The sequence below is a fragment of the Bartonella sp. MM97QHHN genome (genome assembly GCF_042194285.1).
Lineage (GTDB): Bacteria > Pseudomonadota > Alphaproteobacteria > Rhizobiales > Rhizobiaceae > Bartonella.
Genome location: NZ_JBHIMS010000044.1, coordinates 1 through 100,562, shown reverse-complemented (window position 1 = coordinate 100,562; position 100,562 = coordinate 1). Strand labels below are relative to the sequence as shown.

Annotated in this window: 75 protein-coding genes, 7 tRNA genes and 2 pseudogenes; 42 read left to right on the top strand and 42 right to left on the bottom strand. The window is 36.5% G+C overall.

Annotated elements, in window-relative coordinates; all coding sequences use genetic code 11:
• Positions 1-146: 146 nt before the first annotated feature.
• Positions 147-221, bottom strand: a tRNA-Glu gene (locus tag ACFIJW_RS02590).
• 1,254 nt (positions 222-1,475) lie between these two features.
• Here ACFIJW_RS02590 and ACFIJW_RS02585 point away from each other — a divergent pair.
• Positions 1,476-2,792, top strand: a complete 1,317-nt coding sequence (locus tag ACFIJW_RS02585; RefSeq protein ID WP_375633188.1) for a homoserine dehydrogenase — start codon at positions 1,476-1,478, stop codon at positions 2,790-2,792.
• Between the two features lie 143 nt (positions 2,793-2,935).
• Positions 2,936-3,922 (top strand): class II fructose-bisphosphatase, encoded by a 987-nt coding sequence (glpX, locus tag ACFIJW_RS02580; protein ID WP_375633187.1) that lies wholly within the window; start codon positions 2,936-2,938, stop codon positions 3,920-3,922.
• A gap of 105 nt (positions 3,923-4,027) precedes the next feature.
• Here the strand turns inward: glpX and ACFIJW_RS02575 are convergent, their stop codons facing one another.
• Complete coding sequence (locus tag ACFIJW_RS02575) at positions 4,028-5,134, bottom strand: branched-chain amino acid aminotransferase (RefSeq protein ID WP_375633186.1); 1,107 nt, start codon at positions 5,132-5,134, stop codon at positions 4,028-4,030.
• A gap of 305 nt (positions 5,135-5,439) precedes the next feature.
• Between ACFIJW_RS02575 and ACFIJW_RS02570 the strand changes: the two genes are divergently transcribed.
• On the top strand, positions 5,440-5,715 hold the full coding sequence (locus ACFIJW_RS02570; RefSeq protein WP_375633185.1) for a hypothetical protein: 276 nt from the start codon (positions 5,440-5,442) through the stop codon (positions 5,713-5,715).
• 177 nt (positions 5,716-5,892) lie between these two features.
• Here the strand turns inward: ACFIJW_RS02570 and ACFIJW_RS02565 are convergent, their stop codons facing one another.
• The 3 genes from ACFIJW_RS02565 to ACFIJW_RS02555 form a co-directional block, all read right to left on the bottom strand.
• Positions 5,893-8,409: an SPOR domain-containing protein gene (locus ACFIJW_RS02565; protein WP_375633184.1), complete on the bottom strand. Its 2,517-nt coding sequence runs from the start codon at positions 8,407-8,409 to the stop codon at positions 5,893-5,895.
• Positions 8,410-8,560: 151 nt separating this feature from the next.
• Positions 8,561-10,318, bottom strand: coding sequence for an arginine--tRNA ligase (argS, locus tag ACFIJW_RS02560; RefSeq protein WP_375633183.1), 1,758 nt, complete (start codon positions 10,316-10,318; stop codon positions 8,561-8,563).
• Positions 10,319-10,348: 30 nt separating this feature from the next.
• A complete protein-coding gene (locus tag ACFIJW_RS02555) occupies positions 10,349-11,551 on the bottom strand; it encodes a deoxyguanosinetriphosphate triphosphohydrolase (RefSeq protein ID WP_375633182.1) in 1,203 nt (400 codons plus the stop codon).
• Positions 11,552-11,659: 108 nt separating this feature from the next.
• Between ACFIJW_RS02555 and ACFIJW_RS02550 the strand changes: the two genes are divergently transcribed.
• The 5 genes from ACFIJW_RS02550 (at position 11,660) to glmS (ending at position 17,204) form a co-directional block, all read left to right on the top strand.
• A complete protein-coding gene (locus ACFIJW_RS02550; RefSeq protein WP_375633181.1) occupies positions 11,660-11,983 on the top strand; it encodes a HesB/IscA family protein in 324 nt (107 codons plus the stop codon).
• A gap of 39 nt (positions 11,984-12,022) precedes the next feature.
• Positions 12,023-13,012: a carboxypeptidase regulatory-like domain-containing protein gene (locus ACFIJW_RS02545; protein ID WP_375633193.1), complete on the top strand. Its 990-nt coding sequence runs from the start codon at positions 12,023-12,025 to the stop codon at positions 13,010-13,012.
• Positions 13,013-13,058: 46 nt separating this feature from the next.
• Entirely contained in the window at positions 13,059-13,844 is a 786-nt protein-coding gene (locus ACFIJW_RS02540) for a cytochrome c biogenesis CcdA family protein (protein ID WP_375633180.1), read from the top strand.
• Positions 13,845-13,858: 14 nt separating this feature from the next.
• On the top strand, positions 13,859-15,208 hold the full coding sequence (glmU, locus tag ACFIJW_RS02535) for a bifunctional UDP-N-acetylglucosamine diphosphorylase/glucosamine-1-phosphate N-acetyltransferase GlmU (protein ID WP_375633179.1): 1,350 nt from the start codon (positions 13,859-13,861) through the stop codon (positions 15,206-15,208).
• A gap of 172 nt (positions 15,209-15,380) precedes the next feature.
• Positions 15,381-17,204 carry a glutamine--fructose-6-phosphate transaminase (isomerizing) gene (glmS, locus tag ACFIJW_RS02530; protein WP_375633178.1) on the top strand — a complete coding sequence of 608 codons (1,824 nt, stop codon included), beginning with the start codon at positions 15,381-15,383 and terminating at the stop codon, positions 17,202-17,204.
• 391 nt (positions 17,205-17,595) lie between these two features.
• On the opposite strand, the gene recG is transcribed toward glmS, so the two are convergent.
• A complete protein-coding gene (gene recG, locus ACFIJW_RS02525; protein ID WP_375633177.1) occupies positions 17,596-19,704 on the bottom strand; it encodes an ATP-dependent DNA helicase RecG in 2,109 nt (702 codons plus the stop codon).
• 414 nt (positions 19,705-20,118) lie between these two features.
• On the opposite strand from recG, the gene dnaE reads away from it, so the two are divergent.
• The gene (gene dnaE, locus ACFIJW_RS02520) at positions 20,119-23,586 is read left to right on the top strand and encodes a DNA polymerase III subunit alpha (protein ID WP_375633192.1); all 3,468 of its coding nucleotides are present in this window, start codon (positions 20,119-20,121) and stop codon (positions 23,584-23,586) included.
• Positions 23,587-23,777: 191 nt separating this feature from the next.
• Here dnaE and ACFIJW_RS02515 read toward each other — a convergent pair whose 3' ends face one another.
• Positions 23,778-25,025, bottom strand: coding sequence for an FAD-binding protein (locus ACFIJW_RS02515; RefSeq protein ID WP_375633176.1), 1,248 nt, complete (start codon positions 25,023-25,025; stop codon positions 23,778-23,780).
• A 52-nt stretch (positions 25,026-25,077) separates the two neighbouring features.
• Complete coding sequence (locus ACFIJW_RS02510; RefSeq protein WP_375617781.1) at positions 25,078-25,326, bottom strand: zinc-finger domain-containing protein; 249 nt, start codon at positions 25,324-25,326, stop codon at positions 25,078-25,080.
• A 325-nt stretch (positions 25,327-25,651) separates the two neighbouring features.
• Between ACFIJW_RS02510 and ACFIJW_RS02505 the strand changes: the two genes are divergently transcribed.
• Positions 25,652-27,832: an RNA degradosome polyphosphate kinase gene (locus tag ACFIJW_RS02505; protein WP_375633175.1), complete on the top strand. Its 2,181-nt coding sequence runs from the start codon at positions 25,652-25,654 to the stop codon at positions 27,830-27,832.
• Between the two features lie 6 nt (positions 27,833-27,838).
• Positions 27,839-29,356 (top strand): exopolyphosphatase, encoded by a 1,518-nt coding sequence (ppx, locus tag ACFIJW_RS02500; RefSeq protein ID WP_375633174.1) that lies wholly within the window; start codon positions 27,839-27,841, stop codon positions 29,354-29,356.
• Between the two features lie 277 nt (positions 29,357-29,633).
• On the opposite strand, the pseudogene ACFIJW_RS02495 reads toward ppx, so the two are convergent.
• A pseudogene (locus ACFIJW_RS02495) lies at positions 29,634-29,818 on the bottom strand (DNA-binding protein).
• A gap of 644 nt (positions 29,819-30,462) precedes the next feature.
• Positions 30,463-31,617 (bottom strand): ribonuclease D, encoded by a 1,155-nt coding sequence (gene rnd / locus ACFIJW_RS02490; RefSeq protein WP_375633173.1) that lies wholly within the window; start codon positions 31,615-31,617, stop codon positions 30,463-30,465.
• 132 nt (positions 31,618-31,749) lie between these two features.
• Here rnd and aspS point away from each other — a divergent pair, with 132 nt between their 5' ends.
• Together aspS and parC are read left to right on the top strand one after the other, a co-directional pair.
• Positions 31,750-33,543: an aspartate--tRNA ligase gene (gene aspS, locus ACFIJW_RS02485; RefSeq protein ID WP_375633172.1), complete on the top strand. Its 1,794-nt coding sequence runs from the start codon at positions 31,750-31,752 to the stop codon at positions 33,541-33,543.
• Positions 33,544-34,317: 774 nt separating this feature from the next.
• Entirely contained in the window at positions 34,318-36,567 is a 2,250-nt protein-coding gene (parC, locus tag ACFIJW_RS02480) for a DNA topoisomerase IV subunit A (protein ID WP_375633171.1), read from the top strand.
• A gap of 339 nt (positions 36,568-36,906) precedes the next feature.
• On the opposite strand, the gene ACFIJW_RS02475 is transcribed toward parC, so the two are convergent.
• From ACFIJW_RS02475 to rpe, 10 genes are all read right to left on the bottom strand, one after another.
• The gene (locus ACFIJW_RS02475) at positions 36,907-38,163 is read right to left on the bottom strand and encodes a multidrug effflux MFS transporter (protein ID WP_375633170.1); all 1,257 of its coding nucleotides are present in this window, start codon (positions 38,161-38,163) and stop codon (positions 36,907-36,909) included.
• 77 nt (positions 38,164-38,240) lie between these two features.
• Positions 38,241-38,567 (bottom strand): Grx4 family monothiol glutaredoxin, encoded by a 327-nt coding sequence (gene grxD / locus ACFIJW_RS02470; RefSeq protein WP_375633169.1) that lies wholly within the window; start codon positions 38,565-38,567, stop codon positions 38,241-38,243.
• Positions 38,568-38,665: 98 nt separating this feature from the next.
• The gene (locus tag ACFIJW_RS02465) at positions 38,666-38,899 is read right to left on the bottom strand and encodes a BolA/IbaG family iron-sulfur metabolism protein (RefSeq protein ID WP_375633191.1); all 234 of its coding nucleotides are present in this window, start codon (positions 38,897-38,899) and stop codon (positions 38,666-38,668) included.
• Between the two features lie 59 nt (positions 38,900-38,958).
• Positions 38,959-41,169 carry a phosphoribosylformylglycinamidine synthase subunit PurL gene (purL, locus tag ACFIJW_RS02460; protein ID WP_375633168.1) on the bottom strand — a complete coding sequence of 737 codons (2,211 nt, stop codon included), beginning with the start codon at positions 41,167-41,169 and terminating at the stop codon, positions 38,959-38,961.
• 291 nt (positions 41,170-41,460) lie between these two features.
• Positions 41,461-42,132 (bottom strand): phosphoribosylformylglycinamidine synthase subunit PurQ, encoded by a 672-nt coding sequence (gene purQ, locus ACFIJW_RS02455; RefSeq protein ID WP_375633167.1) that lies wholly within the window; start codon positions 42,130-42,132, stop codon positions 41,461-41,463.
• A gap of 11 nt (positions 42,133-42,143) precedes the next feature.
• Positions 42,144-42,383, bottom strand: a complete 240-nt coding sequence (purS, locus tag ACFIJW_RS02450) for a phosphoribosylformylglycinamidine synthase subunit PurS (RefSeq protein WP_375611546.1) — start codon at positions 42,381-42,383, stop codon at positions 42,144-42,146.
• Positions 42,384-42,461: 78 nt separating this feature from the next.
• Entirely contained in the window at positions 42,462-43,226 is a 765-nt protein-coding gene (purC, locus tag ACFIJW_RS02445) for a phosphoribosylaminoimidazolesuccinocarboxamide synthase (RefSeq protein ID WP_375633190.1), read from the bottom strand.
• Between the two features lie 173 nt (positions 43,227-43,399).
• The gene (locus ACFIJW_RS02440) at positions 43,400-43,948 is read right to left on the bottom strand and encodes an RBBP9/YdeN family alpha/beta hydrolase (RefSeq protein ID WP_375633166.1); all 549 of its coding nucleotides are present in this window, start codon (positions 43,946-43,948) and stop codon (positions 43,400-43,402) included.
• 68 nt (positions 43,949-44,016) lie between these two features.
• Positions 44,017-45,324, bottom strand: coding sequence for an adenylosuccinate lyase (purB, locus tag ACFIJW_RS02435; protein ID WP_375633189.1), 1,308 nt, complete (start codon positions 45,322-45,324; stop codon positions 44,017-44,019).
• Positions 45,324-46,010, bottom strand: a complete 687-nt coding sequence (gene rpe / locus ACFIJW_RS02430; RefSeq protein ID WP_375633165.1) for a ribulose-phosphate 3-epimerase — start codon at positions 46,008-46,010, stop codon at positions 45,324-45,326. The genes purB and rpe overlap by 1 nt, the downstream gene beginning before the upstream one ends.
• A gap of 146 nt (positions 46,011-46,156) precedes the next feature.
• Between rpe and ACFIJW_RS02425 the strand changes: the two genes are divergently transcribed.
• Both ACFIJW_RS02425 and dksA read left to right on the top strand, forming a co-directional pair.
• Positions 46,157-46,696, top strand: a complete 540-nt coding sequence (locus ACFIJW_RS02425) for a flavin reductase (RefSeq protein WP_375606632.1) — start codon at positions 46,157-46,159, stop codon at positions 46,694-46,696.
• A 308-nt stretch (positions 46,697-47,004) separates the two neighbouring features.
• Positions 47,005-47,421, top strand: coding sequence for an RNA polymerase-binding protein DksA (dksA, locus tag ACFIJW_RS02420; RefSeq protein ID WP_015856486.1), 417 nt, complete (start codon positions 47,005-47,007; stop codon positions 47,419-47,421).
• Positions 47,422-47,472: 51 nt separating this feature from the next.
• On the opposite strand, the gene ACFIJW_RS02415 is transcribed toward dksA, so the two are convergent.
• Positions 47,473-47,949: a hypothetical protein gene (locus tag ACFIJW_RS02415; RefSeq protein WP_375617793.1), complete on the bottom strand. Its 477-nt coding sequence runs from the start codon at positions 47,947-47,949 to the stop codon at positions 47,473-47,475.
• A 219-nt stretch (positions 47,950-48,168) separates the two neighbouring features.
• Here ACFIJW_RS02415 and ACFIJW_RS02410 point away from each other — a divergent pair, with 219 nt between their 5' ends.
• Positions 48,169-50,703, top strand: a complete 2,535-nt coding sequence (locus ACFIJW_RS02410) for a response regulator (protein WP_375633164.1) — start codon at positions 48,169-48,171, stop codon at positions 50,701-50,703.
• A 279-nt stretch (positions 50,704-50,982) separates the two neighbouring features.
• Here the strand turns inward: ACFIJW_RS02410 and purN are convergent, their stop codons facing one another.
• Both purN and purM read right to left on the bottom strand, forming a co-directional pair.
• Entirely contained in the window at positions 50,983-51,594 is a 612-nt protein-coding gene (purN, locus tag ACFIJW_RS02405) for a phosphoribosylglycinamide formyltransferase (protein WP_375633163.1), read from the bottom strand.
• Positions 51,591-52,700 (bottom strand): phosphoribosylformylglycinamidine cyclo-ligase, encoded by a 1,110-nt coding sequence (purM, locus tag ACFIJW_RS02400; RefSeq protein ID WP_375633162.1) that lies wholly within the window; start codon positions 52,698-52,700, stop codon positions 51,591-51,593. Before purM ends, purN begins: the two co-directional genes overlap by 4 nt.
• A gap of 158 nt (positions 52,701-52,858) precedes the next feature.
• Between purM and ACFIJW_RS02395 the strand changes: the two genes are divergently transcribed.
• The 5 genes from ACFIJW_RS02395 to ACFIJW_RS02375 all read left to right on the top strand — a co-directional run bounded on the left by ACFIJW_RS02395 (position 52,859) and on the right by ACFIJW_RS02375 (position 56,053).
• Positions 52,859-54,070 (top strand): AI-2E family transporter, encoded by a 1,212-nt coding sequence (locus ACFIJW_RS02395; protein WP_375617797.1) that lies wholly within the window; start codon positions 52,859-52,861, stop codon positions 54,068-54,070.
• Positions 54,067-54,756, top strand: coding sequence for a DnaA regulatory inactivator HdaA (gene hdaA / locus ACFIJW_RS02390; RefSeq protein ID WP_375617798.1), 690 nt, complete (start codon positions 54,067-54,069; stop codon positions 54,754-54,756). Before ACFIJW_RS02395 ends, hdaA begins: the two co-directional genes overlap by 4 nt.
• A 710-nt stretch (positions 54,757-55,466) precedes the next feature.
• A tRNA-Pro gene (locus tag ACFIJW_RS02385) sits at positions 55,467-55,543 on the top strand.
• Between the two features lie 88 nt (positions 55,544-55,631).
• Entirely contained in the window at positions 55,632-55,937 is a 306-nt protein-coding gene (locus tag ACFIJW_RS02380) for an ETC complex I subunit (RefSeq protein WP_375617799.1), read from the top strand.
• 39 nt (positions 55,938-55,976) lie between these two features.
• A tRNA-Arg gene (locus ACFIJW_RS02375) sits at positions 55,977-56,053 on the top strand.
• Positions 56,054-57,915: 1,862 nt separating this feature from the next.
• On the opposite strand, the gene ACFIJW_RS02370 is transcribed toward ACFIJW_RS02375, so the two are convergent.
• The 3 genes from ACFIJW_RS02370 to ACFIJW_RS02360 form a co-directional block, all read right to left on the bottom strand.
• Positions 57,916-57,990 (bottom strand) — tRNA-Val (locus tag ACFIJW_RS02370).
• A 97-nt stretch (positions 57,991-58,087) separates the two neighbouring features.
• Entirely contained in the window at positions 58,088-58,450 is a 363-nt protein-coding gene (gene cpdR / locus ACFIJW_RS02365; RefSeq protein WP_005773448.1) for a cell cycle two-component system response regulator CpdR, read from the bottom strand.
• An 842-nt stretch (positions 58,451-59,292) separates the two neighbouring features.
• Complete coding sequence (locus ACFIJW_RS02360) at positions 59,293-60,210, bottom strand: serine aminopeptidase domain-containing protein (protein ID WP_375633161.1); 918 nt, start codon at positions 60,208-60,210, stop codon at positions 59,293-59,295.
• A 260-nt stretch (positions 60,211-60,470) separates the two neighbouring features.
• Here ACFIJW_RS02360 and ACFIJW_RS02355 point away from each other — a divergent pair, with 260 nt between their 5' ends.
• Positions 60,471-60,938 carry an Hsp20 family protein gene (locus ACFIJW_RS02355; RefSeq protein WP_375613075.1) on the top strand — a complete coding sequence of 156 codons (468 nt, stop codon included), beginning with the start codon at positions 60,471-60,473 and terminating at the stop codon, positions 60,936-60,938.
• Between the two features lie 252 nt (positions 60,939-61,190).
• On the opposite strand, the gene ACFIJW_RS02350 is transcribed toward ACFIJW_RS02355, so the two are convergent.
• Positions 61,191-61,267: transfer RNA gene (locus ACFIJW_RS02350), tRNA-Pro, on the bottom strand.
• Between the two features lie 588 nt (positions 61,268-61,855).
• On the opposite strand from ACFIJW_RS02350, the gene ACFIJW_RS02345 reads away from it, so the two are divergent.
• Positions 61,856-62,221, top strand: a complete 366-nt coding sequence (locus tag ACFIJW_RS02345) for an iron-sulfur cluster assembly accessory protein (RefSeq protein WP_375633160.1) — start codon at positions 61,856-61,858, stop codon at positions 62,219-62,221.
• A 70-nt stretch (positions 62,222-62,291) separates the two neighbouring features.
• On the opposite strand, the gene mazG is transcribed toward ACFIJW_RS02345, so the two are convergent.
• From mazG to ACFIJW_RS02305, 8 genes are all read right to left on the bottom strand, one after another.
• The gene (gene mazG, locus ACFIJW_RS02340; protein WP_375633159.1) at positions 62,292-63,107 is read right to left on the bottom strand and encodes a nucleoside triphosphate pyrophosphohydrolase; all 816 of its coding nucleotides are present in this window, start codon (positions 63,105-63,107) and stop codon (positions 62,292-62,294) included.
• Between the two features lie 33 nt (positions 63,108-63,140).
• On the bottom strand, positions 63,141-64,070 hold the full coding sequence (locus ACFIJW_RS02335; protein ID WP_273791402.1) for a lipid A biosynthesis lauroyl acyltransferase: 930 nt from the start codon (positions 64,068-64,070) through the stop codon (positions 63,141-63,143).
• Positions 64,071-64,076: 6 nt separating this feature from the next.
• On the bottom strand, positions 64,077-65,105 hold the full coding sequence (locus ACFIJW_RS02330; protein ID WP_375633158.1) for a zinc-binding dehydrogenase: 1,029 nt from the start codon (positions 65,103-65,105) through the stop codon (positions 64,077-64,079).
• Between the two features lie 57 nt (positions 65,106-65,162).
• Entirely contained in the window at positions 65,163-66,437 is a 1,275-nt protein-coding gene (locus ACFIJW_RS02325; protein WP_375633157.1) for a beta-ketoacyl-ACP synthase, read from the bottom strand.
• A 15-nt stretch (positions 66,438-66,452) separates the two neighbouring features.
• Positions 66,453-67,628, bottom strand: coding sequence for a beta-ketoacyl-ACP synthase (locus tag ACFIJW_RS02320; RefSeq protein ID WP_375633156.1), 1,176 nt, complete (start codon positions 67,626-67,628; stop codon positions 66,453-66,455).
• Between the two features lie 10 nt (positions 67,629-67,638).
• Positions 67,639-67,923 (bottom strand): acyl carrier protein, encoded by a 285-nt coding sequence (locus ACFIJW_RS02315; RefSeq protein WP_005773457.1) that lies wholly within the window; start codon positions 67,921-67,923, stop codon positions 67,639-67,641.
• A 189-nt stretch (positions 67,924-68,112) separates the two neighbouring features.
• Positions 68,113-70,431 (bottom strand): NADP-dependent malic enzyme, encoded by a 2,319-nt coding sequence (locus tag ACFIJW_RS02310; protein ID WP_375618513.1) that lies wholly within the window; start codon positions 70,429-70,431, stop codon positions 68,113-68,115.
• 1,001 nt (positions 70,432-71,432) lie between these two features.
• A complete protein-coding gene (locus ACFIJW_RS02305; RefSeq protein ID WP_375633155.1) occupies positions 71,433-75,992 on the bottom strand; it encodes a hypothetical protein in 4,560 nt (1,519 codons plus the stop codon).
• 652 nt (positions 75,993-76,644) lie between these two features.
• On the opposite strand from ACFIJW_RS02305, the gene hfq reads away from it, so the two are divergent.
• The 4 genes from hfq (at position 76,645) to ACFIJW_RS02285 (ending at position 81,479) form a co-directional block, all read left to right on the top strand.
• Positions 76,645-76,884 (top strand): RNA chaperone Hfq, encoded by a 240-nt coding sequence (gene hfq, locus ACFIJW_RS02300; protein ID WP_005773461.1) that lies wholly within the window; start codon positions 76,645-76,647, stop codon positions 76,882-76,884.
• Between the two features lie 53 nt (positions 76,885-76,937).
• Positions 76,938-78,275: a GTPase HflX gene (hflX, locus tag ACFIJW_RS02295; RefSeq protein ID WP_375633154.1), complete on the top strand. Its 1,338-nt coding sequence runs from the start codon at positions 76,938-76,940 to the stop codon at positions 78,273-78,275.
• A gap of 149 nt (positions 78,276-78,424) precedes the next feature.
• Positions 78,425-80,251: a hypothetical protein gene (locus ACFIJW_RS02290; protein ID WP_375633153.1), complete on the top strand. Its 1,827-nt coding sequence runs from the start codon at positions 78,425-78,427 to the stop codon at positions 80,249-80,251.
• A 136-nt stretch (positions 80,252-80,387) separates the two neighbouring features.
• The gene (locus ACFIJW_RS02285) at positions 80,388-81,479 is read left to right on the top strand and encodes a COX15/CtaA family protein (RefSeq protein ID WP_375633152.1); all 1,092 of its coding nucleotides are present in this window, start codon (positions 80,388-80,390) and stop codon (positions 81,477-81,479) included.
• 20 nt (positions 81,480-81,499) lie between these two features.
• Here the strand turns inward: ACFIJW_RS02285 and argC are convergent, their stop codons facing one another.
• A complete protein-coding gene (gene argC, locus ACFIJW_RS02280) occupies positions 81,500-82,432 on the bottom strand; it encodes an N-acetyl-gamma-glutamyl-phosphate reductase (protein WP_375633151.1) in 933 nt (310 codons plus the stop codon).
• 323 nt (positions 82,433-82,755) lie between these two features.
• Here argC and glyA point away from each other — a divergent pair, with 323 nt between their 5' ends.
• From glyA to nusB, 6 genes are all read left to right on the top strand, one after another.
• Entirely contained in the window at positions 82,756-84,069 is a 1,314-nt protein-coding gene (gene glyA, locus ACFIJW_RS02275; protein ID WP_375633150.1) for a serine hydroxymethyltransferase, read from the top strand.
• An 11-nt stretch (positions 84,070-84,080) separates the two neighbouring features.
• A complete protein-coding gene (gene nrdR, locus ACFIJW_RS02270; RefSeq protein ID WP_375633149.1) occupies positions 84,081-84,563 on the top strand; it encodes a transcriptional regulator NrdR in 483 nt (160 codons plus the stop codon).
• Entirely contained in the window at positions 84,556-85,686 is a 1,131-nt protein-coding gene (gene ribD, locus ACFIJW_RS02265) for a bifunctional diaminohydroxyphosphoribosylaminopyrimidine deaminase/5-amino-6-(5-phosphoribosylamino)uracil reductase RibD (protein WP_375633148.1), read from the top strand. The genes nrdR and ribD overlap by 8 nt, the downstream gene beginning before the upstream one ends.
• Positions 85,668-86,285 (top strand): riboflavin synthase, encoded by a 618-nt coding sequence (locus ACFIJW_RS02260; RefSeq protein ID WP_375633147.1) that lies wholly within the window; start codon positions 85,668-85,670, stop codon positions 86,283-86,285. The genes ribD and ACFIJW_RS02260 overlap by 19 nt, the downstream gene beginning before the upstream one ends.
• Before the next feature lie 81 nt (positions 86,286-86,366).
• Positions 86,367-86,822, top strand: coding sequence for a 6,7-dimethyl-8-ribityllumazine synthase (locus ACFIJW_RS02255; protein WP_375611572.1), 456 nt, complete (start codon positions 86,367-86,369; stop codon positions 86,820-86,822).
• Between the two features lie 2 nt (positions 86,823-86,824).
• A complete protein-coding gene (gene nusB, locus ACFIJW_RS02250; protein ID WP_015856452.1) occupies positions 86,825-87,295 on the top strand; it encodes a transcription antitermination factor NusB in 471 nt (156 codons plus the stop codon).
• Positions 87,296-87,370: 75 nt separating this feature from the next.
• Here the strand turns inward: nusB and ACFIJW_RS02245 are convergent, their stop codons facing one another.
• The gene (locus ACFIJW_RS02245; RefSeq protein WP_375618522.1) at positions 87,371-87,850 is read right to left on the bottom strand and encodes an outer membrane protein assembly factor BamE; all 480 of its coding nucleotides are present in this window, start codon (positions 87,848-87,850) and stop codon (positions 87,371-87,373) included.
• A 221-nt stretch (positions 87,851-88,071) separates the two neighbouring features.
• On the opposite strand from ACFIJW_RS02245, the gene ACFIJW_RS02240 reads away from it, so the two are divergent.
• The 5 genes from ACFIJW_RS02240 to ACFIJW_RS02220 all read left to right on the top strand — a co-directional run bounded on the left by ACFIJW_RS02240 (position 88,072) and on the right by ACFIJW_RS02220 (position 91,965).
• A complete protein-coding gene (locus ACFIJW_RS02240) occupies positions 88,072-88,629 on the top strand; it encodes a DUF177 domain-containing protein (RefSeq protein ID WP_375633146.1) in 558 nt (185 codons plus the stop codon).
• Between the two features lie 149 nt (positions 88,630-88,778).
• On the top strand, positions 88,779-89,849 hold the full coding sequence (plsX, locus tag ACFIJW_RS02235) for a phosphate acyltransferase PlsX (RefSeq protein WP_375618503.1): 1,071 nt from the start codon (positions 88,779-88,781) through the stop codon (positions 89,847-89,849).
• A gap of 49 nt (positions 89,850-89,898) precedes the next feature.
• On the top strand, positions 89,899-90,873 hold the full coding sequence (locus tag ACFIJW_RS02230; protein WP_375633145.1) for a beta-ketoacyl-ACP synthase III: 975 nt from the start codon (positions 89,899-89,901) through the stop codon (positions 90,871-90,873).
• A 77-nt stretch (positions 90,874-90,950) separates the two neighbouring features.
• Positions 90,951-91,265 (top strand): integration host factor subunit alpha, encoded by a 315-nt coding sequence (locus ACFIJW_RS02225; RefSeq protein ID WP_375633144.1) that lies wholly within the window; start codon positions 90,951-90,953, stop codon positions 91,263-91,265.
• 196 nt (positions 91,266-91,461) lie between these two features.
• Positions 91,462-91,965 carry a MerR family transcriptional regulator gene (locus tag ACFIJW_RS02220; RefSeq protein ID WP_375633143.1) on the top strand — a complete coding sequence of 168 codons (504 nt, stop codon included), beginning with the start codon at positions 91,462-91,464 and terminating at the stop codon, positions 91,963-91,965.
• A gap of 1,048 nt (positions 91,966-93,013) precedes the next feature.
• On the opposite strand, the gene thrS is transcribed toward ACFIJW_RS02220, so the two are convergent.
• From thrS to ACFIJW_RS02205, 3 genes are all read right to left on the bottom strand, one after another.
• Positions 93,014-94,990, bottom strand: a complete 1,977-nt coding sequence (gene thrS, locus ACFIJW_RS02215) for a threonine--tRNA ligase (RefSeq protein ID WP_375633142.1) — start codon at positions 94,988-94,990, stop codon at positions 93,014-93,016.
• A gap of 112 nt (positions 94,991-95,102) precedes the next feature.
• Entirely contained in the window at positions 95,103-95,453 is a 351-nt protein-coding gene (gene yidD / locus ACFIJW_RS02210) for a membrane protein insertion efficiency factor YidD (protein WP_375633141.1), read from the bottom strand.
• On the bottom strand, positions 95,454-95,882 hold the full coding sequence (locus ACFIJW_RS02205; RefSeq protein WP_375633140.1) for an iron-sulfur cluster assembly scaffold protein: 429 nt from the start codon (positions 95,880-95,882) through the stop codon (positions 95,454-95,456).
• A 125-nt stretch (positions 95,883-96,007) separates the two neighbouring features.
• Here ACFIJW_RS02205 and folE point away from each other — a divergent pair, with 125 nt between their 5' ends.
• The 4 genes from folE to ACFIJW_RS02185 all read left to right on the top strand — a co-directional run bounded on the left by folE (position 96,008) and on the right by ACFIJW_RS02185 (position 98,850).
• Positions 96,008-96,619, top strand: coding sequence for a GTP cyclohydrolase I FolE (gene folE / locus ACFIJW_RS02200; RefSeq protein ID WP_375633139.1), 612 nt, complete (start codon positions 96,008-96,010; stop codon positions 96,617-96,619).
• A 137-nt stretch (positions 96,620-96,756) separates the two neighbouring features.
• Positions 96,757-96,841, top strand: a tRNA-Leu gene (locus tag ACFIJW_RS02195).
• A gap of 192 nt (positions 96,842-97,033) precedes the next feature.
• Entirely contained in the window at positions 97,034-98,206 is a 1,173-nt protein-coding gene (locus tag ACFIJW_RS02190; RefSeq protein WP_375633138.1) for an alpha/beta hydrolase, read from the top strand.
• Between the two features lie 137 nt (positions 98,207-98,343).
• Positions 98,344-98,850 (top strand): hypothetical protein, encoded by a 507-nt coding sequence (locus tag ACFIJW_RS02185; RefSeq protein ID WP_015856440.1) that lies wholly within the window; start codon positions 98,344-98,346, stop codon positions 98,848-98,850.
• A 387-nt stretch (positions 98,851-99,237) separates the two neighbouring features.
• On the opposite strand, the gene ACFIJW_RS02180 is transcribed toward ACFIJW_RS02185, so the two are convergent.
• Positions 99,238-99,327: transfer RNA gene (locus tag ACFIJW_RS02180), tRNA-Ser, on the bottom strand.
• A gap of 944 nt (positions 99,328-100,271) precedes the next feature.
• Positions 100,272-100,562 (bottom strand): annotated as a pseudogene (locus ACFIJW_RS02175) (tyrosine-type recombinase/integrase); the annotation flags it as partial.

Here is a 100,562-nt window from a genome sequence, read left to right as displayed (position 1 = left end):
GAGATGATTAGCGAAGCGCAAAGAAAAGAAAATGCTACTGTTGTAGACAAATGTTAGAAAATCCTATTCCCTAACTTTTATCCACGTATCCCGTACTTTAAAAAAGATATATAAAATCAATAGATTATGTACATAAAAAAGAAACATGGTACGCCCAAGGGGAATCGAACCCCTGTTTCCGCCGTGAAAGGGCGATGTCCTAACCGCTAGACGATGGGCGCAAACCATTGATGAGGCTTATAGAGAGGATCTTTTTACTTCGCAAGCCCTCTGTGTCATTTTTTTTGAAAAAAGTGTGTTTTATTGAATAATTTTTGAGCAATTCCTGTTTGGATTGTTTCTTTTCAGTTTGACTAGTAGGCAAAAATGATCAAAACATTATTTTAAGTGTGTTTATTTTTTGCATATTTTATCGTTTGTTATCTTTGCTTGTACATGAGAATATTATTTAACTTGCTAGAAAGAGCCTTTATACAGAAGATTTCTCATTTGAGCTTATCATAAAGCAAAAAACTGTATAATTTATGAAGTATAAAACAAATATTTATTACCAAATTAGCAAATAATACCAATCATACAAAAGTTTTTTTAGGCATAAACCATAGATTAATTTTATTTTAAAAAATATAAATGGATTCTGTATGATGAAAATAAAAATATTAAAGCAATTATTTACAGAATATATTAAAAATATTTTTCTTATCTTTACTTTTACATGTTTATAAGGAATTTAAAATTAAAACCCCTTCATTTGTTCCCTCACATGTTGAGAAGGTTATTTATTTGAAAATGAATTAGCATGGGTAAAGGGTAGATTGAGATTTTTGTCATTTCAATTCGCTAGTTTTTCAAAGAGGTGGCAGTAAGTTTAGGTAAAATATTTGAGTTTTGCAAATTTATTCTCCATATTTATAATATTTCAGAATTATGGTGTGCACATATTAAGTCTTGTTTTTTACTTTAATGTAAGGTTCTATTTTGATATATAAGTGCATTAAGATTTTTGCATTAAAGATTTATATTTCAAACTATGGAATGGTAGGAAGAAATGTGTTATTATTTACTGATCTACTTTGTTTTATCCATTCTCTTAATTTTTCATATGAAAGAATGTTTTTTGTTCCGTATTTGTTAATTTAGAAGAGATGTTTTTATTCTTTCTTACTAAGTCCTTAATATTCTTTAACTTGTTATTGATTATTTTTTAGAACTTTTCTTTATGGCAATTTGCATTTATCAGTTTTACAGATTTTCATTCTGAATTAGATATTTTATAAAGATTCTGAAATCTTTGAAGACAATAAATATTATATTTTTAGGAATGTTGATTGAACAAGCGGGAATAATTCTATTGGAGAACATGAAGTGAATAGAGCGGGGTATTTCTTTTGTTCTTATGGATGTAAGTATTCTTTGTGTTGATTGGCACATCATTTAAACGATTTTTCAGTGAAGAGAGGGATCAGTGGTTAATAATGGCAGAAGCTTTAAAAGTTGGTGTTGCGGGACTTGGTACGGTTGGTACTTCAGTTGTTCGAGCTCTATGTGAAAAAGCGAATAGTTTAGCTTGTCAATGTGGGCGATTCATCAAAGTCGTTGCTGTTAGTGCGCGCGATAAAAGCCGTAATCGTGGAATTGATCTCAGTGATATAAAATGGTTTGATTCACCCGTGGAGTTGGCTGCTTCTGATGAGATTGATGTTTTTGTAGAGTTAATTGGTGGTGAATTGGATGTGGTGTACACCGCTGTTAAGAGAGCGCTTGAGGCGGGACATCATGTTGTAACAGCCAATAAAGCCCTTCTTGCTCGACATGGAGTAGAGCTGGCTATAATTGCAGAAAAAAAAGGAGTTTTTCTTCATTTTGAAGCAGCTGTTGCAGGGGGAATTCCTGTCATCAAAGCGATGAGAGAATCACTTGTCAGTAATCAGATATCGCGAATTTATGGTATTCTCAATGGAACCTGTAATTATATATTAACACGCATGTTTACGGAAGGTCTTTCATTTAAAGATTGTTTAGCAGATGCACAGAGACTTGGATATGCTGAAGCAGATCCAAGTTTTGATATTGAGGGAAATGATACTGCTCATAAATTAGCTTTGTTGACAAGCTTGGCATTTGGAACAGCTGTTTCGTTAGATGATGTTTATGTTGAAGGAATTCATAATATTTCGCAAATTGATATTCGAGCAGCTGATGAATTAGGGTATCGGATTAAGCTTTTAGGAGTTGCATTAAAAACGGATTCTGGAATAGAGCAACGCGTTCATCCAACAATGGTACCAACATCTTCAATGATTGCACAGATAAATGGCGTAACCAATGCTCTTTCTATTCAAAGTGATTTATTAGGTGAATTACTGTTTTCTGGTCCTGGCGCCGGAGGAATGGCAACAGCATCAGCCGTTATTGGTGATTTGGCTGATATAGCAAAAGCGCGTTCTGGTTTTCAGTATGCACCTGTTTTAAGACGTCCAGCATTAGAACTTACTCCTCATAAAAAAGCACGTATTTCGCATCATGCAGGGGGTTATTTTATTCGTTTAAATGTTCATGATCGTACTGGTGTTTTTGCCGCGGTTGCAAGGCATATGGCTGATAATCACATCTCATTGGAGTCGATTGTTCAAAGATCTTTTGTAGAAGATCAAATTGAAAAAACAATTATTTTAATTACGCATGAAACAACAGAGGTGAATGTACGACAGGCACTTGCAGAAATTGAAAAAGATGGACATCTTGTTGCAAAATCTCAATTTATTCGTATTGAGCCTATGGCAGAGAATTGATAACTTTCTTGATAATGACAAAAAGGCAAGCTTGAGTTCTTTTGTTTCTTGTGGAAAATTTTCATCTTTGCCAAAAACTTTATTCTTAGTATTTAATAAGGACTCATATTTTTTCTGGTATTCATTCGGTAGGATTTTTTCATATGCCCACAACTCAGAAGATTTTAAATGGACTTGATCGTATTTTGACGCTTGAATTGGTACGTGTTACTGAACGTGCTGCTGTTGCTGCTGCACGCTGGCGCGGGCGTGGCGATGAAAAAGCTGCGGATCAGGCTGCTGTAGATGCAATGCGGCAGGAACTTAATCGATTGCCTATTGATGGTACAGTGGTGATTGGTGAAGGTGAGCGGGATGAAGCGCCTATGCTTTATATTGGAGAAAAAGTAGGTCTTCAAAGTGGGTTGGCGATCGATATTGCACTTGATCCACTAGAGGGAACAACACTTTGTGCTAAAAATATTGCCAATTCTTTGGCAGTAATTGCAATTGCTGAAAAAGGTAATCTCCTTTACGCTCCTGATGTTTATATGAAAAAAATTGCTATTGGTCCTGGTTATCCAAAGGGAGTAGTAGATATAGATGCTTGTCCTACCGATAATATCCATGCTCTTGCGAAGGCTAAAGGAGTGGCTGTTAATCAGATTGTTGTTTGTATTATGGATAGACCTCGTCATGAAAAATTGGTTAATGAAGTACGTGCAACAGGGGCATCGATTCGCTTGATTGGGGATGGAGATGTTGCTGCTGTTATTGATACAACTGATCCAGAAGAAACAGGTATTGATATCTATATGGGGATTGGGGGAGCACCTGAAGGTGTTTTAGCTTCTGCTGCTTTGCGCTGTATTGGAGGACAGATGCAAGGTCGTTTGCTGCTAGATACAGAAGAGAAAGTTGCTCGTGCAGCTAAAATGGGGATTAGTGATCCCAATAAAGCTTATACAATGGAAGAAATGGCAAAGGGTGATGTTTTGTTTGCAGCAACAGGGGTGACAGATGGCAATATGCTTTCTGGTGTTAAATTTACATCTCGTTACATTCAAACGGAAACTCTCATAATGCGCTCCCATACGGGTACAGTCCGTAATATTAAAGCGCAGCATAGAGATCATTCAAAATTTGATTAATGCTTTCTTTTTTCGTCATTAAAAATAGAGGGAGTTTTTCTAGGAAATACGCTTCCATGAATCTATTTTTATGGAAGCGTTTATAGATATGAGAATATCTTATTATTATGAGAGCTGGACAGAATGAACCCAGCCATTTTTATCTTCTATGTTCCCTTTTTGAAGGCCAACCAATTGTGTACGAAGCTGCTTTGTAACTCCTCCAACTGTTTCATTTCCAATAATAAATTCTCCCCCTTTATATTTAAAACGACCAATTGATGTGACAACGGCAGCTGTACCACAAGCAAAGACTTCTTTAAGGTGTCCACTCTTTGCATCTTCTTGAAGTGCTGCAAAAGAATAAGGACGCTCTTCTATTTTTAATCCCATTTGTTGAGCTAACCTTAAGATTGAATCACGAGTTATCCCTGGAAGAATAGTGCCGTTAAGCGCAGGGGTTACAAGTGTACTATCTGCCATAATAAAGCAGACATTCATACCACCAAGTTCTTCAATCCATTTATGTTCAATCATATCAAGAAAGAGTACTTGGCTACAATTATTTTCAGTTGCAGTTTTTTGTGCCAGTAAGCTTGCTGCATAGTTTCCTCCACATTTTGCAGCGCCTGTGCCCCCTGGACCAGCGCGGCTATAATCTGTTTCAATCCATACATTGACAGATTTTTCTTCTCCTTTGAAATAGGATTCAACTGGAGAGGCTATGATACAAAAAAGATATTCTTGAGAAGGGCGGACTCCCAAAAAGTTTTCATTGCCAAACATAAATGGACGGATATAGAGGCTAGCGTTGGGATGATTAGAAACCCATTTTTGATCAATCTTTACTAATTGATGAACGGCATCCAGAAAAATATCTTTTGGCAATTCTGGCATAGCTAAACGCCTCGCTGATTCTATAAAGCGTTGTGCATTGGCATCAGGACGGAAGAGCAAGATGCGTCCATCTTTTGCACGATATGCTTTTAAACCCTCAAAAATTTCCTGTCCGTAATGTAAAACGGTACTTGCAGGGTTAATTTTTAAAGCTTTGTATTGAGAAATGATGGCATTATGCCAGCCTTTGTCTTCAGTCCATTGAATAGTACACATGTGGTCTGTAAAAAATTGACCAAAACCGGAACTTTTTAAAATTTCTTCACATTTTTCTTCTGACAGAGGAGATGGGTGTTTTTCTATTTTAAAGGGAAGCGACGATATAGGAGATTTCATAAAAAAACCTTTTGAGTATGTTTCTTTTTATTAATAAAAATAATGAGATATTTTGATCACAACTCTATTATTAACAAAACCTTTGTGTCAATGTTTTATTATAGAACACAAAGGAGTTTATTATAGAATTCAAAGGCTATGATAGATATTTTAATTCTACTCTCGCCTCTTTTTCTCAACTTTATGAAGTAAGCTGGAACTTTTTTCTATAATTATCGTTTTCTCACAATAAGTATCTGAATAATTTCATATATGCATATTTTCTAGAAATTAAAAGGTAAGGGAATTGAGAAAAGGAATCTACTATGATTGATAAAAATTATCACACATATGAAGAACGTATGGCAGCAGAAAGAAGAGATAGTGAACAACGTGTTTCAATTGCTAAGGGTATTTTTGCTATTCTTCTTGCGGTCGTTATTCTATGGTTTGTTTTTGGTTTTTTAGGATCTTTTTTTGCAAAATCTCCTGAACATAGTTCGCGTTATAATACTCCAGAAACAAGCCAAAGTGTAACAACGCCCAAAAAAGATTTAAATTCGCTTCCTCCTGTACCTTATACCTATAAGGGTACGGAGTGATTTTTTCATAAATATAATCTTTTAGATAGAGCGAAAATCGACGTAGACTAAAGAATAAAGTCAGCACAAAGACATAAAAAAGAGAGGAACGATTTTAATTTCTGAAGTTTTTTATAAGTAATTAAATGGTATGGAAATAAATAATGCAACGGTTGTTAAAACCGTTGCATTATTGGTTTAGCGTGTGATGAAGCAGCTTCCACCAGAACTTTTAATGGATTCACAAAGGATTATGGCTTCATTACGGTCTTGTGCTTGAATCCGAACACGATAATAAGTGCCTTTTCCTGGTATAAAAGCGGATTGAATATTTAAAGAACGGGCACCGATAAGGAATCCAAATTTAGATTTCATATTTTTTAAAGAACTTCTAGCGAGCTCATGCGTTGGCTGAGATGCAAGTTGTACGTAATAACTTTCTGAATTTTGTGCTGCGACTCTGTTTGGTGATATGGGGCGAGACGCGGCTGGTGTTTCAACTTGTGTATTTCTTTCTGCATGAGAAGGAATAGGGATAAATTTTTCTTCAATATTTGAGCTAGAATTATTTTCTGCGATTATTTTATCAATATTATTTTTAAGATCATGATCTCTTTCTTGGTCGTTTATATCAGAATTATGCGACGAAACAAGGGACGAATCTTGAAGTTCATTAGAAGCTTGATCAATGCTTTCTTCAGATTGAGCAGCAGTTTTGCTGTTTGTTTGATGCGCGGGGGCTAGTGTAACTGTACCATCTTGATTGACAATAACAGTTTGTACTTCTCGCATTGGAATAGTATGATTTATAGCTTCTGTGACTGCATCTTCAACATCAGATTCATTTAAAGACGATGAGGAAATGTTTGAAGATTCTTCAGGGTTTAATTCTTTTAAATTTTCAGGTTGTTCAGAGTTATCAATAAGAAATTGTTGTGTATTTTCTTGTTTCTCATTTTGTTCAGTTGTTTGTTTATAGATATCTAAATTATGTGCAACATCATTTTTCGTTTCAGTTGTTTCTGGTTTGAATTTAAAAGGCGTATTATCAGCGTGGATAATGACCGTTTCTTCATTTTTTTGTGATGGCATAAAAAAATGCGAATAAGCAGAAAACCCAATTCCTATTAAAATAAGTATAAAAATACCTTTAACGAAAGTTTTACTAAAAATAAAACTTTTTAAGGGAGGGGGAGCTGGTGGATGCGTGGGAACCTCATCTGAGCTTGTATATGATGAATTCTCGCTAAAAGGGGGAAAATTATATTCCATATTGTCAGAAGAAAAATAGTCGGAATTTTGTTCTTTAGAGTTTACATAAACACCTTCTTTTGAATTTTGCATAGACTGATGAAAAACTTCACTAAAAACTTCATTTTTCTGTTGTTTTTGAGAAAAATTATCCGTTGGGACATTTCCTACATTAAGTACATCAGCAAATTCTTCTTCTAAACCACCACTAGTTGGCACATCATATTCTGGCGCTTCATACGGGACTTCTGGAACCATAATAGGACCAGTTTTTTCTACGATTTCCTCTGAAAATTTATAAGTATCAACATTGGGAGGGGGAGTATCTCTGTGCGTATAGTTATGGGCAAAAAAGCCATCCGTTTGTTTTGTATTTAAAGAGGGGGATGAGGAAAGAAACTCATCTAAATTATTTTCATTATATGAAATTTCTCTATTTGGGTTAGAGGCACCTTCGGCGTTATTGATGTATTGGGCTCGAGCCTCATCATATATCGGAACTTTTTCGCCATAAGTTTTTTGTTGTGAGGGGTTTTCTGCAAAAAAATGAGGATAATTGGTTGTATGATCTTCTTGTAAAGCCCCCTTTAAATAAGATTGTCTATCAACTGGTGGAGAATCTAAAGGTGAGGAGAAGGTACTTCTTGTTTGATTTCTTGCAGTGTTTTGTCTTTCTGACATAAGATTAGAAGATGAGAAAAACTCATTTGCCTCTGTAGAAGAGGAGACATCAGGATAATCTTTTTTGATCCAATTTTCTTGATCAGCTGAAATTTTATAGGGATGGTTTACAGGAGTGTCATAGAGGTTTTGATTGTCATCATAAGTTTGTTGTATATCCGTAGTTTTAGGCTGTTGTGAATTTGTTTGTGAAAAACGATTGGTTTGTTCAACAGATTCTGGAATCTCTTTCTTATTTTCGCGCCTTTCAGATTTATCAAAAAAGAAATTTTCTGATTCTGATTGTGAAATAAGGTTACTTTTTTTAAGAAACGGATCAGCACTGGTTGCTGTTGTTTTCTCTTGAGGGGATTGATTCTTTGGGATTGGTAATGGAGAAAGCTCATCTAAAATTTGTTCTTCATCATGACTGCTAGGTGAAGAATATTTCTCTTCAGATAAATTATTTTGTTTTGAATGGTTGAAAGAAACAGTTTGTGCAATATCTGAGGCTGTTGCGTTGCTGGTTGCACGCAAGTCCCATTGTTTTTTTTGATCATCAAACGGTAAGTCATGTGCTAAATTATTTTCAAGTTCCTCTTCTAGAAAGGACAAATCAAAATCATCATCATGGGATGATGTTTCGGGGTGAGATGTTGATCGATCTGTCTGTAAAGAAGATTGCTCATTTTGGTTTCCGCTTTGTTTGTGCGGATTAAAAATGCGCGTAAGCCTTTCCAAAGGATCATGGTGTTCATGATCGTGTTTTGTTTCGTGTAGATTTTTGCGATCGTTATCGCTCATAGCTTTTCTCACATGGTGATTTGCATCTGCGTGCAATCAATGGTTGATTTTGATTTGTTATATTAAAATTATAAATTTTCCCCCTCTCATGCAAGGATACATGAAAAAGTTTATCAATAGAGTACCTATTGTATGTATTTATAGAACTTTTTCAACGCATTTCTATTGGTGCTTCGACTCCTATGATGGTAAGTCCTGATGATAAAATATTGATAACAGCTTGTATCAACCCCAATCTTGCAAAGGATAACTCTTTATCATCAGGTTGAATAAAGCGTAAATTGAGATTTTCACTCCCTTTATTCCAATGGGTGTGAAAGCTGGAAGCAAGGTCATAAAGATAAAACGCTAATCGATGCGGTTCCTTATGAACGACGGCCTGTTCAATGATACGTGGATATTCAGAAAGTTTGCGTATTAACAATATTTCATGGTCATCTGTTAATCGATGAAGATGGGCGATTAATGTATCATTTGAAAAGTTTTTAATATGAAGCGCTTCTTGTGCTTGACGAAAGACTGAGTGACAACGTGCACTTGCATATTGTACGTAAAAGATGGGGTTATCTTTTGATTGTTCTGTTACTTTTGCAAAATCAAAATCAAGAGGTGCTTCACACTTACGGTATAACATCATAAAACGCACAGGATCACGCCCAACCTCTTCGACAACATCCCGTAGAGTGACAAAAGATCCCGCTCTTTTTGACATGCGTACAGGATGACCGTTGCGAAAAAGTTTTACCAATTGACATAAGAAGACGCTTAATTTAGCTTTATCCCCAGAAATTGCTTTTGCCATTGCCTCTAGCCGCTTTACATAGCCAGCATGGTCTGTGCCTAGAATATAAATCATTTCATCAAAATGACGATTAAATTTATCCCGAAAATAAGCAACATCAGCAGCAAAATAAGTGTAAGAACCATCAGATTTGACTAAAACACGGTCTTGGTCATCACCAACATTTGTTGAACGGAACAAAGTTTGTTCACTTGGTTCCCAATCTTCTGTATTTTGTCCCTTGGGAGGGGGGAGTTTTCCTTTGTAGATATAACCATTTAAAGTGAGGTCGTTAATGGTGTTACGAATGGCGCGTGCATTATCTGCATAAAGCATTCGCTCAGAGAAAAAGATATCATGATAAATATTAAGAGCAGCCAAATCTTCGCGAATCATGGACATCATTGCATGAATTGCACGTTCTTTCACAAGAGATAAGGCTTCATCTTTATCCATCGTGAGGAGTTGGTCACCAAACTCTTGAGCAAGTGATTGTCCCAATGGTATCAAGTATTCTCCAGGATATAGCCCTTCTGGAATTTCATTAATTTCTTGCCCAAGAGCCTCACGATAGCGCAATAGTACAGAGTGGGCGAGGACTTCGATTTGTTGACCAGCATCATTGATATAATATTCTTTCGTAATGTTATAGCCCGTAAATTGTAGCAAATTGGAGAGAACATCCCCAACAACCGCTCCGCGGCAGTGTCCTACATGCATTGGTCCTGTCGGATTTGCTGAGACATATTCAACATTGACGCGTTTTCCTTGTCCCATTGGAATACGACCATAAGAAGTGCCTGATTCAAGCATGGATTTTATAGCATCTTGCCAAAATAATTTTGTAAGCTTTATGTTTATAAAACCAGGACCGGCAACATCTATATTTTCGATAGAGGAATCATTTTTAAGAAGTTCTATGATTTTATCTGCAAGTGCACGTGGATTGATTCCAATAGATTTTGCAAGCACCATAGCAGCATTGGTTGATAAATGACCATGGGAGGAATCACGCGGAGGATCAACAGTGATTTTTGATAAATCTAGATCTTCTCCATTTTTTCCTTTTATATCAGATAATTCAATTGATCTCTTAATTTTTTTTTCGAAGTTTTTAAAGATATTCATATTTAGCTTCCATGATGATGCCAAAAGCCATTAGACGAAATTATCTGTATGGTCAAATAAACGGTGATATTCACGTAGAGCGTAGTGATCTGTCATGCCTGAAAGAAAGTCAGCAATCAAACGTGCTAACTCTTGATTTTTTAAGTGCACTGTTTTGCTCTGCCAACTTTCAGGCATTGTATTTGGATTTTCATAATAACAATTGAATAATTTTTGTACAATGCATTTTGCTGCATTGCGACGACTAAGAACTTGTTCATGGTAGTAAAGATTTTTAAATAAAAAGTTTTTTAGTTCTTTTTCATAAACGATCATTGTCGGTGAAAAGGTGACAATAGTTTGTTTTGCTTGGTGAATATCGTTTATGCTTGTTGGTTTGATGCGTGCTAAATTTTCTTGTGATTGTTTGATAACATCTTCAACCATGGTTGTTATTTGTCTTCGTACAAGTGTGTAACCGCGACGCGCTTGGTCGAGGTGGGGATGCTCATCTGTTATATCTTTTAATATTGTTGCTGTTAGTGAAACATGTTCAAATTGATCGAGTGTTAAAAATTGCGAACGTAGACCATCATCAATATCATGCGCATTGTATGCGATATCATCTGCAATAGCAGCACATTGCGCTTCTAGTCCTGCAAAACAATCGAGTGCAAGGTCTTGCTCTGCATTGTATTGTAAAATATCGATAGGAACTTCCTTATTCTTCGCGTGAGGACCTAAAAGGGGACCATTATGCTTTACAAGTCCTTCGAGGGTTTCCCATGTAAGGTTAAGTCCATCAAAATTTGCATAGCGCTGTTCTAGTTTTGTGACAATGCGTAATGCTTGTGCATTATGATCAAAGCCGCCATAATGTACCATGGCTTCATTAAGTGCATCTTCTCCAGCATGGCCAAAGGGCGTGTGTCCAAAGTCGTGAACAAGGGCAATGGCTTCGGCAAGATCTTCATCAAGACAAAGGGCACGGGCTAATGTTCTTGCAATTTGAGAGACCTCTATGGAATGGGTTAGGCGAGTACGATAATGATCGCTTTCGTCAGCAATAAATACTTGCGTTTTATGTTTAAGACGTCGAAATGCATTAGAATGGATAATACGATCTCTATCTCGTTGAAAAGGTGAGCGTGTGGTACTCATCGTTTCATGGAATAATCTACCACGGCTTGTTTGCGGATGAGCACTGTACACTGCTCGAGATTGGTAATTAAAGTTGATATTGCCTATATCCATTGCAAGTTGCCCATTATCATCTTAAAATTGAGAGTGGTTTATGACAAATAAACTGCTCTTTGAGTATGGGATACTCTTTCTTGATGGTTTAATGCAAGGATATATAAAATGAATGTGAAAATTTCAGATGTTGCTGCCAAAAAAATTGCACAGATACTTTTGCGTGAACCCGATAAAATAGCATTGCGTATTTCTGTTGAAGGTGGTGGGTGTTCTGGTTTTTCTTATAAATATGACTTGGTTTCTGAAATGTGTAAAGATGACCTCGTTCTCACAAAAGATGGGGCTGTTGTGTTTATTGATTTACTATCACTTCCTTTCATGGAAGGAGCTGAGATTGATTTTGTTGATGATCTTATGGGGCAGTCTTTTCAAATCCACAATCCCAATGCTGTTTCATCATGTGGTTGTGGTGTGAGTTTTTCAATTTAAAATGATGGCTTTGTGATATTGTTTCTTGAAAAAAATATCATGTTGGTCAACAATGTGAGAATGGGTATTCTTATAAAAATAGTGCACCGATGTGTATGGTTGTGCGTGGTGCTTACTTTATTGATCTGGAGCCACTGTGCTTTTTCTGAAGAAGGAGAAGGGAAAGATCAGCAGCAGGGACAATCAAGGAGTTTTATTGTAAAGTCTCAAGAGCAGGAAAAAGAAAATGTAGCATCTCAAACACAACTCATTTTGAATGCTCGATTAACAAATAGTCATCCGGATATTGAAAAAGGGCTTGTCTGGCGGGTTTATGCCCCTATTCTAGGGATTGATAATAAATTACCATTAGTGGCAACCTATAAGGGGGGAAGTGCGCGTTTTGATCTCGAACCAGGAAATTATCTTGTTCATGTCTCATTTGGTCATATGAGTGCTGTGCGCCATATTCGTTTAAAAAATGGACAGAGTCTTGTAAAAAACTTTAATCTTGAGGCTGGTGGAGTCATTTTAAATGCAACACTGCTCAATGGTGTAATGAATGAAAAGGAATTACGTTTTACCATTTATGAGGATGAAAAAGAAAATGATGATACGGGGGTGATTTTATCAAATGTTAAACCCCAATCAGTTGTGCGTTTAAAAGCTGGCCGCTACCATGTTGCTTCCCATTATGGTTCTATTAATGCGACGGCTCGTTCGGATATTCAAGTGGATGCTGGTAAAATGACAGAAGTTACCCTTGAACATCAGGCTGCTCAGATTGTCTTAAAGCTGGTACGACAAGAAGGAGGGGAAGCGCTTGCAGATACAAGTTGGTCTCTTGCCAATGATTCTGGTGATATCGTTTATGAAACAGTTGGTGCTTATGTTTCACTCGTGTTAGCGGAGGGAGAGTATATTGCAATTGCTAAAAATAAAGATAAAATCTATCAAAAAGTTTTTTCAGTCGTTTCTGGTCATGATGAAGATATAAGTGTGGTGGCGAATGAGCAAAATATGCAACGAATTGATGAAGATGTGGATTGATTGTTGTTCATGGGGGTAAACTATGATGAGAGACGGGGTATGAGTTTTGATTGAAATTTCAACAGTTGGTGTGTTTTTTGCTGGGGCACTCTCTTTTTTGTCGCCCTGCGTTTTGCCATTAGTTCCTCCTTATTTCTGCTATATGGCAGGTGTTGGTATTGATGATTTTCGTTCAAAAAATCGTGATGAGAAAGTCTTTGTACGGTGGGCTTTATTGTCTTCTGTTATTGCTTTTGTTCTCGGGTTTACGACTGTTTTTGTTGCTTTAGGTGCCAGTGCTAGCACAATTGGGAAATTCATCGGTTATTATCGTGATTGGTTCGCCCTTGCTGCTGGAATTGTCATTATTATTTTTGGTTTAAATTTTTTGGGGATTTTCAAGATCGCTTTTTTATTCCGTGAAGCGCGTTTTCAGACCAAAAAAACACCTTCTGGTCCTTTAGGCGCGTATATTATTGGGTTAGCTTTCGCTTTTGGTTGGACACCGTGTATTGGCCCCATTTTAGGCCCTATTATAACGCTTGCTGGAACAAAAGAAACTGTGGGAGAGGGAGCTGTTCTATTAGCGGTTTATGCATTAGGTCTTGCTATTCCTTTTATTTTGGCAGCTTTATTTTCGAGCAGTTTTATGCGATTTTTAGGAGCTTTTCGTATTCATTTAGGAAAAGTTGAAAAAATTATTGGTGTTTTTCTTATTCTTACAGGGATTTTGTTTTTAACAGGCTCTATGCAGGATCTTTCATTTTGGCTTTTAGAACATTATCCTTCGTTGAGTTATATTGAAGATATTCGTTGGCACGATATTATGAATTTTTTTGGATTTTCTCGTTAGTCTTATGTGTTTCTATGGTTAGAAGTTGTCTTTCTATTGTTCTTGCTGCAGGTGAGGGGACGCGCATGAAATCGTCTCTGCCTAAGGTACTTCATAAAATTGCTGGATTGCCTCTTATATGCCATGTTCTAAAACAAATAGAATTGGCAGGCTCTTCACAATTAGCAGTCGTTGTGGGATTTGGTGCTAAGGAGGTTACGCACGTTGTTCAGTCATTTGTAAAAGATGCGATGATTTTTGAACAAAAAGAGCGTTTAGGAACAGCTCATGCTGTTTTATCTGCTCGTTTAGCTTTGCAAAAGGAAGTGGATGATGTTCTCATTGTTTTTGGGGATACGCCTCTCATTCAGCAAGATTCATTGAACCAAATGCGTGCACAGCTTGCTGATGGAGCAGATGTTGTTTTTGCAGGTTTTCATACCCAAAATCCAACAGGTTATGGGCGTCTTCTCGAGAAAAATGGTCAATTGATCGCAATTGTAGAAGAAAAAGACGCTAGCGATGAAGAAAAAAAGATTTCTTTTTGTAACGGTGGAATACTCGCTATGCGTGGAAAACTTGCACTTTCTCTTTTAGAGAAGGTTGGTAATAACAATGTGAAAAAAGAATATTATTTAACAGATATTGCTGCTCTTGCAATACGCGAAGGATTAGATGTGCGTGTTGTTGAAGTTCCTTTTGAAGATATTGTAGGAATTAACAACAGTCTTGAGCTTTCTGAGGCTGATTCTTTGTGGCAAAAACGTAAAGCGCGCGATTTAATGTTATCGGGTGTTACACTTTTAAAACCAGAAACACTCTATTTTTCTTATGATACAGAAATTGAACCAGGGGTGGTGATAGAACCAAATGTTTATTTTGGATTAAGCGTGAAAGTACAATCTGGTGCTGTTATTCATGCATTTAGTTATCTCGAGGGTGCTGTGGTTGGTAAGGATGCACAGATTGGTCCCTATGCACGTTTGCGTCCAGGAACAGAGTTGGCGAAGTCCGTAAAGATTGGAAATTTTTGTGAAGTCAAACAAGCTAAGGTAGGAGAATCTTCTAAAATCAATCATTTAAGTTATATTGGTGATGCCGAAATTGGTGCACATACCAATATTGGAGCTGGTACGATTACTTGTAATTATGATGGATTTAACAAATATAAAACCATAATTGGTGATCATGCTTTTGTTGGGTCTAATACGGCACTTGTTTCCCCATTGGTAATAGGGGATGGCTCTTATGTTGCTTCAGGAAGTGTTATTACTGAAAATATTCCTATGAACAGTATGGCTTTTGGGCGTGCACGACAGGTTATAAAAGAGGGCTATGCGACAAAATTTCGAGAGCGCTTGTTAGAAAACAAACAGAAAAAATGATTATTTTCAGTCTATTCCTTTGTTTCGTGTTAATCTAACGATGGATAGGATGTTTATTCTTAAAGATTGCCGTACTCCATGTTTGAATTATTTTATTATTTATAGTTTTAAATAAAGGCTGTTGGATTGTTTTATAAGATTTAAATCTTAAGATGAGGGTTGGAGCTTTTTAATGTGTGGAATTATTGGAATTCTTGGAAAGAGGTGTGTTACGTCCTTTTTGGTTGAGGGGTTAAAACGTCTTGAATATAGAGGGTATGATTCATCTGGGGTGGCAACAGTCCATAATGGGCATCTTTATCGTGTACGTGCTGAGGGGAAGCTTGTTCATTTAGAAGAAAAATTAAAAAAAACACCTCTGGAGGGAAGTTTAGGGATTGGTCATACCCGTTGGGCTACGCATGGAATTGCTGTTGAACGCAATGCGCATCCCCATGTGACTGAAAAGCTTGCGATTGTTCATAATGGTATTATTGAAAATTTTGTAGAATTGCAAAAGGAACTCATAGAGGATGGTTGTATCTTTGAAACAGAGACGGATACGGAAGTTATTGCACATTTAATAACGCGTGCATTAAAAGATGGTCTTTCTCCGCAAGAAGCTATGCGTACTAGTTGGAAAAGGCTGCAGGGGGCTTTTGCTATTGCTCTTATTTTCGAAGGTGAAGATAACCTTATGATTGCTGCTTGTTCTGGTCCACCTCTGGCAATTGGTTATGGAAAAGATGAATTTTTTGTGGGTTCAGATGCGATTGCTTTGGCACCATTCGTTGATTATATTAGCTATATGGAAGATGGGGATTGGGCTGTTCTCACACGGGAGGGTGTTACAATTTATGATGCTAACAACCAACCGGTAAAACGTCCTGTGACGACATTACTCGAAGGGGCTTTATTGATTTCTAAGGGTAATCATCGTCATTTTATGCACAAGGAAATGTTTGAACAACCTGAAGTGATTTCTCATAATTTGGCGCATTATCTTGACCTTGGAAATTATGTCGTTAGACCGCTTGAGAATTTGATTGATTGGAAAAATATTCATCGGCTTCTTTTTGCGAGTTGTGGAACGGCTTATTATTCAACCTTAGTTGCGCGCTATTGGTTTGAGAAATTTGCCGCTTTAAGTGTTGATAATGATGTTGCTTCGGAGTTTCGTTATCGTGAACCTCCTATAACGTCTGATGTGTTATCGCTGTTTGTTTCTCAATCTGGTGAGACAGCTGATACATTGGCTTCTTTGCGTTATTGTCGTGAGCGGGGTGTAAAAACAGCAACAATTGTGAATGTAGAGCAATCAACAATGGCAAGGGAGGCTGATTTTATTCTCCCAACACTTGCCGGACCGGAAATAGGTGTTGCTTCAACAAAAGCTTTTACCTGTCAATTGGCAACGCTTGCTTCACTCGCTCTTAGTGCTGCTAAACAACGTGGCTATCTCTCGGCTCAAATGGAAAAGAAACTGGTTCAACAGTTGGCAGAAGTTCCACGTATTTTAAATGAGGTCTTAAAATTAGAGAGAAAAATTGAATGTATTTGTCGTGATTTGGTGAATGCAAAAAGTGTTCTTTATCTGGGACGTGGAACTTCTTATCCGATTGCTTTGGAGGGAGCTCTTAAACTGAAAGAGCTTTCTTATATTCATGCTGAAGGTTATGCGGCAGGTGAATTAAAGCATGGACCAATTGCTCTGGTGGATGAGACAATACCCGTTATTGTTGTTGCACCTTATGATCGGTGGTTTGAAAAAACTTTTTCTAATATGCAAGAAGTGGTAGCGCGTAATGGTCGTATTATTTTAATAACCGATAAAAAAGGAGCAGAGGTGGCTTTTCTTAAGACTTTATCAACGATCACTTTGCCAGATGTTCCAGAATTTATTTCTCCTATTATTTATGCACTCCCTGTTCAGTTAATCGCTTATCATACGGCTGTTTTATTAGGAACAGATGTTGATCAACCCCGTAATTTAGCAAAATCAGTCACGGTTGAATAAAAGTATATTTTTGAATCTTTTGAAGAATAATCAAGTGTAAGAAATTGATTTATAATAAAGCTTATTTTTCCATTTTTCTCTGTTGAACGAGAATGCTGTAGACAGTTTTTTTCTTTCTCAATCCTTTACGATAAAACAAAAAATATCTTCTTACCTATCAAAAAATGGATCAGCTATGTGAACATAATGGTAAAAAAAGACGCAATATTGCTTCTACTGTTTTAATGCAAGAATAATTCAGATTGAGAGAGAAGATAGTGCTGTTGATTTATTATTCGTTCATGAAGCATAAAGATGGTAAGAGACTGCGTAGATCATTTATGGGTAATTCTAAGAGAGAAAACCATATTTAAACAGAAAAGTATTTAAGTTTTTTATTAGAGGGTCTTTATTATCCTGCTCGTAAGAGGCGTGCAGCATCGTTGTGTCCGAAAAGATAAAGGAGCAACCGTAAAGCTTGTCCTTGCTCAGAAGAAAGATGAGGATCGCGTTGTAAAAATAAACGAGCATCTTTTCTTGCCATTGACAAAAGATCGCTATGAACAGCAAGGTTTGCTATATGAAATTCTGGGACTCCGGATTGTTTTGTACCTAAAAGCTCTCCTTCGCCTCGTAGGCGCCAATCTTCTTCAGCGATTTCAAAACCATCTTCTGTATTGCGGATAATATTAAGGCGTGTTGCTGCTGTTTTAGTCAGTGGATCTTTATAGAGCAAAATGCAGGAAGATTTTTTATCGCCTCGTCCTACACGTCCACGTAATTGGTGCAATTGTGAAAGGCCAAAATGTTCCGCGTGTTCGATGATAATGATCGAAGCATCTGGAATATCTACTCCCACTTCAATGACTGTGGTTGCAACTAAAATACGTGTATTTCCACATTTAAAAGATGCCATAGCGGCTTCTTTTTCTGCTGTAGACATTTTTCCATGGATCATACCAACGTGTGCTCCAAAGCACTCATGGAGAAATGCAAAGCGGTTTTCAATTGAAGTGAGATCAAGAGCTGTCGATTCCTCCACTAAAGGACAAATCCAATAGAGCTTCTCTCCTTTTTCTAATGCAATTGCGATTCTCTCTATAAGCTCATGAAGACGTTTCAAAGAAAGCGTTGCTGTTGTAATGGGTTGTCGTCCCATTGGTTTTTCGGTAATTTTAGATACATCCATATCACCAAAAGCTGTTAAGACAAGTGTGCGCGGAATGGGCGTGGCGGTCATAACCAGCATATCAGCTTTATTACCTTTTTCTGTAAGAGCGATACGTTGATGGACACCAAAACGGTGTTGTTCATCGATAATGGTTAAAGCGAGATTATTATAAGTAACACTGTTTTGTATGAGAGCATGGGTTCCGATGACAATAGAAACTTGACCTGACAGAATATCATTCACGATATTTGTCCGCAATTTCCCTTTTTCTCGTCCTGTTAAAAGCGTTGTTTGTAATCCGACCTTTTTGGCAAGAGGAGCGATGGTGGCAAAATGTTGCCTAGCAAGCACTTCAGTTGGTGCCATTAAAGCTGATTGTCCTGAATTTTCAGCAATTTGTGCCATTGCCATCAATGCAACAACAGTTTTTCCTGCGCCTACATCACCTTGAAGTAGTCTTAGCATCGGTTCTGGTGAAGCAAGATCATTTGCGATATCTTCTACTGCTTTTTTTTGTCCGGTTGTGAGTTGAAAGGGGAGGATATTGAGCAATTTTTTAGTATAAATTCCTGTTGATGGTCGAGAAGTGCCAACAAGAGATTTAGTTTTCAAACGCACGAGTCCTAGTGCCAATTGACAAGCGAGCAATTCATCATAGGCAAGACGTTTGCGTGCTGTACTTTCTAAGGATAGATCATTGGGGTTAATGGGCGCATGGATACGGCGTAAAGCAACAGAAAAAGAAGGAAAATTTTGCTGCTTTTTTACATTTTCATCTATCCATTCTGGTAGAAGAGGAATAAAATCAAGAGCGTTTTGTATGGCGCGTCTTAGTGTCTTTACAGTTAGTCCTGCAGTAGAGGGATAGACAGGTTCGATGAGAGGTATCTGATTTGATTGTTCGCTTGGGGCAATATAGTCTGGATGCGCCATTGAAAGCTGTCCATTAAACCATTCAACTTTTCCTGATATAATGACTTTTTTTCCTTCGGGGAGTTGTTTTTTTAGCCAAAGAGGTTGAGCATGAAAAAAGACTAAATTTATTTTTCCTGTCTGATCATGGGCAATAACACGATAGGGAATTCGGTTGTGACCACGGGGTGGTGGTTGATGCTGATCGATGATAATTTCGAGCGTAACAGTATCTCCTTCTTTTGCACAAGTAATGTTGGGACGCATTCTGCGGTCTATAACGGAATGGGGCATTAATTGAAGAAGGTCAATAAGGGTTGCTTCGCGTTGTGTGGGATTAACATCTAAGAGTTTGGTCAATAAACCATAGACTTTAGGTGTAATACCAGAAAGAGTTCGGATAGAATTAAAAAGTGGGGTAAGAAGACTTGGAGGCATGAGCAAATTTAACCTGCCCTTTTTGTTTTTTCTAGACCTTTAGAAGAGCTTTTTGGGGATAAAGTCATAAAGAGGAGGTTGCTTTATTTACACATTGAACTTTAGGAAGAGAAATTAATATTTAAAGAAAAATACAATTAAATGGTCAAATAAATGGTCAAAAATTAAAGTGCTTAGATGAGGTATATTGTTTTTCTTTTTATTTTAGGTGTTTATTTGCTGTGAATAGAAGCATTTTCTTGATAGAACTCTCTTATAAATATTAATAAAATTGGGATATTGCTCCTATGTAGGATGATGAATTTATAGCTTTAAAGTTTGATGATAAACAGAAGTTTTTTCTTTTATAAGGGCTGCTGTTTAGCATTTATTTTGTAGTGGGAAATTGTGAGAGTGGTAAAAAATAAAATGCAAATGCAAGAGAACAAAAATTCTCTTCCTCGCTTTATTCATTTGAGAGTGCATTCAGCTTATTCCTTGCTCGAAGGGGCTTTAAAAATCCCCCAAATTATTCAACAGACGATTTCAGATCATGCACCAGCGGTTGCTATTACCGATACCAATAATTTATTTGGTGCTTTGGAATTTTCACAGCATTGTCTTTCTCATGGGGTCCAACCTATTATTGGTTGTCAGCTTACTGTTGATTTTTGTGATGAAAATGATCATTCACGTTTGGCTAAATGGCGTAATCCTTCTGATTTTTGCTCTATTGTTCTTTTGGCAGCTAGCGAAACCGGTTATGCTCATTTGGTTCGTCTTGTGAGCCGTGCTTATCTTGATAAGTGTGATACTGATCCTCCTCATATTAAAGCTGATTGGTTGTCAGAACACAGTGAAGGAATAATCGCTTTAACGGGTGGAAAGGGAGGACCTATTAATCTTTCTTTGGCGGAAGAGAAAAAAGAACACGCTGTTGAGCGCTTAATTTATTTGAAAAAATCTTTTGCGGATCGTCTTTATGTGGAGTTACAACGGCATAGTTCTTATGACCGGAGTGTAGAAGCTGATCTTATTGAATTGGCTTATGCGCATGAAATTCCTCTTGTTGCAACGAATGAAGCCTTTTTTCTGAAAAGAGAAGGGTATGAAGCGCATGATGCGCTGATGGCTGTTTCAGAAGGACAAATTGTCTCTAATCCAGATCGCAAACGTGTGACGCCAGATCATTATTTGAAGTCACAAGATGAAATGGTTACACTGTTTTCTGATCTTCCAGAAGCTTTGGAAAATAGTGTTGAAATTGCATTGCGTTGTCATATTGCCTCGCCTCTTCGAAAACCGATATTGCCTCGTTTTATAGAACAATCTGTTAATTCAGAAACTACTTTAGAAATAGAAGATAGTGAGTTGTTAAATCAGGCTAAAGCTGGTTTGAAGATGCGGCTTGAAACAATAGGGTTGGCTGAAGGGTATACGATTGCAGATTATGAACAGCGGCTTGATTATGAAATTTCAGTTATTACGCGTATGCAATTTTCTGGATATTTTCTTATCGTTTCAGATTTCATAAAATGGGCAAAGGTTCATGACATTCCCGTTGGACCAGGACGGGGTTCTGGTGCTGGTTCACTTGTTGCTTATGCATTGACAATTACTGATGTGGATCCCTTGCGGTTTTCTCTTCTCTTTGAACGTTTTCTCAACCCAGATCGTGTTTCGATGCCAGATTTTGATATCGACTTTTGTCAAGAGCGGCGCGAAGAAGTTATTCAATATGTTCAAAAAAAATATGGACGTGATCAAGTTGCTCAAATTATTACCTTTGGTAAGTTACAGGCACGTGCAGTTTTGCGTGATGTGGGGCGTGTTTTAGAAGTTCCTTATCGTCAGGTGGATTATCTTACAAAATTAATTCCTGCCACGCCAGGAAGTCAGGTAGAATTAGCTGATGCTATTAAGGATGAACCTAAATTTGAAGAGGAAAAGAAAAAAGATCCCGTTGTTGTCCGCACATTAGATATAGCACTTCAGTTGGAGGGACTTTATCGTCATGCTTCAACTCATGCTGCTGGGATTGTTATCGGAGATCGTCCACTTTGGGAGCTTGTCCCGATGTATCGTGATCCTCGTTCTGATATGCCTGTTACACAATTTAACATGAAATATGTGGAACAGGCGGGGCTGGTAAAATTTGATTTTCTTGGATTAAAAACGCTTACTGTTTTGAAAATGGCAGTCGATTTTGTTGCCAGAAAGGGGACTAAAATAGATTTATCAAATATTCCTCTAAATGATGAAGCAACCTATGCTATGATGGCACGTGGTGAAACGGTTGGCGTGTTTCAGGTGGAAAGTTCTGGTATGCGCAAGGCGTTGATTGGAATGAAGCCAGACCGTATTGAAGATATTATTGCGCTGGTTGCACTTTATCGTCCAGGTCCAATGGAGAATATTCCAACCTATAATGCACGCAAACATGGGGAAGAGGAAATTTCTTCTATTCATCCTAAGATAGATCATCTGATTAAAGAAACACAAGGTGTTATTGTCTATCAAGAACAGGTGATGCAGATTGCTCAGGTTCTTGCTGGCTATTCGCTTGGAGAAGCTGATTTACTACGTCGTGCTATGGGGAAAAAAATTCATGCTGAAATGCAAAAACAGCGTACGCGTTTTATCAATGGAGCTGTTGCAGGTGGTGTGGATAAAGATCAAGCTGATATTATCTTTGATCTTTTAGCAAAATTTGCCGATTATGGTTTTAATAAATCGCACGCTGCTGCTTATGCAATTGTTTCTTACCAAACAGCTTATATGAAAGCAAACTATCCCGTTGAGTTTTTAGCTGCTTCAATGACATATGATATGACGAATACAGATAAGCTCAATGATTTTCGACGCGAAGCATTAAGGTTGGGTATTGAAGTTATTGCACCTTCTATACAAACATCTCATCGTGTTTTTGAGGTTGGTGATAACAGTATTTATTATTCTCTTGCTGCCATTAAAGGTGTGGGAGAAACTGTTGTAGATCATATTGTTTCTTGTCGTGGGAATAAGATTTTTAAGGATTTGGAAGATTTTTGTGCGCGCGTTGATCCTCGTATTGTTAATAAGCGTGCGATGGAAAGTTTAGTTTGTGCTGGTGCTTTTGATTGTTTTAACATTGCACGTGAGGTTTTATTAGCCAATCTTGGAACCCTTCATGCGCGTGCACTTCGTATTCTCGATGACAATTCTAGCGGGCAGGTTGATATATTTGGAATGGCAGGCGGATTAAAAGAACCATTGATTTTATCGCAAACAACCCCTTGGTTGCCGGCTGAGAAACTTTATCGAGAATTTCAAGCTATAGGTTTTTACTTTTCTGCGCATCCTTTGGAGGAGTATCAAGCTATTCTGGACAAAAAACGCATTCAGACTTGGGGTAATTTTGCCAATGCCGTTAAAGGGGGAGCAACAGCTGCACGGCTTGCTGGAACTGTTGTGGGAAAAAGCGTGCGCAAAACAAAATCTGGTAAAAAAATGGGAATTATTCATTTTTCTGATACAAGTGGACAATATGAAGCAGTTCTCTTTTCTGAGGCACTCTCGGATTATGAAGAGATGCTAGAACCCGGAAAATCTTTTATTATTACGGTGAGCGCAGAAAATCGTTCTGAAGGAGTTAGTTTGCGAATTGAAACAATTCAGTCTTTGGAAAATGAATCATTACAACAGCATAAAATGATGCGTCTCTTTATAAAAACAGTTGATATGCTTCCACAAATTGAACAAAATTTAAATCTTGGGGGGAATGGAGAGGTTGGGCTTATTTTAATTCAAGAGGATGAATTGCGAGAAGTCGAAATTGCGCTTCCTAAGCGATATAAGGTAAATTCACATGTCGCAAATGCTATGAAATTAATTCAGGGTGTTGTTGATGTAGAATTGAGTTAAAGAAAGATTAAAGATGGGAGCTGATTTTGAGTGGTGTTTTTGCTTTTAGGAGAGCTAAAAATTGAGCTTTTAAAATCGGATTGTAGATTTCGAAAAATATTGCTTTTATTTGAGTAAATTATGATATTTTTTAGTGTCATAAAATTAAAAAAATCTCGTTCTTTCGTAATATTCAAAGTGCCGGAAGAATTTTATAAATTTTTATCATTATTTTTTATAGAATTCATCGCATCATACATGTAAAGCCAATTGAGATCTGACATAATGCTCTCTGGTGTACGAATTTTCATCATGAGATTGCGTGCAATTGCTATGGGACCGGTTGCGTGATAGGCTAATCTATTGAAATCTGCGCGTTTTTTTACTGCTGCAATACGGGGGGTGCGTATTGTTTCGTAAAGCGAAAGTGCTTTCGTTAATGAAAAATCTTTCAATGAAAGTGCTTTTGCTAATGTGGCGGCATCTTCGATTGCCATAGCGGCACCTTGTGCTGCAAAAGGTAAGGCAGCATGTGCGCAATCGCCAACAAATACTTGTCTCTCTAAACCGATAAAACGATTTTGTTTCATTTGAAAGAGTGGCCAATAGCTCCATTCATCAATATGATCAAAGATTTCTAAGATTTTTGAATTCCAATCTTTAAAAAGAGATTTGAGTTTTTCTTTATCTCCTTTATGGGCCCATCCTTCTTTTGAATTTTCTCCATGCGTAATGGCGACAAAATTAAAAATTTTTTCTGACGATTGAATGGGGTAGACAACAAGATGATTTTTTGATCCCATCCAAGCCGTAATTGTCTTCATATTTTGCAATGAAGAACGAAAGTTTTGAGGAAGATTATCAGATGTTGTTGTTGCACGCCAAGCAATAAAGCCACTAAAATTTGCTTTTTCATGAAAAGGAGATTGTTGCCGTAATGTTGACCAAACGCCATCACATCCGATCAGGAGGGGCGTTGAATAAAGCTGTTCTGTTGCCGTATCTGTTTTTATTGTCGTGATTTTAATGTTGCTTGCAGATTGGGTAGAAGATACAATCGTTTCGCCTGCTTTGTATTTGATCAAAGGATTTTCAATCACTGCATTATATAAAATTTTTTGTAAAGCCGCGCGGTGAATCGTCAGATAAGGGGCTTTCCAATATTTTTCTGTTAGATTAATAAGATGAGCCCGTAGATGTATTTTTAAAGATAATCCATCTTTTAACTCAAAAAAATGTGGGATTGTCGCGACTTCAGAGAGTTTGTTAAGAAGTTTCCAGCGAGCAAGAATAGATGTTGCATTTGGTGTCAGTTGAATACCAGCGCCTATCGTTTCAAGTTGCTTACACTTTTCGATAATGGTGCTTGCAATTCCTTTATGAGCGAGTGCTAAAGCGGTGCTTAAACCAGCAATTCCTCCCCCAACGATGATGGGTGATTGTTCTACAAATGATTTCATATTAAACAAGCAGAATTAAAAGAGTAGTTATTAAGAAAGCCAAAAAACGCAATTATAATAGCTTTTCTGGATTATATAAGCATCCTGTTGGGTTTGTTTGATTGTATGATAGTGAGGGAACATAACGATAAAGGGTTGAGCAGTAAGGGCAAATTTTCTCATCTGCTGTTCCCATATCGATAAAGATATGAGGATGATCGAATGGTTGTGTAGCGCCTACACACATAAATTCTTTCACACCAATTTCGATTGTTTTATATCCAAGGTCATTTTGAAAATGAGGAATGTTGTGATCAGACATGGCGTACAAACTCCAGAATAAATTTTCTCATCAGCTATGATTGGGCTCTTCTATTTTATAGGCGTGAGTTTGTAATAAAGCGTAGAATAATGCAAGCTGCTTTTTAAGACAAATTTCTCTTCTTTTATGCTATATTAGAATAGTTGTTTTACTTTTAGTGCTTTGCGCATAGCAATAATTCCAAGTATTCTAAAATATTAAATGGAAAAATGATGAGGGAAGTTAGGCATTGATATATTATTATGATGATAACATATTATCAAATATTATGTGAGATATTTCGTCAGGGATTTTAGAAAATGTAAAAGAAAATTATTTAGGATATATGGAACAGAGGGTGGTAGATAAAATTTCTATATCGAATATAACAATGAAAAATCCGGTACGGTTTATTAATCGAGAGTTTTCATGGCTACAATTTAATAATCGTGTTTTGATGGAAGCGGCTAATTCGAAACATCCTTTATTAGAACGTCTACAATTTCTTTCTATTTCAGCTGCAAATCTTGATGAGTTTTTTATGGTTCGTGTTGCAGGACTAGCAGCTCAAATTCGTGCTCGCGTTACAGCGTGCAGTGCAGATGGGCACACTCCACAGGAACAACTTGATATTGTATTAGCTGAGATTTCAAAGCTGCAGGCTCACCAACTACGAGAATTGAATGTTTTACGTGATGAATTAAAAAAGAATGATATTGAAATTATTTGTTCTGATGATCTTTCAGAAATTGAAAAGTCATGGCTTGAAAAATATTTTCTTGAGACAATTTTTCCTGTTTTAAAACCTTTGCCTGTTGATTCTACTCATCCTTTTCCATTTATTCCTAATTTAGGGCTTTCTATTGCGCTTCAATTGTCTGGAGAAACTGATCAGAACTCACACACAGTGTTGTTGTCTATTTCAATGCTTTTAAGGCGTTTTATTTTTCTTCCTCAAGAAGGCAATCATTTTCGTTTTATTGCATCTGAAGATGTTATTTGCCTTTTTATTAAATATGTATTTCCTGACTATGAGGTTAAAGAAATTGGTACATTTAGAGTAATCCGAGATAGTGATATTGAAGTAGAAGAAGAAGCTGAGGATCTTGTTCATTTTTTTGAAACTGCTCTTAAAAGGCGGCGCCGTGGGCAGGTTATTCGAGTTGAGTTTGACGCAAAAATGCCAGAGAGTTTACGCCAATTTATAGCGAATAGTCTCGCTGTTCCTGATAATTGTATTAATGTTCTTGATGGATTTTTAGCGCTTAATACGGTATCAGAAATTGTTTCTATTCCCCGTGATGATCTCAAATTTATTCCTTATATTTCTCGTGTTCCAGAATGTATTCGTGAACATAAAGGAGATTGTTTTGCGGCTATTCGTGAAAATGATATTGTGATTCATCACCCCTATGAGACATTTGATGTTGTTGTCCAATTTTTACGTCAAGCTGCTTGCGATCCTGATGTTGTGGAAATCAAACAAACACTTTATCGTACATCAAATGATAGTCCAATTGTTGGCGCTTTGATTGAAGCAGCTGAACAGGGAAAGTCTGTGACTGCTTTGGTAGAACTTAAAGCACGTTTTGATGAGGAAGCAAATATTCGTTGGGCCCGGGATCTTGAATGTGCTGGGGTTCAAGTTATTTTTGGTTTTATTGCATTAAAAACGCATGCTAAGATGTCATTAGCTGTGAGACGTGAGGGAAAACGTCTTCGCTCTTATGTTCATCTTGGGACAGGAAATTATCATCCCATTAACGCTAAAACTTATACCGATCTTTCTTTTTTTTCCACGGATGATGATATCGCTCATGATGTTGCGTTATTGTTCAATTATATTGCGCAATATGAGCGTCCAAATGAAACAATGAAGATTGCTTTTTCACCCTTAACATTGCGTGGTCGTATCTTAGAGCATATTGAGGGAGAAATTGTTCATGCACAACAGGGAAGGTTTGCTGCTATTTGGATGAAAGTTAATGCATTGGTTGATCCTGAAATTATTGATGCTTTATATCGTGCCAGTCAAGCAGGGGTGCAAATTGATTTGGTTGTGCGGGGGATATGTTGTTTACGTCCTGGTATTCTAGGAATTTCGGATAATATTCGTGTAAAATCAATTGTCGGGCGTTTTCTTGAACATAGTCGCATTTTTTGTTTTGGGAATGGTCAAGATTTGCCTAATGAAAATGCACTCGTTTACTTAGGCTCTGCTGATATGATGCCTCGTAATTTGGATTATCGTATTGAAATATTGGTTCCGGTTTTTAATAAAATAGTGCGTCAAAAAATTCTTTTACAGATTATGTTAGCTAATATCATTGATAATCAACAAAGCTTTGATATACTTAAGGATGGAACATCAAAACGTATTACACCGCAGATAGGTGAAAGTCTATTTAATGCGCAGGAGTATTTTATGGCCAATACAAGTTTTGCGGGGGAAAATGAGTCTTTTGAGTCTTCTGTTTCGCGCTTGGTTGCGTTGCATCGGCAACAAGCCGAAATACATAAAGACTAAAATCCAATGACATATAGAGATGCTCAAGGTCGGTTAAAAGGGCGTAAGCCTGTTGCTGTTATTGACATTGGCTCAAATTCTGTTCGGTTGGTTATTTATGAGGGGCTTGTTCGATCACCAACAGTTTTATTTAATGAAAAGATTCTTTGTGGTCTCGGTCATGGTGTGGCGAAAACAGGATTTTTAGAAGAAAAATCGATGAAAATGGCGTTGCAAACACTGAAACGGTTTCGTACGCTTTGTCGACAGATTGGGGCAGATGAGGTCTATACTTTAGCAACAGCAGCAGCACGAGATGCACAGAATGGCGTAGCATTTATTCAGCATGCTGAAGATATTTTGCAAAATAAAATATATCTTCTTTCAGGAAGTGAAGAAGCTATGTATTCAGCATATGGAGTTGTGTCTACTTTTTATCAACCAAAAGGTATTTCTGGGGATCTTGGTGGTGGAAGTCTTGAGCTGATTGATATTGATCATTCTGATGTTGGTGAAGGGATAACGCTCCCATTGGGTGGTTTAAGGCTACAGTATATGTCAAATAATGATAGTGCTGTAGCTACAAAAATTGTACATGAGCAATTTTATAAATCGTCTGTTGTTCGTACTCGTAAAGGTATAGCACGTTATTTTTATGCAGTAGGGGGGACATGGCGTAATTTGGCAAAACTCCATATGGCAATGAAACACTATCGGCTTCCTGTTATGCATGGCTATGAAGTTGATGCTGTTGAAATGGAGAACTTTTTACGTCTTGTAGCACGTGGCAATATTGATAATATGAGAGGGATTGCAGCGGTTTCTCAGAACCGTCGAAAACTTTTATCTTATGGAGCAATAGTTCTTATTGAACTCATTCAGTGTATGGAGTTTGAAAAGATAATCTTTTCTGGTGCTGGCGTTCGTGAAGGTTTTCTTTATTCACGATTGCCGCAGGCGATTCGACTTTCAGATCCTCTCATTGCAGCATGCACAGAAATGGCTATTTTACGGGCACGTTCACCAAAACAAGCAGAAGAACTCATTGATTTTACGACGAATGCTTTTGAAGTTTTTGGAATTTCAGAAACGGAAAATGAATGCCGTTATCGTCAAGCCGCTTGTCTTCTTGCGGATATTGGTTGGCGTATACATCCAGATTATCGAGGTAATGAAGCAGCAAATCAAATAGCTTTAGGATCTTATCCAGGAATTTCTCATGAAGGGCGCCTTTACGCGGCGCTTGCTGTTTTTTTTCGCAATACGAGTTTATTGGTTGATAAAGAATCTCTTCCCATTTTTCAATTAGCAACTCAAAATATAATTAAAAAAGCACGTATTCTTGGCGAAACTATGCGTATTGCTCATCTTTTCAGTGCTTCTGTTGCAGGAATTTTACCTCATTTATTGTGGCATAGAAAAGCAGATCATATTATCCTGCAGATCCCAAAGAATTACGCTGGATTATTAGGAGAACGTCCTTTTGGACGATTACAGAAGTTATCAAAAATAATAAAACAACCTCTCGCTTTTGAAATTTTTTGATTTTTTTCCTAATTTATTCGTGTTTTATGTCTTATAATATAGGGCTATTGACGAGGGATAAACTAGGTAGCCTATCATCATGAGCTGGACAATAGGACTTGTTCCATGACGCGCCCATGCTAGACACCACGCAAAGCATTTGTTAATGCCTGAGCATTCATAAAAGAAAACATAATTTTTTATTCTGTTATTTGCGTCACAGGATGGATTTTTCACTTCATAAGCTTCATGTGAAAATGAAAAGTTTTGTCCATTTTTACGTGAAAAGGTTTTCTTTTTATGCTGCGTCGTTATAATGTTTCTGTTTAGCTTGCTCGATTATCTTGATAAGATTCGATTGTAACCAACGCGATAAAAAACAAGTTTTAAAGATTTTGGGAGAGATCCATTGGTTACATGACGCTGGAATGTTGAAATACTCATATGAAACAGTTTTGCACTTTTACGGTCTGTCAAAAGAATATCATTTCAGTCATTATAAAATCCTTTCAATATAAAAAATAGAAATAAATCATAACTATTTATTAACCATGATTTTTGAATCCTTTGAAAGGTGTTTATTTTATAAAAAGCAGCGCTTTATCATATAATTTCTTATGTGAAACTTTATGAGTCTTATTGAGATGAAATGAGAGAATCTTACGATATTCGGAGGTCTAATTCAATATAAATAACGCTAGATTATCGTTAGAAATCAATATATTGCTTTTGTTAGGTATTTTAGTTGTTATGCTGGCTTGTTTTTGATTGTTAGATTGCAATCTCGGTAGTTTTTTAATACGATATGGTGACGTGAGGCATTATATCTTTGTTTGTTCCTATTTCTAGGCTGCTATTTTTGTAATGAATGCGCTTTTATATCAGAATTTTTTCTTTTCAAAACTTTTAAATAAGGAGCTGTTTGTTTTTTTAGATTATTTTTAATGGGATTGCTATTTGATTGACCTGATAAAGATTTAGCTATCATTTTAATAAGAGTTTACTATTTAATTTTTTAACTTTGTCAGAAGTAGGCTTTATTTATCCTATTTGCGTTGGCCTATAGGGTATACCAATTGATGTAGATAATGAGTAGCGTAATGGATTTTTCAAAATGAAAATGTAAATTAAAGCTGTTTTGTGCTTATTTTTCCATCGTTACAGTAAAACCCTATCTGGCCCTTTAGCAGTTGTTCGGCTTTTTGTCCAAATATTTCATAGCGCCAGCCATTCATAGCGGGAATATTTTTCTTTATTCCTCCATTGGCAATTTTTTCTAAATCATTAGATGTTGCAATAATTTTAGGGGCAATGCTGTTTTCATTTGCAACAATTTTTAATAACACTTTGAGCAGATCGATAACAGCGGCTGTCGTATCATTGAGTGGATTATGTTTAGGAATGGGGGGTAAAGTAGAAAGATCCACCTCTAATCCTTCGTGGACAGCTTTGATTAATGATTGAGCAATTGAGAGTTTATCCCAATTCTTATTAAGACTGCGCAACCGTTTTAATGCAGATTCATCTTTTGGTTGTTGGGTTGCTATTTCTATAAGACATTCATCTTTTATGATATGACGACGTGGCATATTGTATTTTCGTGCTTCACGTTCCCGCCAAGCTGCTATCTTTTGTAATACAGCAAGTTCACGTGGCTTTTTAATTTTTCCTTTCACTTTTTTCCATGCTTCATCTTCTGGCATATCATAGGTTTTAGGATTTAAAAGGATTGTTATTTCATCGTTCATCCAGTGAGCACGTTGATTTTTTTCTAACCTTTTTTTTAATAGCAGGTAAACATCTCTTAAGTAAGTTACATCGGCAAGTGCATAGAGCAGTTGTTTTTCAGACAAAGGGCGGTAACTCCAGTCTGTAAAGCGGGAGGATTTATCAAGATGATGCCCCGTGCAGCGTTGTACAATTTGATCATAGGAGATAGAATCACCAAATCCACAAAATGATCCTGCTATTTGTGTATCAAAGAGAGGGGAGGGAATAACACCTCCAAGATGATAAATTGTTTCAATATCTTGGCGCGCAGCATGAAAAACTTTTACAACTTTTTTGTCGATCATAAGGTCAAAAAAAGGTTGTAAATCAATATTTGGTGCTATGGGATCAATCAAAACTGTGACATCTGGTGATGCGAGCTGGATTAAACACAGTTGAGGCCAAAAAGTTGTTTCGCGAATAAACTCAGTATCGACTGTTACAAAATCAGAGGTACGTAGAGCGTTAAGTGCAATTTCAAGATCTGTTGTTTGTGTAATAAGATTCATCATTTTATTATAATTCGATAAATTAAATTTGTGCTTTATTGACTTTATTTCTGAGTTTTTATTCTCATATCTTGACAAATGGTTATTAAAAAGCGTTTGTAGCGCATGTGAATATTATAATCAAAGGCAAAAAACATGCACCGTTATCGCAGTCATCATTGTGCGGCTCTTCGTAGATGTGATGTAGGAACACAAGTTCGTCTTTCGGGATGGGTTCATCGTGTTCGTGATCATGGAGGAATTCTTTTTGTAGATTTACGTGATCATTTTGGAATCACACAAATTGTTGCTGACCCTGCTTCACCAGCTTTTAAATTTATTGAAAAAGTGCGTTCTGAATGGGTTATTCGTGTGGATGGGGAGGTATGTGCTCGTTCTGATGAGGTTATTAATGCAACGCTTCCAACAGGTGAGATTGAAATTTTTGCACAAGAGGTAGAAATTCTTTCAAAATCTGATGAGCTTCCTTTACCGGTTTTTGGTGAGCCTGATTATCCAGAAGATATTCGATTAAAATATCGTTTTCTTGATTTGCGTCGGGAGACTATGCACAAAAATATCATGCGTCGGACTGAAATTATTGCGGCTATGAGACGGGCTATGCAAAATAATGGTTTTACGGAATTTACGACGCCACTTTTGACAGCTTCATCGCCGGAAGGAGCGCGTGATTTTTTGGTTCCAAGTCGTGTTCATCAGGGGAAATTTTATGCGCTACCGCAAGCACCACAGCAATATAAACAGTTGTTGATGATGTCAGGTTTTGATCGTTATTTTCAGATTGCTCCATGTTTTAGAGATGAAGATCCAAGGGCCGACCGTCTTCCTGGTGAATTTTATCAATTAGATGTTGAAATGAGTTTTGTTGAGCAAGAAGATGTTTTAGCAACTATGGAACCTATTATGCGTTCTATTTTTGAAGAATTTGCAGATGGAAGAACTGTGACACAAAGCTTTCCTCGCATTTCCTACGATGAAGCAATGCGAAAATATGGTTCTGATAAGCCTGATCTACGTAATCCGATCATTATGGAAGATGTTTCTCAGCATTTTTATAATTCTGGTTTCAAAGTTTTTGCTCAAATTTTAGCGAATGATGAGAATGCACAAGTGTGGGCTATCCCAGCTAAAACGGGTGGAAGTCGTGCTTTTTGTGATCGTATGAATGTATGGGCACGAGGCGAGGGGCAACCAGGACTCGGCTATATTTTCTGGCGTGAAGAAGAAGGAAAATTTGAAGGAGCAGGGCCTATCGCCAAAAATATTGGTGAACAGAGGACTGAAGCAATCCGTATACAGCTTGGACTTGAAAGTGGGGACGCCTGTTTTTTTGTAGCTGGCGATCCAAAAAAGTTTTCATCTTTTGCCGGAGCAGCACGCACAAGGGTAGGGGAAGAATTAGATCTTCTTGATAGAGATAGTTTCTCTTTGGCGTGGATTGTTGATTTTCCATTTTTTGAATGGAATGAAGATGAAAAAAAGATTGATTTTGGACATAATCCTTTTTCCATGCCTCAAGGGGGAGAAAATGCTCTTGCCTGTCAAGATCCTCTTACTATTAAAGCCTTTCAATATGATCTTGTTTGCAATGGTTATGAAATTGCATCAGGTGGAATTCGTAATCACTTACCAGAAATGATGCTTAAAGTTTTTGAACTTGTAGGACTTTCTAAGGAAGTTGTGAAAGATCGTTTCGGTGGTCTTTATCGTGCATTCCATTATGGGGCTCCGCCACATGGTGGTATGGCTGCGGGAATTGACCGCATCATTATGCTGTTGCAAGGTGTTAAAAATTTGCGTGAAGTTGCTTTATTTCCTATGAATCAACAGGCGCTTGATCTTTTGATGAGTGCTCCGTCTGATGTTTCTCCTACACAATTACGTGATTTAGGAATCCGCATGGCTCCTACTCACAAAAATAGCTCATAAAGTTGATAATGGATTGTTTTCATCTTTTCTACGTAGAGTGAAGTTTTGATGCCTCTCAAGAGCATCGGTGTGTGTGTACTGTTTGTAAAATTTAGATAGGCAAAACGCTATTGTTTAATTTTTTACGAGGCATTTTTATTGCTTGTTTCTATAGAGACTCTTCTCCTTGTGATAGGTGAGAAAATAATTATGATTGCTTGATCATGAATAAATTAGAAATGAAAGAATTCTATAATATTCGGGAGTCTCATTTTATTTGAAAAAAAATAAATTATCTTTACATGTCAATACATTATTTATTTTTTTATTGAAGTTTTTACAACGTTGTAGCAGAGAATTGTGTCTCTTCGTTTTTATGAGAATAATGTGATTTTCCATTCTATCGACTTACTCTGAAAAGCTTAAATTTCATAAGCTTTGAACATTTTTTTAGTTTTTCATAGAAAAACTGAAGGGGATTGTTATACAATTTATCTGTATAATAAAAGATGATGTTTGAAAGCTGCTTTTGTCATTCCAGAAAAGATGAAATAACTCTTTGTGGGCAGTTAAATTATCGTCGGATTTGACAAAGCTTTCAATAAATTACTTAGGGCAAGGGGGAAGGATATGTATAAATTTTTCAAATTGATATAATTTTCTATTCATGTTCTAATTGCAGCGTTTGTTTTTATGTAATTGACTTTTAATAAAAAAGCCGACTCATAGAAGATTTCATTAAATAAATCCTATAAAATAATTTCTTATTATTGTGGGAATTGTTGTTTTAATACTATGTCTGATAAAATGAATTTACCTTTTGATAAAGAACATATTGAACCAATAGAATTACGTTCTGCTTTACAGGAACGTTATTTGGCTTATGCGCTTTCTACGATTACGCACCGTGCATTGCCTGATGTACGTGATGGATTGAAGCCGGTCCACCGGCGGATTGTTCATGCGATGCGTCTTCTCAAACTAAATCCTGGACAGTCTTATGCGAAATGTGCGCGGATTGTCGGTGATGTCATGGGAAAATTTCATCCTCATGGGGATGCGTCTATTTATGATGCCTTGGTGCGCTTGGCTCAAAGTTTTGCTGTTCGTTATCCGTTAGTTGATGGGCAAGGCAATTTTGGTAATATTGATGGTGATAATGCTGCTGCTATGCGTTATACGGAAGCACGTATGACTGAAGTGGCTGCATTGTTACTTGAAGGTATTAATGAGAATGCTATTGATTTTCGTTTAACCTATAATGAGGAAGATGAAGAGCCTGTTGTTTTACCAGGAGCTTTCCCTAATCTTTTAGCAAATGGTTCTTCTGGTATTGCTGTTGGTATGGCAACATCTATTCCCCCCCATAATGTTGCTGAGCTTTGTGATGCAGCACTCCATTTGATTGCGCATCCCGATGTAAATGATGAGGAATTAAATCAATTTGTTCTTGGTCCTGATTTTCCGACGGGGGGAATTTTAGTTGAACCTAAAAAAAGTATTGAGGAATCCTATCGTGTTGGGCGTGGATTTTTTCGCTTGCGTTCACGTTGGCATCAGGAGCCTGGTAGCCGTGGTTCTTATGTGATTGTTGTGACTGAAATTCCCTATCAGATTCAAAAGTCACGTCTTATTGAAAAAACAGCAGAGTTATTGCTTGCACGCCGATTGCCAATGCTTGAGGATATCCAAGATGAATCAGCAGAAGATATCAGAATCGTGCTGGTTCCTAAAAATCGGTCGGTTGATCCGGAGCTCCTCATGGAGTCTCTTTTTAAATTGACTGACTTTGAAGTAAGATTTCCCCTTAATCTGAATGTTTTGTCTTTGGGAAAAATACCTAATGTCCTTTCTTTGCGAGAAAGTTTGAAGCAATGGCTTGAACATCGTCAGGAAGTGCTTATTCGTCGCTCTCATTATCGGCTGGATCAAATTGATAGCCGATTGGAAATTCTTCATGGATATCTGATTGCCTATTTAAATCTCGATGAGGTCATTCAGATTATTCGTGAAGATGATGAACCGAAAAAGAAGCTGATCAGTCGTTTTGAATTAACAGAAAATCAAGCTGAAGCTATTCTTAATATGCGCTTGCGTTCTTTGCGTAAGCTTGAGGAATTTGAAATTCGTAAAGAATTTGAAAGTTTGAAAGCTGAAAAAGAAAAGCTAAAGAATTTGTTAGCTTCTCCTATAAAACAGTGGAAAATAATTTCAGAAGAAATCAAAAAAGTTCGAAACACTTTTGGTCCTGAAACACTCTTGGGGAAAAGACGTACGACGTTTGAAGAGGCACCAAGACATGATCTTGATGATATTCAACAAGCAATGATCGAAAAAGAACCGATTACTATTGTTATTTCTGAAAAGGGGTGGATGCGCGCTTTGAAGGGACATTTGACCGATTATAAAGCACTTTCTTTTAAAGAAGGAGACAGTTTAAAGTTAGCCTTTCCAGCATTTACGACCGACAAGATTGTGCTGATCAGTACGGGGGGAAAGTTTTTTGCTATTGGTGCAAATAGTTTACCTGGAGGGCGGGGACATGGTGAACCTATTCGTCTCTTAGTTGATATGGATGATGAGCACGATGTTCTCACAGCTTTTGTGCATCACGCCGAGGAAAAATTGCTTTTGGTTTCATCTCACGGTAATGGTTTTATTGTTTCTTCTGCAGAAGTGATCGCCAATACACGAAAAGGAAAGCAAGTGATGAATGTGAAAGCTCCTGATAAGGTAAAGCTTTGTGTTCCGGTAAATGGTGATCATGTTGCTGTAGTCGGTGAAAACCGTAAAATGCTTATTTTTTCTATTGAACAAATACCAGAAATGAATCGCGGTAAGGGTGTTCGTTTACAGCGTTATAAAGAAGGTGTTGTTGTTGATGCCAAGACTTTTAATTTATCAGAAGGCTTAAGTTGGCAAGATACAGCTGAACGAATCTTTAACCGTCAAGCTGATGATCTCATTGAATGGATGGGAATGCGTGCGGGCGTCGGGCGTTTGGTTCCAAGAGGATTTCCAAAATCAGGAAAATTTATCAATTAAATGTATTTTATACACGGGAAAGTTCCCTATGGTTTTATGATTGTGTAAGATATTAATTTATAAAGATAATTTATTATTTTTATATTGAACGAAAAACCTAAAGCGTAAGTTTTTTCTATTTCGATCTTGTTCAGGTTAAATCAATCAAAACTGTTTTTTAACATTACAGCATTTATAGGTGCTGTCGTGAAATGATTTGATATTTCGAGAGTTGTACCTTTAAACAAACAATGTGAATGTTTAACACAAGAGTGTTCTATTTGGAGATGTTTTATTTTGTCTGATAGGTTTATCTTCTTATTGTTCAAGAGAGATGTTATTAATCTTTCGTAGTAATATTTATTCGTTAGGATTACTATGATATTGCCTAAAAAGATGACCACGTTCAGCCCATAAGACGAGAAGTATGGCAGTGAGACTCAGAAAGAAAAATCCTGCTGAGTTTGGGATGGTTGTTTCATCAAATTGTTGGGCAATAAAAAAGCTGAGTCCTGCACCGATAGATGTTTGAAGAAAGCCGGATACAGAAGAAGCTGTTCCAGCAATTTCTCCCACAGATTCGAGAGCGAGTGTATTGAAATTGGCCATAATGCCACCGCAGGCAAACATCAATATACAGAATAACAGCATGTAAAAAGCAAAAGGAAGGATACCATCTGTTAAGATAGAGCCAATAAACCATACACATGAAGTGATACAAAAGAGCAAAAGCATAGTATGAGCAATACGCCGCATTCCAAGGCGTCCAACGAGTTGAGAGTTCATGAATGATGAGAAAGCCTGAAATGCAGCACCAACTGCAAAGGCAATAGGGAACCAAAGTCCTAGATTATAGATCCCTTCATACGTTTGTTGTGATGTATTAACGGCGGTAAAGATACAGCCTAAAATAATCGAAGTTGCTAGTGTATAGCAAAGTGTTGTGCGATTGGTTATTACAATCCATAAATTATGTTTGACTGAAGAAAAGGAAAGAGAGCGTTGCGCATAAAGAGTTTCCGGCAAGCGGAATTGAATCCAAATCATCAACCCGAAACCAATCATTGCCATGAAAATAAAAATATATTGCCAATGTCCGAGCAGTAAAATGATCTGTCCTGTTGCGGGACCAACCATTGGTGCAACAAGAAAAACCATCATAACAATAGACATAACTTCTGCCATTTTTCGACCACTGTAAAGATCACGTACGACGGAAACTGTAAGAACCCGCATAGCAGCTCCTCCAATACCTTGTAAGATACGCAAAATAAGTAAGAGAGAAAAATCAGTTACAAAGGCACAGCCAATCGCCGTAAATGAATAAAAAGCAAGACCAATAAGAATAAGTTTACGTCGTCCATACCTATCGCTTATTGGACCGAAAAATATTTGAGCAATACCATAGCTAATAAGATAACTCGAAATGATATAATGTTGATCATTTTCATTGAGAACATTTAAGCCATCTAAAATATTAGGCATAGCTGGCAGCATAATATCAACAGCTATAGCGTTAATAGCCATGAGCGAAGCAATAAGAATAACAAATTCTTTATAGCCAATTTTTTTTCTAATCGCATCACTATGCGTTTGTTCATCGACTGAATATGACATATGGCATCCTTGAAATAGAAATTTCGTCTGAAAACAGCTCTTTTTAAGAGTCTGAATAAAATGAAAGATACCTATGATTAATTACAGGGAATATTTTTTTCTTTCAAAAGTTCCTGTAACTCATTGTTTTGAAACATCTCTTTAACAATATCACAGCCTCCGATAAATTCACCTTTGATATAAAGCTGTGGAATTGTTGGCCAATTTGAGTAATCTTTAATCCCTTGACGCAATTCGTTAGAAGTTAAGATATTAATCCCTTTATAATTCAATCTTAAATAATCAAGAATTTGAACAACTTGTCCTGAAAACCCGCATTGCGGAGCGTCAGGTGTTCCTTTCATGAATAAAATGACGTCGTTTGTTTTAATTTCTTTGTCAATAAAATCATGAACAGTGGTCATTTTTATCCCTCGATATTTCAGATTTTTATCAGTGTGTAATTTATATTCATACTGCTTTTAATCGTATTAAATGTGTGAATGCAAGAAGAAATTTTAGATTATTTTGGGATATTTGTTTGCAACATTAAGGCGTGAAGGTCATTTCCCATATTGCCTTTAAGGGCATCATAGACCATTTTATGTTGTTGAACACGGGTTTTACCACGAAAACTTTCAGAAATAACTTCTGCAGCATAATGTTCTCCATCTCCAGCAAGATCACGAATTGTTACAGTAGCATCAGGAATGCCTTCACGAATAAGCGTTTCAATTGCATGGGCACTCATTGTCATCATTATTCTCCTATGTTGTTCATTTTTTTATAAAGGCTGTTTAAGAGAAAAAACAATTTTTACTCTTCACCCATAAATTGGGGAAACCAGTTTTCATAGGCTTTTGTGAGTTTGTCTATAGAAAGTTTTAGTATTCCATCTATATCAAGTGCATCACCTGCAACTTGACCTAGCTCTGTTAAAGAAACTGCACTTATTTGTGCGAGCTCTTTAAGACTATTAAGAGAGTGAGGTTTGACGGCTAAAAGATAACGTCCTTGGTCTTCTCCAAAAAGTTCTGCATGATGGGGTGATTTATTGCTTAATTTTACTTTGATTCCTTTACCTGCTTTAATCACCATTTCAGCAAGTGCTATCGCTAATCCTCCGTCAGAAATGTCATGAGCAGCATGCACAAAACCACGATGTATGACATTTCGAACAAATTGACCATGCTTTTTTTCAAGTTGTAAATCTACAGGGGGGGGAGCACCTGCATCAATATTTAAAATGTTACGTGCATAGATTGATTGTCCTAAATGGGAGCCGCAATTTCCTACTAAAACAAGAATATCTCCATTTTGCATACCACTTATTGTTACCATTTTAGACCAATCATTAAGAAGACCTACACCAGCAATTGTGGGGGTTGGAAGAATGGCTTCCCCATTTGTTTCGTTGTAAAGAGAAACATTGCCTGAAACGATAGGAAAATCGAGGATTCTACAAGCTTCTCCTATACCTTTAATAGCAAAAACCAGCTGTCCCATAATTTCAGGTTTTTCAGGGTTACCAAAATTGAGATTATCTGTAGCAGCCAGTGGTGTTGCACCTGTCGTACTAATGTTTCGCCAGCATTCTGCGACAGCTTGTTTTCCTCCTTCATAAGGGTCTGCTTCACAATAGCGAGGTGTTACATCAGAAGAAAAAGCAAGAGCACGTTTGCTGTTGTTTCCTAAACGGATAACGCCTGCATCACCTCCTGGACAAACAAGGCTATTTCCTTGGATAAGAGTATCATATTGTTCATAAACCCATCGCCGAGAACTTTGATCAGCAGAATTCAATAAGCTCAGAAGCGCATCACCAAGATTTTCAACTTTTTTGACGTCTTCTGCTTTCAAGGATGTTTTTTTTGCCGGCTCACTCCAAGGACGATCATAAACAGGCGCTTCATCACCAAGCTCTTTGATGGGAAGATTGACAACTTCTTCCCCTTGATGAGATACACGAAAACGTAAATCATCGGTTGTTTTCCCAATGATAGAAAAATGCAGCCCCCACTTATGAAAAATTGCTTCTGCTTGCTTTTCTAGTTCTGGTTTAAGAACCATGAGCATGCGCTCTTGACTTTCAGAAAGCATCATTTCATAGGCTGTCATGTTTTCTTCTCGAACAGGAACTGTATCGAGATTAAGCTGTATCCCTAGATTTCCTTTTGCACCCATTTCAACGGCAGAAGAGGTAAGTCCTGCTGCCCCCATATCTTGAATAGCAACTACGGCTCCAAGTTCCATGAGCTCTAAACATGCTTCAAGAAGACATTTTTCTGTAAAAGGATCACCTACTTGAACAGTTGGGCGTTTTTCACTGATTGAATCATCAAATTCAGCAGAGGCCATTGTTGCCCCACCGACACCATCACGTCCTGTTTTTGCACCAAGGTAAACAACAGGGAGTCCGATGCCTTGTGCTTTAGAATAAAAAAGGGCGTCTGTCTTTGCAATACCGGCGACAAAAGCGTTAACAAGGATATTGCCATTATAACGCTCATCAAAATTTACTTCTCCACCAACCGTTGGAACACCAAAAGAATTGCTGTAACCACCTATTCCAGAAACAACACCAGAAACAAGATGGCGTGTTCGTGGGTGATCAGGAGCACCAAATCGCAATGCATTTATAGCAGCAACAGGACGGGCTCCCATTGTAAAGACATCACGTAAAATACCACCAACACCTGTCGCTGCACCTTGATAAGGTTCAATATAAGAAGGGTGGTTATGGCTTTCCATTTTGAAAACAACACATTGTCCTTCGCCAATATCAACAACACCAGCATTTTCACCAGGTCCTTGGATGACACATTTTCCTTCTGTCGGAAGAGTTTTTAGCCATTTTTTAGATGATTTATAGGAACAATGCTCGTTCCACATTGCAGAAAAAATTCCTAGTTCAGTAAATGTGGGTTCTCTACCGATTAACGTCAGGATACGTTGATATTCATCTTCTTTTAGCCCGTGTTGTGCAATGAGTTCTGGTGTAATAGTGATGTTATTGCAAGGCTTCATGAGTATTTATCCGTCAAATTAATCGAAATTTAGTATTTTTATTTTTTTACCTAGCAGCTTATATTATAAACAATAATGTTGTTTAATAATAAAAATATTTATAGACAGTAAGCTAAAGATTTTGTCCGTTTGTTTGGTGGGATTTAAGACTAAAAATGGTCTTAAATAATTATGTGTTTAGAAAATAATATCCATTGTTGTTTGTGAAGAGCTTTGTTTATAGATTTATGATGCGAGAAATGGTATAAATCCTTGTTTTTTAAATTATGGAGCGCGAGTACTTTTGCAGCATTATCCATTTACTAACTCTAAAGCACTTTGAAAAAGTAAACGACCGTCAGTACCTCCGTGGGCGGGTTCAATAAAGTTTTCAGGATGGGGCATCATACCAAGAATATTACCAACTTTATTAACAATACCAGCAATATCTTTCATTGAGCCGTTCGGGTTTGTATTTTCTGCATAGCGAAAAACAATTTGTTCATTGTCTTCCATTTGTTTCAATGTTTCACTATCAACAAAATAATTTCCGTCATGATGGGCAACAGGACAACGAATAATTTGTCCTTTAGAATAATATCGAGAAAATTTTGTCTTGGCGTTAACGACTTCAAGTTTGATTTCACGACAAACAAATTTTAAAGAAGCGTTACGCATTAAAGTACCGGGTAATAATCCTGCTTCCAACAAAATTTGAAATCCATTACAGATACCTATTATTGTCGTACCTTCTTGTGCTTTTTCACGAATGGCTTTTAAGACGGGAGTTCGCGCTCCAATTGCACCACATCTTAAGTAGTCGCCATAGGAAAAACCACCAGGAATAATAATAACATCTACATCTGGAATTGTTGTTTCTGTTTGCCAAATTTTTAGTGGCTCAACTCCCGTTATATGATGTAATGCTGCAATCATATCTCGATCACGATTTAATCCAGGAAGTTGAATGATGGCAGTTTTCATGAGCGTTTCACTTACAGAAGTTCGATTGTATAATTTTCAATGACAGTATTTGCGAGTAACTCTTCACACATTTGTTCAAGTTTTTTCTTTGCAGTTTCAGAAGGTAGATCATCAAGAACAATATCAAAAACCTTTCCTTGACGAATAGATTGAATGCCTTCGAAAGCCAAACTTTTTAAAGCACCGACAATCGCTTCTCCTTGTGGATCAAGAACGCTTTCTCTTAAAGTAACTGTAATGCGTGCTTTCATTTTTTGCTTCCTGCTTTTTAAAAGAACCTCTCCTTTGAAGAGGGGTGTTTGTATAAGGTGATGTTTTTTACCTTGTTTTTACTTTACGAGAACGGGACCACTTGGTCGTGTTGATTCGTTTTCATTTATAATACCAAGACGTTTGGCAACTTCTTGATAGGCATTAATAAGCCCTCCCATATCACGACGAAAACGGTCTTTATCCATTTTTTCTTGTGTGTGCATATCCCATAGTCGTGCAGAATCAGGAGAGATTTCATCAGCAAGAACAATGCGCATTGTTTCATCTTCCCACAGGCGACCAAATTCCATTTTAAAATCAATTAATTGGATGTTAACACCGGCAAAAAGCCCAGAAAGAAAATCATTAATACGAATTGAAAGTTGCATGATATCTTCTATCTCTTGTGGGACAGCCCACCCAAAAGCTGTGATATGTTCTTCCGTTACCATAGGATCATCGAGAGAATCATTTTTATAGTAGAATTCAATGATGGATTGCGGAAGCGGGGTTCCTTCTTCCAGTCCTAAACGCTTAGCAAGAGAGCCGGCAGCAACATTGCGAACAACAACTTCCAACGGAATGATTTCCACCGCTTTAATAAGCTGTTCGCGCATGTTTATACGTTTGATAAAATGTGTTGGGATGCCCAAACGTCCAAGATGGCTAAAAATATGTTCCGAAATTCGGTTGTTTAAAACCCCCTTTCCGTCGATAATTTCATGTTTTTTTGCATTAAAGGCAGTTGCATCATCTTTAAAAAATTGAATATAAGTCCCTGGTTCAGGTCCTTCATATAAAATTTTAGCCTTGCCTTCATAAATACGGTGGCGACGATTCATCATGATTCTCTATTTATCTTGAGAGGTTTTTAATAACATTGATAAATGATACTATCCTAATTGATAGAATTTCTCAATGATATTGCTATGATACTTTTATAATTTTTATCATTACACGTTTATCCAAAGGTGAAGATACATAAGCGATGAGAAAGAAGATCACCTCTTTTGGATCAAATTTTTGCAAGAAAGTGAGAGAGGACCATAAGCCCTTCAGGCCAAGGTCCGTGTCCGGATTCTGCGTTAATATGGCCAGAATACCCAGCATCAACAAAGAGTGATCCCCAATCATTGGCAATTTTTTCTGCTACTGAAAATTGACAAAACTCATCGTTGCGACTGGCTATGACAATAGAAGGAAAAGGAAGCTTTTGGCGATGATAGGGGCCAAATGTCATTAAATGTTTGGGACGTATTTTTTCATTGGCGACATCTGGAGGGGCAACAAAGAAAGCGCCACAAATTTTTTCTGTATTGTGTACAGTTGCATGAATAACACTGGGAACTCCTAATGAATGAGCAATAAGCATAACAGGTCTTTGAGCTTTTGCGATGGCGGTTTTAACTTTGTTAACCCACTCTTCACAAACAGGCTTTGACCAATGGAGTTGTTCAATGCGGCGGGCTGTCAACAATTTTTTTTCCCAGCGTGTTTGCCAATGATCTGGACCAGATCCTTTGTAGCCAGGAACAATAAGAATATCGAGTTGATTTGCTTTCATGAATTGTTTTCTTTGTTACAACAGATTTTTGATCATAGGTGGAATGGATTTTGGTTTTCTATGTCGCTTTATTGTTCTTCAAAAACACGTTTAAAAATCGTATTGATATGTTTGGTGTGGTAAGAAAGATCAAATTTTTCGCGAAGCTCTTCTTCACTTAAAGCTTTGGTAACATCTTTATCGTTGAGGAGTTCTTCTAAAAAATCTTTTCCTTGTTCCCAAACTTTCATCGCATTTCGTTGTACAATCCGATAAGAATCTTCACGACTAATCCCTGCTTGTGTGAGTGCTAAAAGAACCCGTTGTGAGTGAACAAGACCGCGGAATTTATTGAGATTTTTTTGCATATTTTCTGGATAGACAATGAGATTTTCAATGACAGATGTGAGGCGAGAAAGAGCAAAATCAAGTGTAATAGTCGCATCTGGAGCAATATAACGCTCAACAGATGAATGGGAAATATCACGTTCATGCCAAAGAGCTACATTTTCCATGGCTGGGAGTGCAAATGCACGTACCATACGGGCTAATCCAGTTAAATTTTCTGTTAAAACTGGATTACGTTTATGAGGCATTGCCGATGAACCTTTTTGCCCAGGTGAGAAATGTTCCTCTGCTTCAAGAACTTCTGTTCGTTGTAAATGGCGTATTTCTATTGCTAGCCTTTCAATAGAGGAAGCAATAACACCAAGTGTTGCAAAAAACATAGCATGACGATCTCTTGGTATTACTTGGGTGGAAACCGGTTCAGCACGCATCCTCAAGGCTTTTGCTACATGTGCTTCAACGCGTGGATCGATATTTGCAAAAGTTCCTACAGCTCCTGAAATCGCGCAAGTAGAAATTTCTTCTCGTGCGGCAAGAAGACGTTTGCGACAACGGGAAAATTCAGCGTATGCAAGAGCAAACTTGATTCCAAATGTTGTCGGTTCGGCATGAATGCCATGACTCCGCCCAATGGTGATTGTCTCTTTATGCTCAAAAGCCCGTCTTTTTAATGCTTCAAGAAGTTGGTCTATATCCTCTAGCAAAATATCACTCGCACGCATCAATTGAATGTTCAGCGTTGTATCGAGAACATCAGATGATGTCATGCCTTGGTGGATAAAACGTGCTTCTGGTCCAATGAATTCAGCTAGGTGGGTTAGAAATGCGATAACATCATGTTTGCTAATTGCTTCAATTTCATCAATGCGATTGATATCAAATTTAGCTGCTGCCCCTTTTTCCCAAATGACTTTGGCGGCTTCTTTCGGAATAATCCCTAATTGAGCAAGGGCATCACAGGCATGGGCTTCAATTTCAAACCAAATACGATATTTTGTTTCAGGAGACCAAATTGTTACCATTGCAGGGCGGGAATAACGTGCGATCATCATTTTTTTCCTTGTTGTGAGAGGATTGCGGCTTGCCGCAATGCATTAATACGTGTTTTGTAAAGCTCTTTATTTCCATCTTTATAAATTGCAGAGCCTGCGACAAATACATTTGCACCAGCTTTTGCAGCTATCCCAATTGTATCAACGGTGATACCACCATCAACTTCAAGATCAATAGGGCGGTTTGCAATCATGCTTTTAACGCGCTTAATTTTATCTTTTATTTCTGGAATAAAACTTTGTCCACCAAAACCGGGATTGACCGTCATGATGAGAATGAGATCTAATTGATCAAGCAAATATTCAAGGATATGTTCAGGGGTGCTTGGATTGAGTGCGATTCCTGCTTTTTTCCCCATTTTTTTGATTGTTTGTAATGAACGATGAAGATGTGGACCTGCTTCAGCATGAATAGTTATAATATCTGAACCTGCTTTTGCAAAAGCTTCTAAATAAGGGTCTACTGGTGCGATCATCAGGTGGACATCAAATATTGCTTTTGTTAATGGGCGCAGAGCTTTGACAATTTCAGGACCAAAGGTGATGTTAGGAACAAAGTGCCCATCCATAATATCAAGATGAAGCCAATCTGCACCAGCATCAACAACATCTAACATTTCTTGTCCAAGTTTAGAAAAATCAGAAGCCAAGAGAGAAGGCGAAATGAGATGTGCATGGGGCATTAAAATCTCCTTAGATTGGCAGTTTTTATCATATCGCTGTGTATACACAAATATTTTTTGTGTTATGACGGAAAAGAAAAAATATGTATTATAGGTCTTTTTATGGAAAGATCGCTTGAAATTTTAAAGCTTTATAAGTGAAAGATATGTCGAATCATAAAACATATTTGATGCCTGAACTTCAACATAAACATACTATTGCGGTTTCTTCCCAAGAATATCGAGATGCCATGAGTCTTTTTGCAGGAGCTGTGCATATTGTGACAACAAATGGTATTAAGGGAAGACGCGGGGTGACTGTTTCGGCGTGTTGTTCTTTATCTGATAATCCTCCAACCCTTCTTGTTTGTCTCATGCGCCATAATTTAAAGAATCAGGTGTTTATGGAGAATGGAAATTTTTGTGTTAATAGCTTGGCAGGAAAACATCGCTCATTAGCGGATGTTTTTTCGAGGCGTTGCAATTCTACACAAAATGAGCGTTTTGATGTTGCTCAATGGGGAGCTTTGCAAACGGGGGCGCCTAGTCTTTCAGACGCTCTAGCGTCGTTTGATTGTCGTTTGATTTGTTGGCACGAACACGCAACCCATTGTGTTTTGATTGGTGAGGTTGTTGCAATCAACTGTAATAAAGAAAAAGATGCTTTGATGTATTTGAAACGTGAATATCACACTTTGCCTTTATAAAGATTTTATTTTTTTGCATTGATGAAATGATTTATTGTTGCTTCATTTAGATTTTAAACAATGTAGAGAGTAGGGGAGGGATGGCTCTGATATCTGATTTCCTTCTTTTTAAAGTTTTTCAATAAGCGAGAAAAATGATTTTGGATGAGATTTGATCAAGAATTCAATCTACATAAAAAAGCGATCAAACCTAAACAGTGCATTTAGATATATTCGTCGATTGTTATGAAAAAACATTTTACTCTTGTGTTGATGGGTATTGCACAATATATAGACCGCACATAGCATATGTGGAGGTTTTTTATTGCATGAGCGAAGAGATTGATGGTCAATATCGCCCTAGTGAAGATGAGCCTTTTATGAATGAGCGGCAAAAGGCGTATTTTCGTGCTAAATTGGTTTCTTGGAAGAATGATATATTAAAAGAAGCTCGTGAGACTTTGGAAAATTTGCAGGAAGAGAATGTTGGTCAGCCCGATTTGACTGATCGGGCTTCTTGTGAAACTGATCGTACAATCGAATTACGTGCTCGTGATCGTCAGAGGAAACTTATTTCAAAAATAGATGCTGCTTTAGAGCGCATTGATAATGGGACATACGGTTTTTGTGAAGAAACCGGCGAACCCATTAGTATAAAGCGTCTTGAGGCTCGGCCGATAGCCGTTTTGTCATTGGAAGCGCAAGAACGTCATGAACGACGTGAAAGAGTTTATCGCGATGATTAAGGTTATTGAGATGATAAACAAACGAAATTCGTGGTGATAAAATTGTATATTTTATTTTTGAGGGGTAGGAATGAATAAAGATGGTTCTTGCCGCCCCTCAATTTCGGCGGTGATGGCTGAATCTTTTACCGCTTGATTCGTAAAAGGAGAGGGACTTTTATCCGATATATCGTTTCTTTCTGGAAGGGCGGAATTTAGATGTGTGTGTGTTTCTCTTTTTTGTATTTTTGATGTACCAGTAATATCAGATTCTACAACCACATCTGTTAATCCGCCAATAAGGAGCAAATGTTCTTTATTATCGCAACGGACTAAAACAAGGCGGCGTGCCCGATCTATAGAAATTACTTCACATAATGCTAATCGTGATAGACTTTTTTTTCTATTAATGCTGTATCTTCCCGTACTTAAGCGACGTAAAAACACGATAATTACGGTAATAGCTGCGATTGTTATTATAAAAAGCAAAAAGCTTATCGTTATGTTTGCAGCAAATACACCTATTTGCTCTGATAACCAGATATACATAGATTTTCTCCCATTTTGGATGGAAATATTATTTTTTATTGAGATAAATTTATAAACATACCCTCAAAAGGTTCACTTATAATGGTAAGAAATAAACTTTTGAATATTAAGCGAGCTTATCTTAGATAATATCATAGCATATACTTTATAACAACATAACAACGAATATAAAGGAAGTTTTGTGACATAAGAAATAGCTATAAGCTAAGGCAAAGAGAGATGGATAAAGATTTTGAGAATAATGAAAGATCAGCGTCTTCGTTTCATCGGAGAGTTGTGATTTTTGGTGTTGTTTTTGTATTAGGTTTTCTTTTCATTGTGGGTATTTTAGGTTTTTTTTATACACAAAACTATTTGCAACAGGCGATATCAATATCTTTTTTGATTCTAGCAATGATCGGTGTTGCAACACTCGTTTTGTGTGGAATGGGAATTTTAAGATATCATGTGTGGTTGCATGAAGATTTTGATTTTAGCATCTTTAATAGGAGCGATGATGCAATTGTAATCTCTGATCTTTCTGGTTTTGTTTATTATTCTAATCAAAACTATCGAAAAATTCTGACCTATAAGCCTGAAGTGTCTTGTTATAGGGTTATTGCGGATCTTCCAGGAGCTGGTGGACTCTCGTACCGCTTAAAGGTTGCAGCCTGTAATAATCTTGCAGCGCAAGAGGAATTAAGAGTAGAACAGCCAATTTTTACTGATTCTACACCAAAAAAATCTGTTTGGTATAATATTTCCGTTCAACCTATCACAAAACAGAAAAAAAAGCTTTTATTTTGGCGTATTACTGATATTTCGCACTTACAACAAACGCGAGAAGTTTTTTTCTCGAACCTTCAAGAGGCTATCAATCACTTGGATCAAGCTTCTATTGGTTTTGTATCCGTTAATAAACAAGGAACTATTCTTTATGCCAATGCGACTTTTGCAGAATGGTTCTCAATTGATTTAGCGAATTTCTCAATTGGTCAACATAATTTTGATTCGTTATTTGATAGCGTTGGTGCTAAGAGCTCATGGAGTGATATCTGTTTGCAAACCAACAGATATCAAAGTTCAGGTTACTCTTTACCTTATAGGTTTTCGTTATGTTTAAATTCATACACGACTTGTGAGAAAATATTCCATTGTCTTATATCTGTTTCTTCTCTCTTAGAAGAGGAGGACATTTATCGTATTGTGATCATTCCACAACAAGTACAAAAAGAAGAAGATGATCAATTAAAATTACCCAGTATATTAGGAGAATATTTTGATGCGAGTCCTTTTGCAATAGCTGTGGTGGATCATGCAGGGCAATTGGTTCATATGAATAAAGCTTTTTCATCACTTACGGGATGTATGGACAAAGCTGTCAATTTTTATGATGTTATTTCTCGTCGTGATTGTGTGCAGTTAGAGCGTTCTTTTCAGAGAATTGCGACAAATAAAAATTATTTTGTTTCTCTAGAAACTGTTTTAGAAAAAAATGAAGAATGCCATTTACGGCTCCATATTATGTCTGTACCGCCCTATCACGGTGATGCATTGCAAGATTTGCTTATTATCTCTGTGATTGAAACAACCGAACAAAAAACTCTTGAAGATAAAATGATGCAAAGTCAGAAGATGCAAGCTGTAGGACAATTGGCTGGCGGCATTGCTCATGATTTTAATAATGTTTTAACAGCAATTTTAATGTCGTGTGATCTTCTTTTAAATACGCATCGTAGTTCTGATCCTGCTCATGCTGATCTGATCAATATTAAAAACAATGCTAATCGTGCAGCTGCTCTTGTCCAGCAATTGTTAGCGTTTTCTAGAAAGCAAACACTTCGACCTGAAGAAATTGATTTTACTGAATTTTTATCAGATATCCGCAATCTTATTTTACCACTTTTGGGGAATAATATTCAGTTAAAAATTATCCATGGAAGAGATTTGTGGAGCGTTGAAGTTGATCAAGCATCTTTTCAGCGTGTTATTATGAATTTGGTTATTAATGCGCGTGATGCCATGTTAGATGGAGGTATTGTTACGATTGCGACAAATAATATTACAAAGCAACAAAGTGCTGAATTTAATCATCTTGGATTAGCAATTGGCGAGTATGTGCAATTGACTATTTCAGATACAGGGGCTGGTATATCTGCTGCTATACAAGAAAAAATGTTTGAGCCATTTTTTACAACAAAAGAAGTTGGAAAAGGAACAGGACTTGGTTTATCAATGGTTTATGGAATTATCAAGCAGAGCGGTGGGTATATTTATTGTGAAAGTAAAGAAGGTGAAGGAGCAACATTTCATATTTTTCTTCCCCGTTATATCCCCAATATAAAAGGAGAAATTTCTCAAAAGATTGAAAAAGATGAAGAGAAAGATAAAAATATAGACTTAACAGGATCTGCGACTGTTTTATTGGTTGAAGATGAAGATGCGGTCAGAATGGGGGGGGTAAGAGCTCTTCAAATGAGAGGATATACGGTTTTAGAGGCAGCAAGTGGGGTGGAAGCACTCTCTATTCTTGAGGAACAAAAAGGAGATGTTGATATTATTGTTTCCGATGTGGTAATGCCAGAAATGGATGGGCCCACTTTATTGAAGGAAGTCCGTAAAAACTATCCTGGTATCAAATTTCTTTTCGTTTCTGGATATGCAAAAGATGCTTTTGCTAAAAATCTTCCACAAGATGCTGTTTTTGGTTTTTTATCTAAACCTTTTACACTCAAACAGTTAGCTCTAACAGTTAAAGAAACACTTTCGTCATGAGCAAAAAATTATGCAATAGAAAATTGCGTATTTTAAGATTTTTTAGGCGAAATACGAGAGTATTTTGATAAATAGTGTTTATGATAATGTCATAGAACTGAATAAAGAAGAATTTTGAAAATGAACTAAAATTCAAAAACACCACATATTTTGTGCAAAAATTTATGAAGAGATGGACTCTATTATGTCAACATTTCATAGAGATTTTCAATTGTAGAAACTGAGTAAAAACTATGTGTAAAGCATTGAAATATGCTGATTAATAGATTGTTGATACACTCAAAAAGATAAAAGCTGTTGTTGCGTATCTATCATTTTGCTCTTTCCTTCAATAAATGCTTTTAAAGCTTCGGGGTAGAGTTTATGCTCTACTTTAAGAACTCTTTGTGCTAAGCACTCAGCAGTATCATGGGGATAGACTGGAACGGCTGCTTGGGCAAGGATTTTTCCTGCATCCATGTCTTCTGTAACAAGATGAACAGTGCAACCCGTGATTTTTACACCTGCTTGTAAAGCTTTTTCATGTGTGTTTAAGCCTTTAAATGAAGGCAAAAGAGAAGGATGAATGTTTAAAATTCGTCCTTCATAAAGTTTTACAAAACGTGGTGAGATAAGACGCATATACCCTGCAAAGCAGAGAAAATCCGGTTTATATTGATCTAAAATCGTAAAAATATTTTCTTCATGCTCTTCTTTTGTTTTGTAAATTTTACGATCAACAATATGAATAGGTAAGTTATGGTTTTGCGCCTTTTCAATACCGTTTGCGCGCGGATTATCGCAAATAACCGCGACGATTTCAGCAGGATATTCTTTTTGTTGACTAGCTTGAGCAAGTGCGACCATATTGGACCCATTACCAGAAATAAAAACGACAATTTTTTTTTTCATAAATGCAGTACCCCTTTATAAAGTATTCCTTTATTTTGATCTTGGCATTTTATTAAAATGCCAAGGGGAGTTACAGTTTCTCCTTTTCTTTCAAGAGCTTGTGTAATTGTTTCAGCTGCATGCTGTGCTACGATAATGATCATGCCAATACCACAATTGAATGTTCTTAACATTTCTCTTTCTTCTATTTTACCTTGTTTGGCAATCCATGAAAATACTGCTGGAACATTGATGGTAGAAAGATTAATTTCAGCGCAGAGAGAAGATGGAAGGACACGTGGAATATTTTCAGGAAAGCCTCCACCCGTAATATGAGCAAGAGCTTTAATCCCTTCATGTTTTCGCATGATGGGAAGAAGCGATTTTACATAAATGCGTGTTGGTGTAAGAAGTGCTATACCAAGGCTGTTTTCGGGGGAAAAAGGGGCAGGGTTATTCCATTTGAGATAATTTTGCTGGATGATTCGTCGAACAAGCGAAAAGCCATTGGAATGAATTCCAGAGGAGCTTAGACCTAATATAACATCACCTTCTATCAAATCTTTTGAAGGGAGTAGCTTGCTGCGTTCGCATGCTCCTACAGCAAAACCGGCTAGATCATAATCTCCCTCTGCATACATTCCTGGCATTTCTGCAGTTTCTCCTCCAATAAGAGCAGCACCGGCTTGTTTACATCCTTCTGCAATACCAGAAACAATCGCAGCACCTTGTTCAGGGTCGAGCTTTCCAGTTGCAAAATAATCCAGAAAAAAGAGAGGTTCAGCTCCTTGTACGAGTAAATCATTGACACACATAGCTACAAGGTCAATACCTACAGTGTTATGGTGCCCCACTTCAATGGCAATTTTTAATTTTGTTCCCACACCATCATTGGCTGCTACTAGGATAGGATCTGTAAAGCCAGCTGCTTTTAAATCAAAAAGGCCACCAAACCCGCCAATTTCTGCATCTGCTCCGGCTCGTTTTGTCGCGCGTATAAAGGGTTTAATTTTTTCTACCATAGCATTACCCATATCGATGTTTACACCGGCTTTTGCGTAGGTAAGACCAGCTTTGGATTTATCCCCAGCCTTGGATTTATTATTTGTAAGATCTTGATTGCTCATTGGAGCCTTCCTTTAATGGAAAATCAGGTTTTGATATTATGCAATGCCATGATAGAGTTCTCTCTGCAAGAGATATTGATAAGAAAATAAGCAACTTTTCTTGTACCTTATTTTGAAGTTGTTTATAATTTTTTGTGAAGATTTTTTTAGGATATTTTATGAGCAAGATATCAGATAATCACGAACAGTCTTCTTGGCAACTTATGAGAAAGAAAGTGAGTGAGAATACATCTCGTGATCGTTATAAGACTTATGTGCCAGCGTATACTCAATTACCGTTGCCGAATAATATGAAAAGACAAATCTTTTTTTGGCTTGGTACGCTGATTTTTTTCATTCTTTTTATGTTTGTTTTTGGATCGATTTTGCTTCCTTTTGTGGCAGGGATTGTGTTGGCTTATTTTCTCAATCCCATTGTTCAATTACTTGAAAAATTTGGTATTCGTCGTGTGTTTGGGACTGTCCTTATTACCTTATTTATTGTTATTACCTTTGTTGCTGCTTTAGTTATTTTGATTCCTGTTATTAGTTGGCAAATACAGCAATTTATGAGTGATGGTTTACCTGTTTATATTAATCGTATTCAAACCTTTTTTGTTGAGCATGATTTTGATTGGTTAAGGCGCTATTTTGGAAGTGATCCAAATGAATTACGGAATAATATTAAAGGATTTTTGGGCGAAGGTTCGGATTTTATTACGTCTCTTTTGAATTCACTTTTAAAGTCAGGAAAGTCAATCGTTAATATCGTTAGCCTATTTGTTGTGGCACCTGTGGTGGCATTTTATATGTTATTAGATTGGCCACGTATGGTAACAGCAATCGATTCGTTAATACCGCGTGATCATCTTGAAACCGTCCGTAGTATTTTTCATGAAATGGATAGAGCTATTGCAGGCTTTGTTCGTGGACAAGGAACAGTTTGTCTCATATTGGGAGGCTATTATGCTATTGGTTTAACGATTGCAGGACTCAATTTTAGTCTTTTGATTGGTATGTTTATTGGTCTTATTAGCTTTATTCCTTATATCGGCACAATGAGTGGTTTGGTCCTTTCTGTTGGTATTGCATGGGTCCAGTTTTATCCCAATAATTGGGGGGGAATCATTGTTGTGATGGCACTTTTTTTAATTGGTCAATTTATTGAAGGTTATATTCTTCAACCCAAGCTTGTAGGTTCATCAGTGGGATTACATCCTGTATGGTTGATGTTTTCACTTTTTGCTTTTTCTTCACTCTTTGGTTTTACTGGTATGCTTGTTGCTGTTCCTGCGGCAGCGGCTGTTGGCGTTTTAGTTCGTTTTGCTCTTCATACTTATCTGAGTTCTCAGATGTATTCGCGAAGCGGAAATTCGGAGCCGCTAAAATGAATGGGCGTGAAACGCAATTATCTTTAAATTTTCCTTATGATCCGATTTTTCAATTTGAGGATTTAGTGGTAACGGAAAGCAATCGTATGGCTTTTCAGCTTATTGATCACTGGCCCAATTGGAGCTTACCTATTGCAGTTTTGGTTGGTAAAGAAGGATCTGGAAAAACGCATTTTTCTAATATATGGCTCCAAAAAGCAGATGCTTTCAGGATTCAGCACAATGAACTTGATCAGGCTGTTACTATGGCTTCTTTAGGCAGATCATTTTTAATAGAGGATATTGATACAGGTGAAATCAATGAGACAGAACTTTTTCATTTAATTAACAGTATTAAGCAAGCAAATCTTGATGCACGACAAGCTACTTTATTGATGACGGCACAAACACTTCCTTCCGCTTGGAATTTAATGTTAAATGATCTAAAAAGTCGCCTTAATTCGGTGATGTTCGTTGAAATTAATCAGCCTGATGATGCATTGTTAACAGCTGTTGCATTTAAGCTTTTTTCCGATAGGCAACTTATTGTACATCCAGATACGGTTTATTATCTTGTAAGCCGTTGTGAACGTTCTTTATTTTCATTGAAGCGTGTTATTGATTCTGTTGATCAGTTGGCATTACAAAGAAAAAGAAAAATAACACGTGCTGTTATTGCTGAAGTTTTAAATAGAAGAAATCCGTAAATACTCCTTATCATGGCTTACTTATTCTGTCCTTCTATTATCGTTTCAATATGTGGAAGACAAGTCATTTAAATTTTTTCTTTTTGGATATCTATATAAGAGTAAAAAATAGTATTTTTTACTCTTATCGTGTTTTTATTTTAAATAGCTTTGAGATTTTATTGTATGATGTTGAATTCTTACCATCTTCGTATTTGAAAATTTTTCTAAAAAGAGCGCTGTATTTTATTTATAATAAAACCTTTGTGCTTTGAAAAAATGTTTGTTGTTTATGGATTTGGATTGTAGAAGATTCTAGAATTTTTAATAAAAGAGTCTTTGGGAAGATAGAAAAAGAGGGGAAAAAAGCTTAATACAGCTGAATTTTTTGGCTTATGTTCTCTTTGGGAAAGTTTTTCTATAATATTTAAGTCATTTTTTTCTAAAATTGTATCTGTGGAATGTGTTTTGATACAATGAGAGCTTGCTTAAAACAGGATAAAAATTATGAAATCCTTATAGAGAAATTCGTTATTTTTTAATATAGATTGGATTTTCTTACGGAAGTTATTTTCTACTATTTGTCAATAAATTTGTTATTGAGTAGAGGGAAAAATTAAAAAATGTGCTTTTTTGTAAAGAAATACAACAAAATTAAAAAAAAGTGTGTTTTTCTCTTGCACTTCTGTTGTGAAAATTTTAGGAAATGTGCATCAAGTAAATGTAAATGGCGGAGCGTAGCGCAGCCTGGTAGCGCACCTGATTTGGGATCAGGGGGTCGTAGGTTCGAATCCTATCGCTCCGACCATATTTGATTGAGTGTGTGAGAATGACCCAATTGGGTACGTGTGGTGAAAACTATCATCCAAGCGTTGTGTAATCTGAAGGAAAAAGGCATGATCGCACGTATTTATAGTCCTGCTAAGACAGCTATGCAGTCAGGTAAGGGGAATACAGGTTTTTGGATTCTAGAGTATGAGCCAATGAAAGCAAAAATGCTTGAACCTCTTATGGGCTACACAGCAACGTCTGATATGAATAATCAGGTAAGGATTCGATTTAATAGGAAGGAAGAAGCGATTGCTTTTGCACGTAAGAATGCTATCTCTTACCGTGTAGAAAAGAAACATACATCGATTCGACGTGCTATTTCTTATTCTGATAATTTTCGCAGTGATCGGCAGCATTCTTGGACACATTGAATTGAAGATGCTATTTTGAATTGAGAAAATAATCAGTTGGGTCCCGTAGCTCAGCTGGATAGAGCAACGGCCTTCTAAGCCGTGGGTCACAGGTTCGAATCCTGTCGGGATCACCATGTTTAAATGATATTTATAGGCTATAAAAAGTTAGAGAGTTTTCCTTTTATTCTATTAGCTTATTTTTCTGTATAATCCCGAATCTTTTTGATGTTTTTTGGTTTATTTTGTTGCTAAACGTTTTCTGTTGACTGTTTTAGTATAAAATGATGCTGTTTTCTCTTTTTTCAGTAAAAATTGCTTTTGATTGCTGAAACTTTAGCATTGCATATTCTTGCCGCGTGTTGCTATTATATCACATGCTTTAGGAAACAGATTACAAAAACTCTTTTTTATGAGCTTCTTTTCATCTTTCTGAAAATGAATATTTTATTTCTTAGATTAGATTTAAGCATTGCGGCTAATGCTGGTGAAATTGCCCAAAAACATCTATTGTGATTTTTTTATTTTTTATGAATAATATTATTACGTTTTTTAGCATGATCTTTGGTAAGATCGATTTTGATTAGATACAAGGCATGATGGATTCGATTTAGAACAGTTTATGAAACATTGAAGAATAAAAACGATATCTGTTTATGATGAGAATTTACAGATGGCACAAGAGGTGGAAAATATCTTCTTGTCTTGGAAGCTGTGATTCATAACGAATTACTTCTTTATAGTTTTTTCGTATAAAAAGATGTTATATGTGCCGTCCAGATAAGATATTGTTTTTTTCAATGAGAGACACTTGCGGACAATTTGATTTAACATGATTGTCACTGTTTCTCAGGTAGGGTTATAGGTTTCATCAATGTTTAGGTTTTCTTAGTCTTATAGGTTTAAGAATGTATACTGTATATTTATATGAATGAAGATAGATTGTATCTTAGAGTTAAATTTTAGATTTCATATTTACATTTTCAAATGTTTTTTCTTATTTCTTTATAGTTTGTACATCATGTTAGAAGTATTTTAATATTGGATAACAATCACATTAAAATGTTATACAGATGAGCTCTGAAGATCTAAACTCACACGGTTCAAGGTGATCATTATTTCAATAGGAATACAGTGTGAGGAGAATGCCATTTTACAGGCTTTGTTTTAAGAGATATCTCTTAAAGCTCACTTCACTCTGGCGCTCGTGAATGGTACAATGATAAATCCATTGAGCTCCATCATCTTTACACTTATGAAGAAATAAGCTGACATTATCATACACTTTGCCTATTTGTCAGCCTCCGATGTTGCAATAGATCTCAGCACTTGAGGCATTTATCGGCATTTTTGTGCTTTTTTATACAATTTTTACTTAATACTAATTCCTCTTATGACGTGTAAGAGAGACGGTTTTGTTTGATTCAATATAAATAGGTTTGAAATGAGAAAACATTACGATATTCGGATTTCTCATTCAACATGGCAAACAATAAAACATGATTATAAATCAATGTATTTTTAGAATGAAAAAATTTGCTTTTATCGTGTTTTTTACTCTTTTTAATATTTTATTATAATCTGTAATTGGTAAACTCAAAATACAGCTCTAAGGTTAAGTGTTTTATATCTATCGAAGTGACTGTTGTTATATCTAACTGTTTAGACAACAAGTGTATACCAATAGACATGAAAGAATTAAGAAAAACAGAGGATAGATCAGGAAATAAACAATATTTTTTAGAACGGAAGCCTATGCTTGTGGAAAGAATTTTAAAATCAAACTTCTAATCTGTTGAAAAATGAGGCTGTTATTACGTTTGTGATACTTTTTCCCCCAAGAGGCGCTATCAGAACGTAAAAAATATTAGAAACACTCCGTAAAGTATGCCCTTTGTAGAGGCATGTTGCAAAATCTTATTTCCGAATCTTTATTTACGCATCCCGTACCTTGGAAGAATACGATAATTCGATAATTTATTTATACTATAAAGTTGAATGGTGGGCGTGACAGGGATTGAACCTGTGACCCCTACGATGTCAACGTAGTGCTCTCCCGCTGAGCTACACGCCCATTCATTGATGTTGCATACACCATATAGAATGCCAAACGTCAATGCCTAATTTTATTTTCTCTTTCAACAGATGCAAATAACTTTAAAAAATACTTTTTAAGCAGCGATAAGGATCTTTTCAACTTCATTGACGAGTTCACGTAAGTGAAATGGCTTAGAGAGAACCTTTGCATCAGGAGGGGCATCACTATTTGAATTGAGTGCTACCGCTGCAAAACCCGTAATGAACATTACTCGTAAATCGGGGTCAATCTCAGTCGCACGTCGTGCAAGTTCGATTCCGTCCATCTCTGGCATCACAATATCAGTCAGGAGAAGGGAAAATGGCTCTTCTTGTAAACGTTCATATGCGCTAATACCATTATCGAAATCGGCGACTTCGTAGCCTGCACGTTCTAGGGCTTTTACGAGAAAGCGACGCATATCGTTATCATCTTCTGCGAGCAGGATTCGTTTCATGATTATATTCCAATGGCTCCATTTGTCAGAGTTTTGCCGCATCAATTATACAATATAGAGTATTTATAAAAAAGATGGTAAAATGCTCATAATTGAAATGAATGGCAAAATGGTTAATTCTTACATTCTGATTCAAAATACAGCATATTCGTTGTGAGTTGGTTAAATTCGAAATATATGTGATTTTGAAAAAAGAAGGGGTTCTCTAAAACTACTAAGATGATTCATTACTATCTTTTCTTTTAAAGTTACTGATTATTATCAGAATTCCATTAAAAAACTTATGAAAACCGTTATTGTAGGGTTTTCATATATCGAGAAATTAGAAGAATATTATGTTAATTTATTGTTTTTAAAAAGTTCTCCTAAGAAATAGAAATTTTATAGTTATTTGTTTTTATAGAGATTTGTAATAAATATTATAAATGCGCTTTATTTCCATTTTTTTCTTAAATAGATGAAAACTATTGTTTTCCTAGATATAATATTAAATTATCACTTAATAAAAGATCAAAAATAGTATTTTGATGCTTTATTTGTAAATATGTATCATGTTATATTAAGATATATTTATTATTTTTATTTATATAAATAGTTTTTTTATTAAGTTATTTTTTATGATGTAAAATAATATTATTTAATGTAATGATATACTTTGTATATTAGTTTTTTATTAGAATGCGTGGTGAATATTTAGGTCATGGCTTGCCTGTAAAGGCTAGAAAACGAATCATATGAGTGGTTGGAAAGAAAAATCTATTATATTTATAAAGTGTTTGTAGATCCAATGCTCGTAGAAATTTTCTTTTTTGATGGGGTGGAGCGGAAATTAAGGTTTAGTGTTATTTTACAGATACATTATCGGGAATAAAGGCATCAAATGCAGCCCAAAATTGTTTTTTATAATCTTCGTTAACCATAATTGTATCCAGTTCAGCGCCTGTAATAGTAATACTTTCTGTTAGACGTGTGTGTTGGCATAATTGCCGCACTTCAATGTTGTTTGCAATATTGTTTTGATTGGCAAGAATAAAGAGTGTTGGGATTCGTAAATTTCCATGAAGTACATTTCTCTTCATAGAATCAATCGCATTAAATACTGAAGCCATCCATTGGGATGTTGGGGGCTTAATGGAAGGGAGCGGCACTTTATGTATGTGTCCCAATTGTATATTTTTTTGTTTTGTCTTGTTTAATTTTTTCCCATCGTTCACTGATATAAAGCCAAGACCTATATCAGAAAGAAATTGTGTTAATTTATGTTGAAAACTATTCGTTTTATTGCCGAATGGAGCAAAAAGAGGAGAAACACAGAGCAATCTATTAAACTGATGATTAATGAGATCTAATCCGCTAAGTGCTATCAATCCACCTATGCCATAGGTGAGCATAGAGTAAGGCGGCGGACAATTAGGATAAACAATATTTTTAAGAAATTTATATAAGTCATTAATATCATTATTTATATCAAAACAATGATATCGTCTTTGTTTTCTTATCTTGAAGGATATTTTTTTTTGATCAAAGCAGTCAAATATTGCTGTATGAAAACCGCGTTTAGAAATTTCATTTATTAATAAAAAATATTTTTCTAAAGTATTTGCGTAGCTTTTGAGAATAACAATTGTTCCCTTAGATTTTTTCACCTCAGGATATGTTATAGCAAAACGAATTTCGTGATCTATTGCTATTTTAAGAGTATCATGATGGATATTAAGAGAAGTGGAACCCCAGTCTATGGGATAAAGAGGTGTTTCCAATTGAAATCCTTTTTACAGTGTATTTGCCGTTTAGTGCTTTGATATTTATGTAATGAAGAAAGAGGATTAAAAAAGGGGTATATTGCTTTTTAGATAGTTTTTATCAATTTAGGTCCCAAAGAGTTGAAATAAAGAAAAACGATTACTAGATAATATAGTGCGGTTGCCATGATGGGGCCGCAGGTTCACAAGTAAGTTTGCCATGTGGGAACTTTGTGAATTAATTATAAATTATAGTCGCTCTAGAGGAGGGCAATATTATGCGTCAAGTAGATTTTTCACCATTTTATCGTTCCACAGTAGGTTTTGATCATCTTTTTAACTGGTTTGATTCTAGAACACAACCAGACGAAGTTTCTTCTTATCCCCCTTATAATATCGAGCGTTTAACTGAAGATTCTTATAGAATTTCTATGGCTGTTGCTGGTTTTTCTCAAGATGAAATTGATATTGAAACGCATTGTAACCAGCTGATCGTTAAGGGAGACAGAAAGTCTAAAAATGATGATGAAGAGCGAGAATTCCTTTATCGAGGTATTGCTTCGCGTGCTTTTGAACGGCGTTTTCATTTGGCTGATCATGTTAAGGTTATTGGGGCAGAACTTGGAGATGGGCTTCTTCATATTCAGCTTAAAAGGGAAATGCCAGCTGAATTAAAACCCAAAAAGATAACCGTACAGATGTCACCATCCATTACAAAAAATGATAACAGCGACGTTATCGTGTAAAGAAAATTTAGAAAATATGAGATCGAATAATTATAAATTTTTCTGAAGAATAAGAAACGCGAGGCAAAAGGTCTCGCGTTTCGTATGTGTTTTCCTAAGAGCGAAGCGCATTTTAATAAAACAGCTTATCTCGAATTTATGATAAAATATCATTGCACATTATTCTACGTTGAAGAAAAAAATCATGTGTGTGCAATTGAAATGCATAATAATTCACTTTTTAAGTAAGCTTATTTTATAGCATTTTAAAAATGGTCGGAGCGGCGGGATTTGAACCCACGACCCCTTGACCCCCAGTCAAGTGCGCTACCAAGCTGCGCTACGCTCCGAGTTCGTGTAAAATGATTAAATGACTGTTTCTTTAAAGGCAAGAGAAAAAATAAACAGAATAAAATCTAAAATGCTTTTGCACTTAGAGCTTTTGAAAGTAAAAATTTTGGACATCAATATAAATAACGAATTTGTAAAATTCTTTGTGATCATTAAATTTTTAGCTTTATAGTTAATAGATGTATGCATTTAATTACTTTTGAGATTGTGAGGAGGGGGGTAAGATTGGTGACTTTAGGGGTATGAATTGGAGCAAATGAGTGCGGAAGGTATATTGTTTTCTTACCTAATCGTTACTTTTCTAAAAAGATAAGGATTTTCAAAAGAAGAGGAGTGAATGTATGGTTTTGAAAAGTTTCGTTTTTTTAGAGTTTTATAGATGAGGTATTTTGCATTTTATGTGGATAAAAAATTGTAAGTTCTGGATTGTATAATTACAAATCTCATTTTACGGGTATGTATTTTTATCCAAATAAACAAGGTCAGAATGCTTTAATTTATGTTTCGTTTTTTTTCTAAAAGATCAGATAAAATATTATAGAGGAAAAACTTTCAAAGTGTCTATTGAACTAAGAAAAGAGTAAACTATGAGCCGTTTTTCGGTAATAAATTTGACGCAAGCAGCAGTGGATCGTGTTAAAGCGATTATGGATGCAAAAGATGCACAGGGTATTCTTGTTGGTATCAAAAAAGGTGGTTGTGCAGGGATGGAGTATACAATTACTCTTGTCAAAGAAAAGGGGATAGCTGCGGATGTTGTTGAAGTGAATGGTGCCCGTGTTTTTGTAGCACATGATGCGGTATTATTTTTATTAGGAACGCAGATGGATTATGAAGTGACAACGTTGCGGTCTGGTTTTGTCTTTAAAAATCCTAATCAAGTTTCAGCATGCGGGTGTGGCGAATCGGTGGAACTTCGTCCTGCTACGCAGGATCAATATAAAACAAATTGAGCTGAGCTAAATTATAATTTAGTAATTTTAGAGGGGCTTGTTCTTTTAGGTAGAAGAAATCTACTATTTTTTATCGTTCATTTTTAGCTTGCTTCCAAAGTGCTTCCATTTCATTCAAGGATGCGTCAGTGAGTGTTTTAGATTGAGTGGATAGCTTTTCTTCAATATAGGCGAAACGATTTCGAAATTTTATATTCGTTTTTTTTAATGCTTTTTGTGAATCAATCGCTAAGTGGCGCGCGAGATTAAGAAGTATAAAGTAGAGATCTCCAAACTCTGCTTCTATTTCTGAGTTTTGTTTACTTTTGATGGCTTCTTTGAGCTCTTCCAGTTCTTCTTCTATTTTTTCAAAAACTTTATCACTTTTTTGCCAATCAAAACCTACTTTAGCTGCTGCTTCTTGTAAAGCAAGTGCCTCTTGGTTTGCTGGCTGGATTTGTTTTACTGTTGCGAGTATGCTTGTGGAGGAATTGTTGTTTTTTTCTTCGCACATTCTTTTTTGTTCAACCTGTTCTCTTTTTTTTATATATTCCCACTCCTCTTTTATAAATCCTCGTTTTTTTTGCTCGGCATTTCCAAAAACATGAGGATGGCGTCGAATCATTTTTTCCGTGATTGCATAAACAACATCTTCAAAAGTAAAGCTGCCTTCTTCTTGTGCTATGGTAGCATGATAGACAACTTGTAAAAGAAGATCCCCAAGTTCTTCACAGAGATCCTTTCGATTTTTTCGTTCAATGGCATCGATGACTTCGTAAACTTCTTCGAGCATATAGGGTATGAGGGATTCAAAAGTTTGTTTTTTATGCCAGATACAACCATTATCAGAGTTTCGTAATGCAGTGATAATTGTAGTGAGATCTCTGATATCTTTTGAGGCTAACATTTTGCACTTCCTTTGTAAGCAATAGAGCTTATGTTAGATGTCCCAACGTCTATGTAACCACATCCATTGTCCAGGATATTCACGGACCCAAGATTCAACAATATCATTTAATTTTTGCGTAGAAGCAGCTATATCGATATCATTTTTTTCATCACGTGGAAGTTCTACATGTTCATATAACTCTAAACGATGACGTCCACTAGGCAAACGAATACAACGTGCTGGATAAATATCACAGTCATATTGTCGAGCAAGTTTTATAATTAAGGGGTTTGTTTTAAGAGGTCTGTTAAAAAATGTTCCCATGATACCGCGGCGAAATTTTTGATCAACGAGCATACCAACATTTTCACCTTCTTCTAATTTGGCTGCTAATGCCCATGCTGCACCGGCCTTGGAGGGAACAAGATGTCCCATAGAAGTTTGTCGTGCTTTAAGGATTCGTTTGGCAACATAGGGATTATTGGGTGGTCTAAATAATACCGTAACATTAAGATCAAAACTTTGTGCACAAATAGGCAGAAGTTCAAAATTGCCAGTATGTGCGGTGAAAAAAATATGTGGTTTTTTTTCATTTTTTAATCGCTCAAATATTTCAATGCCTTTAACCTCAATGAAACCTGGCTCGTCTGCATGAGGATCAAAATCAAAAATTTTATCAAGAAAAATATATTCAGCTAGGAAACGTCCTATATTTTCCCACATTTCTATTGCAATCGCACGGAGTTCTTGCTCTGTTTTTTCTGGATATGCACTCCTAAGGTTTGCAAGTGTGATTTGATGACGATGTACAAGGGGACCAATTTTTTTTGCTAACCAAGCAAAAAAAGAAATTCCCATTTTGGCTGGAAAACATTTTAGAATAAATAAAGAACCAAAGAGTAGATATGCCCATAACAAGTAGGATATTTTTTTAGCTATAATTTTAATACGATATATGAGATTTTTAAGAGAAAGCTTCATCATGATTTAATCGATTTTAAGGATAATTTTACCAAAAACATCACGACTCTCCATTCGTTTTAAAGCTGTATCAATTTCATCCAGCCCAACAATTGTATCAATGACAGGGTGTACGGCTTTTTGTGCCATTTTTTGCATGGCATTTTTCATATTTTCCATACGGCAGCCAAATGAACCGAATATCTTGAGCTGTTGCTGGAATAATTGCATGAGATTTATTGGTGCTGAAACACCAGAGGTAGAACCGCAAGTCACTAAGCGTGCTCCTTTTTTCATACATAACAGAGAACCGTTCCATGTATCGACACCAACATGCTCAAAAACAACATCAACACCTTTTTTTTGGGTTAATTTACGCACTACACCTTCAAAACGATCTTTACGATAATTAATCACATGATCTGCCCCAAGAGAGTGCGCTTTTGCAATTTTTTCATCTGAACCTACAGTTGTGATAACTGTACAGCCCATGTGTTTTGCAAGTTGAATGGCTGCAGAACCAATACCTGAGCCACCAGCCTGTACCAGGATTGTTTCTCCTGCTTGTAGTTTTGCGTTATCGAAAAGCATATGTTCTACGGTACCAAAAGTAATTGGAGCAACTGCTGCTTGCAATTCATCACATTGGGGAGGTGATGGAACTAATAAACGTGCTGGCAAATTGACAAGCTCACACGCAAATCCATCAAGGTGAAAACCATAGACTCCCTTTACATTACTGCAAAGATTATCCCGTCCTTCATGACAAGCTTGGCATACTCCGCAGGTTTGTGCACCATAAATTGAGACAATCTGTCCAAGTTGGAGATGTTCAACGCCATCTCCTATTTGTATAACCTCACCAGAGGCTTCTGCACCAATGATGAGTGGCATTTTTCTTTTCGCAAAAGCCATGCCACGCCATCCCCATACATCAATATGATTAAGAGCAACGGCTTTTATCCGCACAGTTACTTCACCTATACTAGGTGAAGATGGCGGGGAAATATTGGTGATTTCAAGCCGACGATCATCGAAGAGTTTCAGTGCACGCATTATCATCCCCCTTAAATATATTATTGGTTAGCGTTATAAAATTTTATTATTAAAGGATTATCCTTTATATGCAGTGATAACAAGACTCATATTTTGACCACCAAATCCAAATGAGTTTGACAAAACCGCATTGACACAGGACTTACGGCTATGATGAGGAACAACATCTAAAGGGATAGTAGGGTCAGGATTATCATAATTTATTGTCGGTGGAAGTATTCCCGATTGAATGGTTAAAAGCGAAAAAACCGCTTCTATTGCACCAGCAGCAGTTAATGTATGCCCAATCATTGATTTATTAGAAGAGACAGGAATATGCTCTAAAAGATCACCGAATACTGTTGATAATGCAAGATATTCCATTTTCTCATTTTCAGGTGTTGAAGTTCCGTGGGCATTAATATAGTCAATTTCATTGATGGTTATTTTTGCATCGTCTAAAGCTTTGCGAACGGATTCAATTGCTGGTGATGCATCGGGTTTTGAACGTGTACGGTGAAAGTCATCGGCGGTTTCTCCACAGCCAGCTAAAATTCCTAAAACTGTAGCATTACGGTTTAATGCGCTTTGAAGAGATTCAAGAACAAGAGCGCCTGAGCCTTCTGCCATAACAAAACCATCTCGATCACGGCTAAAGGGTTTTGCTGCTTTTTCTGGAGGCTCATTCTGAGTTGAAAGAGCAGATAGTAGCGAAAAACGAATAAGAGATTCTGCTGAAACTGATCCATCTGTCGCAATTATGAGAGCTCTATTTGTCTCTCTCCGTCTAATAGACTCAACACCTAATTGAATTGCTGTTGCACCAGATGCACAGGCAGTGGAAAGTGTAACAGGAAGTCCTTTTGTGCCAAATGTTTTTTGAAGTTTTTCTGCAATTGCACCAAATTGTGTGGATTCAAAAAGCGTCTCATGGAGTTTATCCTTACAGACTTTAAGAAGATGTGCATAAGAAGGCTCATTATTGAATTCTTCCTCTTGATCAAGACTAAAACGTGCTTTCCATTCAAGTTCAACAGGAGGAGCAGCTAGAAAGAGTGGTCCATTAAAATTTTTTTTATCAATAGTAGCTTGTTCTAAAGCTTCTTCAGCAGAAAGATGTGCAAGCTTCTCAGAGAGAGCTGAAGCACCAAGTGTACTTTCTTTAAGAAAATCAATTGTTCCAGCAATATATGTATTTAATCCCTCAACGGGAAAACGTGTTATTTTGTGGATACCACTTACACCACTTGTTAATTTTTGCCAATTTTCATGTTTCCCTTGCCCCAGTGATGTGACAATGCCTGCACCAGTTATTGCTACAAGTGGACGCCCAAAATGATCATGATATTTCACTATAGAAATTCCCCTTCAAACAGCAGTAAGACGCACAATACCTTCAGCTCTTTTTATACCAATCGTTGTAACAAATATTTCACGTACTTCTTTAGAAAAAGGTTTTTCATGAGGACTTAACGCTGGAAAACCGCGTTTTTTTTCAATTGAAAGTGCTGCAAGAGCTAAAGCTAGAGGAAATTGTGCTTCCCGCATATAACCAAATAATGTTGTAATGCCACGGTAAAATAGATCAGCATTATCAAGAGCATTTTGTTCTGCTTTTGTTGCTTCGTGAGCTCCTGAGGCTGCTGAAATGGCTAAGGCAGATTTAGCGCCCGCAGTTTTTAACATTGTTGCAATTGAATCTCTAAGTGGAATTTTGGTTCTATCTGTTTGGTCTGTAATAATTTGGCTAATTTCAGCATAAGCACGTGCATTGCGTTTTTTGGCATGTTCTCCACTTTCAATAACTAGGAAGATACCACCAGAACCGGCTATGACACCGCCGCCTGGGTAGATTCCACGATTCCACACTGGGCTCCATCCATTATGGGTTAAAAGACCACCAAGCTCATGCGCCAACAACATATCATAACTTTGTGCATTATAGGAACTTCCTACAAGAGCATGGGTACTTTGACCTGATTTAATACGAGCTACAGCAATTTGAAGTGCAGAAAGACCACTGCCTTCTTCTCCCATAAATGTACGAGATGATCCAGTGACTTTATGAACAATTGAAATGTTTCCTGCCAAAAGGTTTGAAAGTTGTGCCAAAAATAATGTTGGACGAAGTTCAGTTGAAAGAGCAACATTTAACATAGAAGCATGATCGGCAACTGCGCGCGCTTTAGAAAGAATCTGTGTATCAACAGTAATATCACGTTCTCCCCCACTTGCCGCTACGATCATATCCATTGTTGAAGTGAGTTGTTCATTATTTTTCATGCCAGCATCATCAAGAGCAAGACCAGCCGCATAGGTACCAAGACGCTGCCATGTTCCCATTTGCCGTTGATCACTTTTTTTAGGAATTTGTAAACTCCAATCAATTTCGGGCAATTTATGAACCGTGTAAGGTGAAAAAGTTGTATAATCTAGGTTTGGTGTACGGATTGGATCATTTAAGAGATTCCAATGTTGATCAGTTCCTGCCCCCAGAGAGCTTATGAGACCTATACCAGTGATGAATACAGATTGATCATGCATGGCGAAAAAACTACTCCGCCTGTTTTAAGGCAACGAGATCATCAATTTTTGCACAAAGGTTTTTAAGAACAAAGTATTCTTCTGTTGCAACGGTACCTTCGTTGACTTCTTGTGTCCATTGTTCTAGAGGGACTTTTATTCCGAAAGCTTTATCAATAGCGAAAACAATATCAAGAAAATCAAGACTGTCGATTCCTAAATCGTCAATTGTATGACTCTCAGGTGTAATTGTATTGCGATCAATTTCACTGATTTCTGCAATGATATCAGCAACTTTATCAAACGTGGAAGGCAATGTACGGATTCCTTATTATAGAGTTAGTAAATTCAAAATACATTTAATATTGTTCTTCTAGCCTTTTTTCTCTTTAAAAAAAAGACTTAATCCAGTATATAGCTGTCTTTATCTATAGAGAAAAGAGGTTTACAGTACATGAAATACTATATCTCAATATTTAAAAAACTTTGAAATTTTATTGCGCATTTATTTTACAAGACTATTTTTTCTATTGGCAGCAAGGACAGCAAGGGCTGTTATATTAACAACTCCCCGGGAAGTTACTGAAGGCGTTAAGATATGGGCGGGACGTGCTGCCCCGATTAGAATAGGACCAACATGGAGTGCATTTGTGAGGCTTTTAACAGTGTTGAGCGTGATATTGGCTGAATCAAGTGTTGGAAAGACAAGCAAATTAGCTTCACTTTTAAGACGAGAATTAGGAAAAACACGATCACGAAAAACTTTGGAAAGGGCAGCATCAGCATGCATTTCACCATCTGCTTCTAAATCAGGGTGTAATTTGGCAAGAATTTCTGTTGCACGTCGCATTTTACGCGCACTTTCTGTGTTTTTAGAACCAAAGTTTGAGTGTGATAATAAGGCTGCTTTTGGTGTTATTCCAAATGCTTCAACTTCTTGAGCTGCCAACACAGTCATTTCAGCGATTTCTTCTGCAGAAGGATTTTCATTGACGTAAGTATCTGTGAGGAAAAGAGTACGTTGTTGAGAGATAAGCAAACTCATAGCAGAAAAACGGTGAACATGAGGATCAAGACCGATAATTTGTTCAATCAATTCAAGTTGACGTTCAAAGCGTCCTTCTAAGCCGCAAATCATTGCATCTGCTTCTTCACGCATAACGGCAAGGGCAGCAATAGCCGTTGTTGATGTTCTCACTACTGTTTTTGCCATTTCAGGCGTAACACCACGCCTCCCTGTATAATGAAAAAATAAATTAACATAATCACGAAAACGTGGATCATCTTCAGGGTTTGTTAATTCAAAATCTATACCAGGACGAATTCTTAAACCAAAGCGTTTTAATCTTGCTTCTACGACATGTGGACGGCCGATAAGGAGGGGCGTTGCTGTTTGTTCTTCAATGACAACTTGTGCTGCACGAAGGACGCGTTCATCTTCACCATTGGCATAGATGACGCGTTTACGTTTTGCTGTTTTTGCTGCAGCAAAAACAGGTTTCATTGTTAAACCAGAAAGAAAGACAAATCGATTGAGGATATCATAGTAGGCCTCCATATCTTCAATGGGACGAATGGCGACACCAGTTGTCATTGCTGCTTTAGCAACAGCGGGAGCAATACGCAGTATTAAACGCGGATCAAAAGGAGAGGGGATCAGATAGTCTGGTCCAAAATTGGGTGGTTCTTTCGAGTATGCACGTGCTACAACATCTGAAGTTTCTTCACGTGCAAGGGCAGCAATCGCATGAACAGCGGCCATTTTCATTTCTTCATTAATTGCACTAGCACCTACGTCTAATGCACCACGGAAGATATAGGGAAAACAAAGGACATTATTAACTTGATTGGGATAATCAGAGCGTCCTGTGCAGATCATTGCATCTGGTCGTATAGAGCGTGCTTCTTCAGGCATAATTTCTGGTACTGGATTAGCCAGTGCTAAAATGAGTGGATTTTGAGCCATTCTTTTAAGATATTCAGGCTTTAAAACACCACCCGCAGATAGGCCTAGAAAAATATCCGCATCATCAATAATATCAGATAAAGTTCGTGCGTCCGTTTTTTGTGCGTAATTGATTTTCCAACGATCCATAAGGGTCTTGCGACCTTCATAAACAACTCCCTCTAAGTCACTAAGCCAAATATTTTCAACTTTTGCCCCAAGACGAACCAAAAGATTAAGGCAAGCGAGGGCAGCAGCACCTGCACCTGAGGTAACTATTTTTGCATTTTCAATTTTTTTTCCTGAAAGATTTAAGGCATTTAATACAGCCGCAGAAACGATAATGGCAGTTCCATGTTGGTCATCATGAAAAACTGGAATTTTCATTTTAGCACGAAGTTTTTCTTCGATGTCAAAACATTCAGGAGCCTTAATGTCTTCAAGATTAATACCACCAAATGTAGGTTCTAAGGTCGATATTGTTTGTACCATTTGTTCTATATCGGATGCATCAATTTCAATATCAAAAACATCAATATTCGCAAATTTTTTAAATAAAACGGCCTTGCCTTCCATAACTGGCTTGGAAGCGAGTGGACCAATGTTCCCTAAACCAAGAACAGCAGTTCCATTGGATATAACAGCGACTAAATTAGCACGGGAGGTATATTGAGCAGCAAGATTGGGATCTTCATGAATCGCAAGACATGGTGCTGCAACGCCTGGAGAATAAGCAAGAGCTAAATCACGTTGATTATCAAGAGGTTTTGTTGCTTGTATTTCCAATTTTCCAGGTTTTGGGTGTTGGTGATAAAAAAGTGCGGCACTGTCAAGTTCAGCTTTTGGTGAACTGAAATCACTATTTTGTTCTCTAGACATTTTTATGATATCCAAGTTAGCGTATGTGTATATGAGATGTTCCATCTACGATAAGGTTTTGTCCACTAATAAATCCTCATTTCTCTGAATATCAAAATGTATGAGTATGAGAAAACTCTTCTGGATCGTAAAACCAGTTTGATAATTCTTTTTGTTTGTGTGCATGAATAATTTCATTGATAGCAGCACGATTAGTTTTTTCTTTCCTTAATAAAACCCGTAAAAATTGATTAGTCTACAAACGAATAAAATATTACTAATAATTACATTACCAAGCCATTATTTTTTTTGCAATGCTTACAACTTAAGGAAAGAAAAGAAGAGTGCTTTCTATTAACTTCATCTTCTTTATTTAAATTTCTATAGGGAGGTAGAAGAAATTTTAAATAACAATTTGCAATTTATAAATTATTTTTGCAGCTATTTAAAAGGAAATTGGAACTTTAAAAATGGGAGTTGTTTTATTTATTATTCAATTGAACTCTTAATAATGCGAACTTTATAATTTATAATGAATCATCTCGTATGTTGAATGAGAAATTTGAATACAATAAGATTCTTTTAGCTCAAATTCACCTAATATAATAAAAAATATTTACTTAGATAATTCAACGAGAGTAATATGTGGATAAAAAACATTAAAAAAAATAAATAGAAGTGTTTCTATGAGCTATTTTAATACAAAAGCATGAATTTTTTTCACAATTAATAAAAATAATTATTACCGATTTTGTACCTTTATGAAACTATGAAAAATAAAGGAGTTAAGAAAAAGATAAGGAAATAGAAGACATGCTTTATCATTCTTAGAATGATACGTTGTTTGATAAGCCATTACGCTTCTTTAGGGTTATTGCTTAGGATGTCAAAGAAAACCGCATGCCAATTATCCCAACCTTTGAAGTACAAAGCTACAGTTGAAAAAAAAGCATTCTATGATGAGCCATTAAAACAACTGGAGAGAGAAAGTGGAAAAATATCTTTTTCCACTTTCTTATTTGTTATTGGATTCGACCACTTGCATGAGCAAGCATAGTATAAACTTTTCCGGTATCTGATATCAAGTACTTGCGAACTGAGTTGGAAGAGCCAGAACTGCGCGATATATCACGTAAGAGCTTTTCGAAATCCGTAACATATTGATTCACTGAACGTTTAAACCCAAAATCGCTCATATATTTTTTCTTAATCATTTCAAATATTTTTTGTCCATTTAAGGTATAAAGGCGTTCTGTTACGATGTTTTTTTGTCCACGTTGATAATGATCCCATAGCTCAACAATGGCATTGTGATTAATAGCTTGCACTATACCAGAAGCTAATGAATTAAGAGAGCAGTTTGCAGGAGATGGTTTTGTTTGCACTGATGTTAAAACATCATCACTAGGGGGAGCATCATAAAATGTTTCTTCACGTGAAGCTCTTTCTAAGAGATTTGATACCCATTTATTTGGTCTTTTTTTGCTTTGATCTTGTTGCAAAATAGGCTTAGGTGGCACAATCTTTTTAACAGACTCAGTGGAACTGTCACTTTTTTGATTAAACATTGATGATGTAGGAAATGCTGATATTAGCTGTTTTTGTGCGCTCTTTTGATCATTTTGTATAACACTGACTAAATCTTGTAACGCTGTAATCTGTTCATTCAAAGCTGTGCGAATTGTTTGCGTTGTTTCTTTTGTTTTTTCTGGAAGTTTTTTTACATTTTCATTGATATCATTATTAATCTTTGAAAGCTCTAAACGAACTTCATCAGCGGAGCGACGTATATCTTCTGCTGCTTCTGAAAAACGCGTTGATGCTTCACTAACAAGCTTATTAAGTGATTGTTGGAATGAATTTGTGGAGTTACGCGCATTCTTATCAGAGCGTTCAAGTGCTAAGTTGAAGATTTTTTCATAATGCCCAATCATTTGATTAATTTCATGAGACTTTGAAACAAGAGCATCGCTTAATACAGAAAGCGTATTATGTTTTTCTTCAAGTGTTGCACTAAGTGAATTTTCAGACTGTTCAAGAACATGAATAGTTTGGGAAAGTGTCTTTGCATGTTCACCAAAACTACTCGTTATATGATTAATTTGTTCAAAGGTACTCTTTGAAAGTCCTTGCAGAATTTCAACATTAGTATTGAGCGCTTGATTTGAGGCTGACAAACGCTCTGCTACTTGGTCCGTGTTGCGGAAAAAATTATTCGTACTCTCATTAAACTGCCCATCAATATTTTGAACAGCCGATAATAAAACATTACTATTTTCCTGAAAATTGTAAATTGATTGATTCAACTGTGTTAAGATGGATGAGACATTATTAACAAGCTCTTCCTTCATAATCGTTATTGTTTGAAGTGTTTCAGAGTTAGCTTTGGTTAAGCTATTCACTAAAGATTCATTATGTGCATAAATTCTTTGTTCAGCATTTTGTGTGGAAAGAGAGAGTTGTTCACCGATATGCTGTGTTAAAGAATCAATTGATTCTGTCGTATTTTGCGCTGCTTGATTTAAGTGATTTGTAAGCTCTGTTATTTTTCCAACATGTTCTGAAATTTGTGTTGTTGTTTGATTTCCAGCATCTTCCAGACGGCTCGTTACATCAGAGAGTTGATATCCTAAATTATTTTTAAGATTTTGCATAGAGTGATGAAGAACATCACAGCGTTCATTAAGAACTTGTTCTATTGCTGTTGTTGATGTGTGAATAGTTTCATTCAATAATGCTTGTGCATTATGACTGGCTGTTGCGAAAGCTTCGACAGTATGCGCTGTTTGTTCAGACAGAACTGACAGAACTTTTTCACTGGTATCATAAACAGTTTTTTTGACATTTGATACAATGCGATTGCCTGATTCTGAGAGAATATTTTCTGCTTGTGCAGTAACATTTGTAACAGATGAAAGAATTTGTTCACTCGTAGAAGAAAGAATATCAGAAGCTTTTATAATCTTATTATGCAGGTTATCTGTCACTGTATTAACAGAGTCTTCTAAGGTTACACGCATATTGTCAACACTGCTTTCCAGCGCTTGTTGAATTATCTGACTTTGCTCATTATTAATCATGAGAGACGTTTTTAATGTGTCAGAACGTTCCTCAATAACAGATGTTTGCATATCAATGGCTTCACAGATTTGGCTAAATTTTTCAGATAATGTTTCCTCTAGCGTTGTTGTCCGTTCAAAAATTTTGTGTGCACGATCTTCTAGATCTGTATCGAATGATTCCATACGTGTTTCAAGGGTTTCAAAGAAAACACCACTCGATTGAGAGAGCGTATTCTTTAAAATTTCGGCATGGCTTTCAAGGTTTTTGATATGATCTTGAACCGTTTCAGTAATGTTTTTATTATTGGCGACAATTGCACTCTCAACTAAATCTATTTGTTGTTTCAATGCAACATCGACACGTATATCACTTTTTGCAATGAGATTATGGATTGTTTCCATGCGTTGTTCAAGTGTGCGTGCTTGATCGGCAAGAACTTCATTGAGAGAAAAACTATTAATCGCTAAAGAGTCGCGCAGAGCATCGGCACGGATATCAATATTTCTCGCTTGTGCTTCTAAAGCATCTTGGGTTGTATTACAACTTTGTACAATGACATCTTGTAACTTTTCAGTGCATTGAATGATGTTTGTAATATGATTTTCAGCTTGTTTATCAACGACTTGAACATTGTCAGCCAAAACTTTTTCAATATGAGAAGTATTTTGGGATAAAACATCAATTTGATTTCTTAATGTATCCGCAATTTTATTCTTCTCGTTATCGAGCATGTCTGCCATAAGAGCTCGTTGATCAGAAAGTTGTACTTTAAAATCTTGTGAACGTTCTTGTATGATATCAACAATGGCATTGTCGACATATTGAATTTCTTCTCTCAGACTTTCTTTACTTTTATCAATTGCAGAAAGAATAGCTTCACGTCCATTTGTAAATGCATGGGTAATGTCTGCTGTTTTTTCTTGGAGGTTCTCATTTATTTTCAAGACATGAGCTTCCAAGAAGTTACCAAGTTTTTCAGCATTATCCTCTAAAGCCTGACTGCGTTCTATAAAGGAATCAATGATGGAATCACTATGTTCTTTAAGAGAAAGATCAACCGTTGCTAAACGTTGTTCAAAGGCTCCAATTGCTTGCGAGGTTACGTTATCAAATTTAGAAGAGAGTTTATGTGCTTGGTCGTCGAGCTTTAAGATCTTCTCATCAAAATTCTGTAGAGATTGATTATTACGATCAATAAGAGCTTTATCCAAGGCTTTAAACTTTTCATCGACAGCGTGCAAAGTTTGATCTGTTACTGCTTGTATATGTGTTGCAATTTTAGCAACATGTACTTCTGCTTTTTCAGCTGTTTCATTAAAAGTTTTTTCTATTTGTTTTTCATTATGATCAAATCGTTTTGCAAAGCCATCGAAGTTTTTTCCTAATTCATGAAAAAATTCCGTGTTTTTCTGCTGAATTTGTGTTGTTGTTTTGTTAAATTTTTCAACAAGCTGATTTGTTACGCCATCACCAGCATAGGAAAGTTTTTCAACGAGGTCTTCGCCTTGTTTTTGTAAAGTTTGAGAAAGGGTTTGTGCAAGCTTTTCAACATTGGTTACAATGTTAGAGGTAACCAAACCAAATTCATCACTCAGTTGTTCTTGGGTTCCTTTAATTGTTGATTGTACGCGATCTGCATGATTCAAAATGGCTATGCGTTCATTACTCAATTCTTTGATTAATGTGTGAATGCGTGATTCATTTTCAGCATAGGCTTGTTCTAGATTATGAACTTCACCTTGTATGATTGCTTCAAGTTCAACAGCACGTCCGAGGGTACGTTCAATACCTTCGTTCATTGCTGCTACTTCTTCACGAATGGTTTGCCCTATAGCAATAGCTTGTTTTTCAGATAGATGTTGTGGTTCACTAAGGCGCTGTGCAGCATTGGTCATAAGAAGCGCAATATTATGCAAGTCGTTTGAACGTTTTGTTAATTGAGCAACGCCCCAAGATATAAGGATAGGAATTGCTGTTCCGGCTGCTACAGCAAGTCCTGTTGGGGATGTAACAAAAGTGCTGATATTGGATAAGGAGCTGAGTCCGGTAGGTGCGAGCTTATGCGCAATAAAAGCTCCTCCCGTTGCCCATAAAGCACTAAGCGCTGTTGTATACCAGTAGACTCGAGAGGAAGAACGCTGCTTGAATGGTCCAAAATTTACAGGGGTTGTTATATCATCATTTGCGGGAAGAAGTTTTGTAGGCAATAATGTATTATGAACAGTTCCACCTGAAATATCAGGTGAAGGTTTTGGAGCAAAAAGCTGTTCAACAACGGATTTATCAATAACAGCTTCATCATGAATATTAGAAACAAAAGTTGACGTACCGTTTTCAGCAAAAAATTCTTCTTCTGCCATTGCAATTTTTTGAATCAGATCATCGACATTAACAACATTTTCAGAATTATTGGATGATATTGTTTCAAATCCTGTGTCATCGAAATCAAAGTTCATAGCTTTTGTGAGGGCTTCTTCAACTTCAACTTCAAATGTTTGCAATTTTGTTCTGCGTGCCATACTCGCCTCGTACTCTTACAGCCGGAAAAGGGATACGTCCTCTTCCACATAATTTCTACATACTAGCTGTTAATTATTTAGAAAGGAATATGCTTAGGGAAAAATTTTAAAAACTTATCAAGATAAAGTTAACGCGGTTTCTTATACCCTGTTTAAAAATGTTATAAAATATAGTGAAAACAATTTATTATTTAAATCTAACTAAAACAAAAATACTGTTTACAACTTGTGTTTATAGAAAGCTTTATAAGCCGGCAGTCTTTGAAATAAGGACTTTAATAGCGGTTATATATACAGTAAGGTGCAAATGCCTCTCTTTAATATCGATAATCGTTAATAAATGTTGTTGTCCGCTTACTTTTATTGATTCTAAACGAAGCAGATTCATCATCACATATAGTCTGTAATAGCTTAGGATGTATAAAAGTATGCCTTTGAATTGTAAGCTCATAAAAAAGTAAACGTGGAAAAATTTTTAATTTAATATAGCTTTTCGTAAGTTGTACTTTATTATTGTGTTAAAGAGCCGTTTTTTCTCTAATTTCAGTTGTTTGTTGCTGAATTTTTAAGCTTCTACGTTGACAATTGGATATTTTTCAGTCGATATGCATGCACGAATATTTTATGCAATCTAGATAAAGGTGTAAGAATAATGGCAGAGCGATCACAACACCTGCAAGATGTGTTTTTAAATACGGTGCGTAAGCAAAAAATTTCCCTTACAATTTTTCTTGTCAATGGCGTTAAACTCACGGGTATTGTAACTTCATTTGATAATTTTTGTGTTCTTTTGCGCCGAGATGGACACGCGCAATTAGTTTATAAGCATGCTATTTCTACGATTATGCCTGGACAGCCTGTACAGATGTTTGAGGGTGAAAGTCCTGAGTAAACATATCATTTTAAGATAGACCTCTTATCCCATTTAAAAGTACTTAGATTGCTATGATAAATGAAAATGAGAGATTAGGAGGGGTATTTTCGCAGAATACAGGACAGGTGCGCGCACTTGTTTTGATACCGATTTTTCAAGAAAATAGAAGTGAAAGCTCTTTGAGAGAGTGTTCTATATCTTCTCGTGTTAAAGAATCATTGGGGTTAGCACGTGCTATAAGGTTAGAAGTTGTTAATTATGAAACGATAAATATTGCAACGCCTCGCTCTGCGACTCTCTTTGGAAAAGGTAAAGTAGATGCGTTAACCTGTTATATAGATGAATATTCTATTGAGCTTGTGATTGTAGATCACTTTTTAACGCCAGTACAGCAGCGTAATTTAGAAAAATTGTGGAATTGCAAAGTTATCGATAGAACGGCTTTGATTCTTGAAATTTTTGGGGACCGTGCACGAACAAAAGAAGGAGTTTTGCAAGTAGAGTTAGCGCGTTTGTCCTATCAAAAAGGGAGGCTTGTGCGGAGTTGGACGCACTTGGAAAGGCAACGGGGGGGGCGTGGCTTCCTAGGTGGACCTGGTGAGACGCAAATTGAAGCAGATAGGCGTCTTTTACAAGAAAAAATTATTCGTATTCGCCGCGAATTGCAAACGGTTATTAAAACGCGTGCACTTCATAGAGCAAAAAGGAAAAAAACATCTTATCCTGTTGTGGCACTGGTAGGATATACGAATACAGGAAAGTCAACTCTCTTTAACCGTTTAAGCGGTGCAGATGTTTTAGCAAAGAATATGTTATTTGCAACGCTTGATCCGACTTTGCGCAAAGTTGTTCTTCCCCATGGAAAAACTGTTCTTTTGTCTGATACTGTAGGGTTTATTTCTAACTTGCCAACGAATTTGATTGCAGCTTTTAGAGCAACCCTTGAAGAAGTGGTTGAAGCGGATCTCATTCTTCATGTAAGAGATATGTCAGATCTTGATCATCGAGCACATGCCCAAGATGTTTTAGAAGTGCTTTCAAGTCTTGATATCGATATTGATGATATGGAGCACATCATAGAAGTTTGGAATAAGATTGATATGTTAGATGAGCAAGCATTGAATGTTTTACAAACAAGCGCAAAGACGCGATTAAATCCTGCTCTCATGGTATCAGCACTTAAAGGGGATGGACTCGATCAATTATTAAGAGCCATTGAAAAGCTAATTTTTGGAGAGGTGCAAAGCATTGAATATCTTTTACAACCTCATGAAATGTCGCTTATTGATTGGTTTTATGAAAACTCTGCGGAAATAGTGCAAGAAGGGCATGATGATGGGTCTATTACCATTAGAGCGGTTGTTACTTCTGAAGCAAAAAAACAACTAGAGAGCCTCAAAAAAATATGAATTAAGTTCTTTAAAAATATTTTTGAACATTTGTGCTTAAATTTTATATTTTTATTATCTCAAAATAATATGACAGCAAGTTAAGAGGATAGTTACTACTTTCTCTTAATAAAACAATATGAAGAAGTATTTTGCTGGTTAAAATAAAGATGAGTCTTACATGTAATAAAAGACTATTCGTACGTACCGTATGGCGAAGCATTTTGATTGTTTTGCTATTACAAATTCTATGTGTATCTTTGATTTGGTTGTATTATTTTGTCCAGCCCCGTGGTTACCAAGCAACTTTAACATTTTCATTATCTGATTCTGTAGGAAAGCCATTACCAATTAAAAAGCAAGACAATGTTATCGCTTTTTTGTTTTCACAGCCTATGTTCTTCAATGATTCGAATTTTTCTTTAAGTGCTTCTTATAAGAAAAAAAATCATGAAAATATCCGTTTATCGCGTCATGGTGATTTTATCGATCTTATTTTTGAAGCCGAGACACTTGAAGCAGCTCAACGTGGGTTGGAAAATTGGTTTTCCGCATTTTCACAAGCAATCATAAAACAGAAACAATTCTTGTTAAATGATAAATTAGAAGACAAACAATATGATAATATTGCAATCCTTAATATCGTGCAGGAATTTCGTAAATCTATTGATTCTTTTATTCAGCGTGGTGTAAAACAAACAGAACTTCATAATCTTTCGATGCAATTAACGCAAGCAACTTTAAAGCGTATTCATTTAACAAGTTTGAATTCAACGATTAACATGATGCGTGAAAATGGGCAGTCTTTACTGTCTTTATCGTTTATTGCAGGCAATTCAGCAATTGTTTCTCTGGAATCTAAACGTGATCTCTTGGAAACGCAAAGAGCACATATGGCTGCACAATTAGGGTGGACACATCCTCAAATTAAAGCGATGACTGCAGAATTAGAGACAGTTTCTCATCAATTAAAAAATAAAATTTTACAGATTGTTTATCAAGTTCATTCAGATGAGGTTATTGCAACGGAATTGGAAAAACAGCTTCAAAAAAGGGTGAGTTTTTTTATAAGAGATCAATCCCAATCTTTGAATGAAATATTTAATGAATTTGAAAATAAAATAAAAGCAGCGATCGATGTCCAAAATAAAGCGATGAGCAAGTCTGTTCAACGAAGAGAAAAAGTCATTGGTTCATATTGGGGATTGAGTGATAATCCTCTTCTCTTACAAAATACAAATATCCACGTGGTTATGCCAATAACGTTAGCACCAATTTCTTTTATGGCTCTTTATGGAAAAAATATTCTTGTGAGTGCATTGGCCAGCTTCCTTACTCTTTTGCTAGGAATCTTGTTATTCTATCCGTGCTTTAAAAGGAAAAAAGACCAAATCTCAGAAGAGGATTTGAGATCAAAAGAAAATTCTCTTAAGAAGAATGAGAATATTTTAGTCTCTCAAGAAATGAAAAATTTTGAAGCTTTTATTACGATAGAGGGATTATCTGATGTTTTGAAATGGCGTGCTTCAACCATTATTTCAATCATTGGACCAGAGGCTGCACGGACAGCGGCAAAGCTTTCACTTCATCTCACAAAAGAGAACAAAACAATTTTGTTGGTCGATATTTCTGGTCAACAAATAGAGAAAGTCATTGGTCCACATCGCGGACTGAGTGATATTTTAACGGGCAATGCCAAGTTGCATGATGTTATTTACCGTGATTATGATACGGGGGTTGATATTCTTCCTCAGGGGGTAACAAGTGCCATTTCAGCACAAGATTTTTCAAATGATATTTTTCATATATTACAAGAATTTAAAAAAGAATATGATTTTATCATCCTAGAGATGGCAAGCGAACCAAAATATGGGTTTGAGCAATTTGCAGAGCTAACAGACTATTATATTTGTAATACTGTTCTTAATGAACAAGAATGGATGATGCGGATGGTAGACAGCTTTCCAAAGACTGTTTATCGCATTGTAGCATCATAAGCTTCGTAAAGTAAAAAAGAAATATGTATCGCATGTTATAGTGGTACGCTTGTTTTTTGCTAAAGTTGTAGTACATACTAAAATAGACAAAGAGTTAATGTTTAAATTTTAAAATGCATTTTAGTTGGAGAGAAGCGTGGGGCAATCAGAGATGGTAGTAAAGAGATTAAACAATAGCATTTTAACGCCTGTGCAAAAGGAAAATAGAAAACATATACAGGTGTGGCTTTACTCTATTTTATTGCTGTGTTTGGCAATTGTCTTAGTGGGTGGAGCTACTCGTTTGACGGGATCAGGATTATCTATAACGGAATGGAAGCCAATACACGGCGTTATTCCACCGATTGGTGTGGATCAATGGCAAGAGGAATTTTTAAAATATCAACAGATAGCACAATATAAGCTGCTTAATCCTGATATGACCTTAAGTGCTTTTAAGGTCATTTTTTGGTGGGAATGGGCGCATCGTGTTCTTGGGCGTCTTGTTGGTCTTGTCGCTTTATTGGGGCTCATTTGGTTTTGGGCGACTAAGCGTGTTGAAAAAAATATCTTACTCCCGCTTATTGTTGTACCTATTCTTATCGCCTTTCAAGGCTTTATTGGTTGGTGGATGGTTGCTTCAGGGATTGGGCAAAGTAGTTTAACAAGTGTGAGCCAATATCGTTTGGCATTTCATCTTATAACGGCATGTTTTGTTATTGTTTTTGTTACTTATTTATCTCGAGGGCTTGCAGAATATTCAGAAAAGCCAGCAAATCAAAAGGTGCAATATTTTGCGGCTTGGCTTGTTATTCTCGTCTTGATAGAGATTTATTGGGGTGCTTTGGTTGCAGGGCTTCATGCAGGAAAAGTCTATAATACATGGCCCCTTATGGATGGTCAGATTATTCCTGATGGATTGTTACAGCATCGTCCTGTTTGGCTCAATTTATTCGAAAATCCCTTAACGGTTCAGTTTATTCATAGATTTTTTGCTTATTTTTTATTGATTGCCTCGGCTATTCATGCTTTCTATGTACAAAAAAATGTTCCCCGTTCAACCCACTCTCGTCGTGCATTTCTTATCTGTGGTATGATTATTATCCAAGCACTTTTAGGTATTTTGACACTGTTACATGAGGTTCCGATAAGTTTGGGGCTCATTCATCAAAGTATGGCATTAGTCGTGTTGTGTTTTGTTGTTGCGCATTGGCGAGCAACAAAAGGGGCTTATCCCGTTGTTGAATAAAAGTTTGTGAGTAGGGAGGTTTAGTTGCCTGAAAGCATTAAATCGAGGTTTTGGATAGCTGCAGCTGATGCGCCTTTTCCTAAATTATCGAATAGGGCGCTGAGATTGAAAATACCTTCACGATCATTTCCAAATACGAACAGTTTCATACCATCTTTATTGGCTAAATACTCTGGATTAAGTCTTTCAAGTGAAACAGTTTCTTCTTGTGATGCGACTAAAATGGTATTTTGTCCTTCGTAATGGTTTGCGAGAATTTCGCGCAAATCAGAACAGTTTGCTGATTTTGTGAATAAATGGCGATGCAGAGGAAGATTCACAATCATTCCTTGGGGAAAACGACTCACACTTGGTATAAAAACTGGGGTTTGATTGATTTGTCCATAGATTTTAATTTCTGGCACATGTTTGTGTTCAAGATTAAGACCATAGATAAAATAATTGTCCTGAATATTTTGTTGAGATTGATTTTCCATTTGTAAAATCAACTGTTTTCCACCACCGGTATAGCCGGAGATTGCATTAATCGAGATGGGATAATCGGCGTCTAGCAGTCCTGCTTCACGGAGTGGGCGAATCAAACTAATGGCACCGGTAGGATAGCATCCGGGATTGGTTATATAATGTGCTGCTTGGATGCGCTTTCTTTGTCCTGCTGTCATTTCAGGAAAACCGTAAACCCAGTCTGGTGCAACACGGTGGGCTGTCGAGCTATCAATAATCCTAATGTTTTTATTTTTTTTAAGCCAATGAACTGTTTCGCGTGCAGTATCATCTGGAAGACACAAAATAGCAATATCGGCTTGATTAAGATAGTCTTGTCGCAGATGAACATTATGGCGATCTTTATGAGCAAGAGAGAGTAGTTTTAAATCTGTACGCCTTTCTAAGCGTTTTTGTATTTGTAGTCCGGTTGTGCCATGTTCACCATCAATAAAAACTTTGGTTAGCATTCTTATTTGCCTTCGTATTAACTTTGCCTATTATATTCAGCTTTTCACATTATAAATTATTTTTAATCATTAAATTATTGAATTTCTTTAGATTATAGATACCTTTTGTAAAAGGTGTAAACAAATAAGAGTGTAAAAAAAGAAATGTAATCTCATTTTTTACCATTCTCGAGAGGGAAGTTTTTCGTTGTTTTTATAACAAAGAACTAAGATAAATATTTACCTCATTATTTTTGAGTGTAAGTAGTTTAAAATGTTTGGTTTGCATGGTTTGCTGTGTTATCGTTCCTTGACTTTATTTTTTTATGTTAGGAATGTGTTTTATGACTCAGCAAGAAAATGACGCACAAAAGCGCTTTTTTAATGATAATTTACAAACTGTTGATGGTGCAATTTTTGACGCAATTAGAGGGGAGTTTGAGCGTCAACAACATGAAATTGAGCTGATTGCTTCAGAGAATATTGTTTCAAGAGCAGTCCTTGAAGCGCAGGGGTCTGTTTTAACCAATAAGTATGCAGAAGGTTATCCAAGAAAGCGCTACTATGGTGGGTGTCAATTTGTTGATGTCGTTGAAGATTTAGCTATTGAAAGGGCAAAACAGCTTTTCGGTGCTGCGTTTGCGAATGTACAGCCTAATTCTGGTAGCCAAATGAATCAAGCTGTCTTTTTAGCTTTACTTCAGCCTGGTGATACATTTATGGGGTTGGATTTAAATGCTGGTGGTCACCTTACGCATGGTTCACCTGTTAATATGTCAGGAAAATGGTTTGATGTTGTTTCCTATGGTGTGCGTCAAGAAGATCAGATTATTGATATGGATGAGGTTGAGCAGCTTGCAAAAGAACGTAAGCCAAAACTTATTATAGCAGGGGGCTCATCTTATCCACGGCTATGGGATTGGGAAAGATTCCGTGAAATTGCAGATGAAATCGGTGCTCATTTACTCGTTGATATGTCTCATATTGCTGGTCTTGTTGCTGGTGGCGTGCATCCTTCACCTGTTCCACATGCGCATATTGTAACAACAACAACACATAAATCGCTTCGAGGTCCACGTGGTGGTTTAATATTGACAAATGATGAGGCTTTATCCAGAAAAATTAATTCTGCAATTTTTCCTGGTCTTCAAGGTGGTCCTTTAATGCATGTGATTGCCGCAAAGGCTGTTGCGTTTGAGGAGGCTTTGCATCCCTCTTTCAAGAGTTATAGTGCTAATGTTGTCGCTAATGCGAAAACTTTAGCAAAAACATTACAGGGTAATGGTTTTAATATTGTTTCTGGTGGTACAGATAATCATTTGTTGTTGGTTGATTTACGTTCCAAAAATCTAACAGGTAAACGTGCTGAATTGGCTTTGGGACGCGCTCATATTACCTGCAATAAAAATGGCATTCCTTTTGATTCTGAAACGCCATCTATAACATCAGGAATTCGTTTGGGATCACCTGCTGCCACGACGCGTGGTTTTTTAGAAAAAGAGTTTATTCAAGTTGGTCATCTGATTTCAGAAGTTCTTGATGGTCTTCGGAGTGCAAAAAGTGATGAAGATAATCATGTCGTTGAAATGGCTGTTGAGAAAAAGGTAAAAGATATAACGAATCAATTTCCTCTTTACTCTTATCTTACCACTCGTTAAGGATACAAAGGATGCGCTGTCCTTACTGCCAATATGAGGATACACAGGTCAAAGACTCACGTCCAGCAGAAGAGGGGGCAGTGATTCGCCGCCGCCGTGTGTGTTCCGTTTGTGGTGGTCGTTTTACAACTTTTGAACGTGTTCAGTTGCGTGAGCTCTTGGTTGCTAAAAAAAGTGGACGATGTGAACTCTTCGATCGTGATAAGTTAATGCGATCAGTTGATGTGGCTGTACGTAAGCGCAATATTGATCCTGATCATATTGAACGAGCAATTTCTGGCATTGTACGCCAGCTTGAAAGTTTGGGAGAACCAGAGATTGCTTCAGAAAAAATTGGGCATCTTGTGATGGAAGCATTGAAAAGAATTGATGATATTGCTTATATTCGTTTTGCTTCTGTGTATCGAGATTTTCGTAATGCAAGCGATTTTCACGATGTTATAGATGAATTGTCAAAGGGTATCGCGGATACAGAATCTCGTTTTGATGAATAAAAAAGTGCAAGATGAACGGTTTATGGCTGCAGCTATTCGTTTAGCAGAACGTCATGTCGGTCTTACAGGTGAGAATCCTTCCGTTGGTACGTTAATTGTGCGAAACGATAATGGTGCTGTGGGGGCTTTTATTGTTGGCTATGGCGTAACAGCTATTCATGGGAGTCCTCATGCGGAAGTGCAAGCTTTACACATGGCAGGTTCTTTGGCTCAAGGAGCGACTGCTTATGTTACTTTAGAACCTTGTGCGCATTATGGAAAAACTTCGCCGTGTGTGAATGCGCTTATTGATTCAGGTGTTTCTCGAGTTGTTGTTGCGCTGACTGATTGTGACAAGCGTGTTGATGGTCATGGTATTGCTCTTTTGCGAGCAGCGGGTATTGAAGTGGTTGAGGGCATTTTAGCTGAAGAGGCTTTTGAATCCTTATGGACGCATTGGTGCATAAGGAAGATACAACGCTGTGCGGTCACTTTTAAAATGGCAATTTCTGCCGATAATGGTGTTGGAAAAAGAGAGAAGGGCAGCGTAAAAATTAGTGGAACACTTTCTCATGCTCATACGCATATTCTACGTGCTCAAAATAATGCTATCCTCGTTGGTATTGGTACTATATTAGCAGATGATCCACAACTCAATTGCCGCTTGCCAGGGATGGAAATGCGCTCACCAATTCGTATTATTTTGGATGCAGATTTATCTATCCCCCTTGATGCAAAAGTTGTCCAAACAGCCATAAAAATTCCTACATGGGTTATTTGTGATGTGGATCTTTCAAAGAAAAGCAAAAAAAATGCATTGGAGCAATATGGTGTGTCTGTTTATTCGGTCGAGATGAACAATGGTTGTGTAGAACCCTTTGCTCTTTTACAGATGCTTTATAAACATGGGATTAATAGTGTTTTATTGGAAGGGGGCGTCAAGACAGGGGAAAAATTTTTGAATGCTGGTTGTGTTGATCATTTGATATGTTTTCATACCCCTATTGTTTTAGGCAAAAATCGTATTGAAGCCCCTCATTTTGGAAATTATCTCTCGCAGTTTCATGAGATTGAGACAAGAATGTTTGGAAATGACCGTTTTTATAAGTGGAGACGTAAGACATTATGTTCACAGGAATTATAACGGATATTGGTTGTGTTGAAGATGTTCAACCTTTAAAGCAGGGGATGCGTTTAAAGATTTCTACCCGCTATGCTATAGAAAGCTTAGCAATTGGCGCGTCAATTGCTTGTTCAGGAATTTGTCTGACAATTGTAGAGCGAGGATTAAAGCAAGAAGATACCAATTGGTTTGTTGTTGAGGCGTGGGAAGAAACATTACGTTTAACGAATCTTGCACAATGGATAAAAGGAACTTTTGTTAATTTGGAACGTTCGCTTCGATTGGGTGATGAAATGGGAGGACATTTAGTTTCTGGTCATATTGATGGTTTGGCTGAAATCATTGATCAAAAAAATGAAGGGGATGCAATTCGTTTTTATTTAAAAGTTTCAAGACAATTTATGCCTTTCATTGTTAATAAGGGATCTATTGCACTTAATGGGACATCTTTGACTGTTAATGGTGTTGAGGATTGTGTTTTTGATGTTCTTATTATTCGCCATACACTTGAAATGACAACGTGGGGACAAGCTAAAATTGGAGATCGGGTCAATTTGGAAATTGATCAACTTGCTCGTTATGCTGCAAAACTTTTTGCTTTAAAAAGAGAAGATGAATAAGCCAACACTCTATTGATCGTTTTCAGAATTTTATGCTTTATAACTTTGATTTTTTTGATTCGTTTTTTGTGGAATTCCATTATGATGAAAGAGATAGGTAAAAAGCCTCACGTATTGATTGTTGAGGCACGTTTTTATGAGGGGATTTCTGATGCACTTTTGAGAGGTGCAGTGAATACTTTGCAAAAAGCTGAAGCAAGTTATGATGTTGTAACGGTTCCTGGAGCATTAGAAATACCAAGTGCAATAGCTTTTGCTGAACAAAACAAGATATCGTATGATGGTTATGTTGCTCTTGGTTGTGTTATTCGAGGTGAAACATATCACTTTGAAATTGTTGCTAATGATTCTTGTCGTGCATTGATGGATTTAACTGTTCATCAGCACTTGGCTATTGGAAATGGTATTTTGACTGTTGAAAACGAAGAACAAGCATGGGTGCGTGCAAAATTAGATGACAAAAATAAAGGTGGTTTTGCGGCTGAAGCTGCTTTATGTATGATCGCTCTAAAAAAGAGATTTGGAGATAATCGTTAAATATGGCTGATATAAAAAGCAGACATTTTCCGCGTTCAGCCAATAAACGTGGAGCAGCAAGACTCGCTGCAGTTCAAGCACTCTATCAAATGGATATCGTGGGTTCGGGGGTGATGGAAACGGCAGCTGAGTATGAGGCTTATCGTTTGGGAAAAGATATTGATGGAGACCAATATCTTGAAGCTGATTTTCAATGGTTTTTGGCTATTATAACGGGTGTTGTAAAAGATCAAAAGCAGCTTGATCCTCTGCTTCATCAACAGCTTTCTGCAGAGTGGTCTCTTTCACGTCTTGATTCTATATTGCGAGCAATTTTACGAGCAGGTTTATGGGAGTTGATCAACCGTAAAGATGTTCCCGTTGCGGTTGTCATGAATGAGTATGTTGACATAGCAAAGGCGTTTTTTGAAGGTGATGAGCCAAAACTTGTTAATGCAGTTCTTGACAGTATGGCAAAAAAAGTTCGCCTCTAAGAGTTACAAATCCCCCTATTATAGATCTGATATTATCAGACCTATAATATTGAAACGGTATGCAGACTATATAATTCAGTTATGGGGTGGCAAATTCGCAGGGCCTTTTATAATTTGAATTAAGAAAGGATGTTCTTTTGTTACAGTTGGCGTTGTTTGTGTAATAAAATCAAACACTTGACCGTCTTGTAATCCGTAATTTGCAACTTTTGCAACCTGATTATTTTTATTGAAGTAAATGGCTAAAACTTTGCGATCAATAATCTTTGTTTTCATAAACTGCATCCCACGATAACGTGTCTGTGAGATGTAATAAAAAACTTCATTATCATATTTTGTTTTTAATGAGGGGGTCCCTAAAGTTAAAAGAACTTGCTCTTGACTTGAGCCAATAGAGATAGAACTTAGAGCATTTTTATCAAGAACATAGCCTTCTCTATAAATTTGGCTCGAACCTGAAGAATCAAGAAGGCTACACCCAGAAAGCATTCCTATGCTTGCTATTGATAGACCAATCAATAATTTACGTTTGATTAAGGCTATTATGTGAGGCATTTGAAACAATAGTATCTCCTTTTTATACTGAGATGTAGGACAAGAAGGCAACCTCAAGTTTTTTCTAATTTTAACTTAATCTACCGTAGCTTACACTGAGTTTCCCTGTTATAAAGCAAATTATGCCATATAGAATTTCTTTAGAAAAGAAAAAAATGCATAAATACTTGAGATAAATAAAAACATAGTGCTTTACGCGTTTTTATGTTTGGGAGTTGTCAATGAATGTTCAAAATGTTCCTCAAATGACATTTGCTTTGGCTTATCCAATATCTGTACGTTCTCTACCTGCTAAAGGTATAAGGATTCATTTTTGTGCAAACAAAAAAGAATGTACACATTTAGCCCAGAACCATGATTTAATTGAAGTAAAATCTTGTGAGGGAAAATTCCATATTTTCCCGTGGAAAAAACGCGGAGTGCGTATAAAAGGTCTGTTGCAAGCGCGTATACTACAGTTATGTGTTGTTACATTAGAACCATTAGAAAATATCCTTTGTGAAAATATTGAGGTTGTTTTTGTTCCTGAAGATTCAAATTTGATGAAGCCCAAAATATCAGAGGATACAGGGGAATTGTTTTTAGATGTGGAGGGGCTTGATACTCCTGAAGTATTTTATGATGATAAAATTGATATTGGCGCAATCATGGAAGAGTTTTTTGAGTTGTCTATTAATCATTATCCACGTAAAGAAGGGATAAAGATGAATATGGGTGAAAATTTAGAAGAAGCAGAGCGAAAATTCTCTCCATTTTCTGTTTTGAAAAATTGGAAGTGATTGTAAAAACATACAAAAAATATCTATTGTATGCTAAACGGTATTTTCTGCGAAGCGATTTTCGCAAGATGTGCTGTGTGAGTATTCAGGAGCCAAAAATCATAATATGTATTTAAAGATGTAAATGAAAAGATGTGGGATATGCAAGCGTGATTAGAATTTCTGTGGATGTCATGGGCGGTGATTACGGTCCAGAAGCAGCTATTGCAGGAGCAGCAATTGTACAAAAATATTTATCAAATATTTATTTTCTATTTTATGGAGTAGAGGAGGCTGTTCGTCCGGTTTTAAAAAAATATCCCTGTTTGGATTCTGTATCGCGCTTTTGCCCTACAGAAAGTTATACACGCATGGATGAAAAGCCAAGCCAAGCACTTCGTAATGGACGTGGTAAATCATCAATGTGGTACGCCATTGAAGCGGTAAAAAATGGTGAAGCTGATGCTTGCATTTCTGCTGGTAATACGGGTGCACTCATGGCCATGTCTTATTTTTGTTTGAAAATGCTTGCAGAGGCTGAACGTCCTGGTATTGCGGGTATCTGGCCAACACTGCGCAGTGAGAGTATTGTTTTAGATATTGGAGCAACAATTGGTGCCTCTGCTAGTCAGTTGGTTGATTTGGCGGTTATGGGAGCAGGTATGTTTCGCGCTTTATATCACACTGAAAGACCAAGTGTTGGGCTTTTAAATGTGGGGGTGGAAGAGGTTAAAGGACTTTATGAAATAAAAAAAGCAGGAATGATATTGCGTGAAGTGCAATTAGAAGGATTGGAATATAAAGGATTTGTTGAGGGCAATGACATTGGAAAAGGAACAGTCGATGTTGTTGTGACAGAGGGGTTTTCTGGTAATATTGCTTTAAAAACCGCAGAAGGAACCGCGCGACAGATAGGAGAGATTTTAAACTCTGCAATGCGCAGTTCTTTTTTAACATCTCTTGGTTATTTTTTATCACGGGGTGCTTTTCGTATACTGAAACATAAAATGGATCCTGATAGGGTGAATGGAGGAGTGCTTTTAGGTTTGAATGGTGTTGTTATAAAAAGTCATGGCAGTGCTAATGCTAATGGCTTTGCTTCTGCTATCCGCGTTGGTTATAAAATGGTTAATAATGGACTTTTACAAAAAATAACGGCTGATTTACGGCGATTTCATGAAAATAAAGAAACACTTTTTGACCAAGAAGATGAAGCGGTGATGAATGGAGAGTCCTTATGATAAGCTCTTATAATAGAAATGAAAAATTTGAAGAAAAGGTAAGAGCTGAATGATTCGGTCAATTATACGTGGTGTAGGAAGTGCTTTGCCGAAAAGAAGTTTATCAAATGATGAGATTGCAAAGTTTGTTGAAACGTCAGATTCATGGATTGTTCAGCGTACAGGAATACGCCAACGTTATATTGCCAGTGAAAATGAAACAACTGTTTCTTTAGGAGTTGAGGCTGCGCAAGCAGCACTTACAAATGCTGGTTTAACAATAAAAGACATCGATTGTATTATTTTAGCAACGTCTACCCCGAATCGTACTTTTCCTGCTTCTGCTGTTGAAATTCAGCATGCTTTGGGAATGAGCCATGGATTTGCTTTTGATATTCAAGCTGTTTGCTCTGGTTTTATTTTTGCTTTAACAACAGGAGATTCTTATTTACGGTGTGGGGGAGCTAAAAGAATTTTAGTTATTGGATCCGATACATTTTCTCGAATTTTAGATTGGGAAGATCGTACGACATGTGTTTTGTTTGGTGATGGTGCGGGTGCTGTTATTTTGGAAGCACAAGAAACTGAGGGGGATATTGCTTTTGAGCGTGGTATATTGTCTGCGAAATTGCGCTCTAATGGTGCTTATATAGATAAGCTATATGTTGATGGTGGACCTTCAACAACACAAACGACAGGCTATTTGCGTATGGAAGGACGAGAAGTTTTTAAATATGCTGTTGGTATGATAACGGATGTGGTTGATGATTGTTTTGCAGTTGCAGGTATGGATTCTTCACAACTAGATTGGTTTGTACCTCATCAGGCTAATAAGCGCATTATTGAAGCATCTGCTAAAAAGCTAGGAATTTCACTAGATAAAGTTGTGATTACCGTTGATCAACATGGTAATACGTCTGCTGCATCAGTTCCGTTGGCTTTAACAACAGCTGTTTGCGATGGAAAAATAAAAGAAGGAGATCTTATCATGTTAGAAGCCATGGGAGGTGGATTTACATGGGGAGCAATTCTTATTCGTTGGTAAATTATGGCTACTTGACCATATTTCAAGAAAACGTATAAGTCATTTTGTAATTTTTAATATTTTAATAGGTGGTTATAATGACAAGTAAGACAGTAACGCGTGCAGATTTAGCGAGCGTAGTTTGTAAAAGAGTGGGCTTGTCACATACTGAATCAGCAGCTTTAGTCGAATTGGTTTTGGATGAGATTTGCAACTCACTTGTAAGAGGTGAAGCGGTTAAATTATCTTCTTTTGCAACTTTTCAGGTTCGCAGTAAAAATGAACGTGTTGGACGCAATCCAAAAACAGGTGTTGAAGCACCTATTCCGCCGCGACGTGTTGTGACGTTTAAGGCTGCCAATGTTCTTAAACAGAGAATTTTAGATTCGTATCGTGCAAAACAGAAAAAATGATATCTCATAAATAAATGCCATGGTATGTTTGGTATTTGTTAAAGAAATGTATAAAATAAGGGTCTTTGTTTTTTAGAAAAAGACTGGTGAGTAAGGTGTCAATGATGGTCTTATTTTTGACTAATCTTGTTGAGAAATTGAGACAGAATGAGTCATTGTAAAGTAATTTATTTTGTTTTAAATAAGGTGTTACAAAATGGATAAAAGCTCTGATGCTTTTCGCACAATTAGCGAAGTAGCGGAGTTATTGGAGCTTCCGCAGCATGTCTTAAGATTTTGGGAAACACGTTTTAGGCAGATTAAACCAATGAAACGTGGGGGAGGAAGGCGCTATTATCGTCCGGTCGATGTTGATTTGCTCAATGGTATTAAGCAGTTACTATATGATCAAGGTTATACGATAAAAGGTGTGCAACGCCTTTTGAAAGAAAATGGTGTTGCTTTTGTAACTGCATTGGGTAATGGTGATCTTGATGCTATGAATGTGGTCATAGAGAAGAAACATGCAGGACAAACTTCTGAAAATGCTAGCAATAAGCCTAAGAAATCTTCTTTTGGGCTTTTGAGTTTCATGAGGAGTGAAGGAGAAACATCTGTCGGTTCTGTGAATCTTTACAAAGATAAAACTGATAAAGCATTGTTACAAGAAATTCTGTTTGAACTCATTGAATGTAAGCGTGTTCTTGATAGAGCACGATAATAATATTTTTTTGTTTTATATGTGTTTCGTAGATATTTAGATGTTTTATGGATGTGCCCAGAATTTTATACGTTCAACGAGTAGTCATATATCGTATGTGTATATTTAACGAGTTTTTTATAAGAGTTTTTCATTTGGTAAAACATGAAGAAGAGAAAGAATAAACGCTGAGTTTTGCCATTTTTTTGATTTGGCTTTATAAAAATTAAGGCAATATCTCATCAGTGTAGATTGCGGGATGTAGAATGCCATTAGCTTACCAATTCATGTGCTTGTTTTAAAGAGATGTTTCTTAAGGCTTCTTAATCTTATTTTACCATAATGCCTCGTGAATGATTAATGGTAAACTCGTTGAGTACCGCTATTTTTATACTTATGAAGGTTCAAGTCGGCATCATCATTATAGTTATAGCCTGTTCTCAATGACTGCAACAATCCTTAGCACTTTAGGCGGCTCATTGTAGGCATTTTAAAAGTCCTTTCTCAATAATTTTTATCCATACACTCATTCCGCTTGTTTCGTGCAAGCAAATGATTTTGATAGATTCAACATAAACATATTAAAAATAAGAGAAGCCTATGATATTCGAAACCTTATTTAATATGAATAACGATATATTATCATTATAAATCAATATCTTGTCCTTTTTTATAAGGGCTTATCTTACGAATAAGAAATATCATTGTTCAGCTAATTTTACATATTTTTTATTAATAAATATAATCTTGTTTTCAGTTTTCTTGCTTGATGTTGCTATAATTATTGTAATGATCTATCCATGATAGTAGCAGAATCTTTTCATTATAAAGGTAAAAGATTAATGTTATTATTAATATTCAATTGTCTATGATTTTTGCATTTAAACAGCTCATAGCTTACATTCAACTTTTTCACCAATCCACCTTGTAGAGAGAGAGCACGTTACTCTTTCTGATGATAGGTCATTGTGCATGAAACAAAAACACACTACAATATCAAATTATTTCATTTTGTACAAAAACTGAAGATTTATAGTAAAAAATTAACGTATTACCATCTTCTGTGATATTATGCATTTATGACACGTTGCAAATCTGGAGGTGTTGCTTCATTTGAGAGTTGTTTAATCACATCTTCTACAGATAAAAGGGTTTGATTTGTACTTCCTAAGCGGCGTATATTTACGCTGTTTGTTTCAGCTTCACGTTTGCCACATACCAAAATTACGGGGACTTTTTGTAAAGAATGTTCTCGTATTTTATAGTTAATTTTTTCATTGCGGAGATCTATTGTTGCGGAAAGCCCAACAGCTTTAAGTTTTGCTGTTATTTTTTGGGCATATTCATTTGCTTCGGATGTAATTGTTACAACAACAATTTGTTCAGGAGCAAGCCAAAGTGGCATATGTCCAGCAAAATTTTCGATTAATATACCAAAAAAACGCTCCATTGATCCCAAAATAGCACGGTGGATCATAACAGGTTGACGTTTTTCTGAATCTTTATCAATATAGAATGCACCAAAACGTTCAGGGAGATTAAAGTCTATTTGTGTTGTTCCACATTGCCATTCACGACCGATAGCATCCTTTAATGTATATTCAAATTTTGGACCATAAAATGCTCCTTCACCTGGAAGGATGCTTGTTTTGATTTGTCCTGCAAATTTTGTTTCAATCGTTTTAAGGACAGATTCCATGATACTTTCTGCATGATCCCATAATGCATCAGATCCAACTCGTTTTTCTGGACGTGTTGAAAGCTTAAGACTAATTTCTTTAAAACCAAAATCAGCATAAGTTGATAAAATAAGATCATTAATACTGAGACATTCATCGGCTAATTGTTCATCAGTACAAAAAATATGCGCATCATCTTGTGTAAAACCACGCACACGCATAAGACCATGTAAAGAGCCTGAAGGCTCATAACGATGAACAAGTCCAAATTCAGCAAGTCTAATAGGCAAATCACGATAAGATTTTAAACCATGTTTAAAAATTTGCACATGACCAGGGCAATTCATTGGTTTAAGGGCATAAACATTCCCATGATCTGAATCTTCTGCTGCTGAAATTACTTTGAACATATTCTCCTTATACCAACCCCAATGGCCAGATATTTCCCAGAGTGACCTATCGAGAACTTGTGGTGCATTAACTTCAGCATATTGATGATCATCAAGGCGTCTACGCATATAGCTGATCAAATTTTGGAACATTTTCCAACCTTTTTTGTGCCAAAAAATCATTCCTGGCCCTTCTTCTTGAAAGTGAAATAAGTCCATTTCACGTCCCAAGCGGCGATGATCACGTTTTTCAGCTTCTTCTAGCATATGGAGGTAGGCTTTTAAGTCATTTTCATTTGCAAATGCTGTTCCATAAATTCTCGTGAGCATTGGATTATTGGCATCGCCACGCCAATAAGCTCCTGCAACTTTCATTAATTTGAAAGCATTCCCAATTTGCCCTGTAGATTGCATGTGCGGTCCGCGACAAAGATCAAACCACTCCCCTTGATAATAAACTTTTAAATCTTGATTTTCAGGAATGCTATCAATAAGTTCAACTTTATAAAATTCTTTTTTCTCAGAAAAAACTTTTCTTGCTTTTTCACGAGACCAAATTTCTTTTCTAAAAGGTTTATTGCGTTGGATAATTTCACGCATTTTCTGTTCAATGACGGTGAGATCATCTAATGTAAAAGGTTGTTGGCGTGCAAAATCATAATAGAATCCATTCTCAATGACAGGACCTATTGTTACTTGCGTTTCAGGAAAGAGCTCTTGCACTGCTTCAGCAAGGACATGGGCGCAATCATGCCTTATGAGCTCAAGAGCGCGTGAATCTTCTCGGGTAATAATCTCTACTTGACCAGATTGTCCCAATGGATCCGATAAGTCTCGCGTGATACCATCAAGACTATAGGCGACTGCTTTTTTTGCAAGTGATTTAGAAATAGATTCTGCTAATTCCAAGCCTGTCATTTCGGCGGGGTAATTACGTTTTGAACCATCGGGAAAAAAAAGAGAAATAGAGCAAGACATAAAAACACCCTTTTAATCCAATTCCGCTAACGATTGCGGATGGTTTCGTGAAAATTGAGTAAAAAGCTTATAGACTAATTTTTTTATCAATACATGTGAAAAAAGAAAAGGATTATTTGTTGTGTTTGTCAGAAATTTTCCAGTAACACCAAGGTTTATAAAAACAGCAAGAATTTCCAAGCGATGGAGGGACTGGATCAAAGCCATCTGTTCCAAAGGGTCCACAACGCATGATACGAAAGAGTCCCATCCATGCACCAGCCCAAAGCCCATGGCGTGCAATCGCTTCATATGTATATTCTGAACAAGTCGGGGCATGGCGGCACTGATTACCTATAAGGCTCGAAAGTGTTATTTGATAGAAACGTATTAAGAAAACACCCAATAATCGTCCGGGTGTTTTTTGCCAAGTGCCTGTGTAATTCCGAGTCAACTTTTTTTGTCTAGATTGTGATTTGAACATTTATTTTTCTTCAATTTTTTGAATGCAGTCTATCGTTGCATCAAAGGGTAGTAGTGTTGCTGCATGGCGCACTTTATAGTCTTTAATGGGCTGTAAGCAAGAAAAATCCTCAAATGAAGCTTGAGGAGAAGGACCATTTTGCGTTAGCATTTGGTAGATAACTTCACGCAATATTTTAAGATCTTGAGTTGTTTGTCCGATGATATGAGATGCTAAAAGTGAAGCTGAAGCTTGCCCTAGCACACATGCATGTATTTCGTGAGCAAAATCGGTAATAATACCATTTTCCACTTTTAAATCTACAGTGATTGTCGAACCACAAAGGTGTGCATGTTTTCTTGATGTTGCATCAGGATTATTAAGACGCCCAATTTTGCCTATATGTGCAGCATATTTAAGTATTTTATCATTATAGATATTATCAATCATGCGCTATTGCCTGAAATTTTGAGAGTCGTGATTGTTTAAACTTTTAATTCGCTTATATAGAGATTATACAAAATGAGATAGGTATGGAGCAAATGCTTTGTATAGAGTAAGCTTGGAGTTTTTGAATGCGTAATGTTGTTAAAGAAGACACAAATTTATCTGAAGAAAAGCGTCCGAGTATTGAAGAGGTGGAAGAGGCGATTCGTACATTACTCTTATGGATAGGGGAAAATCCAAATAGAGAAGGGCTTTTAGATACTCCAAAACGTATAGCCAAGGCATATCGCGAGCTTTTTAATGGTTATAGTCAATCGGTTAAAGAAACCTTAGGTACAGTTTTTGAAGAGGTTTCAGGATACAATGAAGCCGTAATCGTAAAGAATATACCTTTTTATTCACACTGTGAGCATCACATGATCCCAATTATTGGGAAAGCACATATAGCATATCTTCCTAATGCAAAAATTGTTGGTCTTTCAAAAATTGTACGTGTTGTAGATATTTTTTCTCGTCGTTTACAAACTCAAGAAGCTATGACAGCGCAAGTGGCTCACGCGTTAAAAACGTATCTGAAGCCTCATGGTGTAGCAGTATTGATTGAGGCTGAGCACATGTGTATGGCTATGAGAGGAATCCAAAAACAGGGCTCTACAACAATTACAAAAAACTTTCATGGTTATTATGAAAAAGATCAAGCGGCACAAGCACATTTTATGATGATGGTTCAAAGGTCATAGTAAAGCCCATATTTCTCGTAATCTTTATTAAGTTATAAAGCATCCGGATAAAATAAATTATGAGAAAAAGAAAATTGGCTTGTACCTTTCTTTATGATTTGTTAAAGGCTAAAAACCAAGATTTTTTCTTTCCACGTGCGGTCGTGGCGGAATTGGTAGACGCGCAGCGTTGAGGTCGCTGTGGGGCAACCCGTGGAAGTTCGAGTCTTCTCGACCGCACCAGTTAGCAGTGAGTCTCTCCATAATGAGATGAAGTTATGTTAGAGAGAGGGGATTTATAGGCATTATAGAAAAATCTTTTTTGTATGTTATTTGTTGGTGTGTTGCCAATAATGTTTCGTTTTTATTACTTTATCTATGCATTTGAAATGTTATATTTTTATAAGGTGGGGTGAAGTTGCAGTGAGAAGTATAATGATTCTGAGATATTTAACACTTCTTATTTGTATTTCTTTATTATCAGCGTGTAGTGATTCACGTGCTGTACTTTGGCATGGGGTGCATGCAACACCTTCTATGACTGCCGTAGAAAGGGAAGTTGAAGGGAAACCAGTTTCTCCAAAAGCCATCGTTCCAGTGTATGTTGCAACGAGTCGTATGATGCAAAATAATTACGCTCAACCTTATGGTGCAGAGCGATCAAATAAAGTTCATTATAATCGTGTTGACGTAGGAATTCCTCAGCAACATGTAAAGGGAGTTGTTGAAATAAATGCCTATAAACCTACGCATGATAAGTATTTTGCAGCAGTAGCATTGCAAAAATACGATAATAAAGAACAGTTTAAACAGCGATTAAATGCTGCTTTAGCAAAAAAGCCAAAAGGAAAAAGAGAAGTTTTTCTTTTTATCCATGGGTATAATAATAATTTTGCAGATGGTACATTTCGTACAGCACAGTTTACACACGATTATTCTTTAAATGTTGTCGCTGTGCATTATTCTTGGCCTTCGGCCGGATCAGTTCCTCTTTATATTTATGATCGTGACAGTGCTAATTTTGCCCGTGACGGATTGATAGAGCTTTTAACACTTATTAGTGAAACCAATGCTGATCAAATTTCGGTTATTGCACATTCTATGGGCAATTTTGTTATAATGGAAGCATTTAGAACGTTAGCGTTACAGGGAAAATATAGGCCTATTCGTCGTATTACAAGTTTATTAATGGCTGCACCAGATATTGATGTTGATGTATTTGAGCGCCAACTTAATGATATAAAAAAACTCCCGCAGCCAACCGCTATTTTAGTATCCAGAGCGGATAAAGCTCTTGCGGTTTCAGGACGTCTTACGGGTGGACATCATCGTGTGGGCGATGGCTCAGATATTGAAATGTTGCGTAAAAATGGAATAGCTGTTCTTGATTTCTCTCATGTGGATGGGGGGGCACACAATGTCTTTGCATCTTCGCCAACATTGATGGCTCTTTCTCGAGAAGGTTCTTTGGCTTCCACAATTATGCAAGGTACAGAATTGTCACCTAGTCAAGCCCTTCTTGCTGATGGTAGTAGTGTGTTGGAAAAAACAACACATCTTATCCTTTATACACCTGTACGTTTTCTCTCTCCACGGATTCCACGTTGATCGTGAAAAGAGAGAAGAGGCTCCATCGAATAATGTATTGGAGGTAATATTTTTTAGCACTTTCTTTAGAATGGTCTTGTAAAATGAAAAATAAATGGCGGGATGAATGTAAAAAACAGTCATTAGGTGAGTTTGTGATGATTGCACGGAAACGCTATGTTAATACGCCTACAGTTGTTGATTATTTATCTCATTCCGCAATTAAGTTATTAGACATTCATGCTATGCTTGTGAAGGTGAGAAAAGGTGATATGGGGGAAAAACCAAATTTATTGCGTCAAATTGATTCTACAAAAAAACAGTTAGATGAGATAAGCCATGCTCTTATTTTAGAATATCGTAAACGCCAAGAAAATGAGCGTTTTTTAAAACAAATTCTGCTATCCATTTCCGATCAACTTTTTGCACTTAATAATGGTTTTAAGGAAACAGGACGTCTTTTTTTTCAAGAAGTTAGAATACTTCAGTCTCAGATGCAATGTTTGTATGAGGGAAAGGAGAGGCTGCATTTGTTGAATAGCCAAGAATCTTTTTGTTCTCCATCAAAGATTGATGAAGTCATTAAACAGTTACAAAAAGCACGAGAAAAGCTTATTCTTGAAAGCCCACATCTCTTTGAAAAAAGCACAAAAGCTAAACAATGAAAGTTCTTTAGTTGAGCAGATCGATAATTTGAATTTTACAGCAAAAACGCTGTTAGATAGAAGGCTATAACCTTTTTAAAGAAAAGAATTTGCTTTAATAAATGAAACGCATGTATTTTATAATCTCACTCTTTATTGCATTAAAGCTTTAGAAGACTTTGGTTATATCTTTGCTAAAGTTAAGGCTGATGAATTAGGTGGCTTTATTGAAAATAAATGTTTGTGGAAAGAATTTTACAAAAAACTTTCTGATTCTTTTAATAATAGCCCGCCGGATAATTTTACCAATGTTATGAAGTTGTTAGTGTATTCATTAGGCAAATAAAAAGCAANCACCTTGAAAAAACACACATGAAATCAATAAGTTATAGCACCATAAAAGTGCTGTGGCGGAGGGGGTGGGATTCGAACCCACGGTACAGTCTCCTGCACGCCGGTTTTCAAGACCGGTGCCTTAAACCGCTCGGCCACCCCTCCAAACTAGATATGCTTTTTGACAAATTTCTTGTAAAAGGTCAATCATTTTAATACGCATTTTAAAGCGTTCTTTGTAAAACTATTTAAGTTTCAATTAAAATAATTCTTCATAAGTTAATTCTTTGAGTGTGTTATCTAAGAGTTTCATTTTTAAACATGATAGTTTTTTCTGAAAAAATGAAAGGTAATTATGATATTTATCATTTTTTTCCTGTTTAAAAATTTTTTACAAAGCAATATTTTTTTTAAGTTCTAACAATCGTTTTCGTAATAATAAGAAATGTTTAGTTGAAAATGTTTGATAAATTATATTAAATTCCGGTCGTGTATTTTTGAATTATTTTACCTTTCCAGATATTTATTTTATTTAGATCGTTTATATTGGCGAAAAGAAAATGTTATTACTCTGACAGTTTATGAGAGATAAATTTGTAAGAATGACATATATATTCAAGGAAAGTTTTTATTGAGTTTAAATTAAGTACAATTCAATAAGAAAGCTCTTTAAAAGATTTTAATTTTTTAAATAAAAATATTCAGATATTTAGTGCGTCTAAAGAGACGCCTTGGAGGGAATGGCTGATTTGCACTATTTGAATAAAAATTTATGTAAGATTTGCATCGATAGTTTAAAATCTCTTCTAGATATGACTGGAAATTAGGTATATTTGTAATGCTTTTTCTGTGGGATAAGCAAAAAGTTAATTTGAATGGAAGAAAAAATTATTGAGCAATACCCTTAGATCAATAGATAGTTTGTGAAGGTATTACATAGTTTTTCAAGAATAGAACTTAAAAACGCTAAATTATGCAGAGTCAGAAAGCGTAAACTTTAAAAGACAAAGTTTTAAAAGACGATTCATTCACAAGTATGTGTAAAATAAAATATTTATGTCTAATATAAGGGAATAGGTGAATCTTGATTCTATTGAGTTTTTTTGCCTCTATCCCTCATCTTTTTGAAGCTTTTTTATGGTTGCAAGAGCGAGTTTTTTACGGTCTGTGCTCTTTATGTAAAGAGATGCCATAGCATCATTTGTCCAGCCAAAAATTGCTTTGAGTTGTGATACTGTTGCACCAGAATTAGCGGCCACGTTTTGCTGCTAATTTTCTCAATTCATGCGCCGATTTTTTGATACCTGCTTTGGTACACACATTATAAAATGTAATTCCGAAGCTTTTTTTGGGTATTTTTTTCCCGCGTTTACCACAAATGAATGTTTCTTCTCCAATAG

Excerpts from the sequence above, each read along its gene's own strand:
- ACFIJW_RS02585 (WP_375633188.1), top strand. The coding sequence starts at position 1,476 with ATGGCAGAAGCTTTAAAAGTTGGTGTTGCGGGACTTGGTACGGTTGGT.
- glpX (WP_375633187.1), top strand. The coding sequence starts at position 2,936 with ATGCCCACAACTCAGAAGATTTTAAATGGACTTGATCGTATTTTGACG.
- ACFIJW_RS02575 (WP_375633186.1), bottom strand. The coding sequence starts at position 5,134 with ATGAAATCTCCTATATCGTCGCTTCCCTTTAAAATAGAAAAACACCCA.
- ACFIJW_RS02570 (WP_375633185.1), top strand. The coding sequence starts at position 5,440 with ATGATTGATAAAAATTATCACACATATGAAGAACGTATGGCAGCAGAA.
- ACFIJW_RS02565 (WP_375633184.1), bottom strand. The coding sequence starts at position 8,409 with ATGAGCGATAACGATCGCAAAAATCTACACGAAACAAAACACGATCAT.
- argS (WP_375633183.1), bottom strand. The coding sequence starts at position 10,318 with ATGAATATCTTTAAAAACTTCGAAAAAAAAATTAAGAGATCAATTGAA.
- ACFIJW_RS02555 (WP_375633182.1), bottom strand. The coding sequence starts at position 11,551 with ATGGATATAGGCAATATCAACTTTAATTACCAATCTCGAGCAGTGTAC.
- ACFIJW_RS02550 (WP_375633181.1), top strand. The coding sequence starts at position 11,660 with ATGAATGTGAAAATTTCAGATGTTGCTGCCAAAAAAATTGCACAGATA.
- ACFIJW_RS02545 (WP_375633193.1), top strand. The coding sequence starts at position 12,023 with ATGTTGGTCAACAATGTGAGAATGGGTATTCTTATAAAAATAGTGCAC.
- glmU (WP_375633179.1), top strand. The coding sequence starts at position 13,859 with ATGGTTAGAAGTTGTCTTTCTATTGTTCTTGCTGCAGGTGAGGGGACG.
- glmS (WP_375633178.1), top strand. The coding sequence starts at position 15,381 with ATGTGTGGAATTATTGGAATTCTTGGAAAGAGGTGTGTTACGTCCTTT.
- recG (WP_375633177.1), bottom strand. The coding sequence starts at position 19,704 with ATGCCTCCAAGTCTTCTTACCCCACTTTTTAATTCTATCCGAACTCTT.
- dnaE (WP_375633192.1), top strand. The coding sequence starts at position 20,119 with ATGCAAGAGAACAAAAATTCTCTTCCTCGCTTTATTCATTTGAGAGTG.
- ACFIJW_RS02515 (WP_375633176.1), bottom strand. The coding sequence starts at position 25,025 with ATGAAATCATTTGTAGAACAATCACCCATCATCGTTGGGGGAGGAATT.
- ACFIJW_RS02510 (WP_375617781.1), bottom strand. The coding sequence starts at position 25,326 with ATGTCTGATCACAACATTCCTCATTTTCAAAATGACCTTGGATATAAA.
- ACFIJW_RS02505 (WP_375633175.1), top strand. The coding sequence starts at position 25,652 with ATGGAACAGAGGGTGGTAGATAAAATTTCTATATCGAATATAACAATG.
- ppx (WP_375633174.1), top strand. The coding sequence starts at position 27,839 with ATGACATATAGAGATGCTCAAGGTCGGTTAAAAGGGCGTAAGCCTGTT.
- rnd (WP_375633173.1), bottom strand. The coding sequence starts at position 31,617 with ATGATGAATCTTATTACACAAACAACAGATCTTGAAATTGCACTTAAC.
- aspS (WP_375633172.1), top strand. The coding sequence starts at position 31,750 with ATGCACCGTTATCGCAGTCATCATTGTGCGGCTCTTCGTAGATGTGAT.
- parC (WP_375633171.1), top strand. The coding sequence starts at position 34,318 with ATGTCTGATAAAATGAATTTACCTTTTGATAAAGAACATATTGAACCA.
- ACFIJW_RS02475 (WP_375633170.1), bottom strand. The coding sequence starts at position 38,163 with ATGTCATATTCAGTCGATGAACAAACGCATAGTGATGCGATTAGAAAA.
- grxD (WP_375633169.1), bottom strand. The coding sequence starts at position 38,567 with ATGACCACTGTTCATGATTTTATTGACAAAGAAATTAAAACAAACGAC.
- ACFIJW_RS02465 (WP_375633191.1), bottom strand. The coding sequence starts at position 38,899 with ATGACAATGAGTGCCCATGCAATTGAAACGCTTATTCGTGAAGGCATT.
- purL (WP_375633168.1), bottom strand. The coding sequence starts at position 41,169 with ATGAAGCCTTGCAATAACATCACTATTACACCAGAACTCATTGCACAA.
- purQ (WP_375633167.1), bottom strand. The coding sequence starts at position 42,132 with ATGAAAACTGCCATCATTCAACTTCCTGGATTAAATCGTGATCGAGAT.
- purS (WP_375611546.1), bottom strand. The coding sequence starts at position 42,383 with ATGAAAGCACGCATTACAGTTACTTTAAGAGAAAGCGTTCTTGATCCA.
- purC (WP_375633190.1), bottom strand. The coding sequence starts at position 43,226 with ATGAATCGTCGCCACCGTATTTATGAAGGCAAGGCTAAAATTTTATAT.
- ACFIJW_RS02440 (WP_375633166.1), bottom strand. The coding sequence starts at position 43,948 with ATGAAAGCAAATCAACTCGATATTCTTATTGTTCCTGGCTACAAAGGA.
- purB (WP_375633189.1), bottom strand. The coding sequence starts at position 45,324 with ATGATCGCACGTTATTCCCGCCCTGCAATGGTAACAATTTGGTCTCCT.
- rpe (WP_375633165.1), bottom strand. The coding sequence starts at position 46,010 with ATGCCCCATGCACATCTCATTTCGCCTTCTCTCTTGGCTTCTGATTTT.
- ACFIJW_RS02425 (WP_375606632.1), top strand. The coding sequence starts at position 46,157 with ATGTCGAATCATAAAACATATTTGATGCCTGAACTTCAACATAAACAT.
- dksA (WP_015856486.1), top strand. The coding sequence starts at position 47,005 with ATGAGCGAAGAGATTGATGGTCAATATCGCCCTAGTGAAGATGAGCCT.
- ACFIJW_RS02415 (WP_375617793.1), bottom strand. The coding sequence starts at position 47,949 with ATGTATATCTGGTTATCAGAGCAAATAGGTGTATTTGCTGCAAACATA.
- ACFIJW_RS02410 (WP_375633164.1), top strand. The coding sequence starts at position 48,169 with ATGGATAAAGATTTTGAGAATAATGAAAGATCAGCGTCTTCGTTTCAT.
- purN (WP_375633163.1), bottom strand. The coding sequence starts at position 51,594 with ATGAAAAAAAAAATTGTCGTTTTTATTTCTGGTAATGGGTCCAATATG.
- purM (WP_375633162.1), bottom strand. The coding sequence starts at position 52,700 with ATGAGCAATCAAGATCTTACAAATAATAAATCCAAGGCTGGGGATAAA.
- ACFIJW_RS02395 (WP_375617797.1), top strand. The coding sequence starts at position 52,859 with ATGAGCAAGATATCAGATAATCACGAACAGTCTTCTTGGCAACTTATG.
- hdaA (WP_375617798.1), top strand. The coding sequence starts at position 54,067 with ATGAATGGGCGTGAAACGCAATTATCTTTAAATTTTCCTTATGATCCG.
- ACFIJW_RS02380 (WP_375617799.1), top strand. The coding sequence starts at position 55,632 with ATGATCGCACGTATTTATAGTCCTGCTAAGACAGCTATGCAGTCAGGT.
- cpdR (WP_005773448.1), bottom strand. The coding sequence starts at position 58,450 with ATGAAACGAATCCTGCTCGCAGAAGATGATAACGATATGCGTCGCTTT.
- ACFIJW_RS02355 (WP_375613075.1), top strand. The coding sequence starts at position 60,471 with ATGCGTCAAGTAGATTTTTCACCATTTTATCGTTCCACAGTAGGTTTT.
- ACFIJW_RS02345 (WP_375633160.1), top strand. The coding sequence starts at position 61,856 with ATGAGCCGTTTTTCGGTAATAAATTTGACGCAAGCAGCAGTGGATCGT.
- mazG (WP_375633159.1), bottom strand. The coding sequence starts at position 63,107 with ATGTTAGCCTCAAAAGATATCAGAGATCTCACTACAATTATCACTGCA.
- ACFIJW_RS02335 (WP_273791402.1), bottom strand. The coding sequence starts at position 64,070 with ATGAAGCTTTCTCTTAAAAATCTCATATATCGTATTAAAATTATAGCT.
- ACFIJW_RS02330 (WP_375633158.1), bottom strand. The coding sequence starts at position 65,105 with ATGCGTGCACTGAAACTCTTCGATGATCGTCGGCTTGAAATCACCAAT.
- ACFIJW_RS02320 (WP_375633156.1), bottom strand. The coding sequence starts at position 67,628 with ATGCATGATCAATCTGTATTCATCACTGGTATAGGTCTCATAAGCTCT.
- ACFIJW_RS02310 (WP_375618513.1), bottom strand. The coding sequence starts at position 70,431 with ATGTCTAGAGAACAAAATAGTGATTTCAGTTCACCAAAAGCTGAACTT.
- ACFIJW_RS02305 (WP_375633155.1), bottom strand. The coding sequence starts at position 75,992 with ATGGCACGCAGAACAAAATTGCAAACATTTGAAGTTGAAGTTGAAGAA.
- hfq (WP_005773461.1), top strand. The coding sequence starts at position 76,645 with ATGGCAGAGCGATCACAACACCTGCAAGATGTGTTTTTAAATACGGTG.
- hflX (WP_375633154.1), top strand. The coding sequence starts at position 76,938 with ATGATAAATGAAAATGAGAGATTAGGAGGGGTATTTTCGCAGAATACA.
- ACFIJW_RS02290 (WP_375633153.1), top strand. The coding sequence starts at position 78,425 with ATGAGTCTTACATGTAATAAAAGACTATTCGTACGTACCGTATGGCGA.
- argC (WP_375633151.1), bottom strand. The coding sequence starts at position 82,432 with ATGCTAACCAAAGTTTTTATTGATGGTGAACATGGCACAACCGGACTA.
- glyA (WP_375633150.1), top strand. The coding sequence starts at position 82,756 with ATGACTCAGCAAGAAAATGACGCACAAAAGCGCTTTTTTAATGATAAT.
- nrdR (WP_375633149.1), top strand. The coding sequence starts at position 84,081 with ATGCGCTGTCCTTACTGCCAATATGAGGATACACAGGTCAAAGACTCA.
- ribD (WP_375633148.1), top strand. The coding sequence starts at position 84,556 with ATGAATAAAAAAGTGCAAGATGAACGGTTTATGGCTGCAGCTATTCGT.
- ACFIJW_RS02260 (WP_375633147.1), top strand. The coding sequence starts at position 85,668 with ATGTTCACAGGAATTATAACGGATATTGGTTGTGTTGAAGATGTTCAA.
- ACFIJW_RS02255 (WP_375611572.1), top strand. The coding sequence starts at position 86,367 with ATGATGAAAGAGATAGGTAAAAAGCCTCACGTATTGATTGTTGAGGCA.
- nusB (WP_015856452.1), top strand. The coding sequence starts at position 86,825 with ATGGCTGATATAAAAAGCAGACATTTTCCGCGTTCAGCCAATAAACGT.
- ACFIJW_RS02245 (WP_375618522.1), bottom strand. The coding sequence starts at position 87,850 with ATGCCTCACATAATAGCCTTAATCAAACGTAAATTATTGATTGGTCTA.
- ACFIJW_RS02240 (WP_375633146.1), top strand. The coding sequence starts at position 88,072 with ATGAATGTTCAAAATGTTCCTCAAATGACATTTGCTTTGGCTTATCCA.
- ACFIJW_RS02230 (WP_375633145.1), top strand. The coding sequence starts at position 89,899 with ATGATTCGGTCAATTATACGTGGTGTAGGAAGTGCTTTGCCGAAAAGA.
- ACFIJW_RS02225 (WP_375633144.1), top strand. The coding sequence starts at position 90,951 with ATGACAAGTAAGACAGTAACGCGTGCAGATTTAGCGAGCGTAGTTTGT.
- ACFIJW_RS02220 (WP_375633143.1), top strand. The coding sequence starts at position 91,462 with ATGGATAAAAGCTCTGATGCTTTTCGCACAATTAGCGAAGTAGCGGAG.
- thrS (WP_375633142.1), bottom strand. The coding sequence starts at position 94,990 with ATGTCTTGCTCTATTTCTCTTTTTTTTCCCGATGGTTCAAAACGTAAT.
- yidD (WP_375633141.1), bottom strand. The coding sequence starts at position 95,453 with ATGTTCAAATCACAATCTAGACAAAAAAAGTTGACTCGGAATTACACA.
- ACFIJW_RS02205 (WP_375633140.1), bottom strand. The coding sequence starts at position 95,882 with ATGATTGATAATATCTATAATGATAAAATACTTAAATATGCTGCACAT.
- folE (WP_375633139.1), top strand. The coding sequence starts at position 96,008 with ATGCGTAATGTTGTTAAAGAAGACACAAATTTATCTGAAGAAAAGCGT.
- ACFIJW_RS02190 (WP_375633138.1), top strand. The coding sequence starts at position 97,034 with ATGATTCTGAGATATTTAACACTTCTTATTTGTATTTCTTTATTATCA.
- ACFIJW_RS02185 (WP_015856440.1), top strand. The coding sequence starts at position 98,344 with ATGATTGCACGGAAACGCTATGTTAATACGCCTACAGTTGTTGATTAT.